Raw genomic sequence first — 113,828 nt, 5'->3', positions numbered from 1 at the left:
TCGTCGAGGGTGGTGGCACCGATGGTCTGCAGCTCGCCGCGGGCCAGCATCGGCTTCAGGATGCTCGCGGCGTCGATCGCGCCCTCGGCCGCGCCGGCCCCGACGAGGGTGTGGATCTCGTCGATGAACAGCACGATGTCACCGCGGGTGCGGATCTCCTTGAGCACCTTCTTCAGGCGTTCCTCGAAGTCGCCGCGGTAGCGCGAACCGGCCACCAGGGCGCCCAGGTCGAGGCTGTAGATCTGCTTGTCCTTGAGGGTCTCGGGCACGTCGCCGCGGACGATCTGCTGGGCCAGACCCTCCACGATCGCGGTCTTGCCGACGCCCGGCTCACCGATCAGGACAGGGTTGTTCTTGGTACGCCGGGACAGCACCTGCATGACCCGCTCGATCTCGGTCTCGCGCCCGATCACCGGGTCGAGCTTCGATTCGCGGGCCGACTGGGTGTAGTTCCGGCCGAACTGGTCGAGCACCAGGGAGCTGCTGGGAGCACCTTCGGTGGCCCCGGAGCCGGCCGTGGCCGTCTCCTTGCCCTGGTACCCGCTCAGCAGCTGGATGACCTGCTGACGGACCTTGTTCAGGTCCGCGCCGAGCTTGACCAGGACCTGCGCGGCGACACCCTCACCCTCGCGGATGAGGCCGAGCAGGATGTGCTCGGTGCCGATGTAGTTGTGGCCCAGTTGCAGGGCCTCACGCAGGGAGAGCTCCAACACCTTCTTGGCGCGAGGGGTGAACGGGATGTGCCCACTCGGAGCCTGCTGTCCCTGGCCGATGATCTCCTCGACCTGGGAACGGACAGCCTCCAGCGAGATACCAAGGCTTTCCAGAGCCTTGGCGGCGACACCCTCACCCTCGTGGATCAGGCCGAGCAGGATGTGCTCGGTCCCGATGTAGTTGTGGCTGAGCATCCTGGCCTCTTCCTGAGCCAGGACGACTACCCGACGGGCGCGGTCCGTAAATCGTTCAAACATCGCCAAAGCGCTCCTTGCCTCAGAGGAGTCGGACGTGCCGTGTAGGCCGACCCCCGTACATGCATGCTAGTCCCCGGCATCGACAGGCTCGCTCTCAGCGAACAAGCGAAGACCTCTCGCCGGCCGCCCACTGGGGATCACAAGGGAACAACCTCCGGGGCCCCGACGGTGTTCCCGGCGCGCCCGGTGTTCGCCACCAGCGAATTCCCGGTGGTAGCTGCCCCGGAAGGCACCTTCCGTCACCGGCGTCCGCCGAAGTGTCCACACTGTGAAACAACCGGAATGCGGACGGTCCCGGCGCCTTCGCAGGCACCGGGACCGCACGAACCCTCAGGCCGATTCCGCAGGCCCGCTACTTCGCCTCGTTGTACGCCGCGCGCACCTCGGCCGAGATCCGGCCGCGCTCGCTGACCTCGTAGCCGTTGTCCTTGGCCCACGCGCGGATGTCCGCGGAGTCGGTCGCCGACCGGCCCCGGGCACGGCCGCCGCGCCCGGCGGGACCCCGCCGGCCGGCCACCTTGCGGGCCACCCCGACATATCCGTTCAGCGCGTCGCGCAGTTTGGCGGCGTTCTTCTTGGACAGGTCGATCTCGTACGTCGTGCCGTCCAATCCGAAGGTCACGGTCTCGTCGGCCTTACCACCGTCGAGATCGTCCTCGAGAACTACCTGGACCCTTTGCGCCATCGATGACAGTCCTTTCCGCGCCCGCCACCGGGCACAATCCCCCTACTTTTTGGCTTCCACCTGATTTGTACCGCACAAACCCCGGTCCTGTCATTCAACAGGCGGAATGTGGGGAAAGATGTGACTAAAAACCCCGTCACTCACCGTATGCGTCGGCAACGGAATGGACCCGGAAATTGATCGAGGCGTTGGTTGTGCTAAGCAACGGCCGTCACGGGCTGTTTTCGGCTCACTCCGGACGCAGCAACGGGAACAGAATGGTCTCCCGGATCCCGGCCTCGGTGAACAGCATCACCAATCGGTCCAGGCCCATCCCGAGACCGCCGGCCGGCGGCATCCCGAACTCCATCGCGCGCAGGAAGTCCTCGTCCAGCTCCATCGCCTCGGGGTCGCCGGCCGCGGCCAGCAACGACTGTTCCACCAGGCGTTCACGCTGGATCACCGGGTCGTTCAGCTCCGAGTAGGCGACCCCGAGCTCGACGCCGTTGACGAACAGGTCGAAGGCCTCGACCAGCCCCGGGGACTCCCGGTGCGCCTTCGCCAGCGGCCGGGCCGACTCGGGATAGTCGCGGACGAAGGTGGGCTGGATCAGCGTGTGCTCGCACAGCTTCTCGAACAAGTCGACGGCGATCTCACCGGCATTCCGGTCCGGCTGCAGCTCGACCTCGTGCTGCTCGGCGAGCTTCAGCAGCGCGGGCAGGTCGGTGGTCTGGTCGACGCTCTCACCGACCGCTTCCGACAGCAGCCCGAAAAGCGTCGCGTGCCGGAACGGCTGCTCGAAGTCGATCACCGAACCGTCGCGCGCAGTGACGGTCGATCGCCCGATCGCCCGGCCGGCGTTCCGGATCAGCTCCTGGAGCAGTTCGGCCATCGTGTCGTAATCGCCGTACGCCTGGTACGCCTCGATCATCGAGAATTCCGCGGCGTGCGTGGAGTCGAGGCCTTCGTTACGGAACGTGCGGCCGATCTCGTAGACCCGGTCGACGCCACCGATCATCGCGCGCTTGAGATCGAGCTCGAGCGCGATCCGCAGCTTCATCTCCTGGTCGAAGGCGTTCAGGTGCGTCCGGAACGGACGGGCCGCGGCGCCACCGTTGGTGAGCTGCAGGACCGGCGTCTCCACCTCGATGAACCCGTGCGCGTCGTACGTCGCACGCAGCGACTTCAGCACGGCGGCCTTGATCCGGACCATGTCGCGGGCCTCGGGCCGCACGATCAGGTCGACGTACCGCATCCGGACCCGGGCTTCCTCGCTCAGCGGGCTGTGCTCGTTCGGCAGCGGGCGCAGCGTCTTGGCGGCCATCTGCCAGGCGGTGGCCTGGACGGACAGCTCGCCGCGGCGGCTGGTGATCACCTCGCCCTGCACCGACAGCAGGTCGCCGATGTCGACCAGCGCCTTGAACCGGGCCAGCTCCTCCTCGCCGATGTCGGCCAGCGACAGCATCACCTGGAGCTCGGTCCCGTCGCCCTCGCGGAGCCGGACGAAGCACAGCTTGCCGGTGTTGCGCAGGAAGATGACCCGCCCGGCGACCGCGACCTGCTCGCCGGTCCGGGTGTCCGCCGCCAGCTCCTGGGCGTCGTACCGGGTGCGGAGGTCCTTCAGCAGGTGCGTCCGCGGGACCGCGAGCGGGTAGGGCTGCACCCCCTCGGCGAGCAGCCGGTCACGCTTCTCCCGGCGGACCCGCATCTGCTCGGGCAGGTCGTCCTGCCCGTTGTCGGGGGTCACCGGGGTCTCACGTGGCTCAGTCATAGGCAAAGGCTAGTGACTGACCGCCTCCGGGACCGAATCGTTTGTCCTGACCACCAGCACGGTCGCGATCGCCGCGGCGACTCCGCAGGCGGTCCCGCAGACCACGAACGTCGTCCGAGTCCCCAGTACGGCGGCCAGCAGACCCCCGAGCGGCAGCGCCACCAGGCTGCAGGCCCGAGCGGTCCCACCGAGCGCCGCGATGGCCCGGCCCCGAACCGCTTCCGGCGTACGGGTGACGATCAGCGTGCTGGACGCGGCGTTGAGCAGACCGCTGCCGACCCCGACTGCCACAGCCCCGGCGAACAGCGCGATCACCCCGCCGGCGAGCCCCATCACGACGCAGGCGGCACCGATCGCCGCCATCCCTCCCAGCATCGCCCGTGAGCGACCGGCGGCGGACGTCAGCCGGCCGGTCCCCCAGGCGCCCAGGATCGCGCCGGCGCCCTGGGCCGCCATCACCCAGCCGTACCCGGCCGCGTCGAGCCCGACCTCGTCGGTGACCAGGAAGACCTCGACCACGTTGACCGCCTCACCGACCACCACGAACATCCACAGGCAGACCACCAGGATCCGGAGCAGCGGATCCCCGAGCAGACCGCGCAGGCCGGCCATCAACGCACCAGGCTCCCGTACGGCGCCCGCCGCCGGCCGCCGCCGGGTCCGCACCGCGCAGGCGACCAGCGCGATGATCCCGAAGGTCGCGGTGTCGACGAGCAGAGCGCCTCGCTCGCCGGACCAGCTCACGAGGACGCCGCCCATGGCCGAGCCCGCCAGGGTGGCGACGCCGACGAGCGCCTGGCTGGTGCCCGTGGCCCGGCCGACCAGCTCCTCGCCGACGATCCGCGGGATCAGCGCGGCCCAGGCCGGGCCGGCGACGGCCTGGCCGACCTGGAGGACGCAGACCAGCGCGAGCGTCTCGGCGAGACCGTGGCTGAACGCCAGCCCCAGACCGGCCACGACCTGAAGCAGCGACGCCAGGACCAGGACCGTCCGGGAGTCGTACCCGTCGACGATCCGGCCGGCGAACGGGATCATCACCACCGTCGGTACGGCGAACGCCAGCAGCAGCGCGGTCACCGCACCCGGGCCGCCGCTCTCGGAGACGCGCAGCATCAGGGCGACCAGGGCGACCGAGTCACCGGCGTACGAGAGCGCGCGCGCCGGCAGGACGAGGCGGAGGTCGCGGAAGGACCAGATCGAGGTCTGAAGTGTTTGCTTCACATATGTGAAGCTACTGCTTCATGGTTTCGCCGGTCAAGGGACTTCGTTAGGCTGCGTCCCGTGGCCCAGAAGAAACGTGTGGTGCTCACCGATCCCCGGGCGATCCGCGCGCTCGCGCACCCGGCCCGGCAGCGGGTCATCGACGAGCTCTACAACGGCAGGGTGCTCACCGCGACCGAGTGCGCGAAGCTCGCCGGCCTGACGCCGTCGGCGATGAGCTACCACCTGCGGGCCCTGGAGCGGTGGGGCATCGTCGAGCGCGCCGAGGAGTCGGCGGACGGCCGCGAGCGCCCTTGGCGATCGCCAGGAGGCAGCTTGATCCTCCAGTCCCAGTCGACCGGCGCCGGCCGACTGGCGAGCTTGACCCTGATGCGCACCTCGGTGGAGCGCATCCTCGAGCAGTTCGATGAGCTGCCGGCCACCGACCCGTGGGACGACGTCAGCTCGATGAGCCGGTCCCGGCTGTGGCTCACCCACGACGAGGCGCGTGAGTTCAACCAGGAGCTGGATCAGCTGGTCGAGCGCTACCGGGAGGGCCGCAGCCAGACCTCGCACCCGGGCGGCGCGCGCCAGATCAGCACCCTGCTGGCCGTCGTACCGACCGGCGATCCCCCGGCCAACACCGAAACGTCCACATAAATTCCGCCCTACGGATACTTCACAGATCAGTAAAACGGTTGCCTGACAGTGCCACGATTGGACCATGGGGGAACTTCACGCACTGGCGATCGCGGTACCGACCGGGGGCCTCGCGGTGGTCGCTTACCTGGTGGTCGGGCTGGTCATCGGCGTCGAGTCGATGGGCATCCCGCTGCCCGGCGAGACCACGCTGATCGCCGCGTCGCTGCTCGCGTCCCAAGGTGACCTGCGACTGGTGCTGGTGATCGCCGCGGCCGCGACCGGCGCGATCGTCGGCGACTCGATCGGCTACTTCATCGGCCGCAAGGCCGGCCGCGGGCTGTTCGAGCGGCTCGGCAAGCGCTCCAAGCACTTCTCCACCGACCGGATCGAGCGCGCCGAGCGGTACTTCCACAAGTACGGCGTCTGGACCGTCTTCTTCGGCCGGTTCGTCGCGCTGCTGCGGATCTTCGCCGGCCCGATGGCGGGCATGCTCCGGATGCCGTACCCGCAGTTCCTGGCCGCCAACGCGGCCGGCGGCATCGCCTGGTCGACCACGATCGGCATCGTCGCGTACAACATCGGTGACAACGCCGACAAGATCTTCGGCGAGCTGTCGGTCTGGGCGCTCGCGCTGATCGCCGTGGCCGCGGTCGCGGCGTACGCGATCTACAAGCTGCGGCAGCGGCGGCGGACCGACGGCGTCGAACTGACCGAGCCGGTCGACGCGCAGTAGCGCTTCAGCGGATCCGCAGGACCAGGCTGGGCGTCGCCGTACCGAAGACGGGCGTGCCCTGGTACGTCGTACCGGGGACCAGGAAGCGGTAGGCGAACACCCCCGGCTTGACCGCCTTGAAACTGATCGCGGCCCGGCCGCCGCGGATCGGGGTCGCCTTGACGTTGCCCCAGGCCCGGCCGTTCCAGAACTGCAGCATCGCGGTGCTGTTCAGCGCTGGGCGGACCACCACCGCGGCGTTGATCACCTCGTTGCGGTTGTGCAGGTTGCCGCCGGCGTAGCCCGCGCCCTGGATCAGCAGCCGGCTGCGGGTCAGGTAGGTCTTGCTGCTCGACGCGCTGGACAGCGCGCCGACGCGGCTGTTCACCGGCACGTACGCCCGGTACGACCGGGTGCCGCCGGTGTTGACCCGGACCTCGAAGTGCCCGCCCGGCTGGGTGGCCCCTCGGCCGGCCTGCACCCACGGACCGCCGGCCCGGTTCTGCGCGAGCACGACCACCGGCAGCCCGGCCGCCGTCGACTGTTGCACCGAGCAACGAGATCCGCCGCAGCTGATCTCCTGCTGGATGGTCCGGCCGCGGATCAGCATCTGCTTGCCGAACGTCCACAGCGTCGGTACGGCGGCCGTCGTCGCGGTCGTCCGCCCGGCGATCTCGGCGCCGGTCAGCGAGGCCCACTCGTTCTTCGCCCGCAGCTGGAAGTAGTACGGCGGCCGCACGTTCTTCAGCACCAGGCTCGACCTGGTCGTCGGCGCGGCGACCGGTTTGAACGGCTGCCCGTTGACGCCGATCACCGGCGTGTACTGCTGCGTCCCCGCCGGTACGTCGAGCGGGTCGTTCGGCGTGAAGTCCTGCGACGCGGCCGGCAGCTTCCAGCTCACCACCACGTCCTTGCCCGCCACCCGCGCGACCGCGTCGGACGGCCGCTGCGGCCCGTCGGTGTCGAACATCGGCGACCGGGCCGGCTTGCTCGTCACCCCGCCGCGCGACGTCCCGGTCGACACCGCGATCCGGTAGTTCCCGTCGGCCGGGAACGCCGAGGTCGGGATCGCCCAGGTGTTCGGGTCCGTCGCCGCGACGTACTTCACGTACGACGGGCTGCTGGACACCACGCCCTCGATCGAGATCCGGTTCGGCGCGTTGTCGTCCTTCCAGGTGACCTGGACCGCGGACCGCGCCTTGTCCCAGCCGACCGACACCCCCGTCGGCACCGGGTCCGACGTACAGGCAGTGAGCACGCCGCCGAGCACTGTCACGGCAATGACGGCAGGCAGTAGCGGCACCCTGCCCATCGCACCTCACCTCACCTGCGGAACCTGGAACGCGTTGACCATACATAGTTGGCACCCCAGGCTGCCTAGCAGGAGGGCCGAATCGTGATACTCCCCACCGAGGACTGCCGCACCCGCTTCGCCGCGGCGGACCGCGCTTTCCTGGCCACCACGGGCCTGGATCTGCGCCCGCACGTGGTCCCGGTCACGTTCACCCTGACCGACGACGTCGTCGTGATCGCCGTCGACCACAAACCCAAGACCACCCGCAACCTCAAACGCCTCCGCAACCTCGCCGAGAACCCGCAGGCCACGCTCCTGATCGACCACTACTCCCCCGACTGGACCCACCTGTGGTGGATCCGCGCCGACTGTACGGCCGCTGTCGTCCCTGAACATCCGGTCGAGGCTCTGGCCGCCAAGTACTCCCAGTACGCCGAAACGCCGCCGGCCGGCCCCTTCATCGTCGCAAGCGTCGACAAGTGGACCGGCTGGTCGGCGAGCTAGCCGCTGTCTCAGGTCGTGGTGAGGACGAAGTTGGCCGAGTACGCCGCGGCGTACTTGTAGCCGTTCAAGGTGAGGGCCGGGAAGTAGTAGCGGTACGCCACCCGTCCGGCGGCGGCACCCTTCACGTAGCCGCGGGCGACGCCCATGTCGGTCCTGACGAACCCGACCGTGCTCCACGTCTTGCCGGTCCAGCGCTGCAGGACCACGGCGTAGCTGCAGGTGGGCGAGTGACGGACCTCAGCGGTCGCGGTCTGCCCACGGCGAACCGTGGCGGGGGTGAAGCGGGCACCCCAGGTGTTCACCTGGACCGTCGTCGCCACGGCGGCGCTGTAGCTGCCGAAGTAGGCGATGCCGGCGGCGTCCGTGTAGTTGGGCACCAGCACCCGGTAGTGCCGTGAGCCGGACGCACCGAGCAGGAACTTGAAGGTTCCGTTGACCGCCTGCTGCGACGAGGCGGTGTACCAGGCGCTGGTCGCGGTGTTCCGGGCCTGCAGGTAGACCGGAGCGTTGCGGGCGGCAACGGTCCCCGTGATCGTGGGCTGAGACGTCGGCGAACCGGACTTCACCCAGGTCGGGATGACAGCTTTGAGACCGCCGGCGGAGGCGCCGCCGAGGCGCCTGCTGACGGTACCCCACTCGTTGCTCGCCAGGACGTCGATCTGGTACGGCAACGCGTGACTGGCCACCGTCACCGCGGTCGCTTGGGAAGCGACGGCGAGATCAGTGAGCTTGCCTCCGGCAACCAATCGCGGCGTGTACCGCGTGGAGTCGACCAGGTCCAACGGATCGTTGGGAGTCCCGTCGAACTCGGAGTACCCGGCCTTCCACTGCACCCGCAGCCCACTGGTCCCCGACAGCGTGACCGAGACCCTCTCGGCGGGCGCGGCGACGATCGTGTCGAACCGCGGAGAAAAGCCTGCCGGGCTGGTCTCCCCGGCCTCTGTTCCCACCGACACGTCAATCCGCACCTGGCCGCTGTACGGCTCCAGCCGGGCGGCGGGGTAGTCGACCACGTTCGGCGCTCCTGCCGGGACGAACACCGGCAGGTAAGTGCTCGACGTGCCGGTCCGGAGAACGACCTTGTTCGGCAGGTCGCCGTCCTCGGTCCACGTCACCCGGACGAACTCGTGCGTCGAGTCCTTCCAGGCGATCGTGACACCGGTCGGCGCCGGATCGGCCGCGACGGCTTCGGTTGCCGTCAGCACCGAACCGAGCAGACCGGCGGCGACGGCGAGCGGAGTCAATTTCTTCAGCACAGCAACGCCTTTCAGCGAGGAGCGGTCGAGTAGCGGCAGCCCTGCGAGGGCAGGCAGGGGGTGGACATCCCCGGGATCACGTTGTTCACGAAGGTGTTGGTGTAGGCCGCGGCGAACCGGGTGCCGCCGTACAGCGTGGCGGGCACGTAGTACCGGTACGCCGTCCGGCCGGCCGTCGGCGCGATGATGTAGCCCTTGCCGTTGCCGTTCTTCACCGCGACCGGGCCGACCGTCGTCCAGGTCTTGCCGTTCCAGCGCTGCAGCGTGGCGGACGTGTTCGCCTGCGGGTAGACGTAGAGGCCGGCGGTGTTCCGGTCGTAGGTGCCGATCTGCGGCGAGACGAAGAAGCCGAACACGTCGAGCTGCGTGGTGGACGCCGCCGTCGCGCTCACTCCTTGGTACGCGAGGATGCTGCCGAACCAGGTCGCGGGCGCGACGACCCGGTACTGGCGGCTGCCGCCGGTCCCGAACGGGAACGAGAACTTACCATTGCTGAACTTGCCCGAGCTGACCGTGTACCAGGCGCTGGTCGAGGTGTTCCGGGCCTGCAGCACGATCTGCCGCTGCTCGTGGCTCGGCGCGTAGGTTCCGGTGATCGTCGAGGGACGGTTGTAGACGGCCCAGGCCGGGACCTTCGCGGTCACGCTCGTCGGGTAGGTGGAGAGCAGGTTGTAGGCGCTGGAGCTGCCCCACTCGTTGTAGGCGTCGACCCACAGCGTGTACGCCGATCGCAGCGTGTAGGTCACCTGCGTCGCGGTGGTCTGTCCACCGAGCTTGACCTTGCTGAACCGCGCCGCGTCGTAGCCCGCCTGGTAGGTCAGCGTCCGGCTCACGTCGAGCGGGTCGTTCGGCGTGGTGTCGGTCCGGGCCGGCGACTTCCACTTCACGGTCATCGCGCCGGATGCGGCGAGCGTCGACGACACGCGCTGCGGCGCCACCGGCCTGTCCGCGTCGAAGACCGGTGACAGCGTCTCGGGACCGTCCGACCCTGCCGACACCGCGAGCTGCAGCGGGAGATCGTCGCTCATCCCGGCGTAGCTCGGGGAGACCGAACCGGTCCAGAGCTCGATCGAGTTCGGCTGTTCGGCCGTCGTCGCCCAGGTCCGGAACGCCTTGGTCTGACCGGGCTGACGCAGCGAGATGACGTTCGCGACCGGCGTGGCCTCGTCCCAGCTCACCACGACCCGCTCTGCCGTGGTCGTCTTCCAGCTGAGCTTGATGTTGGTCGGCGCCGCGTCAGCGGCGTGCGCCGGTAGCGCGGTGAGCAGCGAGGCGGTCAGACCCGCGGTCACAACGAGGGCGGAGATGATCTTCATGGGGTCCGTTCTAGAAGGCTTCTACGACGAAGTTGGGGGTGTAGGCGGCCTCGACGCGCAGGCCGCGGAAAGTGCTGGTGGGGAGGTAGTACCGGTAAGCCACCCGCCCCGGCCTGGCGGGCACGATGGCGCCGGTGCCGCGGCCGTTGCGGACCTGGACCGGGCCGACCGTCGTCCAGGCCTTGCCGTTCCAGCGCTGCAGGACGGCGGTGGTGTTGACGGCCGGGTAGGCGGTCAGCACCGCGTAGTCCGTCAGCCCTGCGGGGATCCTGAACCGGGTGAACGCGGCGTCGCCCCACATCTGTGTGGAGGACCAGCTCGAACCGGTGATCGCGCCGTAGTGCAGCGAGGCGCCGCCGTTGGTCACGAGCGCCGCGGTCGCGACCCGGTACTCGCGCCGCCCCGCGCTGCCGAGGGTGAAGCTGAACTTGCCGCTCGCGTTGCCGGTGAACGTCGACACGGCGTACCAGGGGCTGGTTGCGGTGTTGCGGGCCTGCAGGACGATCGGTCGGAAGTTGCCGCCGCTCAGCACCGGCGAGTACGTACCGGTGACATGCACGTTCTGCTGCCCGTACACCGTCCAGCCCGGGATCTTCGCGGTGAGCTTGGTCGCTCGTGCGGTGACCAGGGTCTCCGCCCAGCGGCCGCCCCACTCGTTGTGCGCGACGACGTCGAGCGTGTACTCCGAACGCAGCGTGTACGACGCCTGCGTCGCCGCCGTCCGGCCGCCGATCGGGTAGGCGGTCTTGCCGTTCAGCGGCTTGTAGGTCACCTGGTACGTCGGCGCGGTGCCGCGGTCCAGCGGGTCGTTCGGGGTGGTGTCGGTGGCCGCCGCCGGTGGCGACCACCGGACGGTGGTCGCTCCGGCTGCCGACTGGGTCGTCGAGGCGAGTCCTACCCTCCCCGGAACGTTCGCGTCGAACTTCGGGGAGAGCGCGGCCGGCGCACCGTTGCCGCTGAGGACCGCGAACTGCAGCGGCTGGAACGACGACGACTCGAGCGCCTCTAGCACCCGCGCCTCGACATCGATCGAGCTGCCCTCTGCGGGCGGCGGGAAGCTGGTCTGGCGACCGGCCGGATCGCGCACGACGATGCCGGTCGGCCGGGTCCCGTCCGAGTCCCAGGTGACGCTGACCTTCTGGAAGGTGCTGTCCTTCCAGGCGATGCGGACGTTGGACAGGGACGGTTCTGCCGCGGTGGCCGCGGGGGTGACGAGCAGGGAGGCGACGAGGCCGCCGGTGACCGCGAGTGCCGGCCAGATCTTCATGGGGGTCCTGTTTCAGGTGGTGGTGAGGACGAAAGTCGGGGAGTACGCGGCCTGATAGGTGCCACCGGCAACCGTTGCGGTGGGCACGTAGTAGCGGTAGGAGACACGGCCGGGCGTGGTACTGCGGACGTAGCCGTCGCCGAGGCCGTTGGTGAACTGGACCGAGCCGACCGTCGTCCACGCGGTGCCGACGTAGCGCTGGAGCGTGGCCGTGCCGTTGTGGCCGGGGAGGACGCCGAGGGTGGCGCGGGCGGTGTCGCCGCGCTTGACCGTGGGGGTGGGGAACGAGGCGTTCACCTTGTGCTGGACGTTGCTGGTGCCGATGGGGCTGTAGCCGCCGTACCAGACGCGGCTGCCGGAGACCCGGTTCGGGACCTCGACGCGGTACTGGCGGGACGGCGTGTGCTGGAAGGTGTACATGTACGAACCGGTGGTGTTCAGGCGCGACGTCACGACGTACCAGGGGCTCGTCGGGCTGTTGCGGGCCTCGAGGTTCACGGTGCGGGCGTCGGTGCCGGCGAGCTTGCCGGTGAGGTCGAGCAGGTTGTCGTAGACGACCCAGGCCGGCACGTTCAGCGTGGGCGCGCTGGCAGCGGCGTCGATCAGCTTGGCGGTGGTCTCGCCCCATTCGTTGCGGCTGTCGACGGAGACGGTGAACTCGGGGACCAGGGCGTTGAACGCGCCCCGCGTCCCACCCGGCAGCATCGGCCCGAAGTAGGACCGGGGCTGGTCACCGACCTGGTACCACGCCCCGAACGCCAGCGGCAACGCGCGGTCCAGCGGGTCGTTCCGCGTGAGGTCCACGGGCTCCTGCCCCGCCTTCCACTCGACGCTCAGCGTGCTGCCGCCCGACGGCACCGCGCCCACCAGTTCAGGTGCTGCGGGCAGGCTGGTGTCGAACCTCGGAGACATCGCCAACGGGCTCGTCCGCTCGTCCTCGGTGCCGACGGCAACCCCGAACCGCAGGTTGGTGTAACCCGCGGCGATCGCCGACTTCGGGAGGTCGACGTGGTTCGGGGCGTCGGCCGGGACCCAGAACCGGCCGATCGGCGTGTCGTCGTTGTTCTGCAGGAGGATCTCGTTCGGCTGCGGCGACGCCTCCGCCCAGCTGAGCCGGACCGTCGTGAGGTCCTCGTCGGTCCACTGGACGGTGACGTCGGTCGGCGCCGGGTCGGCGGCAGCGGCCTGGGCCGGAGTGGTCAGCGTGGCGGCGAGCAGTGCGCCGGCAAGCAGGGGTACAGAAAGACGCTTCATCGAAGTCCCCACACAAGAAGAGGGCCATGTCCCCCACGGCCCAGCCAGCGCATTCTTCAGTACGGGACTTGCGATTGGCAACAAAGTTGCAGGTTGCTGCACAACGAAGCCCGCCCCAGCGGGGTGCTGGAGCGGGCTTCCGGAGTACGGCGGATCAGTTGGCCTCGGCCTGGGCGGCGTCGGGCTCCCCACCGGGGTTGGGGGCGCCGTTGCCCGCGCGGACCAGTTCCTCGATCCGCTTGCCGGTCTCCGCGTCGACGTTCTTCCAGTACTGGAAGGCCTTCTCGAGCACCTCGCCGTGGACGCCGCCGAGCAGGTGACCGGCGACGGTCCGCACGAACTCCTCGCGCTGCGCGTCGTTCCAGACCTCGCGGACCAGCGTCCCGGCCTGGTTGAAGTCGCCGTCGTCCGGGCGCAGCTCGTACGCCGTACGGACGAACTCGCCGTCGGCCTCCCAGCTGTCCTCGACCGGGCCGGTCAGGTCGGAGTACGGGCGACCGGCCGAGTTCGGCGCGTAGACGGGCTGGTCGCCGGTGTGGTCGTAGGCCATCGGGCCGTCGAACACGTAGCTGTTCACCGGGACCTTCGGGCGGTTCACCGGGAGCTGGAGGTAGTTCGGGCCGATCCGGTAGCGGTGCGTGTCGGCGTACGCGAAGACGCGGCCGAGCAGCATCTTGTCGGGGCTGAAGCCGATCCCCGGTACGACGGCCGAGGGCTCGAACGCGGCCTGCTCGATCTGGGCGAAGAAGTTCTCGGGGTTCTTGTTCAAGGTCATCTTGCCGACCCTGATCAGTGGGTAGTCGGCGTGCGGCCAGATCTTGGTCAGGTCGAACGGGTTGATCCGGTACGTCTTCGCGTCCTCGTACGGCATCAGCTGGACCGACAGGATCCACGACGGGTGCTCGCCGCGTTCGATCGCGTCGTGCAGGTCGCGGCGGTGGAAGTCGGCGTCCTCGCCGGCGATCTTCGCGGCCTCGTCACCGGTCAGGTGCTCGACGCCCTGCTCGGTGTGGAAGTGGTACTTGACCCAGTGCTTGGCGCCAGCGGCGTTGACCCACAGGTAGGTGTGCGAGCCGTAGCCGTTCATGTGCCGGTACGACTTCGGGATGCCGCGCTCGCCCATCAGGTACGTGACCTGGTGCGCGGACTCCGGGTTCAGCGTCCAGAAGTCCCACTGCATGTGGTTGTCGCGCAGGCCGGAGCCGCCGCGGCGCTTCTGCGAGCGGATGAAGTGCGGGAACTTGATCCCGTCGCGGATGAAGAAGACCGGGGTGTTGTTGCCGACCAGGTCGTAGTTTCCCTCGCTGGTGTAGAACTTCAGCGCGAACCCGCGCGGGTCCCGCCAGGTGTCCGGGCTGCCCTGCTCGCCGGCCACGGTCGAGAAACGGGCGAGCATCTCGGTCGAGGCACCCGGCTGGAACAGCGCGGCCTTCGTGTACGCCGTGACGTCCTCGGTGGTCTCGAAGACCCCGAACGCGCCGCTGCCCTTGGCGTGCACGTTGCGCTCCGGGACGCGCTCACGGTTGAAGTGCGCCATCTGCTCGAGGAAGTGCGTGTCGTGCAGCAGCAGCGGGCCGTTGGCTCCCAGCGTGAGGGAGTTGCGGTCACTCGGCGCCGGTGCACCGGTCGATGTCGTCGATCCCTGGGTCATGGCCCGAGCTTTCCAGCTAATCTGGAGTGAGTCAAGAAAGAACGTTCCGTAAGCAACTCTTGACAGTACGCAACAGCGGCCGGGCCACCTCAGTGGTTTCGACTGAACGCCTGGTACAGCCCGAGCAGCGGCAGGAACGGCTCGTGGTGGGTGATCAGCGTGGATTCCGGGACGATCAGCGGCGCCAGCGCGCCCGTCGCCACGACGGGGACCTCGCCGAGGGGCAGGGACTGCTCGGTCAGGATGCGCGTGACCAGGCCGTCGACGAGTGCGGTGAAGCCGAAGATCGCGCCGGCCTGGAGTGCCTCGACGGTGTTCTTGGCGACGGCGGCCCGGGGTCGGGTGAGCTCGACGCGACGGAGCTGGGCGGCGGACTCGCCGAGGGCATCGGTGGAGGTTTCGATGCCGGGCGCGATCGACCCGCCGACGAAGGCGCCGGCCGGGTTGACCAGGTCGACGGTGGTCGCCGTACCGATGTCGACGACGACGCACGGTGCGCCGTACCGGTTGACCGCGCCGAGGGCGTTCGCGATCCGGTCGGTGCCGACCTCGCGCGGGTTGTCGACGAGGACCGGCAGGCCGGTCTTCACGCCGGGCTCGACGACGACGCTGGGGACGTCACGGTAGTAGCGGGAGACGACGTCGCGCAGCTCGTGCAGGACGTGCGGTACGGCGGAGCAGACGGCGACGCCGGACACCGGGGTCTCGCCGGTCAGCAGGCCTTCGAGCAGGACCGCCCACTCGTCAGCGGTACGGCGGGGGTCGGTGCCCACCCACCAGTACCGCTTGACGGTGCCCTCGAAGACCAGTCCGACGAGGGTGCGGCTGTTCTCGACCGCGACGGCGAGCAGCATCTAGGTCGTGACTCCTCTTCTCACGCCGTAGCGAGCAGGTGCTCGGTGCGGTAGCTCGGTGCGCGGGGGACGAGGTGGCGATGCGAAGCATCGTTGCCTTGGCACCCGTGCAGCGAGGTGCCGCACCGAGTGCCGCGCAGTAGGCGTGAGAAGAGGAGTCACGGCCTCGAGGCTTCCTGGAGATCCAGAGCGATGTCGAGGACCGGCGCCGAGTGGGTCAGCGCGCCGACGGCGAGGAAGTCGACGCCGGTCTCGGCGACCTTGCGGGCGACGTCCAGGGTGAGACCGCCGGAGGCCTCCAGCCGGGCCCGGCCGGCGATCTTCTCGACAGCCTCGTGGAGCTGGTCGACGCCCATGTTGTCGAGCAGGATCAGGTCCGCGCCGGACTCGAGCGCGATCAGCGCGTCCTCGACCGAGTCCACCTCGACCTCGACGGCGATCTCCGGGTAGGCCTTGCGGACCAGCCGGAACGCCTCGGCGACGCCGCCGGCCGCGATCACGTGGTTGTCCTTGATCAGTGCCGCGTCGGACAGACCCATCCGGTGGTTCTTGCCGCCACCGCACCGTACGGCGTACTTCTCCAGCGAGCGCAGCAGCGGCATCGTCTTGCGGGTGTCGCGGATCACCGCGCCGGTGCCCTCGACCTCGTCCACCCAGCGCCGGGTCAGCGACGCGACCCCGGACAGGTGGCAGACCAGGTTGAGCATCGTGCGCTCGGCGGTCAGCAGCTTGCGCGTCTTCCCGCGCACGGTCAGCAGCACGTCGCCGGTCTTGACCGCCGTACCGTCGGTGACCGAGTGCTCCACCTCGACCTCGTCGCTACCCGCGACCAGCCGAATCACCAGTTCGGCGATCTCGAGCCCCGCGACCACACCGTCGGCGCGGGCGACCAGCTCGGCGACCGAGACCTGCTGCTCGTCGACGGTCGCCGTGGTGGTGACATCGACACCGCCGGCCAGGTCCTCCTCGATGGTGGCCCGGACCAGGTCCTCGACCCACCGCCTGTCGAGCGTGTCATCCATGTCGCTACTTCCCCTCCGATGCTTCCTTCAGCGCCACGAAGACCGTGGCCGGCCGGGCGGTGGTTCCCTCACCCGGCAGCGTGAGGTCCAGATTGCCCGACCACTGTGCGTCGTCGCGATCCGGGTGGTCCTCGCGCCAGTGCGAGCCGCGGCTCTCCTCGCGGACCGTGGCCGCGGCGACCAGGGCGGTCGCGACGGTGGCCAGGTTGGTGGCTTCCCAGCTCGACGTACCGGGCTCTCCGGTGGGCTGCCGGATCAGCTCACCGAGCCGGTTCCCGGCGTCGGCCAGCCCGGTCGCGCTCCGGATCACTCCGGCGCCGACCGTCATCACCCGTTGCAGTTCCGGTACGACGTCCGCATCCACCAAGCCGGGAACCCTACCGTCGTCGGCCGGTTCGCGCAGGTCGGGCAGGTCGTCGGCGAGCGCGGCGGCGATCCGGCGGGCGAAGACCAGGCCCTCGAGCAACGAGTTCGAGGCCAGCCGGTTGGCGCCGTGCACGCCTGTGCAGGCGACCTCGCCGCACGCGTACAGGCCGGGCACGGAGGTCTGACCGTGTAGATCGGTCCAGACCCCGCCGGAGGAGTAGTGGCAGGCCGGCGCGACCGGGATCAGTTCGCGGACCGGGTCGATGCCGTGCGAGCGGCAGGAGGCGAGAATGGTCGGGAAGCGCACCCGCCACTTCTCGTCGCCGAAGTGCCGCGCGTCGAGCAGCATGTGGTCCTTGCCGGTGGCAAGCATCTGCCGCATGATCGCCTTCGCCACGATGTCGCGCGGCGCCAGGTCGGCGAGCTCGTGCTGCCCCTGCATGAACCGGTTGCCGTCGTGGTCGACCAGGAAGGCGCCTTCGCCGCGGACGGCCTCGGAGACCAACGGCTGCTGGCCTTTCGCGCCCTTGCCGAGCCAGAGCACGGTCGGGTGGAACTGGATGAACTCCAGGTCCCGCACCTTCGCCCCGGCGCGTAGCGCGAGCGCCATCCCGTCGCCGGTCGAGACGCTCGGGTTGGTCGTGGCGGCGTACAGCTGACCGAGCCCACCCGAAGCCAGTACGACGGCCCGGCTGCGGATCGCGCCGACGCCGTCGAGCTGCCCCTCGCCCATCACGTGCAGCGTGACGCCGGCGACCGCGCCGTCGGCGGCGCGCAGCAGGTCGAGGACGAGCGCGTGCTCGATGATCCGGATGTCGTCGGCCCGCTTCACCGCGGCGACCAGGGCGCGCTCGATCTCGGCGCCCGTCGCGTCACCGCCGGCGTGGGCGATCCGGTTGCGGTGGTGCCCGCCTTCGCGGGTCAGCGACAGGTCACCGTCGGCCAGCTTGTCGAACACGGCACCGAGGTCGATCAGGTCCCGTACGGCGTCCGGCCCCTCGGTCACCAGCGCCCGTACGGCGGCCGGGTCGCTCAGCCCGGCGCCTGCGACGAGCGTGTCCTGCAGGTGGTCCTCGGGCGAGTCACCCGGCCCGAGCGCGGCCGCGATCCCGCCCTGCGCCCACTGCGTCGAGCCGGACGCGACGACGTCCTTGGTCACCACCAGCACGGTCCCGAACGCGCGCAGCCTGAGCGCGGCGGTCAGGCCCGCGATCCCCGACCCGATCACGACGACGTCCACCGTGTCGGTCCAGCCGGGTTCGGGCGCAGCTAGCCGTTGGGGAACGGCGGGTGCAGTCATCCAACGACCGTATCAATGGATTTCATCGGAGGGTGATGGAAATGTTGTCAATGAGACGGGTCGTCCCTACGCGCGCGGCGATCAGCATCCTGGACTCGCCAGGGCCGATCACCGGACCCAAATCAGGCGCCCGGAGCGCCAGATAGTCGATCTTCACCGACGGGACCGCCTCCAGCTCCGCGTGAGCGGCAGCCAGTACGGCGTCCGGCCCGTTCATCCCGGCCTTCGCGCCCGCGGTGAGCGCCCGGTGGAGCACCAGCGCCTCGTCACGCTCGGTCTCGTCCAGGTAGCGGTTGCGCGACGACAGCGCCAGCCCGTCGGGCTCGCGGACCGTCGGCACCGGCACGATGTCGACGTCCCAGTCCAGGTCGCAGACCATCTCCCGGATCAGCGTGATCTGCTGGTAGTCCTTCTCGCCGAACAGCGCCAGGTCCGGCGACGTCAGGTGCAGCATCTTCGCGACCACCGTCAGTACGCCGCCGAAGTGCCCCGGGCGGACCATGCCCTCGAGCTCGTCGGCGAGCGGCCCCGGGTGCACGGTGATCGACGGCTCGTTCGGGTAGAGCTCGTCGCGGGACGGGTTGAAGACCAGGTCCACCCCCTCGGCCTTGGCGATCGCGAGGTCGCTGGCCAGCGTGCGCGGGTACCGGTCGAAGTCCTCGGTCGGCCCGAACTGCAACGGGTTCACGAAGATCGTCAGCAGCACGCTGCCGTCCGGGCCGACCCGCTCGCGCGCCTCGGCGAGCAGCGCGGCATGGCCGTCGTGCAGCGCGCCCATCGTCATCACAACCGCCCGCGGGCGGACCGCCGCCGCGGCGCGCAGCTCGGCCTTCGTCTGGGTGAGTCTCATCGCGGTGCCTCCCCTGTCCGGTGCCGCTCCTGCTGCTCTCGCTCCTGCTGGTCCCGCACCGGATCGAGCAGCGCGGCGAAGCGCCCGGCCGTTGCCGCGTCGATCCGCCCGTCCTGCGTCACCCGTTCCACCGTGGCCCGGGCCAGCTCGGCGTACGTGCTCGCCGTACGGCCCCGCAGGACGGCCAGGTGGGCTGCCACCGTCTCCACGTCGCCGCGGGCGATCGGCCCGGTGAGCGCATCATGACCGGACCGCAGCGTGTTGTCGAGAGTTGCGGACAGCAGCGGGCCAAGTGCTGCCGCCGGATCCGCTACTCCGGCTTCCCGCAGTACGTCGTACGCCTGGCTGACCAGTGTGGTCAGGTGGTTGGCACCGTGCACCAGACCGGCGTGGTAGAGCGCCCGGTGCTCCTCGGCGACCCACTGGACGCCTGCACCGAGTCCCTTGACCAGGCGCTCGACGAAGTCCACCGCCTCCGCGGGAGCCGTGGCGGTGAACACCACATCGGTCAGGTCGACCGGACCGCCTGGGAACGTCATGGGCGGGTGCAGCGCGACCGGAGTCGCTTCAGTGCCCTGCAGGACCCGGAGCCCGTGCGCACCCGACAGGTGTACGACGTACTGATCAGGTGTCAGCGGCAACGTGGCCGCGACCGGTCCGATCGCGTCGTCCGGGACGGCGAGCAGTACGACGTCCGCCTGGCGGGTCACCTGGTCAGGCAGGAGTACAGGGACGTGCGGGAGCAGGTGGGCGGCCCGGTCGAGCGATGCTCGCGAGCGCGCGCTGACGCCGGTCACGGGGTGTCCGGCCGACGCCAAGGCTGCTCCCAGGGCGCTGCCGGCCCGCCCGGCTCCGATGATGCCGATGCGTTCCATGTCCACTCTCTACGTTCCAGTCCCCTTGGCGGGGTACCAGACGATTGGTGCGGTTGCCGACAAGGGTAGTGCGGATCTGCGGCAGGTGGTGGAGTGGTCCGTCACAGGTGGGAGCATGAGCCGGTGAGCAGATTCGCAGAGCCCTGGACGGAGCCGACCGGTCTGACCGCGATCCTGATCGCCGTACCGGAGCTTGCCGCGTTCACCGACCGGTGGCGGTCGGTGTCGTACTCGTCGGCCCGGCCGCAGCTGCCGCTCAGCGCGCTGGTCCCGCCGCACGTGACCGTGCTGGTGCCGTGGGTCCAGGACCCGTCGCCGGAAGACGTGCAGCGGCTGACGGAGGCGGTGGCGGACATCGCGCCGTTCGAGCTGTCGTTCTCGGCGGCCGGGCAGTTCCCGAACGGGACGGCCTGGCTGATGCCCGAGCCGTACGACGAGGTACTTGCCCTGGTCAACGCGGTCCTCTTCGCCTTTCCCGAGTGCCCGCCGTACGGGGGCGAGCACCTGGAGCCGCAGCCGCACCTGACGATCTCCTCGTCGGCGCAGGGCGGCCCGGCCGTGGTCGCCGAGGCCGAGGAGGCACTGGCCGCGGCTCCCCCGCCGCCGGTCCGGCTCGACGACCTGAGCATCTGGCGCGAGGGCGAGGACAGCGTCTGGCAGCTGATCGGCTCGGTTCCTCTCGGTGCGTAGCTTCCACGACTCCTGGGAAGAGGCTCTGTACGGAGCTGAAGGTTTCTACCGGCGCGAGCGACCAGCAGCTCACTTCCGCACTTCTGTGCATGCCTCACCCCTCTTCGCCGGCGCTCTCGTTCGGCTGGCCCGTGAGGTCGGCTTGACCCACCTCACCGACATCGGCTCAGGCTCCGGCGAGCTCGGCCGTGCGGTTGCCGCTCTCGCCCCCGACCTGACCGTCACCGGCATCGAGCTCGACGACGAACTGCCCGCGACGCTCACCGGCCTGGTGATCGCCAACGAGTGGCTCGACAACATCCCCTGCGAGCTGGCCGAGCTCTCCGACGACGGCGAACTCCGTTACCTGCTCGAGGACCTCTCCCTGGGTTCAGTTGTCGAAGGCAACGATCGCGCCTGGCTCGACCGCTGGTGGCCGCTGGCCGAACCGGGCGACCGCGCCGAGATCGGCACCACCCGCGACGCCGCGTGGTCCGGCGTCCTGGACCGGCTCGAGGACGGGCTCGCGATCGCGATCGACTACGGCCACGTGCGGGGCGGGCGGCCGCCGTACGGGACACTGACTGGTTTCCGCCGCGGTCGCGAGTGCGACCCCGTGCCCGACGGCTCCTGCGACATCACCGCCCACGTCGCGCTCGACTCGCTCGGCGGCACCATCGCCACCCAGCGGGAGGTGCTCATCACGCTGGGAGTCTCCGCGGACCGCCCGGCCAACGACCTGGCCCGCAGCGCCCCCCTGCGCTACGTGGCCGGGCTGTCGTCCGCAGGAGAGGCCGCCGAACTGCTGGACCCGGCGGGGCTCGGCTCGTTCGGCTGGGTCTGGACAGGAGCAGGTGCTGACGTCGTACGGCGTGCCTCGCGGGCTCTGGTGGTCTGAGCATCCAGGAGGTGAGCCGCGTCGGCTACGTCGCGGTGGAGGGCTACTGCGTCAGTGGGGCCCTGCGGAGTGTCCACGTGGACGTTGGCGACGCGCAGGCGGCGCTGGAGCGGGCCCTGCACGACGCGGACCGACTGGGTCTTGTGGTGGAGGACCACTGAGGTCTTGCGGCTGATCCAGCCGCGCTGGGTGACCAGGACCTGGTCGTCAGCGCCGTACGCGAGATAGCGCCAGCCGACCGGGCGCAGCCACTTCACCCGCTGCGGTGCCTGGTGCAGCTCGATGCGGGACAGGTCGAAGCCGGGCAGGACGCGGTTGAGGACGCCGGCCACCTCGTTGCGCTCGCCGACCGGGAGGAGCTGTACGCCGTTCTGGTCCTCCTCGCCGTCGCCGGAGACCCCGCCGACCACACCTGCGATGTCCAGGTCGACGCGGGACCAGCCCAGGCGGCGCCAGATGATCGGCTCGGTGATCAGCAGGCCCTGCACCCGGCCCGGCGGGACGGTCTGGCGCTGCAGGTCGAACAGTCCGCGCTTGGTCCGCAGACCGTCGCGGGACTCGGTCAGCGTGAACTTGTGGTTGCCGACGACCTGCTTCCAGATCGGCTGCACCACACCGAGCAGCAGCGGCAGACCGGCGAACAGACCGACGTGGAACTCCAGCACGGTCGTCGCCACGATCAGCCAGATCAGACCGGCGAGGCTACCGAGCACCGTGGACGACAGCAGCGTCGCACCGAGCAGGCGGCCGGTCGGAACGATCAGGAGGGGCGGCGGCTCGTGCTCGGGCTGCACCGCCTCCTCGGCGGCCTCCTTGCCCTTGGCCCTGACCAGCAGGATGCCGCGGAGCTTGGCGGCCTCCTCGGAGGTGAAGTAGCTCAGCTTGCCGTCGCTACGGCTGCCGCCGGCGACGTCCATCCGCAGCTCGGCCATGTTGAAAAGGCGCGCGACGAACGGCTGCGCGACGTCGATCGCCTGGATCCGGTCGAAGCGGATGATCCGCGTCCGGCGGAACAGGAACCCGCTGTCGACCCGGATCGCGTCATCGGTCAGCTGCCACTTGGTGAACCACCACGACAGCGCGCCGAGCAGCATCCCACCGACCAGTACGGCGGCCAGCGCGATGCCCGCGATCTTGAGGTTGCTGCGCAGCCCTTCGTTGTTGGCCATCGCGACGGCCGCGACGACGAAGTAGCCCCAGCCCTTGACGAAGGGGGTGAGCGGGTGGAGCCGGTCGCCCTCGCGTTCGGTGAGAGGAGCCGGTTGCTGGGCCGCAGGGTCTGACCCCGGGGTCGCCTCCGGGGGAGCGTCCGGCGCGTTCGGATCCGCGGCCGGCGGTGCGCCGTACGGGGTGGGGTTCTGCTCGGTCACAGGCCCCACGCCTGCGCTTGGCCGAGGGCGGACAGGCGGTCGCGCAGGCGGCTCGCCTCGTCGGGATGCAGACCGGGGATCTTCGCGTCGGTGGCCGGGGTCGCGGTGTGCAGCTCGACCGTGGCGATCCCGTACGACCGCTCCAGCGGACCCGCCGCGACGTCGACGAACTGCATCCGCCCGTACGGCACGACGACCAGCTGGCGGAACATGATCCCGTGGCTGACCAGCAGCTCGTCCTCGCGCTCGGCGTACTTCCAGGACCGCTGGTTGCGCCCGATCAGGCTCCACGACCAGGCGAACGCGGCCGCGACCACGAGCACCCACAACCCGGCGTACAGCCAGCTCAGCAGCAACCCGAACGCGAGCAACCCGGCGATCGCGGTCAGCCCGCACAGGATCGCCGACGTCACCCGGCGCACCGCCGCGAGCTTCGGCGAGACCGGCGTCCAACTGACATCCGAAGGTGCGAAGAGGTCGTCCACACCGTAAGCCTGTCACGATAGGGGGCATGAGTGCGGAATCTGTCGTGGGAATCGGCGCCGGAGCCGCCGGGTTCGATCCGGCGTACGAGCGCGGAGGCACCGGCAGCGGGTCCCAGCTGCCGACCACCGACATGGTGCTCAACATCGGCCCGCAGCACCCCGCCACGCACGGCGTCCTGCGGCTGCGGCTGACCCTGGACGGCGAACGGATCGTCGGCTGCGAGCCGATCATCGGCTACATGCACCGCGGCGCCGAGAAGCTGTTCGAGGTGCGCGACTACCGGCAGATCATCGTGCTCGCGAACCGGCACGACTGGCTGTCGGCGTTCTCCAACGAGCTCGGCGTCGTGATGGGCGTCGAACGGATGATGGGCCTCGAGGTCCCGGTCCGCGCGGTCTGGCTGCGGACGCTGCTCGCCGAGCTGAACCGGATCCTGAACCACCTGATGTTCCTCGGCTCCTACCCGCTCGAGCTCGGCGCGATCACGCCGGTCTTCTACGCCTTCCGCGAGCGCGAGACCATCCAGTCCGTGCTCGAGGAACTGTCCGGCGGCCGGATGCACTACATGTTCAACCGCGTCGGCGGGCTCAAGGAAGACCTCCCGTACGGCTGGCTCGGCCGCGCCTCGGCCGCCTCGAAGGCCGTCCGCGGCCGCCTGCCCGACATCGAGAACCTTGTCCTGGGCAACGAGATCTTCCGCGCCCGGACCGTCGGCGTCGGCCGGCTGTCCCCCGAACTGATCGCGGCGTACGGCGTCAGCGGCCCGATCGCCCGCGCCTCCGGCGTCGACGCCGACCTGCGGCGCGACGAGCCCTACCTCGCGTACGACGAGCTCCTGCGCGACGGCGTGCTCCGCGTCGTCACCCGCTCCGACGGCGACTGCTTCGCACGCTTCGCGCTGCTGCTGGAGCAGGTCAAGGTGTCCCTCGACCTCGTCGACGCCTGCCTCGACAAGCTCGCCTCGATGCCCGCCGGCCCGGTCAACGTCCGGCTCCCCAAGATCCTCAAGGTCCCCGAGGGCCAGACCTACACCTGGACCGAGAACCCGCTCGGCATCAACGGCTACTACCTCGTCTCCCGCGGCGACAAGACCCCCTGGCGCCTGAAGCTCCGCTCGGCCAGCTTCAACAACATCTCGGTCCTGCCGGAGATGCTGCCGAACACGATCGTCGCCGACATGATCGCCATCCTCGGCAGCATGTTCTTCGTCGTCGGCGACATCGACAAGTAGCCGGGTCCACCACGCCTCGAACACCCTCAGGCATCCGCGGCACGCGCACTGCACGGGTGAGGTTCGTCCGGTCAGCCTCTGACATCAGGCTGAGCCGCCGGCGTACGGCCACGTCAGGTACGGGCGAGGTACGGGCAGCGCCGAGTCGACGCCGGCTCCTACGCTCGGGCCGCAGCCTGCGATCCGTTGCACAAGGCAACTGACGCCGGCCGTCGTTCCCGGAGGACTCCCCCAGATGCTCAGATCCATCGCGGCCACCGCGACAGCCCTCGCGGCCGCCGCGGCCGGCCTCGCCGGTACCGCCCAGCCCGCCTCCGCGGCGCTCGGCGACGTACCGGCGGACTGCTCGGTCTTTGCCACGGCCTACCGGTCGGACGGGCAGCGGCTCAGCTACAAGTACGGCGACCGGAAGACCAGCACCGCAGCGATCGATGGTGACCGGCTCGGCTGGGTACCGACAGCACTCGCGGGTGGCGCCGAGTCCGGCAGTGACGACAACTACATGAGCCAGAACCTGGTCACCCATCCGACTGACGGGTACCTCTACCTGCTGACTCGTTGGGTCAAGGTGGTCGACGGCGTGGAGATGGTCGTCCAGCAGAGCACCAAGCGCCTTGCGCCGGGGTTCGCCGGGACCCGGCTTCTCACCAGCGGGCGGTTCCCCTACTACTACCGCATCGCGGGCAACTCGCTGTACCGCTTCAAGGTGGTCTACACCGCCGACAAGCCGCCCACGATCTCGACCCCGGAGAAGCTGCCCGGCGACGACTGGGACACCGTCACCACCCTGCTGGAGCGACGGACCGGCGGAACGCCCGAAGCGCCGATCCACGTCCTCCTGGGTACCAAGACCAACGGTCAGCTCGTCGAGTACCAGATCGACGAAGCGAGCCCGGCCACCATCACTTCGAAGGTGCTGAGCCCGAGCGGCTGGGAGACCTTCACCAGCCTGAGCACCAGCGGCTTCTGCGCCACGCACCCCGACGGCGATCCCCTGCTCGGCATCACCGCCGAGGGCAGCGCCTCGGTCTACTTCGACGCCAACTCCACCGACGGCGACGGAGCCGACATCAAGGGCGGCACCCTCGGCGACCTCAACTGGACAGAGAAGGCCTACTGATGAAGCGCAGATCCCTCCTCGCCGGCACGGCAGCACTGGTTCTCGTCGCGACCGGCCTCGCCGTGACCGGAGTCGTCGGCACCGCCCAGCCCGCGTCCGCGGCACTCGGCGACGTACCAGCAGACTGCTCGGTCTTCACCACGGCCTACCGATCGGACGGGCAGCGGCTCACCTACGAGTACTCCGCCCAGCAGACCAGCACCGAGGCACTCCCCGGCGACAACCTTGGCTGGGTACCGACAGCCTTCACAGGAGCCACCGGGGGCGGAGGCGAGGACTCGTTCGAGAGCATCGACCTCGCCACGCACCCGACCGACGGCTGGTTGTACCGCGTGCACCGCGTCGGCCGGCTGATCGACGGCGCCTGGCAAGTCACGGAGCTGACCACCACCCGGATCGCGCCGGGCTTCAGCGGGACCCGAGCCCTCGCCGGCGGCAAGTACCCGTACTTCTTCCGCCTCGCGGGCAACTCGCTCTACCGCTTCAAGCTCGGCTCGAAGGACGGGCTGCCCACGATCACGACCCCGGTGAAGCTGCCCGGCAGCGACTGGAACACGGTCAACACCCTGAAACTCCGGCGTACTGGTGGAACGGCCGACGCCCCGGTCCACGTACTCCTGGGCACCAAGACCAACGGGCAGCTCCGCGAGTACCGGGTCGACCACGCGACCCCGGCAACGATCACCTCGAAGATCCTGCGCCCCAGCGGGTGGGAGATCTTCACCAGCCTGAACGCGGGCGGCTGCCCCTCGAAGCCCAACGGCCGTCCCCTGCTCGGGATCACCGCGGCCGGCCGGGCCTCGGTCCACTTCGACGCCAACTTCACCGACGGCAACGGCGCCGACATCAAGGGCGGCACCCTCGGCGACCTCAACTGGACAGAGAAGGCCTACTGATGAACCGCAAACCCATCCTCGCCGGCGCGGCAGCCCTGGCTCTCGGCGCGACCGGGCTCGGCATGGCCGGGCTCGCCCGATCGGCGGATGCCGCGGTCGGGGACGTTCCCGCCGACTGCAGCGTCAACACCGCGGCGTACCGGTCCGACGGGCAGCGGCTGTCGTACGGGTACTCGGCCGGTCAGACCAGCACCAAGGCGTACGGCAACGACACGCTCGGCTGGGTGCCGTCGGCGCATCAGCAGATCGGTGCGTCCGGTGACGACACCGTCTTTCGCAGTACCGAGGTCGCCGCGCACCCGACTGATGGTTGGTTGTACAAGGTGAGCCGCGAGGGGCACCTGCAGGACGACGGCACGTGGTCGGTGACGTCGACGGCCGCGCGGCTCAAGAGCGGGTTCGCCGGGACGCGCGTGCTCGCTTCGGGGTCGCCGTACTTGTTCCGCCTGGCGGGTGGGGTGCTGTACCGGTACCAGGAGAAGTACGTCGACGGAGAGTTCACGTACTCGGCCCCGGTGAAGCTCACCACCGGCTGGGAGAGCGTCAAGACCCTGACGTACGAGGGGACGCGCGGTTCGGGAGCGAGCACGGTGGACGTGCTGATCGGTACGAAGGCCAACGGTGAGCTCCGCGAGTGGAAGATCAATCGCGCGACCCCGACGAAGATCTCCGGCACGACGCTGCGGACGAGCGGCTGGGGGTCGTTCACCAGCCTCAGCACCGGCTTCTGCGCCGAGCACCCGAACGGCCGGCCGTTGCTCGCCATCACGGCCGACGGGCGGGGATCGGTGCACTTCGATGCCAACAGCAAGGACGGCGTCGCGACGGACATGAAGGGCGCGTCGCTCGGCCAGCTCGGCTGGACCGCGAAGGCCTACGGGCAGTAACCGGGCCCCTGTGCCGGGCCACGGTCCGGCTCGTCCGCTCACCCGACGTGCCGACGACCGATCCTCCGAGGTCGTCGGCACGTCCTCCGTTCAGCCGCTGACGGCCTGCTGGATCAGCGGGAGAAGCTCGTCGGCAACCCCCGGCGCGAGCACGATGGTCGCGCGCGAGGCGACGTCGTGGGGCGAACCGTCGACGTCCACCACGACCGCGCCCGCCTCGCGCGCGATGACGGCGCCGGCGCTCGTGTCCCACGGCTTGTTGCTGAACATGATCGCGGCGTCGAGGCTGCCGTCGGAGACCAACGCCATGTGCAGGGCCGCCGTACCGAGCATCCGAACCCGTTGAACGCGAGGCACCAGCAGGTTGACCAGGGCGAGCCGGGGCCGGTTCTTCTCAGCGGCGTCGGCACCGACCGCGAAGTCCCCGGCCATGACCAACGCCTCGGACAGCTCGGTCGTCTTGCTGACCTGAATCGGATCGCCGTTCCGCGTGGCACCGAGTCCGTCCGCGGCCAGGTAGCGCGTGCCGAGCATCGGGAAGTCCAGTACGCCGGCCACCTGCCGGTTGCCGTCGACGAGCCCGAGCGAGATCCCCCACAGCGGTACGCCGTGCACGTAGTTCACGGTCCCGTCGATCGGGTCGAGCACCCACGACAACTCCCCTTCGCCCGGGTGAGCGCCCTCTTCCTCCCCCAGGAACGCGATCTGCGGCGTCACCTTCGCCAGGTGCGCCCGCACCGCCTGCTCGACCGCGATATCGGTATCGGAAGCCATGTCCCGATCCCCTTTGAAGTGCAGAGCCCCAGGCTCCCGCGACTCCACGAGATCAGCAGCAACCGCCACCGCCCCTTCAGCAATCTCCAGCAGTCGGGACAGGTCACTCACAGGCGTCTCCTCAGCAGTAGGTCAGCCCCAGCAACCTAACCGAGCGGCGAAAACACCTGCCCCACCGGCATCCCGTCGAGCACCTCCCGCAGTGCCGCGTCCACGTCCCCGTGCACCTGCAGCACCGTCATCTCCGCCACCGCGAAAACCTTGGCCAGCAGGTCGCCCACATGCTCCTGATGCGCAACCACCGCCGCCGAGTCGGCGTACTCCTCGAGCACCACGACGTACCCCGGCCCCTGAAACCAGTCGTACCGCAGAGTCCCCGGCTCCTCGGCCACCCGCCCTTGCAGGGCCCGCACCAACTCCAGGAGCTCCCCCTCGCGCCCGTCCATCACCACGAACTCGACCCGCACCAAGATGCTCACGACGACCTCCGGATCAGGCTGACCACGACAGGTCCACCTAATCAGCTCGTCGGATCAACCCGGTAGATCAGGCCGACGGACGCCGGTCAGGAAGCGGCGAGGCCGCGGAGTTTGAGGTCTACGACGGTGGGGGCATCGGCCTGGGAGTGCTTGTCGCCGGCGGCCACGACCGTGGCGACCTCCTCGTCGATCTTGTCGAGGCGCCGGTCGATCTTGTCCAGGCGGCGCTGCATCAGATCGACGAACTCGGCGTTCTCGACGACGCGCGCGCTGGTGATCCTCGAGTACTCCTGCGCGACCTGTGCGCGTTCGTCGCTGTGCGCGAGACGCTCGACCAGCAGCTGGTGGCGGATCAGCAGCGAAGCACCGATCGCGACCAGTACGGCGGCGACGGCCGCGGCGCGCAGGATCCACGCGTTCTGGGCGAACAACGCGATGCTGACGGCCAGGCAGACGACGATCAGCAGACTGTTGGCGGCGGTGAGAACTGTGGTCCTGGTTCGACGGCGGCTACCCCTTGACCCCATGGACCGACATGTTAGGGGGTCTCGTCGGGGTCTTCGGGAACACGACACGCACGTTCGAGCAACAATCCGGCCGTGACGACCAGCACTGAGACGATCGCCGCGACACCCGCTGTGATCACCCGGTTCCGCGGCCCGCTGGAACCCACCGCGTTCAGGAAGGATAACGCGAACCCTGCGTAAACACCGGTGCACAACGCGCCGACGAACGCGCTGGCTTTTCCGAGCATCAGCAGGAACACCGCACGCGACGGCTCGATCCGCATCCGCCGGATCTGGACCCGCTGATGGGTGTTGCGGGCGGCAACGAACAGCAGCGCGGCCAGGAACGCCCAGGCGACCAGCGTGAGCCACGACACGGTCGGCGCGATCCCGCCCCCGGACTCGATCGCCTTGACCAGGGTGAAGCCGATCGCCGCCCCGAGGACGGCGATCGCCACCAGCAACCGACGAGCCGTCGGCCGGACCGAGCCCGGACGCGGCGGCTCCTGGCCGGGCGCGCGGCCCGGCCCGGGACTGCCAGACACCACTACTGCAGCTCGATGGTCGGGTCGTCGAGCTTGGTCACGCCCGCCGTTCCGACCTTCGCCAGGAGGTCGGAGACCGGACCGAGGCCCGGCAGCTCGGCGTCCGGCTCGATGTCCAGCCACGGCGCGAGCACGAACGCCCGCTCGTGCGCCCGCGGGTGCGGAACGGTCAGCTCGTCGGACTCGATCGTCTTCTTGCCGTACGTGATCAGGTCGACGTCCAGCGTCCGCGGCGCGCCCGGCACGCTGCGCTCGCGGCCGAAGGCCTGCTCGACCGCGTGCGCGCGGTCCAGCAGCGTCTCGACGGCCAGCGTGGTGTCGGCCAGCAACACGATGTTCAGGTACGGGCCGGACTCGTCGGGCCCGCCGATCGGCTGGGTCTCGTAGACCGGCGAGACATCGACGACGACGACGTCCGGGGTGTCCCGCAGCGCGTCGACGGCGCCCTGCAGGTTCGCCTCACGGTCGCCGAGGTTGCTGCCGAGCGACAGGATCACCTGGCGGATCGGCTTCAGGCCGCCGCTGAGGGTATCCGCGTCGATGACGTGGGGACTAGGGGTCTCAGTCACGGGGTTTCTCCGGGTTTGCGCTGCACGGTCAGGACAACATCGTCGAACGGCACGGTGATCGGCGCCGAGGGTTTGTGGATCGTCACCGCGGTCCCGGTGACGCGCGGGTCGGCCAGGCAGATCGTCGCGATCCGCTCGGCCAGGGTCTCGATCAGGTCGACCGGGTCGTTCTCGATCGCCGCGTGCACCTGCTCGGCGACCACGCCGTAGTTCACGGTGTCGGCCAGGTCGTCCGAGGCGGCCGCCGCGCGGGTGTCGAGCTCGAGCCGGACGTCGACGACGAACTCCTGCCCGTCGGCGCGCTCGTGGGTGAACACACCGTGCCGGCCGAAGCCCCGGATGCCGCGGATCTCGATCACGTCAGGGGGCACCGCGGGACCGCTCATTGCGCCTCCTCCGATCGACCCCCAGACGACAGTACCGGGGAGGCGTGGTGGATCCACAACCGCCAGCCGGACGAAGTCTTGCGGAACACGTTGGTCGCGAGCGCCTTGCCACCCGCGAAGCCCTCTTCGGGCGCCCCTTCGCCGGACGACAGCACGTTCTCCGTGCACGTGACGTACGCCACGTCGTTGTCGACCCGGACCTGGACGTCGGTCAGGAAGAACTGGATGTACGGCGTGTTCGCGAAGATCATCGCCCAGGCGCGCATCATCTCGGAGTACCCGGAGATCGCCGCGTTGCCCGGGTGGATGCAGACCGGGTCGGGCTCGGGCAGCCAGACGGCCGCCATCAGGTCCAGGTCGCCGGCCTCGAACGCGTTGTAGAACGCCGTGTTCGCGGTCAGCACCCCGGTCTCGGGCGACGGGCCGCGCGCACCCGCGCGCTGCTCCGGCGTACCGGACGTCTCCGGGGCTCCCGGCTGGTGCTCCTGGTTCGGCTGTTCCTCGGTCATACAGCTCCCCACCTGCTCGCCACCCGGACCGCGTCCGCGCTCGGTGCCACCGAATGTGCCCGGACGCACCAGGCCCCACTCGCGGCGGCCAGGGCGGAAACAGCCGCGCTCGCGTCGTCTCGTCGTACGGCGGGCCTGGGCTCGCCGGTCTGCTCGTCGGCGAGCAGCCTACCGAGGAACGCCTTGCGGGACGCACCGATCAGCAACGGACGTTCCAGTACGCCGAACTCGCGCAGCCGCCGCAGCACCTCCCAGTTGTGGTCCGCGTTCTTCGCGAACCCCAGTCCGGGGTCGAGCGCGACCTTCGCCAGGTCGACCCCGGCGGCGGCGATCGCCTCCAGCCGGACCGCGAGCTCGGCGATCACCTCGGCCACCACGTCGTCGTACCGGGCCCGGTCCTGCATGTCGGCGGAGTGACCACGCCAATGCATGCAGACGTACGGCGTCCCACGGTCGGCGACGAGCGGGAGCATGCCGGGGTCGGCCAGGCCGCCGGACACGTCGTTGACCATCACCGCGCCGGCGTCCAGCGCCAGGGCGGCGACGTCGGCGCGCATCGTGTCGATCGAGATCAGCGCGCCGTCGGCGGCCAGCGCCTCGATCACCGGCAGCACCCGGCGGATCTCCTCGGCCGGCTCGGGCCGCTGCGCGCCGGGCCGGGTCGACTCACCGCCGACGTCCAGCAGGTCGGCGCCCTCGGCCATCAGCTCGCGCCCGTGCTTGATCGCGGCGGCGGGCTCGAACCACTCGCCGCCGTCGGAGAACGAGTCGGGGGTCACGTTGACGACGCCCATCACCAGCGCACGGTCCGGTGTGGGCAGTCCCTCAACATGACTCGGTGGGGCAGTTCGCACTGGACCACCGTAGTGGTCCCGATCGAACTGCCCCACCTAGGTACCAGGCCCCCATCAACTCCCGAGCGCCTGCCGGGGGTCGCTAGCCCAGTACCAATGAGGCGTTACTTGCGGACAACGCCTCACCGATCGGTTGTGAGTAGGACTCGTTGGACCGGCCGCTCTTCTGCAGGCACTCGCCGCGGATCAGGGCCGCGCCGCTGGTGATGCCGAGCGCGTAGGCGCCGGTCAGGTTGGGCCCGCCGGAGTCGCCGGTCCGGACGCAGGCCGTGTGCTGGTACAGGCCCTTGACGATCTTGTTGTCGCCGTAGTTGACGGTCACGTTCTTGGCGACCACGCGGCCGCAGGACCATTGGGTGGTCTTGCCGGACTTGCAGACCGAGGCGCCGACGGTCGGGTTCGCCGAGCCCTGGATCCGGATGTCGCTGTCGTTCCAGCGCTCGACCTCGCCGCGCAGGTCCCAGCCGTCGATCACCTTGACGGTGCCGAAGTCGTTGCCGGGGTAGCTGGAGCTGCGGGTCTCGCCGAGCACGTAGCCGTTGCGTGAGAAGGACGGCTTGCCCGCCGTACAGTGCCCGGCGGTCAGGAAGATGCGGCTGCCGTCCGCCGCGCGGGCGTTGAAGCCGAGCGAGCAGGTGTAGCCGGTGTTCTTGTCGACCTGTACGCCGCCACGCAGGCCGAAGTCGTCGGCGGTCGGCGTGATCGTGCCGGGCGACCTGTTGATCGTGACGCGGTCGCCGTTGGCCTCGGCGCGGCGCAGGAAGCGCTGGGTGCGCAGGTCCTTGGCGCCGTCCGGGACGCTGACGACGACGGTGCCGCTGATCGGGTCGACGTACCAGGACTTCACCTTGCCGGCGGTCGAGCCCACGGCAAGCTTGTCGAGGTCGCGCTGGACCGACTGCAGCTCGGTCGCGGTGAACTTGACCAGCCGCGGCACCGCCCCGGCCGCCCGGACGAGCTCGGCGGTCGCTTCGTCGGAGACGGAGACCACCAACTCCCCCGCGTCGTCCAGGTAGCTGCCGACGATCCGGGACCCGAACTGGGTCTCCATCGCTGCAGCCTTGAGGATCCCCTGCTGCTGCAGCACGTCGGCGTCCTGCGACTCGACCGTGCCCGCCTGTCCCGCGCGGGATTCCGCCTGCGCACCGTTCGCCGCGATCAGTCCCGCCGCCGTGAGAGCGACGATCCCAGCCACCGCGGCGCCGACCCGGCAACGCCCTGACATACGTTCCTCCTCACGAGGCGCCCCCGATCGGACCGCCACTACGGAACGTATGCGTTCGACCACGGAAAGTCCATGGGGAACCAGCCTCTGATTTCTCAACGATCCGGACCCGTTGGGGCTATGCCACCGCGTCCCCCAACATGCGAACGGGCCCTCGGTGCGCCCGAGAGCCCGTTCGACGACCTGCTCATTTCCCGTAGTCGAACCGGGCTTGCAGGATCACCAGATCGTCGCCGTCGACCAGGTAGACCAGCCGATGCTCGGAATCGATCCGACGGGACCATGCGCCTTGCAGCATGTGCTTCAGCGGTTCCGGCTTGCCGATACCGCTCTGCGGGTCGCGGAGCGCGTCGTCGATCAGCTTGTTGATCCGTTCGACCTGCTGCCGATCCGCTTGCTGCCAGTACTTGTAGTCATCCCAGCCGTTCGGGGTGAAGACGAGTCTCACGTCAGTTCGTGCTCTTCCCGTTCACCACGCTGGGCCTGAGCCAGGCTCTCCAGCAGCCGGCGGGCGTTGGCCGGCACTCGCAGCAGGTGAGCTGTCTCCTCGAGCGCGCGATAGTCGTCCATCGACAGCAGGACGGCATCTCCGGCCTTTGAGGTGATCTCCACCGGAGTGTGGTCCTCGTTCACCTGCTCGATCAGCGGAAAGAGGTCGCGCCGGGCAGCTGATGCCGTGATCGCCATACTTCACCTCCGGATAGCAGTGGTACAAGAAATGGTACTACTGCTGCCAGTGCTCAGCCGACGATCAGGCTCATTGCTTCCGCGCGGGTGGAAGGATTGCGGAGCTGACCTCGTACGGCGGACGTGATCGTCTTGGCGCCCGGCTTGCGGACGCCGCGCATGGTCATGCACAGGTGCTCGCACTCGATGACGACGATCACGCCGCGGGGCTTGAGGATCTCCACCAGCGACTCCGCGACCTGCGTGGTCAGGCGTTCCTGCACCTGGGGGCGTTTGGCGTACACGTCGACCAGGCGGGCCAGTTTGGACAGGCCGGTGATCTTGCCGTGGGGGCCGGGGATGTAGCCGACGTGCGCGACCCCGGTGAACGGGACCAGGTGGTGCTCGCACATCGACCACACCTCGATGTCCTTGACCAGGATCATCTCGTCGTGGCCCAGGTCGAACGTCGTGGTCAGCACGTCCGACGCGGTGAGCCCCAGCCCGGCGGTGATCTCCGCGTACGAGCGGGCCACCCGGGCCGGGGTCTCCTTCAGTCCTTCGCGTTCCGGGTCCTCACCGATGGCGATCAGCAGCTCGCGGACCGCCCGTTCGGCCCGCTCGTGGTCGAACGTCGGTGAGGTCATCGGATCATTCTGCCGGAGGGGTCGGCCCGCTGCCGTAGTTCGGGCCGTGGGCCGCCTCGTCCGGGCCGATCGAGCCACCCGGGATGACGTCCTGGAGCGAACCGTTCTGCTCGCCCCGGGTCGGCAGCGGCATCACCGGAGGCTGCTCGGACGGGATCCGGGTCGAGGACCCGGTCCAGGCCGGCCGCAGCTCACGCTTCTGGATCGGCTCGAAGACCCGGGCGATCTCCGCCTTGTCCAGCGTCTCCCGCTCCAGCAGCTCCTCAACCAGGTGGTCGAGCACCGCGCGGTTCTCGGCCAGGATGTCGAAGGCCTCCTGGTGCGCGTTCAGGATCAGCTTGCCGACCTCCTCGTCGACCGCCGCGGCGATCTCCTCGGAGTAGTTGCGCTGGCTGCCCAGGTCGCGGCCCAGGAACGGCTCACCGGAGTCCTGGCCGAACTTGATCGCGCCGAGCCGCTCGGTCATGCCGTACTGCGTGACCATCGCGCGGGCCAGGGCGGTCGCCTTCTCGATGTCGTTGCTCGCGCCCGTGGTCGGGTCGTGGAACACCATCTCCTCGGCGGCGCGGCCACCGAGCATGTAGGCGAGCTTGTCCAGCATCTCCGAGCGCGTCGTCGAGTACTTGTCCTCGTCCGGCAGCACCATCGTGTAGCCCAGCGCGCGACCGCGCGGCAGGATCGTCACCTTGTGCACCGGGTCGGAGTGCGGCAGCGCGGCGGCGACCAGGGCGTGTCCGCCCTCGTGGTACGCCGTGAGCACCTTCTCCTTGTCCGACATCAGCCGGGTCCGGCGCTGCGGACCGGCGATCACGCGGTCGATCGCCTCGTCCAGGGCGAACTTGTCGATCTGGGTCTTGTTCAGCCGGGCGGTCAGCAGGGCCGCCTCGTTCAGCACGTTGGCCAGGTCGGCACCGGTGAAGCCCGGCGTACGACGGGCGACGGCGGTCAGGTCCGCGTCCTCGGACATCGGCTTGCCGCGGGCGTGCACCTTCAGGATCTTGTCGCGGCCCGGCAGGTCCGGCGCGTCGACCGGGATCTGCCGGTCGAAGCGGCCCGGCCGCAGCAGGGCCGGGTCGAGCACGTCCGGCCGGTTCGTCGCGGCGATCAGGATCACACCGCCGCGCACGTCGAAGCCGTCCATCTCGACCAGCAGCTGGTTCAGCGTCTGCTCGCGCTCGTCGTGGCCACCGCCGAGACCCGCACCACGGTGCCGGCCGACGGCGTCGATCTCGTCGATGAAGATGATCGCCGGCGCGTTGGTCTTGGCCGTCTCGAACAGGTCGCGCACCCGGGAGGCGCCGACACCGACGAACATCTCGACGAAGTCCGAGCCGGAGATGGAGTAGAACGGGACGCCCGCCTCACCCGCGACCGCCCGGGCCAGCAGCGTCTTGCCCGTACCGGGCTGGCCGTACAGCAGCACGCCCTTGGGGATCTTCGCGCCGACCGCCTGGAACTTGCCCGGCTCCTGGAGGAACTCCTTGATCTCGCCGAGCTCCTCGATCGCCTCGTCGGCCCCGGCCACGTCCGCGAAGGTCGTCTTCGGGGTGTCCTTGGTGACCAGCTTGGCCTTCGACTTGGCGAAGCTCATCACCCGGGAGCCGCCGCCCTGCATCGAGTTCATCAAGAAGATGAACACCACCGCGATCAGCAGGAACGGGATCAGCGTCGAGAAGACCTGGCCGATGAAGCTCGGCTTGGGGTTCTCCACGTCGTACCGCTCGATCTTGCCCTGCTGGAACAGCGTCTGCAGCGACGTACCGAGTGTGTTGGCCTGGCCGTCGACCCAGTGCGCCCGCACCTTGGTGCCGTCGGTCTTCTCGATCCGGATCTCCTGGTCGGGGTCGATCAGCGTGACCGTCTTGATCGACTTGTCCGACGAGGTGGTGGCCTGCTGGATCAGTTGCACGACCTGGCCGGTGGGCTCGGTCTTGTAACCGTTCGAGCCGCTCAGGAGCTGCCCGATCACGAGCACGCCGATGAAGGCGAGGATGATCCAGGTCAGCGGTCCGCGGAGTATGCGCTTCACGTCCATGATCGAGGCTCGCGCCCCGTCCCTCCTAGCTCAGCAGGCCCGGGTATGGGGGCCTTCGACGGTAACACCAGTCCAAGTGTCTCGTGTCGCACAAGACAACACATCACGAGGGTCACCTGACGACGGTACGGTCCGTTGTACAGGCTGTCACCAAGTCCCGCCCGGAGCGGCCCGCCGGGCGCCCGGCGGAGGGGCTCAGGAGTAGACGTGCGGCGCCAGCGTGGCGACGCAGCGCAGGTTGCGGTACTTCTCGGCGTAGTCGAGCCCGTAGCCGACGACGAACTCGTCCGGCAGCTCGAGGCCGACGTACTTCACCGGTACCGACATCTTGGCGGCGTCCGGCTTGCGGAACGCCGTACAGATCTCCAGCGAGGCGGGCTTGCGGGACTGCAGGTTGCTGACCAGCCAGGTCAGCGTCAGCCCGGTGTCGATGATGTCCTCGACGATCAGCACGTGCCGGTTGGTGATGTCGGTGTCCAGGTCCTTCTGGATCCGGACCACCCCGGACGACTTCGTCCCGGAGCCGTAGGACGAGATGGCCATCCAGTCCATCTCGACGTGCCGGCTGAAGGAGCGGGCGAGGTCGGCCATCACCATCACGGCGCCGCGCAGGACGCCGATGATCAGCACGTCCTTGCCGTCGTAGTCCTGCTCGATCCGGCCGGCCAGTTCCTTCAGCTTCGCCTGGATCTGCTCCTCGGTGAAATGAATCTTGGCCAGGTCTTTCTCGATGTCCGACGCATCCACGCGATCAGGGTGTCACACCGGGCGCCAAGACGATGAATCCGGCCCGCCGGACCACGCGGATCCCTTGCGGCAGGTCGATCCAGCGCTGGCCGTGCCAATCGGTGATCAGGGCGTCGACGGCGGCGATGTGGCCGGCGGTGAGGTCGGTCGCCTGGCAGCCGGCCTCGAGCGCGGCCTGGCGCAGGGCTCTGGTCCGGATCGCCTGCGGCTCGGCGGCGAGCACCGCGATGTCGCAGACCACTTCGTCCTCGGTACGGCGTACTGCTGTCTCGGCGAGGTCCGCGGCGAGCGCGTCGAGCGCGTCGGCGTCCGCCCGGAGCAGCCCGGCGGTCCGGGCCAGCGCCTCGGTCACCCCCGGCCCCAGCGCCTCCTCGATGACCGGAAGCACCTCGTGCCGTACGCGCACTCTTCTGTACTGCGGGTCGTCGTTGTGCGGGTCGTGCCACGGCTGGAGCCCCGAGGCGATGCAAGCTGCAGCCGTCGCGGCCCGCGGGACTTCCAGCAGCGGCCGCCTGAGCAGTCCGGCAACCGGTGCCATCCCAGCAAGGGACCGCGCACCAGAGCCACGCGCCAGCCCGAGCAGGACCGTCTCCGCCTGGTCGTCGCGAGTGTGAGCCAGCAGTACGACGTCCGCCCTGAACGTGTCGGCCGCGTGCCGCAGTGCGTCGTACCGGGCTGTCCGGGCCGCACCCTCCGGGCCGCCCTCACCGCCGACCTCCACCGCGCGGACCTCGACCGGGTCCAGCCCCAGCGACCGGCACTGCTCGGACGCCACGTGAGCCACCTGGGCCGAGTCGGCCTGCAGCCCGTGGTCCACGATCACCGCACCGGCCCGCAGCCCCAGCTTCGGCGCCTCGAACGCGGTGGCGGCCGCCAGCGCCAGCGAGTCGGCCCCGCCGGAGCAGGCGACGAGCACAGTCGTCCCCTGCGGCAGGTCGGCGAGCCCTCCGCGGACCGCCTCACGCACGCGTGCGACCGCTGGATGGAGCTTGCCTCGCCGGCCTTCGACCGCGGACTCAGCCGTGGACTCGGGAGACCCAGGCATCGGGGTTGGCGATCTCGTTCTTGGTGGGCAGGGTGTTCGGGCCGGTCCAGACCCGGTTGAAGCCCTCCATGCCGACGCGGTCGACCACGCGGCGGACGAAGGCCGCGCCGTCCTGGTACTGCCGCATCTTGGCGTCCAGCCCGAGCAGCTTCTTGAGCAGCTGGTCGACCGGGTTCCCGCCGGAGCGCCGGGTGCTGAACTTGGACCGGATCTGCTCCACCGTCGGGATCACCGACGGACCGACGCCGTCCATCACGAAGTCCGCGTGGCCCTCCAGCAGTGACATCACCGCGGTCAGCCGGTCCAGCACGGCCCGCTGCTCGGGCGACTGCATCAGGTCGACCAGGCTCAGCTCGGCCTCGCCCTTCACCGACCGGCCCAGCCGCTGCACCGCCTCGCGGAACATCGCCGCGTACGCCGACGCGTCCAGCTCGGCCTGGTCCAGGAACAGCGCGATCTCGGACCGCAGGTGGTCCCGCAGCCACGGCACCGCGGTGAACTGCACCCGGTGGGTCTCCTCGTGCAGGCAGACCCACAGCCGGAAGTCCCGCGGTACGACGCCCAGCTCGTTCTCGACGTGCATCACGTTCGGCGCGACCAGCAGCAGCCGGCCGGTCAGACCGGGGCGGTCCGGGTCGGGCTCGGCCGGGTAGAACGGGTCGAACTGACCCAGCACCCGGGAGGACAGGAAGGCCAGTAGCGCACCGGCCTCGATCGCGGTGACCCGGGAGCCGACCGCGGACGACAGCCCACCGGTCCGCTCCTGCTTCTCCCGCAGTTTGTCGGCCAGCGGCGCCAGCACGGTCTTGAACCCGTCGGCGTTGGCCTGCACCCAGCCGGGCCGGTCGACGACCACCACGGGAGCGGTGGCCGACGTGGCCTGCAGGCCAGTGAAGTTCCGCACGTGGTGCTCGGACTCAGCGGCGAACTGCCGCAGCTCGGCAACCACCTGATCCGCCTCGGCGCGGCTGACCACAGGTCCCGGTCGCAGAAGCTTCCGGGCCACTCCGGTCGCCAGCTGCCAGTCGACCATCTCCGCCGCTTCAGCCGTCATGTACCGACCCTAATCCCCTGGACCAACACGCGCTCGCCAAGCGCGGGAAAAGACAAGGGAAGGAAAGAAAGAGAGTTGCTCAGACACCACAACCACAAGACGCCAACGCCGCGACAGCCCTGTCCAGCGCGGCCCTGGCCTCCAGCGGCTTGTCAGCCGGTACGGCGTCAGTAGCGACCGCGAACACCAGCAGCGACCCGGTCTTCGTACGCACCAGCCCAGCCAGCGAGTGCACCCCGGTCAGCGTCCCCGTCTTGGCCCGCACCAGCCCGGTCCCACCCGCCGTACCGGGGCCGGTGAACCTCTTCTCCAGGCTCCCCGTGAACCCCGCCACCGGCAGCCCGCTGATCAGGTGCCGCAGCTCCGGCCGGGCAACCGCCACGCGGACCGCCCCGGCCAGCGCGTCGAGCGGCACCTGGTTGGTCCGCGACAGCCCGCTCCCGTCCTCGATCCGCGCCTTGCTCACGTTCACCCCGAGCTTGGTCAGCGTGGCCCGCAGCCCCTTGAGCCCACCCGTGGACGACCCGCCGTTCCGCGTCGCCAGCCCGACGTGCCGCAGCAGCACCTCGGCGCCGTCGTTGTCGCTGTGCAGGTTCACGTACTCGACGATGTCCCCCACCGGAGCCGACCGGACCTCGCCCATCTTCTCCGCGGCCTCCGGAGCGGTCACCGGCTTCACACTCGCGCCCACCTTGATCCCGGTGGCCCGCAGCAGCGTCGCGAAGGAGGCGGCGGCCGCGGCGGCCGGTGACGGCGCCCGCTTCGCCATGCCCGGGCTCAGCCGGCCCTCGTTCGCCCAGAGCGCCGAGGTCGGAGCGGCGATGCCTTCGGGGATGTAGTTCGCCTCCCACTTGGCGTTGGCCGCCGAACCGGAGAACAGCGACGCGTCGTACCCGAGGGTGACTGTCGTGACTCCCTGTTCGCGCAGCGACTTCGCCGTACTGGCTGCGAGGTCCTGCAGCGTGGCCCGGACCGGGAAGTCGAGCGGGTCCTTGGACCGCTTCACCGTCAGCAACGGGTCGCCGCCGCCGACCAGGACCAGCGAGCTCCCGCTCAGCACGGTCGAGGTGGTGAACCAGTGGTCCGGCCCGAGCGTCTCCAGCGCCGACACGGTTGTCAGCAGCTTCAGCGTGGACGCCGGGACGTACGGGAGCGTCGTACCGACCGAGTAGATCGTCTTGTTGCGGGAGGCGTCGAACACCGTCGCGCCGTAGTGCTTGCCGAGCGACGGGTCGGCCAGCGCGGCCGCCAGGGCCTTCCGCACACCGGCAGCGGTCGGCGCGACACCCTCTGCCTTGGCCGGAGCCAGTACGGCGGGCGCCGCCGTAGCTGTCCGCGACCTCGCGGGCACGGCCTGCGCCCCGCTGACCAGTCCGGCGAGCGCGGCACCTGCGACGAGCGTGACGAACGCCGCACGGGGAGGACGGGCCACCAGGCTGCTCCTGTCATTTGGTCGGTCCGAACCGTGACAGTATCTGCCGTATGGAGTTCGACGTCTTCATCGAGATCCCCAAGGGCACCCGCAACAAGTACGAGCTGGACCACAAGACCAACCGGCTGCGGCTCGACCGCACCCTGTTCACGGCCACTCAGTACCCCTCCGACTACGGGTTCATCGAGGACACCCTCGGTCAGGACGGCGACCCCCTGGACGCGCTCGTGCTGCTGACCGAGCCGACCTTCCCGGGCTGCCTGATCCGCGCCCGGGCGATCGGTATGTTCCGGATGACCGACGAGAAGGGGCCGGACGACAAGGTCCTCTGCGTCCCGGCCGGCGACCCGCGCCAGGAGCACCTGCGCGACATCCACCACGTCCCGGAGTTCGACCGGCTCGAGATCCAGCACTTCTTCGAGGTCTACAAGGACCTGGAGCCCGGCAAGTCCGTCGAGGGCGCCAGCTGGGTCGGCCGCGCCGACGCCGAGGCCGAGGTCACCGCCTCCTTCGAACGCCTGAAGACCGACCACCACTGACCTTGCAACAAACTGCAAGAGGGCTGCCGGCCACCGGCGGCCCTCGGCAGGTTGCCCTCCGTCCGGAGCACTCCGACGGTGAGCCCTGGCCGTACGCCGATCAACTGCGTGCCGCCGCCGGCTACCCACCCAGGCCCGACAACTCCGGCCACGGCACCGCGCCACTGGTCTGGGCGGCCATCTCGACCGCGCTGACGCAACCGCCGCTGGCTCTGGCTGGTGGTCCCGCTCAACGCTGTCGCCGTGCTGGCCGTCGCCATCCTTCTGATCGGCGGGAGCAGCGCGTGGGGCTGGGACGGTTACAGCTTCAGCGGCGTTCACCTCAACCGCTACTAGAGCGCGTCTCTCGAATTACGCTCTAGCTCGTCGGCGGGTCGTGCCGCAGGCGCATCTCCTCGTTGATCCGGAGGGCCTCCGCGAGCTGGTCCTCGAGGATGATGATCCGGCACGCGGCGTCGAGCGCGGTGCCGCCGTCGACGAGCTCGCGGGCCCGCGCGGCCAGGCGCAGCTGGTAGCGCGAGTAGCGGCGATGGCCGCCGTCGGACCGCTGCGGTGTGATCAACTTCGCTTCGTCGAGGCTGCGCAGGAAGCCGGGCGTGGTGCCGAGCATCTCGGCCGCGCGGCCCATCGTGTAGGCGGGATAGTCGTCGTCGTCGAAGTGGGCCGGCCCGGTCGTCTGGGCTGAACTCATCGGGGTCTCCGTGGGTGATTCAGCGGTCATCGAACTCCATGTCGAAGGGCCCCGGTGCCGAAGCACCGGGGCCCGCAGGTTGGATTTTGCCACCATCTACCGGTCGTCAGACCGGTCTGACACTTCCGCGGCACGCCAACTGAAGGCCGTGACCACGTGGATCGCTGAACTGCGTAACCGAAGACCACCTTCTTCCGATGGAGCTACGGCACCCGCCCGGCGAACTTCTGGCACTGGCGGGCGATCCGACGGTGAAACCCATCCTCCTTACTCGCGGACAAACTGACTGCTACTGCTGGTACTGCACCAACTGGTACTGCTGTACGGAACTGCAACTGACTACGTACTGCACTACTACTCACTACAACAACCAACTGCACACTGCCATTACTGCTTCCTCGGTCAAGCCGCGGACCTCTTGCAACCACTGGCCCCAGCGACCCTGATCGAAGCCTGGCGCGAAACCCGAGCCCTTCCACTGATCGGCCCGGCGGAGTCCGCCGTCTTGCAACTGCTCGGACAGAACATCAGCTGTCCACGTCAGCTTCGCTTTGTTTCTCTGTCAACACGAAGAACACTACACGCCCCGCCACGCAATGTCTAATCCCGCCACCACAGATTTTGGGAGCGCCCCGGGACAGCTTCGACCGGCGGTCAGTCCGCCGTCAGCCGGCCGAGCAACTCGAGCAAGGTCCTGCGCTCCGTGGCCGTCAGCCGTTCGAGCAGTTCGGCCTCGGCCGCGAAGATCAGCCGGTCCATCCGCTCGACCGCGATTTCGCCCGACGGCGTGATCGCGACGATGTTGCGCCGGCGATCGGCCGGGTCACTCCGCCGTACGACGTACTCCAGGGTCTCCAGCTCGTCGAGCACGGCGACGAGATCGCTGCGGTCGAACGAGATCCGGTCCGCCAGCGCACCCTGCGCGGCCTCGCCGTCGTCGGCCAGGCTGACGAGGACGTGATAGTGCTGCGTCCGCACGTCCGCGGCCGCCATCTGCCGACGGACCAGTCGCTGCGCCTGCTGGCTGGCTCGGCCGAGGGTCCACAGGACCCGGTCCGCGAGACGGTGCTGGGACGACTTCACGGCACTCACTCTAAAACCCCACCCTGTCCGCCCCCGGCCGGACGTATCGTAGGAGATACCCATAATTTATAGCTCCTACGATCGGAATCTCATGCGCGCAGTTCGCTACTTCCGGTACGGCGGTCCGGAGGTCCTCGAAGTGACCGAGGTCCCGGCCCCCGAGCCCACCGCCGGACAGGTCCTGGTCGAGGTCGAGGCGGTCGGCGCGAACGCGATCGACGGCGTGTTCCGGCGCGGAGGCGGCCCCTGGCAGCGGCCGTTGCCCGGCCGGCTGACCGGCGACGTGGTCGGTCGCGTCGTACGGCTCGGTCCGGACGTCCCCGCCGGTATCAGCGTCGGGCAACGCGTCGCCGCCCTCTCCGAGGACGCGTTCGCCGAGATCGTCGCCGTCGACGCCCAGTGGCTGGCCGCCGTCCCTGAGGACGCGGCAGCCGGCGAGGCGACGGCGCTGTCGATGACCGCCCCGCTCGCACTTCGACTGCTCGCAACCGGCCAGGTCGGCGAGGGCGACACCGTGCTCGTCCACTCCGCGGCGGGCGCCGTCGGCCATTTGGCGGTTCAGCTCGCCCGCACCCTCGGCGCCTCGACCGTGATCGGTACGGCGTCGTCGCGGAGCAAGCGCGACTTCGCCGAGCAGCACGGCGCGACGCTGACGGTCGACAGCACCGCCGCCGACTGGGCCGACCAAGTCCGCGAGGCCGCGCCGGACGGCGTCGACATCGTCCTGGACGCAGTAGGCGGCAGCGTGTTCGAGCAGGGCCTGGACCTGCTCGCCCCCTTCGGCCGGATGGTCGCGTACGGCGCGATCGGCGGCGAGCTGCCCGGCATCAGCAGTCAGCAACTCTTCGGCGGCCTCCGCTACACCACCGCGGTCTCGATGCTCGCCTGGCGACAGGCACGTCCCGCGCTCGCGCGAGAAGACATCACGGCGGTGACCCGGCTGTGGCAGGCCGGCGAGCTGCGTCCCGCTGTCCACGCCACCTGTCCCCTGAGCGCCACCGCCACGATCCACGACACCTTGGACCGCCGGGCGAATCTCGGCCGGCTGGTCGCCGTACCGTGACAGCGGCGTAGGGCTACCAGCCGATCAGCGAGTACGACGGCGCCTGGCGGCCCTCCGGTTCGGGCTCGGGAACCACCGGCTCCGGGCGGGTCTCGCCGCCAGGACAGTTGGCCACCTCCTGCTGGGGGGCCACGGGCGGGCGCCGCCGGGTGAGCACCTCGGCGAGGCGGGTCCTGCTACGGGTCGGGCTCATCAGCTACCACCGTTCTGCTGGGCATCGGCTCAGGTGCGGTGTCAGGGGCGGGCTGACGGTGAAGCTGCGGCGGCCGGGACAAATGCCGCCGCAGCGGATCTAGGGGCGACCGAAGAAGTCCGGGTCTTCCCAGTAGTAGATGCTGTCGATGGTGACCGGGCGGCCGGTCCGGGGCGCGTGCACCATCCGGCCACCGCCCAGGTACATCGCGACGTGGAAGATCGTGCCCGGGTCGTTGGAGTTCTCGGCCCAGAAGATCAGGTCGCCGGGCCGCAGCTCGTCCTCGGAGATGTGCCGGACCTGCTCGTACTGCGCGACGCTGTAGTGCGGGAGGGCGACGCCGGCCTTCTTCCAGGCTTTCATGGTCAGGCCGGAGCAGTCCCACGAGTCCGGACCGGTGGCGGCCCAGACGTACGGGTCACCGAGCTGGGACAGGGCGAAGGCGACCGCGGCCGAAGCGCCCTTGCGGCTGGGGGTGCTGCCGCCACCGCCACCGTTGCCCGGCCGGTCGGTCTTCGGCTTCGGCTTCTTCTTCGGCGGCTTGGTGCCGTGCTTGCCGGCCTCCTTCTGCTCCTCGCGGTCCTTGCGAGCCTGCTCGGCCTGCGCGGCCGCGGCCTCGGCCCGCTCGGCGGCCTCCTTGGCGGCGATCCGCTTCCGGAGCTCCTCGGCCTTCTTCGCGGCCAGTGCGGCGGCTCGCTGGCGCGCAAGCTCCTCGAGTCCCCGCTGCCGCTGGTCAGCCACCTGGTACGACGTACTGCGCAACCTCGCCAGCTGGCTGATCTGCTGCTTGCGCTGAGCGCCGATCGCCGCGACGGCCGACGCCTGGTTCGCCTCGGCCGCCTGGGCGGCCTTCTTCGCCTTCGCCGCCTCGTCGGTTGCGGCCTGCACCTTGGTGACGGCCTGGTCGGCCTGCGCCTTGAACGCGTTGCTGACCACCTGGGTCGCGGTGAAGCGCAGGTACGAGCCCTGCATCGCCTGCGACACCGAACGTGCCGCACCGGCCGAGTCGAGCAGCTGCTGCGGGCCGTCCGCACTGAGCAGCGGGCCGAGCTGCGCAAGGTCGCCACCACCTTGGTACGACGCCGCGGCGAACCGGCCGATCTGGCGGCGCTGGTCCGCGAGCGTCTGCGCCGCCTTCTTCACCCGGGCGGCGGCCGCGGCGGCCTCCGCCTTGGCCTTGGTGAGGCGGTAGACCGCGCCGTTGTACTTCTCGGCGGCGATGCCGGTCTCCCGGCCGAGCTGCTCGAGCCGGGCGTTCGCGCCGGCCAGCTGCTGCTCGATCGCCGCCACCTGCGCGGCCTTGTCGGCGGCGGCCTTCTTCGCCGCGTCCACCTGGGACTGCGACGGGATGACCGGCGGTTTCGGGTCGGCCTGGGCCGGCACGGTGTTCAGGGCCATGGTGCCGGTCATGCAGACCGCGAGCACTCCGGAGAGCAAAGCCCTACCGGTCTTCCCAGTGCTCACGACCCGCCTGCCGGACGTAGCCCCCGAGGGCGTCCGCATCGGGTATTTCCTTCCGCCGGTCGCGAACTCCTTCCCCAGAGTTCGCGAACTTTTGGTCCTTCTGGACCACATACGTGACACTAGTTGCCTTCAGCCCCATTGGGAACACTCATCCCACGAATAACTTTGTTGCACGTGCGTGTCGGCTTGACAAACTACAAGCTTGTAATTCACGCGCCCAGATTTGGTGGCCCTGGGCAATCGCTTGCCGAGGCAACGAAAAAGGTGCGACGCGCAGCGCCGCACGACTCCGGGCGAAGGCCCCCGGATACACCACACCCCCGCACGGCGCGCAGCGCCGTGCGGGGGTGTGTCTGTTCAGCGAAGGGTGAAGGTGGCAACTACCGGCAGGTGGTCCGAAGCCAACGTCACCGGCACCGTCGCCGACGTCGGTTTGAGACCCGCACTGTGCAGGAGGAAGTCGATCCGCTTGGTCGGGTTGCTTGCCTCGATCGTGTAGCCGGGGCCCTTGCCGACCTGCGGCCAGGTGTCGCGCAGCACGGCGGTGAGGGTCCTGATCTCCGGCGACGTGTCGACGGCGTTCAGGTCACCGACCAGGAGGGTCGGCTGCTTGGACTTGCCGAGCAGCTCGACGACCTTCTTGGCCTGCTCGAGGCGCTCGTCGTTGTTGTTGCTGGTCAGGTGCGTGTTCGCGAACCGGAAGTCCTGCCCGCGGACCTTCAGCGTCGCGACGGCCAGGCCGCGCTGCTCACCGGTCGGGTAGAGCGGCAGCAGCGTGTTCTTGAAGTCCTTGATCGGGAAGCGCGACAGCACCGCCGTCCCGTACTGCCGGCGCGGCTCGCCGGCGTTGACCGGCGGCAGGTCGAGGTTCGGCGCGAACTTGTAGTGCATCTTCAGCCGCTTGGCCAGCCACGCGGCCTGGTCGACCCAGTTGCTGCGGACGTCCCAGTGGTTGTCGACCTCCTGCAGCCCGACCACGCTCGCGCCGGACGACTCGATCACCTTCGCGACCCGCTCCAGGTCGAGCACGCCGTCGACGCCGGCCGCGTGGTGGATGTTGTAGGTGATCACCTTCAGCGATCGGTCCTCGTCGTGGTGCCGCGGACTCGCCGCGGCGGCGGTCGGCAGCACCATCAGCAGTCCCGCGACAGCGGCGAGCAGACTCTTGGGAAGAATGCGCATGGCCTCAATCCTGGTCGAACCGATGCGACCCCGGTACGTCGTCCGGGTGTCGCCGAGCTGAACAAGTCCGCGGCGAACAATCCGCCTCGAGCAAAACCGCGTCGAACAATCCGTGTCACCGGCCGAGCGTCAGCCGCCCGACGGCACCCTTGGCACCGGAGGCCCAGCAGCCGGCCTGACGCCCGTGTCCCGCGCACTCCACGCTGTCGAAGTTCGCGTCGGAGAACTGCTTCCAGTGGTGCCCACCGTCCAGTGAAACGTCACTCCCCGACGGCCCGACGGCAACCACCGTCGCCAGCGTCCCCGGCACGAACGCGGATCCGCTGCGGTACCCCTTCGGCGCCTGCGCCGCCGGGATCAGCCGCCAGGTCCGTCCACCGTCGTACGTCACCGACGCGGCGCGCACCGCCTCGGTCGGCTTCTCGAAGTCGCCGCCCAGCGCCACGCCGTACAGGGGACCACGGAACGCGAGCGTGAAGATCCCGGCCGCCGCGCCGCTCGCCATCGGCGAGTCGGTCACCTTCCAGGTCCGGCCGCCGTCGACGGTCCGGAACACCCGCGGCCGGTCGCCGCCGCCGGTCGCGAACCACGCCGTACGGCCGGCCCCGGCGACCAGGCAGGTCCCGGAAGCCGCGAAGGCGAACTCACCGGGCAGCGCCGCCGGCATCCCGGCCGGCGACTGGACCTTCCACGACTTGCCGCCGTCGGAGGTGCCGGCGATCCGGAACTTCCCGCCGACCGGGTCGCTCAGCGCGAGCCCGTGCCGGGAGTCGTTGAAGTCCAGGCAGTCGTAGAACGCGGCCGGGTCGGTGTTGCGGAAGCTCTCCGTCCAGCGCTTGCCGCCGTCCTCGGTCCGGTAGACCCGCGACTCCTCGCCCGGCCCGATCGCCAGCACCACCGCGCGCCGGGCGTCGAACGCCTCGACGTCGCGGAACATCAGCGCCTCCGCGCCGGCCGGGCTCACGTTCTGCCACTTCTTCCCACCGTCGACGGTCCGCAGCACCTGCCCGGCACTACCGGCGACCCAGGCGACGTCCTTGCTCACCGCGGCCAGCCCGCGGAACTGCGACTCGCTCCCCGTCGGCGTCACTTCCCACTGGTACGACGGCCGATGGCCGCCGGCCTGAGCCGGCGTGGTGATCAGCGAGGCGGCGAGCAGGACTCCGGCCGCGAGCGCGGCGAAACGCAGGGTCTTCATGAGCGGCAAAGTTAGTACAAGCCCCGGGCAAGCACGAGCCCTTGCCGCCTCGCCGCGCCCGCTGGCACGCTGAGCACCCGCCACAAGGAGGCAGACGTTGAACGACTCCGTGCTCACCTCGGTGCTGCTGCCGGTCGCACTCGCCGTGATCATGTTCGGCCTCGGCCTGACCCTGACGGTCACGGACTTCTCCCGGGTGCTGCGGATGCCGCGCGCCGTACTGGTTGCCCTGGGCACCCAAGTCCTGCTGCTGCCGATCATCTGCTTCGGCCTGGTCAAGGCCTTCGGCCTGGCTCCGGCGCTGGCCGTCGGCATGATGCTGCTGGTCGCCTCCCCCGGCGGTACGACGGCCAACCTGTTCAGCCACCTGGCCGGCGGCGACGTCGCCCTCAACGTCACCCTGACCGCGGTGAACTCGGTACTCGCCGTGATCACCCTGCCGATCGTGGTCAACCTGTCGCTGAACCACTTCCTCGGCGACGGCCAGATCGGCCTGCAACCGGCCAAGATGCTGCAGGTGTTCGCGATCGTGCTGGTCCCGGTCGCGCTCGGCATGCTCGTCCGCGGCCGCAGACCGGCGTTCGCGGACCGGATGGCCCGCCCGGTCAAGCTCGGTTCGATCGTCGTCCTGGCCCTGGTCATCTTCGCCGCGATCTTCACCGAGCGCGACAACGTGCTCGACTACGTGGTCGAGGTCGGCCTGATCGCGCTACTGCTCAACGTCATCAGCCTGGCCGTCGGGTACGTCGTACCGAAGCTGACCGGTCTCGCCGAGCGCCAGTCGATCGCCTGCTCGATGGAGATCGGCATCCACAACGCCACGCTCGCGCTGACCATCGCACTCAGCCCGTCCCTGCTCGGCAGCAGCGAGATGTCCATCCCCGTCGCCGTCTACGGCATCGTGATGTTCTTCCCCACCGCCGCGTTCGCCTACTACCTCAGCCGGCGCGGCGTTCGGCCGGGAAGCGAGACGCTCCCCGGCCGGGCCGCGATCTAGGCGAGCTTGAACGACTGGGCAGCAGAGCCGTTGCAGGTCAGCTGGACCAGCTGGACCGAGTCGGCGGTGGAGCCGCCCGGGACGGCCAGGCACTTGCTGCTGTGCCGGCTGACGAAGTGGAAGTAGCCGTCGCCCTCGGCAACGGCCCGCCACTGCTGGTTGTTGCCGTTGCTGTACGTCCACAGCTGCAGGCCGGCGTTGTCGGCCGCGGAGACGCCGGTGATGTCGACGACCTTGGTGGCGTCGTTGCGGTTGTTGATCCGGACGAAACCGCCCGACGTCGGCTGGAACTGGTACTGCTGCGCGGTCGAGGAGTTGCAGGTGTACTGCTGGACGACGGTGCCGTTCGTCGTACCGGCCGAGCGGGCGTCGACGCACTTGCTCGTCGCCTTGTTCGTGGCCGTGTACCAGGTGTTCGGCTCGGGCTGACCGGTCGGCGGGTCGACCGGCGGGGTGCTGCCGCCGCCTCCGAGCCACTTCAGCGAGTCCATCAGGAACGTGTTCTGGGCGGCGCTGTCGAAGGTCGACGACAGCCGGGTGTTGGTCTCGTAGTTCATCGCGTTGTGGCCGAAGTTGCCGTAGATCATCTTGAAGTTCTTGTTCGCCCAGACGATCGGGTGGTAGCCGCTGCGCCAGGTCTGGTTCGGGTCGGTGCCGACCGGGTAGCTGCCCGGATCGATCGCGGCCAGGATCTGGATGTTCGGGTTCGTGCGCAGGTCGTTCTGCCAGCCGTACCACTCACTGACCGACGACCGGAACGTCGCACCCGTGTTCACCAGGGCCGGGTGCGTCCGGTTCTCCGTGCGCAGCGTCACCGCGGTCGGTCCCCAGGTGTTGGTCTGGAACCGGCCGGTGCCGAGGAAGGTCTGGTAGAACCACGGCCAGGCCGGGGTGTCCGCGTCGTTGTACGCCGTCACGTGGAAGCCGAACCAGGCGCCGCCGTTCTCCATGTAGCGCTGGAACCCGGTCCGCTGGGAGGCGCCGGTCGGCGCGTCGTCGAGGAACAGCACCACCTGGTACTGCGAGGCGCTGACGGTGTTCAGCCGGTTCCAGTCGTTGGTCGCGGTGTAGGTGAAACCGTTCTGGGCCGCGAGCTGCGGGAACCGTTGGTTGGCTTCCTTGACGAAGTCGATGTGCGCGGCGTCCCAGGTCCCGCTGTAGAAGGCGAGCACGTTGAAGGTCGCTTGAACCTCCTGCTCCTGCTGAACCTTGGCCTGGGCGGCCGGCACCGAGGCGAGCAGCAGGAAGCCGAGCACGACGGCCAGCACCCTGGGCAGGAAGGAAAGTCTGACGAAAGGCATGGGGGCGGTCCTTTCCGAGGAAAATTCAAGGCTTAAACTAACTTTCAGTTTTAGCCTCGACAAGCCCTTTCCAGAAGTTTCCTTCGTTAGTCCCCAGCACCGTCAGCAGGCGTAGTCGTTCGGCGCTCTCGCTGCCCGGCTCCGCGGTGAACACGATCAGCGTCTGCTGCTGGTCGCGGTTGTCGATCACCTCGCAGTACAGCTCGAGCTCGCCGACCACCGAGTGGTTGAACAGCTTGGTCCGGCTGTGCATCACGCCGACCTCGTGCCGCTCCCACAGCTCGGTGAACTCGGGGCTGACCTTCTGCAGCCCCCGCACGATCGAGGCGGCGTACGACTTCGGGCCGTCGGCGGTGACCACCGCGCGGAGCATCGAGACCAGCATCCGGCTGTGGTTCGACCGGTCCGGCTCCCGGTACAGCGCCCGGCTGCCCGGGTCGGCGAACCAGCGGTAGATCTCGCTGCGGTCCATCCCCTCGCGATTGGTCTGCTCACCGGCGAACGCGACGTGCGCCGGGGTCTGCGCGAGCGTCTCGCCGCACCGGTTGACCAGCAGCGCGGGGGTGTCCTGCAGCCGGTCCATGATCCGCAGCATGCCCGGGTCGACGTGGCAGGCCCGCGTGGTCCGCGGCGGCGTCCCGTGCCCGGCGAGCACGAACAGGTGGTCGCGCTCCTCCAGCGTCAGCCGCAGCGCGCGGGCGATCGCGCCGAGCATGTCGACCGACGGTTGTGGCCCACGGCCCCCTTCGAGGCGGCTGTAGTAGTCGGTCGACATCGACGCGAGCGACGCGACCTCCTCACGCCGCAGTCCCGGCGTCCGGCGCCGCCGGCCGCGGGGCATCCCGACGTCCTCGGGTTGCAGGGCTTCCCGGCGCTTGCGCAGGAAGTCGGACAGATCGCCGTACTCCATGAACCCAGAGTCTCAGGCCGGCGCAACGCCAACCACTGCTTGCCGAGCAGTGGTTGAGCTCAGCCTGGTTACGGCGGCCCGGGCGCCCAAGGCTGGAGCCATGAAAACGACAGGCAACACGATCTTCATGACCGGCGGCACCTCGGGCATCGGCCTCGGGCTGGCCCGCCGGTTCCGGGACCTCGGCAACACCGTGGTGATCAGTGGGCGGCGCAAGGAGCTGCTCGACCGGCTCGCCGCCGAGGAGGGCTTCGGCACGGTCGAGCTGGACGTCGCCGACCCGGCGTCGATCGCTTCGGCGTACGGGACCGTCAGCACGCGGTGGCCGGAGACGAACGTGCTGATCACGATGGCGGGTGTGATGCGCCCCGAGGACCTGCGCGACCCGGCGCACCTGGCCGTGGCCGAGCAGACGGTCGAGATCAACCTGCTCGGTACGATCCGCACGCTGACCGCGTTCACGCCGTTCCTGATCGGCCGGCCGGACGCCACGATCGTCACGGTCTCGTCCGGGCTGGCGTTCACGCCGCTGACCATGACGCCGACGTACAACGCGACGAAGGCCGCGGTGCACAGCTACACCGAGAGCCTGCGCTCGCAGCTGGCCGAATCCGGGGTGCAGGTGATCGAGCTGGTTCCTCCGGCCGTGCAGACCGACCTGCTCGGCGTCACGCCGGACCCGGAGTGGATGCCGCTCGATGAGTACCTCGACGAGTCGGTGCAGCTGTTCACCGACCAGCCCGACGCCCGCGAGATCCTGGTCGAGCGGGTGAAGTTCCTGCGCAACGCCGAGCGGGAGAACCGGTACGACGAAACGCTCGCGGCCCTCAACAGCCACTAGTCGCCGAGAGCTTGCTCCAGGCGCTCGACCTTGGCGGTCAGCTGGCCGGTGTAGCCCGGCCGAATGTCGGCCTTGAGCACCAGGCTGACCCGCGGCGAGACCGCGGCGACGGCGTCGACGGCCTGCTTGACCACCGCCATCACCTCGTCCCACTCGCCCTCGAGGTTGGTGAACATCGCGTTGGTCTCGTTCGGCAGGCCGGAGGCGCGGACGACGCGGATCGCCTCGGCGACCGCCTCGCTCACGCCACCGGTCTCGTCCCCGGCGGCCGGGCTGATACTGAAGGCAACGATCATGCCCCCAGGCTAACCAGCCCGGCCCAAGGGATCAGACGTTGTCCTGGACGACCTTCTCGCGCGCCTCTTCCTCCGCGCGGCGCTCGGCCCCGCTGGTGGTCATCAGCGGCTTCTCCTTGATGAACAGCACCGCGACCAGCGCCAGCACCGCGAACGGCACCGACATCATGAACAGGTCCGCGGTCGCCATGCCGTACGCGTTCTCGACGACGGCCCGGGCCTCTTCGGGCAGCTCGGCGATGTTCGGCACCGCGCTACCGCCACCGGACGAGGCACCGCCCGGGTTCAGCGTCTCGGTGACCTTGTTGGCCAGGATCGCGCCGAGCACGCTGACACCGATCGTGCCGCCCATGCTGCGGAAGAAGCTGACCGACGAGGTGGCCGCACCCAGCTCACGCGCCGGTACGTCGTTCTGCGCGGCGAGCACCAGGTTCTGCATCACCAGGCCGATGCCGACGCCGAGCACGATCATGAACGCCCACAGCAGGTACTTCGAGGTGTGCGCGTCGATCGTGCCGAACAGGGCCAGGCCGATCGGCAGCAGCACGCTGCCGACGACCAGGTAGATCTTCCACTTGCCGTACTTGGTGATCAGGCCACCGGCGATCGTCGAGGCGACCATCATGCCCAGGATCATCGGCAGGCTCATCAGGCCGGCCTTGGTCGGCGAGTAGCCCTGCGCGATCTGGAAGTACTGCGCCAAGAACACCGAGCCGCCGAACATGGCCACCCCGACCAGCGCGCTGGCCACGATCGCCAGCGTCACCGTGCGGTTGCGGAACAGGTCCATCGGGATGATCGGCTCGGGGTGCTTGCGCTCGACCAGCACCGCGGCCACGAGCGCGGCCAGGGCCGCGCCGACCAGCAGGAAGCTCCAGCCGGACGCCCAGTCGAACCTGTTGCCGGCGAACGACGACCAGACCAGCAGCGTGCTCACCCCGGCGGTGATCAGGAACGCGCCCCACCAGTCGATCTTCACCTCACGCCGTACGGTCGGGAGCTTCAGCGTGCGCTGCAGCAGGATGATCGCCGCGATCACGAACGGTACGCCGACCAGGAAGCAGGCCCGCCAGCCCAGCGGCGAGTCGACCAGGAAGCCACCGAGCAGCGGTCCGCCGACCGTCGCCGAGGCGAAGATCGCGCCGAAGATGCCGGAGTACCGGCCGAGCTCACGCGGCGGGATGATCGCGGCCATCACGATCTGCACCAGCGCGGTCAGACCGCCGGCGCCCAGACCCTGCAGCACCCGGCTGCCCAGCAGCACCTCGATGTTCGGGGCGAAGCCGGCCACCAGCGAACCGATCACGAAGAAGCCCAGCGACAGCTGGACGAGCAGCTTGTTGTTGTAGAGGTCGGCGAGCTTGCCCCACAACGGCACGGTGGCCGTCATCGCCAGCAGCTCGAGGGTGACGACCCAGGTGTACGACGACTGGCTCGCCCCCAGGTCGTGAATGATCCGCGGCAGCGCGGTCGACACCACGGTGCCGGCCAGGATCGCCACGAACATGCCCATCATCAGGCCGGAGATGGCCTGCACGGTCTGCCGCGGGGTGAGCGCCGCCACCTCGGCGGCGGCCACCTCCGGCGGGGTGACCTCGCCCGCCGGGTCGGCCGGGTTGGGCGAAGAGGTCGTTGTCATGACTGACCTTCCTGGTGTCGTGAGAGAACTTCTCTGTCGTACGCGGGGTCCAGACCGTCGGCCAGAAGCGCGAACGCCTCGTCGACCAGCGCGGTCAGGCCGGGCACCTCGTGCCCGCCCGCAAGCTTCTGTTTCTCCGCCGCGACCCGAACGGCGGTGGTGACGGCGCCGACCAGCAGCGCCGGCTTCAGCGAGGCCGGGGGCTCGCCCATCCGCTCGGCGAGGGCAGCGGACAATGCCCGCTCGTCCTCGGCCCCGAGCAGGACGAACTGCGCCAGCAGCGCCGGCGACCGGCCGACCAGCTCGAACCGTTCCTTGGCGTCGACGGCCTTGTCGCCGAAGTCCTCCAGCGCCTGACTGACCAGCACCCGCAGCATCGTCAGCGGCGACTGCTCCGGCGCCGCCTCGCGCAGCCGGTTCAGCGAGCGCTCGAGGTCTTCGGGGTCCCGCCCGAGGATCGCGTGCTCCTTGTGCGGGAAGTAGTTGAAGAAGGTCCGCACGGACACGTCCGCGGCCTCGCTGATCTCCTCGACCGTGACGTTGTCCGGCCCCTTCTCGACCGCCAGCCGCAGGGCCGCGGCGGCCAGGGCCAACCGGGTCTCCCGCTTCTTGCGCTCGCGCCGGCCACCGGTGGCCGCGACGTCCTCGGTCTGCATCACGGGAACAACGGTGACACGAACTTGCACACCATGCAAACTATTTGTCACTGCAATCTTGCAGTCACGCACTCACTACTCTCCGTGTTCATCCGATCGTTTCATCCCCGCTCCCTACGATGAGCCCATGCGATGGGGCGAGCAGGTCTCGGTGCGGGGCGCGCGGGTGCACAACCTGAAGGACGTGAGCGTCGACGTACCGCTGCGGCAGCTCGTCGCGCTGACGGGGGTGTCCGGTTCGGGCAAGTCCTCGCTCGCGCTCGGCGTCCTGTACGCCGAAGGCTCCCGCCGCTACCTGGAGGCCCTGTCGACGTACACCCGTCGCCGCTTGTCCCAGGCGGCGAGGGCCGACGTCGACGCGGTGGACGGCGTACCGGCGGCGATCGCGTTGCGCCAGCGGCCCGTCGTACCGGGGGTTCGCAGCACGTTCGGTACGGCGACCGAGCTGCTCAACTCGTTGCGGCTGATGTACTCGCGGCTCGGCGTGCACCGCTGCCCGAACGGCCACGCCGTCCCGCCGACCATCGAGATCGCCTCGACCGGGCACGCGACCTGCCCGATCTGTCACGAGCGGTTCGCCGCGCCCGGCGCGGAGGAGTTCGCGTTCAACTCCGACGGCGCCTGCGAGACCTGCGCGGGGACGGGCGAGACCCGGCAGATCGACCAGCGGTCCCTCGTACCGGACGAGTCGCTCTCGATCGAGCAAGGTGCCGTCGCGGCCTGGGGCTCCTTCGGGGCCGGGCTGCTTCCGCAGGTGGTCGCTCAGCTGGGTGTGCGGACCGACGTCCCGTTCCGGGAGCTGACGCCGGCCGAGCGCGAGATCGTGCTGCGCGGCGACGAGACCTCGCGGGTCGTGGTCGTGGCGAGCAAGAAGGGCAACGCGTTCGAGCTCAACGCGACGTACCGCAACGCCAACCGGGTGATCGAGGACGCGCTCGGCAACGCGCAGAGCGAGAAGGCTGTGACGCGGCTCGACCGGTTCGTCCACGTCGCCGAATGCCCTGCCTGCGGTGGGTCCCGGCTCAACGAACGTGCCCGGTCGGTACCGCTGAACGGCGTCACGCTGGACGTCCTGTCGACGTGGACCCTCGATCGCGCCACCGAGTTCGTCCGCGCTCTCGCGTCGTCACTCGCGGCCGACCTGCGGAGGATGGCCGAGCAGATCGTCGAGGCGTTCACCGCCAACGCCGATCACCTGCTCGGCCTCGGGCTCGGTTACCTCTCCCTCGGCCGTGCCTCCCGGACGCTGTCGACCGGCGAGCTGCAACGCGTGCAGCTCAGCCGGACCCTGCGCAGCAGCGCGACCGGACTGCTCTACGTGCTCGACGAGCCGTCGATCGGGCTCCACCCGAGCAACATCGACGCGCTGATGCAGGTCGCCCGCCGGCTGATCGAGACCGGCAACTCGGTCGTCCTGGTCGACCACGACGTCCGGGTCCTGCGGCACGCGGACTGGCTGATCGAGATCGGCCCCGGCGCCGGTTCCCTGGGCGGCGAGGTAGTTGCCACCGGCAAGGTTGCCGAGCTCGAGGCGTCGCCGGTGTCGCTGATCGGCGGCTTCCTGAGCGGCCGCGAGCCCTCGGTCGTCCGGCCCCGGGTGGACGACGCTTTCGAGCACGGCCGGATCCGCCTCACGACCGGTCCGCGCTTCACCCTCCACCCGATGGAGGTCGACTTCCCGCTCAAGCGCCTCACCGCGGTGACCGGCGTGAGCGGGTCCGGCAAGACCACGCTCGTCCTGGACAGCCTCGCGGCCGCACTCACTGCCCGGTACGACGAACGCCTGCTGCCCGCGCACGTGCGCTCGCTGGAGTCCGACGGCGTGCAGCGGGTCGCGGTCGTCGATGCGACGCCGATCGGGCGGAACGTGCGATCCACCGTGGCGACGTACAGCGGAATCCTGGACGAGCTCCGCCGCGCCTTCGCCCGGGAGTCCTCCGAGCTGAGCGCGGCTGACTTCTCCTACAACACCGGAAGCCTGCGGTGCCCGCAGTGCGAGGGCACCGGGCAGATCTCCCTCGACGTACAGTTCCTGCCCGACGTCGAGATCCCGTGCCCGCTGTGCGGCGGCACCCGCTACAGCCCCGCCGCGGACGCCGTCACCCTCGACGGCCTGACGATCGCCGCCACCCTCGCGCTGACCGTCACCGAGGCCCGTCAGCACTTCCCGAAGCTCCGCAAGCTGCAGGCCCGGCTCCGCACCCTCGACGAGGTCGGCCTCGGCTACCTCATGCTCGGCGAGGCGACCCCCGCGCTGTCCGGCGGTGAAGCCCAGAGGCTCAAGCTCATCGCCGACCTGGAGAAGCCGCAGCAGGGCACGCTGTTCATCTTCGACGAACCGAGCGTCGGCCTGCACCCCGCCGACATCCGCGTCCTGCTCACGGTCCTCGACCGCCTGATCACCGCCGGCGCCACGGTGATCGTCATCGAGCACGACCTCGACATGATCGCGAACGCCGACCACGTCATCGACCTGGGCCCAGGAGGCGGCGAACACGGCGGCCGCATCGTCGCCGCGACCACTCCGCAACTGCTGCCCTCGGTCCCGGCCAGCGTGACCGGCCGCTACCTCGCCCGCTAGCCGCTCAGCCGGAGCCGGTCTGCCGGGCGCACAAGCCTCACTGGAAAAACATAGCATTCCTATGTAATATTGAGGACGTGATCGCGACTGACCTTTCCAAGCTCGGCGTCGACGTGGTGGTGGCGTCGGCCCGGTTGACCCGTCTGGCCAGCCGGGACGTCAGCGCGCTGCCGCACGCGGCGATGCGCCTGCTCGGCCGGCTCGACGAGCTCGGGCCGACCCGGATCAGCGAGCTCGCCAAGGCCGACCGCTGCTCGCAGCCGACGATGTCGACGCTGGTGCAGCGGCAGGAAGAGAGCGGGTGGGTCCGGCGCGAGCCCGACCCGGCCGACTCCCGGGCCAGCCTGATCAGCCTCACCGACGCCGGCCGTGCGGAGCTCAACCACGCCCGCCGCGAAGCCGGTGCGGCCATTGCCCAACGGCTGGTCCAGCTCCCCGCCGAAGACCTCGCCACCCTGGAGGCCGCGGTCACCGTCCTGCACAAGATCCTCACCCTAGAACCGTTGGAGGAGTCCCCCCGGTGAGCAGCAACAGCAGCTCGTTCCTCAAGCAACCCAAGTCCGTCTGGGCCGTCGCCTTCGCCTGTGTGATCGCATTCATGGGCATCGGCCTGGTCGACCCGATCCTCAAGCCGATCGCCGAGCAGTTGCACGCCAGCCCGTCGCAGGTGTCGCTGCTGTTCACCAGCTACATGGCGGTGATCGGCGTCGCGATGCTGATCACCGGCGCGGTCTCCAGCCGGATCGGCGCGAAGCGCACTCTGCTGATCGGTCTCGCGATCATCGTGGTGTTCAGCGCGCTGGCCGGCCTGTCCAACTCGATCGGCGCCATCGTCGCCTTCCGGGCCGGCTGGGGCCTGGGCAACGCGTTGTTCATCGCGACCGCCCTGGCCACCATCGTGAACTCCGCGGCCGGCTCGGTCGCCGAGGCGATCATCCTGTACGAGGCGGCGCTCGGCGTCGGCATCGCGGCCGGCCCGCTGGTCGGCGGTGAGCTCGGCACGATCTCCTGGCGCGGCCCGTTCTTCGGCGTCGCCGTCCTGATGACGATCGCGCTCGCCGCGACCGCGTTCCTGCTGCCCGCCTCGCCGCCGGCTCCGCGCCGTACGTCGATCCTCGAACCGCTGAAGGCGTTGCGGCACCGGTCGCTGGCCACCGTCGCCGTGACCGCGCTGCTGTACAACTTCGGCTTCTTCACGCTGCTCGCGTTCACCCCGTTCCCGCTGGCGATGTCGGCCCGGCAGATCGGCCTGATCTTCTTCGGCTGGGGCATCGGGCTCGCGCTCACCTCGGTCTTCGCGGCGCCGTGGCTGCAACGCCACTTCGGCACGCTGCCCGTGATCATGTCCGCGCTGCTGCTGTTCGCCGCCGACCTGGCCGTGATGGGCGTCTACGCCCACCACCCGCACGTGCTCGCGGTCGGCGTGGTCGTGGCCGGGCTGTTCCTCGGCGTGAACAACACGCTGATCACCGAGGCCGTGATGGGCGCGGCGCCGGTCGAGCGCGGTACGGCGTCCGCGGCGTACAGCTTCGTCCGCTTCTCCGGCGGCGCGGTCGCACCGTGGCTGGCCGGCAAGCTCGGCGAGGAGGTCAACGTCCAGCTGCCCTTCTACGTCGGCGCTTTCGCCGTCGTCCTGGCGGTCGGCGCGCTGGCCACCGGCTGGAAGCCGCTCGCCCACCTGCGGATCCCGTCGTCGCACTCCCGGACCGAGGCCGAGGCGATCACCGTCGCCGACGCCTGAGGGTCACTGCCTGCCGCCGAGGACCACGACCGGGTTGAACCTGGTCGTGGTCCAGGCGGTGAGCGCCGCCGTACCGCCGACGACGGCGAGTGAGCCCGCGAGGATGATCCCGAGCAGTCGCCACGGCACGGCGACCACCACGACGCCGAACATCTGCGCGGTCCCGGCAGCGATCCCCGCCATCGCGGCTCCCGCGACAACGCCGCCCAGCAGGACGCCGACCACGACGACCGTGAGCGACTCCACCGTCGCGATTCCCACGACCTGCCGACGGGTCAGCCCGGCCATCCGCGCCAGCGCGAACTCCCGCCGCCGCTCGGCCGCCGCCATCACCACGGCGTTGACCACGGCAACGGCCGCGTAGATTCCGGCGAGGCCCATAAGAACCACGAAGATCCCCGTGTCGTCCCGCTGCTCGACGGCGGCCTTGTCCTCAGCCCACTCCTCCACGGACCTGCCGCCCAGTCCCTTCAAGTCAGCACCAGGATTCACCTTGACCAAGGTCTCCGTAGAACCCCCCAAACCCTCGGTCAATCCCTTCGGCACAAAGAAGTTCTCCGTCACGTCCAACGTCTCCGGCATGATCGCGACCACCGTCAACGGCAGCCGCTTGCCCCCGATCGTCGCCGTCAGCACCTCCCCGAGCTTGTACCCCTCGACCGCCATCCCCGGCCCGATCGCGATCGTTGCCCCCGACAACTTGTCCAGCGAGCCCTTGCGCGGCCGCAACGCGTGTGTGCGTTGGTACGCCGCCGGATCGATCCCGACCGCTTCCGAGTACCTTGTCGCCTTCTTCCTCCCCACGACCGTCATCGGCACCGTCGTCTGCTCCGACGCCGCCGCGATCCCCTCAGCCGGCTCGACCGACCCCTCAACGACCAGGTCCGCCGAGATCAGCTGCCGCTGCTCCTCCCCCACTGCCTTGGCCAGCGACCCGAACGTGCCCCACAACCCGGCGAGCAACCCCACCAGCACGATCAACGGCGCCGCGGTCGCGGCACTTCGCCGTACGGCGTGCAGGACGCCGGCCTTCGCGAGATCCGTGACCACCGAACCGCGCAGCACCAACGCCGGCAGGCGGCCGGCCACCGGTACGACGACCGGACTCAGCTGGCTCAGTGCGACCGACCCGCTGATCATCACCACCAGCGCGATCAGCAACCCGGCGACGAAGTCCTCCGCGGCCTGTGCGGCGATCACCATCACGACTGTGAACCCAGCCGAGGACAGCCCCCAGAACCACCGCCATCCGGTCATCACCGGCATCGTCCGCGGCAGGTCCCCGATCGCCTCCAGGGCACTGAGCCGCGACGCTCGCCAGGCCGCTGCGAAGGCGCCGACCACCGCCGTTCCCACGCCCACGAAGGCGGCGACCCACATCGTGCCCCAGATCCACGGCGCCTCGAACCACTGCGGGAGCATGCCCAGCTCGATCAGCAGCGTCGACTGCGCCCACGTGCCGACCAGGCAGAGCGGGACGCCCAGCGCTGTTCCGATCAGCCCACACCCGGGCCACAGCACCCGACCTGAGGTAGTGCGCGCGCTACCGGGTACCGAGCGACAGGAGGTGTCGGCCCCCAAGGCCCCAGGCCCCCCAGCGCCAGGCGGGGCGATGCCGGAGACCGGGCCACACCTCCTGTCGCTCGGTACCGATCCGCTACCTCAGGTACGCGAGCAGGGCTGCGACGTCAGCCTGATCGAACGGTCTCGCCCGGACGAGCGATTGCAGCAGGAGTCCGTCGAGCGCGGCGACCAGCAGGCTCGCCTTCTGCGGGTTGGTGGTGAACGTCCGGGCGATCTCGGTCAGCGGCTGCAACCAGGCGCCGGCAGCCTCCCGCAGCTCAGGCCGCCGCGCCGCGAGCAGGTACAGCTCGTACGCCGCCAGCGTGCGCCCCCGCCGGTAGACGAGCAGGTGCTCGACCAACCGCGCCAGCTCGTCCGCGGGCCGCGCGCCGAGCTCGCTCACGCGCTCGTGCAGCTCGGCGGTGAGGTCCTCGGCGGCGCCGGTCAGCGCAGCGATCAGCAAGTCGTCGAGCGACGCGAAGTGGTACGTCGTCGAGGCCACCGACACCCCCGCCTCGGCCGCAACCGCCCGGTGGCTCACCCCGGCGACCCCCGCCCGCTCGACCACCATGATGGTCGCCCGCAGCAGCTCGTCCCGGCGCAGCGCGCCCCGCAGCCGCCGCCCGTCGCTCCTGCCCGGCCCGCGTCCGCGCCGCACCTCGCTCGGGCCCGGTGCCTGGCCCGGAGCACGGCCCGGCGCCCGGCGCTCGCGACCCCGGCCACTCCCCGCTACACCGCCACTGACCTGCACAAACGGCAACCTAACAGGACAGACGTACTGATTGTTTTTCGGCCCGGATTTCGCGAGATCCGGGGTGTTCGAGCGCCTAGGCTCGGATCCCGTGACCTCCACTCTCAGTACCGCGATGCGGCGGGCGCTCAAGCGTGCGGACGACGGCAAGACCCTGGACCAGGCTGAGGTGGAGGTGCTGCTGACGGCCTCCGGCGAAGCGCTGGACAAGCTGATGGCGACGGCAGGCCGGGTCCGCGACCAGGGCCTCGAGGACGCCGGCCGCAGCGGGATCGTCACGTACTCCAAGAAGGTCTTCATCCCGCTGACCCGGCTGTGCCGCGACCGGTGCCACTACTGCACGTTCGCGACCACGCCGGGTCGCGTCGAGTCGCCGTACCTGAGCCCGGACGAGGTGCTGGAGATCGCCCGTCAGGGCGCGGCGCTGGGCTGCAAGGAGGCGCTGTTCACGCTCGGCGACGCCCCCGAGGACCGCTGGGACGCGGCCAAGCAGTGGCTGGACGAGGCGGGCTACGACAGCACCCTCGACTACGTCCGCGCGATGGCCGTCCGGGTCCTGGAGGAGACGGGCCTGCTCCCGCACCTGAACCCCGGCGTCATGTCGTGGCAGGACCTGCAGCGGCTGAAGCCGGTCGCGCCGAGCATGGGCATGATGCTGGAGACGACCTCACGGCGGCTGTTCGAGGAGAAGGGCCAGCCGCACTTCGGGTCGCCCGACAAGGACCCGTCGGTCCGGCTGCGCGTGCTCGAGGACGCCGGCCGCTCGAACGTGCCGTTCACCACCGGCCTGCTGATCGGCATCGGCGAGACGATCGAGGAGCGCGCCGACTCGGTCTTCGCGCTGCGTCGCGTCGCCCGCCAGTACGGCGGGATCCAGGAGGTCATCATCCAGGGCTTCCGGGTGAAGCCGGACACCGCGATGCGCAACGACGAGGACGTCCCGCTGCACGAGTGGCTGGCCGCGATCGCGGTGACCCGGGTCGTGCTCGGCCCGCGCGCCCGCGTCCAGGCCCCGCCGAACCTGGTCGACCTGGACGAGGCCAAGCTGCTGCTCGCGGCGGGTGTCGACGACTTCGGCGGCGTCTCGCCGCTGACCCCCGACCACGTGAACCCGGAACGCCCCTGGCCGCACCTGGACGACCTGGCCAAGCTGACCGCCGACGCCGGCTTCACTCTGCGGGAGCGGCTGACGGCCCACCCGGAGTACCTGCGCGAGCCCTGGCTCGATCCGCGCCTGATCAACCACGTCGAGGCGCTCGTCGACCCGGCGACCGGCCTGGCGAACGAAGAAGCGATGCCGAAGGGTTTGCCCTGGCAAGAGCCGGACGGCGGCTGGGACTCGGTCGGCCGGACCGATCTGCACACCGCGATCGACACCGAAGGGCGTCGTACGGAGACCCGCTCGGACTTCGACGCGGCGTACGGCGACTGGGACGTGCTGCGCGAGGACGTTGCCCAGCGCAAGGCTCCGGAGCGGATCGACGGTGACGTGAAGGAGGCCCTCGCGGCCGCCGAGCGCGACCCGGCCGGGCTGTCCGACAGCCAGGCGCTGACGTTGATGACGGCAACGGGTCCGGCGCTCGACCAGCTCGCGACGATCGCCGACGACCTGCGCAAGGCCGTGGTCGGCGACGACGTCACCTACGTGGTGAACCGGAACATCAACTTCACCAACGTCTGCTACACCGGCTGCCGGTTCTGCGCGTTCGCCCAGCGCCGGACCGACGCCGACGCGTACTCGCTGTCGATGGACGAGGTCGCCCAGCGGGCCGAGGAGGCCTGGGTGATCGGCGCGACCGAGGTCTGCATGCAGGGCGGCATCCACCCGGACCTTCCCGGTACGGCGTACGCCGACCTCGTCCGCGCGGTCAAGCAGCGCGTCCCGCAGATGCACGTGCACGCGTACTCGCCGATGGAGATCGTGAACGGCTCGGTCCGCACCGGGCTGTCGATCGAGGAGTTCCTGATCTCGGTCAAGGAGGCCGGGCTGGACAGCATCCCCGGCACCGCGGCCGAGATCCTCGACGACGACGTGCGCTGGATCCTCACCAAGGGGAAGTTGCCGACGGCAAGCTGGATCGAGGTGATCTCGACCGCGCACAAGGTCGGGCTGCCGTCGTCGTCCACGATGATGTACGGCCACGTCGACTCCCCGCACCACTGGGTCCAGCACCTGCGCACGATCGCGGCGGTGCAGGATCAGACCGGCGGCTTCACCGAGTTCGTGCTGCTGCCGTTCATCCACACCAACTCGCCGATCTACCTGGCCGGCGTGGCCCGCCCCGGCCCGACGTACGACGAGAACCGCGCGGTGCACGCGATGTCCCGGATCATGCTGCACGGCCGGATCGACAACATCCAGTGCTCCTGGGTCAAGCTCGGCACCGACGGCTGCGTCGCCGTGCTGAACGGCGGCGTCAACGACATCGGCGGCACGCTGATGGAGGAGACCATCAGCCGGATGGCCGGCTCCAAGCACGGCTCCCGCAAGTCGATCGAGGAGCTCACCGCGATGGCCACCGCCGCCGGCCGCCCGGCCCGCCAGCGCACCACGACGTACGGCGAGGTCGAGCAGCACCCGGTCACCGAGCTCGAACTGGCCTGAGACGTACGAAGGCCGCCTGAGACGTAGAAGGCCCCCGTCCCGAAGGGCGGGGGCTCGTCCGGGTGGTATCGGTCCCCAGTCGCACCGGTACCACCCGGACGAGAAAACGCCGATCGTGCCGGGCGTCGGTCACCACCTCACTGGCGACCGGCGCCCTGTGCGGCACGACCGGCGTCTTGCTCTGCCCCGAGAGGGCGTTCGGCCCGAAGGATGGTGGGCCTGAACTCAGTTCCGCGGCCGGCAGGGGAGGTACAGTTCCGGTCGCGGACGGGAGTTCGCGGTTCCACCAAGAGCCTGTGCCGGCGACCCGTCCGCCGCCGACAACTGAACGTTGTCACGCGAGCCCGGAGCGGGACCATCCCCCGGATCAAACATTTGCATTGGCTTTTCAGAAGGCGACAGACTGTATACAAGTAGTCACAGGCTGTACCGCTGTTGCCTGCCGCAACAAGTAAAAAGCTTGCGTGCTTGATTACCGGCACAGCCCAGATCGCCGTACAGGAAGAGAGTTCGACTCAGTACGGGTAGGTGTCGTCGCGCCGCGTGGGGTCCATGTCCCACAGCGAGAACTCCACGACCTTGTGGGACTCCTCGCCGCCGGCCGGGCTCAGCCCGACCGTGTCGTAGTCCTTGGAGCCCAGGCCGTCCAGGTAGCCGAGCAGCTCGAACGCCGACCGGGCATCCTCGATGTCGTCGATCACGTCGTCGTTCTGCGCCTCGTCGGCGCGGCTGCGCACGTAGGCGACGAACGCCTCCGGGTCGGTCACCACGAAGTCGTAGCGGGCCTGGTAGCTGAGCCGCAGCCCGTTCTCCGGGACCATCGGCTCGTCCAGCTCCGCGACGCCCTCGACCAGCTCGCGGTAGTCGGCCGGGTCGTCGAAGTCGTCCGGCCCGAGCGGCACGTCGTCCAGCTCGTCGGGGTCGTAGGAGTCGATCCCGAGGAAGATGTCACCCCAGCCGCGCTCGTGCACCGCGTCGGCCAGCGCACGGGCCTGGATCCGGACGTTCTCGATCGCCGTCGTGGCCCGGAGATCGTGCAGGTCAAGGGCGTCGGCCTGGGCCAGCAGCACCTTGGCAAGTTCGCGGGCGGCCTCGGCGGCCGAGGCGGGCTCAAGCGGCTCACTCATGCTGCGACCGTACAACCATCGGTACGTCGACCGCCGCGCCCGGTACGCCGAACGCGTCCACGAGCTCGGTCGCGTAGCCGCGGATCCGGCCGCACAGCTCGTTCACCAGCGCCGTGATCGCCTTCGAGCGCGGGCCGGACAGCCGCCCGTGCTCCATGAACCAGGCCCGGTCGTTCTCGATCGTCACCAGCGCGTGCAGGTCGTACAGCTCCTTCAGCCGGTCCTGGGTCTCCCCCTCGGGCGCAGCCTGTACGGCGTGCTGGAACGCCTCCAGCACCTCCCGCTCGACGTGCGCCCGCCCGGCCGCGATCACGTGGTCCTGGCACCGGTTGAACACCTCGAAGGCCTCGTCGCCGGCGTCGATCCCCGCCTTCAGCCGGCGCGCGACCCCGGCGAGCATGTGCTGCTCGCGGAACCGCAGCAGCCCCGAGTGGTAGTCGTCGTCCCGCAGCCCGGCATCCGGGTCGGTGGAGTCCGACCGGTTCGGTACGACGTCGCGCAGCCGCTCGACCAGCCCTCGCAGCGCGGTCTTCTCGACCGCGATCTCGACGGCCTGCCCGGCGACGAACCGCGCGGTGCCGAGCGGGTCGAGCTCGCCGAACGACCGCCGGTAGTCGGTCAGCAGACCCTTCGCGACCAACTGCAGCAGCACCGTGTTGTCACCCTCGAAGGTGGTGAACACGTCGGTGTCGGACTTCAGCACGGACAGCCGGTTCTCGGACAGGTACCCCGCGCCGCCGCACGCCTCGCGGCACATCTGGATCGCCTCGGTCGCGTGCCACGTGCCGAGCGCCTTCGTCCCGGCCGCCTGGGCCTCCAGCGCGCGCCGGTCGTGCTCGTTGCCACCGGTGCCGCCGCCGCGCCCGTCGCTGTCGTCGCGGGGAGCGCCGTCGTCGGCGCCGAAGATCCGGGCGAAGTTGTCGACCAGCTCGGCCTGGGCGAAGTGCATCGCGTAGGTCCGGGCCAGCTGCGGAAGCAGCCGGCGCTGGTGCATCCGGTAGTCGAGCAGGAGCGTCTCGTCCGGACTTCCCGGCGCACCGAACTGGCGGCGCTGGTCGGCGTACCGGACGGCGATCGTCATCGCGACCTTGCTCGCGCTGATCGCGGCGCCGCCGATCGAGACCCGGCCCTGGACCAGCGTGCCGAGCATCGTGAAGAAGCGCCGGTCCGGGTTCTCGATCTCGCTGCGGTAGGTGCCGTCGGCATCGACCTGCGCATACCGGTCGAGCAGCGCCTCGCGCGGCACCCGGACCTGGTCGAAGACGATCCGCCCGTTGTCCACGCCGTTCAGGCCGAGCTTCGGCCCGCAGTCGCTGAGCGTCACGCCGGGCAGCGGCTCGCCGTCGCCGGAGCGGATCGGGACCAGCAGGCAGTGCACGCCGTGCGTCTCGCCGCCGACGACGAGCTGGGCGAACACCGCCGCCAGTTTCCCGTGCCGGGCCGCGTTGCCGATGTAGTCCTTGCGCGCCGACGCGGTCGGGGTGTGCACGACGAACTCGCCGGTCGTCTCGTCGTACGTCGCGGTGGTCTCCAGCGACTGGACGTTCGAGCCGTGGCCGGTCTCGGTCATCGCGAAGCAGCCGAGCAGTTCGCCGGTGAGCGCGTCGGCCAGGTACCGGTCGTGGTGCCGCTCGGTGCCCAGGTGCAGGATCGCGCCGGCGAACAGGCCGAACTGGACGCCGGCCTTCACCATCAGCGACAGGTCGCCGTACGCGAGCGTCTCGAAGCCGGCGATGAACCCGCCGAGGTCGCCCTGGCCGCCGTACTCCTTGGGGAAGCCGCGGGACGGGTGTCCCTGGGCGGCCATCTCCTTCAGCGTCCGGAGCACCTCGTCGCGGTACTCGTCCCTGCCGAGCCGCAGCCCGGCGTCCAGCAGGGAGGAGTGGCTTGCCAGTCCGTCCCGTACGACGTCGCGTGCGGCCTTGTGCGGCCCGTCCAAGTACTCCCGCAGCCCGGTCATAGACCAAACCTATGTCGGGAACTACGAAAACGGACGGAAAAGCAGAGTGGGTTGCCGCACTTGCGGCTCTAGAGTGTCGTTCATGCCGAATTTGCGGATCAGTGAGGCGGCCGCGCTACTCGGAGTCAGTGATGACACCGTCCGGCGCTGGATCGACAACAAGCGGCTCCCGGCCACCGAGCAGGGCGGGCGGATGGCCGTCGACGGCCGGGCCCTGGCCGTGTTCGCCCAGGAGCTGGCCGAGTCACCGGAGCCCGGTACGACGACCGCCGCCTCGGCCCGGAACCGGATGCGCGGCATCGTCACCCGCGTCGTCAAGGACGGCGTGATGGCGCAGGTCGAGATGCAGGCCGGGCCGTTCCGCGTCGTCTCGCTGATGAGCCGCGAGGCGGCCGACGAGCTCGGCCTGGAGCCCGGCGTCGTCGCCGTCGCCTCGATCAAGTCCACCCACGTAGTCGTCGAGATCCCGGAGGTCTAGATGTTCCGCCGTACCAGCTCCACCCGGCGTGTCCTCGCCGCTTCGCTCACAGCGGTCGTCGCGCTCGGCCTGGCCGCCTGCGGCGACGACACCCCGGCGGACTCCTCGCCGTCCGCGTCGTCCCCGTCGGCCGGCGCGAGCAGCACCGCCACCGTCTCGGGCACGGTGAACGTCTTCGCCGCCGCGTCGCTGACCGGCACCTTCACCCAGCTCGGCAAGGACTTCGAGGCCGCGCACCCGGGCGTCAAGGTGGTCTTCAACTTCGCCGGCAGCTCGGCACTGGCCACCCAGATCAACCAAGGGGCTCCGGCCGACGTGTTCGCGTCGGCGGCACCGAAGAACATGGACCAGGTGACCGACAAGGGGACGCCGACGACGTTCGTGAAGAACGTGCTGGAGATCGCGGTCCCGAAGGGCAACCCGGGCAAGATCACCGGGCTGAAGGACTTCACCGACAAGTTCCGCAAGATCGCGCTGTGCGCGGAGCAGGTGCCGTGCGGCGCGGCCGCCCAGAAGGTGTTCGCCGCGGCCAAGCTGACGCCGCAGCCGGACAGCCTCGAGCAGGACGTCAAGGCCGCGCTGACCAAGGTCAGCCTCGGTGAGGTCGACGCCGCGCTGGTCTACAAGACCGACGTACTGGCCGCGAAGGACAAGGTCGAGGGAATCGCGTTCCCCGAGTCCGCGCAGGCGGTCAACGACTACCCGATCGCCACGCTGACCAAGGCCCCGAACGCCGACGGCGCCAAGGCCTTCGTCGACTTCGTGCTGTCGGCCGACGGCAAGAAGGTCCTCAGCGAAGCGGGCTTCGACGCCGCGTGAGCTCGCGGCGGCCGGAGCGCCTGCGGCAGGATCCCTCCATGAGCATCCGCCGCAGGCGACGGACCGGCGGCAGGTTGCCGCTCGTCCTCCTCCTGCCGGCGCTGCTCGGCCTCGCCTTCCTGCTGGTGCCCCTGGCCGGTCTGCTGGCCGAGGCGCCCTGGTCGACGCTGCCGAGTCGTCTCTTCAGCGCGGAGGTCGGCCAGGCCCTGCGCCTGTCTCTCCTGTGCGCCAGCTGCGCGACCGTCATCTGCCTGTTCCTCGGCATCCCGCTCGCCTGGCTGCTCGCCCGTGCCGACCTCCCCGGCCGCGGCCTGCTGCGCGCACTGGTGACCGTCCCGCTGGTCCTTCCGCCGGTCGTCGGCGGGGTCGCGCTGCTCCTGGTCCTCGGCCGGCGCGGGTTGATCGGTGAGCGGCTGGATCTCTGGTTCGGCTTCACGTTGCCGTTCACCACCGCCGGCGTGATCGTCGCGGAGGCGTTCGTCGCGATGCCGTTCCTGGTGATCTCCGTCGAGGGCGCCCTGCGCGCGGCCGACCCGCGCTACGAGGAGGCCGCCGCCACGCTCGGCGCCGGCCGCTGGCTCACGTTCCGCCGCGTCACGCTGCCGTCGATCGCGCCGGGCATCGTCGCGGGCGCGGTCCTGTGCTGGGCCCGAGCGCTCGGCGAGTTCGGCGCGACGATCACCTTCGCCGGCAACTTCCCAGGCCGTACGACGACGATGCCGCTGGCCGTCTACCTGGCACTGGAGACCGATCCCGATGTCGCCGTCGTGCTGAGCATCGTGCTGCTGCTCGTCTCGGTCGTCGTCCTGGCGAGCCTGCGCGAGCGCTGGATCAGTGGTCTGCGATGACCCTGCACGCGGACCTGCACGTACGTCGTACCGGCTTCGAACTGGCGTTGGACCTGACCGTCGAGCCCGGCGAGGTCGTCGCCGTGCTCGGCCCGAACGGCGCCGGCAAGACCACCGCCCTGCGCGCGATCGCGGGCCTGCTCCCCGTCGACGGCGGCCGCATCACGCTCGACGGCACGGTGTGGGACGAACCTCCCCGGACCTTCCTGTCCGCCGACCGGCGCCCGATCGGCGTCGTGTTCCAGGACTACCTGCTCTTCAACCACCTGAGCGCCCTGGAGAACGTCGCCTTCGGCCTCCGGGCTCGTGGCGTCGACAAACGCGTCGCTCGCGCCACCGCCGCCCAATGGCTGGACACCGTCGGCCTGACCGACCAGGCCAAGTCCCGCCCGCGCTCCCTCTCCGGCGGCCAGGCCCAGCGCGTAGCTCTCGCCCGAGCACTCGCCACCCAGCCCGAGCTCCTCCTCCTGGACGAGCCCCTGTCAGCCCTGGACGCCGGCACCACGCTCCACATCCGCGCCGAGCTGGGCCAGCACCTCGACCGCTACGAGGGCCGCACCCTCCTGGTCACCCACGACCCCCTCGACGCCATGGTCCTCGCCGACCGCCTCGTGATCATCGAGAACGGCGAGGTCGTCCAGGAGGGCAGCCCCAGCGAGGTAGCCCACCGCCCGCGCACCGACTACGTAGCCCAGCTCGTCGGCCTCAACCTCTACCGAGGCACCGCGGACGGCACCACCGTCCGCCTCAGCACCGGTGGCTCGGTCACCATCGCCACGCCCACCACCGGCCCGGTCCACGTCGCCTTCCCGCCGTCCGCCATCAGCCTCTACCCCGACCACCCCACCGGCAGCCCCCGCAACACCTGGCCGGTCGTCGTCACCGGCATCGAACAGCACGCCCACACCGTCCGGGTCCGCCTGGCCCCCGCCGAGGGCTCGTCAGCTCCCACCAACCTGCTCACCGACGTCACCCCCGCCGCCGTCGCGGAGCTCTCCCTCACCCCCGGCCGGCCCCTCTGGGCCACCCTCAAGGCCACCGAAACCCAGACCTACCCGAGCTGATCACCAGTTGTTGCCTGGTGCAACAGGGTGGGCGGCGGATACTGGAGGTACTGGGTCGTCGTCGGAGGGGGAAGCGTTGTGAGTCTGCCGAGTGTCGAGTGGCAGGAAGTGGTGGGGGCCGACGAGGAGGAACGCCACCGGCGGCAGGCGGAGTTGTTCGTGGCGATGCAGGCGCGGAAGTCCGAGAAGTACGGGAACGGCCGCGCGTTGCACCGCAAGCAGGTGGCGGCGTTGCGAGCGACGCTGACGGTTCCGGGGGATCTGCCGGAGCACGCGCGGCAGGGGTTGTTCCGGGTGCCGGACAAGTACGACGTGTGGGTGCGGTTGTCGAACGGCGGGTTCAACCGCGCGGCGGACGGCGTACCGGATGTTCGGGGGTTCTCGCTGAAGGTGCTCGGGGTGAGCGGGCCGGCGGCACTCGGCGGGGAGGCGGTGAGCCAGGACTTCGCGCTGATCAACCACGAGAAGTTCAGCTCCGCGACCAGCGAGGACTTCAGCACGATCGTCACGACCGCGGGGCAGACCAAGGGACAGCTGCTGCTCAGCCTGGTCAAGCAGCCGGGGCTGATTCCGCGCCTCCAGCACGTCTCGGCCGCGCTCAAAGAGCCGTTCTCCGGGTTCGCCACGCAGGACTTCTTCAGCGCCGCGCCGATCTCCTTCGGCCCGTACGCCGTGCGCGTGCGCCTCCGCGCCCTGGCCGGCTACCCGCACCCGGACGCCGAGGACTGGGCCGCGGACGTCTACGACCGGCTGAGCACCGCCGCGCTCGCCTACGACGTCCAGGTGCAGTTCTTCGTCGACGAGCAGCGCACCCCGATCGAGGACGCCTCGGCCGTCTGGGACGCGCCGTACGAGACCGTCGGACGGCTGACGGTCGGACGGCAGAAGCCGGACGAGGCGTTCGCCGAGGAGGTCGAGGCGGCGGTCTTCGACCCGTGGAACGCGAAGGCCGAGCACCGCCCGCTGGGCGAGGTGATGAGGGCCCGCAAGGTCGCGTACTTCGCGAGCCAGCAGCAACGGAATGCCACCTGAAGGGTGGTCACGATCAAATCTATGCAAAGTTACGCGGTGTTACCTGGCTGGCACGTACCGACATGATGTAACGGCAGATTCCCCGCTCAAAGTGACGTCGGCGTAACAAAGAGTGTTTACTTACTCACTCGTAGCACATGAGTTCTTCACAGCCGACTGATGACGTCATGCACTACGCCGACCCCTCTCCCCCCGCCCAAGATTCTCCGGGGCAACCACGAGAGAGGGGGATCGAACCGCCATGGAAAGTTACGAGCTGTACTGCCTGTCCGACCGGCGTTTCTACGACTCTCCCTCGACCGCGGAAGGTCAGCCCGACTTCGCGCTCGCCTCCCGGGACGTCCCGGCCGGCTGGGAGCACGTCCCCGGCGAGATGTGGATGCACTACGCGCCGAGCGGCCTGGAGTTGCCGGCCCAGGGCTGGAAGATCCACGTCTCGGCCGGCCTCGCCGACGCCGAGCGAACGCTCGAGATCGTCTGGGACTACTGCGTCCCTCGCGGCATCGCGTTCAAGTTCCTGCGCAACGAGCCGGTCCTGGTGATAGTCAACTCGAAGTCCGCCCCGCGCGGTTCGAGTGGCAAGCTCGTCACGATCTACCCGACCGACTCCGACCAGCTCGAGCTGGTGCTCAAGGAGCTCGACGACCTGCTCGCCGGCGTCCAGGGCCCGTACATCCTGAGCGACCTCCGGTACGCCGAGGGCCCGCTGTTCGTCCGGTACGGCGCCTTCGTCAGCCGCTACACCCTCGACCCCGCCGGTGAACGCGTCCTGGCCCTCGAGGACGACCGCGGCCGGCTGGTCCCGGACCACCGCAGCCCGACGTTCAGCACCCCGCCGTGGGTCACGCTGCCGTCCTTCCTGCAGACCCATCTCGACGCCCGCAACGCGGTCACCACCAACGATCTCGCGTACACGATCGAGGGCGTCATCCAGTTCTCCAACGGCGGCGGCGTCTACCTCGGCCACCACAACGAGACCCAGGCCAAGGTCGTGCTCAAGGAAGGCCGCCCGTACGCCGGGCTGGACATGTCCGCCCGCGACGCGGTCGCCCGGATCGGTCACGAGCGCGACATCCTGCAGCGCCTCGACGGACTGGACGTCGTCCCGAAGGTGCACGACTACTTCACCCTCGGCGACCACCACTTCCTGGTCCAGGAGTTCGTCGACGCGAACCCGCTCCAGCGAGAGCTCGTCCGCCGCTACCCGCTGACCCGCCCGGACGCCTCCGAGGCCGAGCTCACCCAGTACGCCGAGTGGGCGGCCAAGATGGTCGGCGACGTCCAGCGCGCCGTCGGCGAGCTGCACGGCCGCGGCGTCGTCTTCTGCGACCTGCACCCGGACAACGTGCTGCTGAGCACCGGCGACCGCCTCGTGCTGATCGACTTCGAGGTCGCGACGCTCGCCGAGGACCAGGCCCGCTCCGCGCTCGCCCACCCGGGCTACGCGGCTCCCGCTGACCGGCAGGGTCCGGATGTCGACCTCTACGCGCTGGCCTGCATCGCGCTCGGCCTGTTCGCGCCGCAGGCGACGATGCTGCTGCATCTCCATCCCGGCAAGGCGTTCCAGCTGGCCGACATGATCGCCGAGACCTTCCCGGTGCCGAGGGAGACGCTCGACACCGCCGTCCGGACGATCGTCGGCCCGGACGTCACCGAGGACCCGGCGATGGCGGCGCTGCCGCTGCCCGGCCGGGCGCCCTGGACCGACGTCCGCGACGCGCTGACCAAGGCGATCGTCGCGAGCGCGACTCCGGAGCGGGACGACCGGCTGTTCCCCGGCGACATCGCGCAGTTCCGCCCCGGCGGCGGGATCAACCTCGCGACCGGCGCGGCCGGCGTGCTGTACGCGCTGGCGAAGACCGGCGCGGGCCGCTTCCCGGTGTACGAGGACTGGCTGCGTGAGCACGCGAAGACGACCGAGATCGGCCCCGGCCTGTACGACGGACTGCACGGTGTCGCACACGTCCTCGACGAGCTCGGGCACCGGCAGGACGCGCTCGACGCGATCGAGCTGTCCCTGGCCGACGACTTCGGCAGCCGCGAGCTGGGCCTGCACTCGGGCCTCGCCGGGGTCGGGCTCAACCTGCTGCACTTCTCCGTGGACGAACCGGGTCTGAACAGCACGGCGACCCGCGTGCTCGACCTGGTCGCGGACCGGCTCGGCGACGTCGACGACGTACCGGAGCTGAGTGGCGAAGGGAAGCCGCGCGCCGGGCTCATGTACGGCTCGTCCGGTCCGGCGCTGCTCTTCCTGACGGCGTACGAGAAGACCGGTGACACCGGGCTGCTCGACTTCGCCGAGACCGCCATCCGGCAGGACCTGCGTCGCTGCATCCGTACGCCGGAGGGCATGCTCCAGGTGAATCAGGGGTGGCGCTCGCTGCCCTACCTGGAGGAGGGCTCGGCCGGGATCGCGGTGGTCCTCAACCGCTACCTGCGGCACCGGCCGGACGAGGAGCTGGCCGCCGAGCTGGCCGCGCTCCGCCTGGTCACCCGCTGCTCCTACTACGTGCAGCCCGGCCTCCTGATGGGTCGCGCCGGACTGCTGCTCGCTGCCGCCGAGCTGGGCGACAGCACCGACGACCTGGTCCGCGGACTCGGCTGGCACGCGCTGCCGTACGAGGGTGGACTGATCTTCCCCGGCAACCAGTTGCTCCGTCTCTCGACGGACCTGGCCACCGGATCCGCCGGCGTCCTGCTGGCCCTGGGAACCGCGCTGCACGAGCGGCCGGTCTCCCTCCCGTTCCTCGGACCTCCCCAGTGGTCCGAGTCTCTGTCCCTACGACTTCCTTCGAAGGAGGTGTAACACAAATGGCACTTCTCGACCTTCAGGGTCTGGAGACCCCGGGCTACGGTCACGGCGGTCACCACCACGGCGGCTCCACGCTGACCGTGCTGGGCTGCAACTCCCAGCGTCCGAGCAACCTGAGCCTTCTGCTCTGCCACTGATCGGACCCCAGCTTTTCGAGGTTTCCGAAGGCCCCGGGCGGGCGGCAACTCCCGCCCGGGGCCGACCTTCGTTCTGTGGAGGCGACAATGGACTACCCGTACGCCGAACGGCTCGCGCTCGTCGAGCAGTTGCACGGGCAGAGCGTCGCCGACCCCTACCGCTGGCTCGAGGACGCCACGAGCCCGCGGGCCCGTGAGTGGCAGGCCGCGCAGGACGAGCTCTGGCTCGCGTACGCCGGCGCGCTGCCCACCCGCTACGCGTTCCGCAGCCGCGTGAAGGCCTTGTCCGCGGTCGGTTCCGTCTCCACTCCGGTCTGGCGTGGAGACCGTTGTTTCGTTCTCCGTCGCGCGCCGCGCCAGGAACACCCCGTGCTCACTCTCGACGGTGCCGAGCTGCTCGACCCCGCGAAGCTCGACCCGAGCGGGCTGACCACGCTGGACTCCTGGCAGCCTTCGCCGGACGGGTCGCTGGTCGCCTTCCAGGTCTCGCGCGGCGGCTCCGAGCAGTCCGTGCTGCACGTGCTCGACGTGGCGACCGGCGCGTTGGCCGAGGAGCCGATCGACGGGTGCCGCTACTCCCCGATCGCCTGGCTGCCGGACGGGAAGTCCTTCTACTACGTACGATTCCGCCAGGTCCTGCTGCACACGATCGGCGGCTCGGACCAGCGGGTGCTCGCCGACGAAGCGTCGTACGGGCTGGATCTGAGCGTCGACGGCCGCTGGCTGACGATCTCGGCGGCGCGTGGGACGACCAACGACCTCTGGCTCGCGGACCTCCGCTCCGGCGGCGTGCCGCAGCCCGTGCCGGTCCCCGACGACACCGTCACGCTGATGTCGGTCGGCCAGGACGGACGCCTGTACGTCGTGACGACGCAGGACGCGCCGACCGGCCGGATCTGCGTCGGCGACCCGGAGAACCCGCTGGTCTGGCACGACTACGTCCCGGCCGATCCGGACGCCGCGCTGAGCAGCCTGGCCGTGCTCGACAAGGTAGTGCTGGTCGGCCGCACCCGCGGCACCGTCGGCGAGATCGCCATCCACGACCTGGTCACCGGCCGCCACCTCGGCGAGGTCCCGCTGCCCGGCCACGGCTCCGTCGGCTCGCCGGCCACCCGCCCGTTCGGTGGACACGAAGCCTGGTTCTCGTACACCGACAGCGTCACGCCCGCGGCGATCTACTCGTACGACGCCCTGACCGGCGAGACCTCTCTCTGGTCCCACGCTCCCGGCGCCGCTCCCACCGTGGAGGCGACCGCGACGTCCGTTCCCTTCCGGTCCGCCGACGGCACCGCGCTGGAGATGCTCGCCATCGCGGGCCCTGGATCCGGTCCGCGTCCCACGATCCTCTACGGGTACGGCGGTTTCGGGCAGTCGCTCACCCCGACGTACTCCGCCTTCGCCCTGGCCTGGGTCGAGGCCGGCGGCGTCTTCGTCACGGCCACCCTGCGGGGCGGCGGCGAACGCGGCGGCGACTGGCACAAGGCCGGCATCCTCGACCAGAAGCAGAACGTCATCGACGACTTCCTGGCCGCCGCCGAGCACCTGATCGCCGACGGCTGGACGACGCCGTCCCAGCTGGCCGTCTGCGGCGAGTCGAACGGCGGCCTGCTGGTCGGGGCCGCGATCACGCAGCGCCCGGAGCTCTTCGCCGCCGCGGTCTGCTCGGCGCCACTGCTGGACATGGTCCGCTACGAGCTCACCGGCCTCGGGGCCCGCTGGGTCCCTGAGTTCGGCTCCGCCTCGGATCCCCTGCAGCTGAAGACTTTGCTGAGCTACTCGCCCTACCACCAGGTCTCGGAGCAGCAGTACCCGGCGATTCTGTTCACCACGTTCGCCAACGACACCCGCGTAGATCCCTTGCACGCAAGGAAGATGTGCGCCGCGCTCCAGCACGTGTCCGGCAACCCGGTCCTGCTGAGAACCGAAGCTGACTCGGGCCACGCCTCCGGCGGCGCGAGCCAGGGCATCGCTCTGGCCGCCGACATGCTGGCCTTTCTCGACCGGCAGTTGCGATGAGCCTGGCCTTCGGCGACGTCGTCCGCCACGGCCGCAAGTGGCTCCCCGTCATCGCCCTCACCTCCCTCGGCGGCAGCTGCGTCGCGCTCGCGCTCCCCTCGGTCCTCGGCCGTTCGGTCGACGCCATCGTCGCCGGTCACGGCTACGACCGGTGGCTGACCGTCGCCGCCGTACTGGTTGCCGCAGGCATCATCTGCTCCCTGGTCGACGTCTTCGCCGGCACCGCCTCCGTCGCCGGTACGACGGCCTGGCTGCGCCACGGCCTCGTCCGGCACGTCGTCCGCGGCGGCCCTGAAGGCAGCCGCGACTTCGAGACCGGCGACCTCGTCAGCCGCGTCTCCGGCAACGCCGTCGACGCGGCCCAGGCCGGCCCCGCGCTCGTCAGCGCGTTCGCGGCGATCATCCCGCCGGCCGGCAGTCTCGTCCTCCTCGCCCTCATCGACCCCTGGCTCGCCGCGGCCTTCTTCGGCGGCATCCTGCTCGTCATCGGCGTGCTCCTGGTCTTCGCCCGCCGTACGGCGCAGATCAGCCTCGCCTACTCCGAAACCCAAGGCCGGCTGGCCGGACGCCTCACCGAAGCGCTCACCGGCATCCGCACGGTCCTCGCCGCCGGCACGACCGGCCGTGAGGAGCACCGCATCCTCACCCTGCTCCCCGAGCTCCACAAGCACGGCCTGCTCACTTGGAAGGTCCTCGCCCGCTCCGCCGCCCAGGCCGCGGTCGTCGGCCCGCTCGTCCTCGTCGCCGTGCTCGCCGTCGGCGGCCTGCAACTCGTCGAGGGCCGCATCACCGCCGGCGAGCTCTTCGCCGCCGGCCAGTACGCCGTCCTCGGCGCGGGCCTCGGCAGCCTCACCGGCGTGCTCGGCGAGATCGCCCGCGCCAAGGCCGGTGTCGGTCGCGCTTCCGAGATCTTCGCGATCGACTCGATGCCGCACGGCACGCTCCCGCTGCCCGCCGGCCCCGGCAACCTGCGCTTCGAGGCCGTCACGGTCGTCGTGAACGACACCACCCTCCTGTACGACGTCAACCTCGACCTCCCCGGCGGCGCGACGATCGCGGTGGTCGGCCCGAGCGGCGCCGGCAAGTCCGTGCTCGCCGCCGTCGCGGCCCGGCTGCGCGATCCGTCGTACGGGCAGGTGCTGCTCGACGGCGTACCGCTGCAGGCCGTCCACCGCCGGTCGCTGCGCAACGCGGTCGGCTGCGCCTTCGAACGCCCGACGCTGGTCGGCACCACGATCGGCGACGCGATCTCACCCAACCCGCTCAGCACCGTCCGCACCCTCGCCGCGGCCCGCGCGACCCACGCGCACGACTTCGTCAGCCGCCTCCCCCGCGGCTACCGCACTCCGTTGCCTGAGGCCCCTATGTCGGGTGGTGAACGGCAGCGCCTGGGCCTGGCCCGCGCGTGGTCGGCGAACCGGCTGCTGGTCCTCGACGACGCCACCTCGAGCCTCGACACCGCGACCGAGATGCAGATCAGCCGCACCCTCACCGACGACAAGCACCGCCGGACCCGCCTGATCGTCACCCACCGCCCGGCGACCGCGGCCCGTGCCGACCTGGTCGTCTGGCTCGACCACGGCGTCGTCCGGGCCACCGCCCGCCACCGCGACCTCTGGCACCTGCCGGAGTACCGCGAGGTCTTCGGATGAAGCGCGAACTGACCTACGGGATCGCGGCGCTCAAGAACCGCTCCGCCCTGAGGCTGGCCCTCTGGTCCGTCCCCGAGATCCTCCCGACCGCCATCTACGGCGTCGCCGTCGCGAAAGCCACCGACAGCTTCCTGGCCGGTCACGCCTGGCAAGGCATCGCCTGGCTCGCCGGCCTGATCGTCACCGCCTGCGTCGGCGCGGCCGGTGCCCGTCAGGTCTACAGCCGCCTCGGCGAGCTCGTCGAACCCCTCCGCGACGACCTCGTACGACGAGTCGTCGGCAGCGCTCTCCACACCGGCGACACCGCCGCCGTCGCCCGCCTCAACCGCCAGGTCGAGATCGTCCGGGACACCTACGCGGGCCTGGTCCTGGTCGTCCGGAGCTTCGCCGTCACGCTCGTCGGCGTCCTGGCCGGGCTGCTCTCCCTCGCTCCCGCGATCGCCGGCTTCGTCGTACCGCCTTTCCTGCTGGGCTTCCTGGCGTCACTCGCTGTCCTGGGCCTGGCCGCCGACCGGGTCCGCGCGTCGCTGCAGGCCGACGAAGACCTGGCCGCGGCAGCCGGGATGACCTTCAGCGGCGTCCGCGACATCACGGCCACCGGTTCGGAGGAGTTCGCCGAGCACCTCACCGGCCGCCCGATCGAAGCCCAGGCGAACGCCGAGCGGGCCCTGGCCCGCGTCGCCGCTCTCCGCACGCTTTGCTTCGCCGTCGGCGGCTGGGCCCCGCTGCTGATCCTCCTCCCCGCCGGGCCCTGGCTCGTCGGCCGGGGCGTCTCCACCGGAACGCTGCTCGGCGGCCTCACCTACGTCCTCGTCGGCCTGCAGCCCGCTCTCAGCACCGTGATGGGCGCCCTCGGCGACAGCGGCCTCAGGTACGTCGTCACCCTCGGCCGAATCCTCGACCTGCAAGCACCACCGCCCACTCCGCGCACCGAAGAACCGGCGACCTTCTCCGTGCAGACCAGCGCACTGACCTTCGCCTACGGTCCTGCCGCCGAGCCCGTCATCGAGGACCTGCACCTGGTCATCCCCGAAGGCGAGCACCTGGCGGTCGTCGGCCCCAGCGGCATCGGCAAGTCCACACTGGCCGGCCTGATCTGCGGGATGCTGCAGCCGACCGACGGCCAGGTCCTGCTCGGCGGCGTACCAGCTAGCGGGGTGTCGCCCGGGAGCCGCGTACTGATCCCGCAGGAGGCCTACGTCTTCAGCGCGACCGTCATGGAGAACCTCAACTACCTGCTGCCCGACGCGACACCGTCGGAGGTGCGGCAGGCCATCGACGCGGTCGGCGCCGGCGCCCTCGTCGGCCGCATCGGCGGGCTCGACGCCGTGGTCAAGCCCAACGACCTGTCCGCGGGCGAGCGCCAGCTGATCGCGCTCACCCGCGCCTACCTCTCGCCCGCCGCGCTCGTCGTACTGGACGAAGCGACCTGCTACCTCGACCCCGACGCCGAGCGTCGCGCCGAAGAGGCCTTCGCGGCCCGCGGCGGCACGCTGATCGTGATCGCCCACCGGATCACCTCGGCGCTGCGCGCCCAGAAGATCCTCGTGCTGGACGGCAACCGCGCCGCGCTCGGCACGCACACCAGCCTGCTCAGGACCTCACCGCTCTACCTGGAGCTGCAGGGCCACTGGCACCCGACGGACGACCTTCAGATCCAGCCCGCGTCCTGAGCCTTGCGAATGGCCTCGATCCGGCTCCGCGCGCCGGTCTTCGCCAGGATCCGGGACAGGTAGTTACGCACCGTGCCCGCACTCAGGCTCAACGTCCGCGCGACCTCCTGCGCCGTCGCGCCCGTCGTCACCTGCCGCAGCACCTCGCACTCACGGTCCGTGAGCGGGTTGTCCCCGGCCCGCAGCGCGGCAACAGCCAGCCGTACGTCGACCACCGGCAGCCCCTTCGCCACGTCGCGCACGGCCTCGACGAACTGGTTGGTGGTCGCGTCGGTCGCGATCAGCCCGATCCGCGGCGCCTGCTTGACCAGCGCCATGCTGGTCGCGGCGATCGCCTCGTGGTCGACCAGCACCAGGACCCCGCGGCCCGTGAGCTTGCGGCACAGCTCCTCGACGCCGAGCTTCCCGGGCAGCTGTGGATCGAGCACCACGACGTGCGGGCGCAGCCGGACCGAGGACAAGACGTCGTCGGACCGGTCCAGCTCGGCCATGACGTCGAAGTCGGACTCCTTGGACAGCACCGCGGCCAGTGCTCCACGCACCAACGTGCCGCGGTGGCCGAGTACCACTCGGATCACCGCACGCCCCCATGTCGATTGCCTCACAGGCCCTCCCGGCCCGTGACTCGAACAACGAGCGAGTCGCTGCGATGACACGCACAAATCTTCACTTTTACTCCTGCCCACGGCGGGAGATCCACCCTGCGGAACGCGGTCCACACCCTCGGAAACCGTTCTGTTGTTGGACTTTCGCTCCCTCGGAGCCAGAAAAAGTCGGGGCAGATTCCGGACAACCCTTGCGTTCGGCGCCGCCGTCACGCACGATGGCTCGGTCGCGTCGTTATGTGGACGTGACCATTCGGACGCTGTCCCGTGACCCACCGACAGCGACCGGGTGTTGTCCCCTGCACCCCCGAAGGGAGTGGTACCTCACCAGACTGTGGAGCCCGGTACGGCGCCGGCAGTGATCGGTCGCCGACGATCCGAGCCTCACGCACAGGTGACGACCACCTTCGTTCCGCGACCGGCCGCACTTCCGGTCCGCGGGATTCTCGGGGAAGTGCGCACGCGGCTGAGTCGGCCGGGCTGGAGAGAAGTTCACCATGCCCAGCTCATGAGGAGCAGATTCTGATGTCCAAAGCTCGACACGCCCGAACCCGGCGAAGTACTCGCCGGATCGTCCGGACCCTGTCCGTCGCCGGTCTCGGCGTCGGTATCACCGCGGCCGGCGCAGGCGCCGCGTTCGCGGCCGACTACAAGGTGAAGTCCGGGGACACCCTCTCCGAGATCGCGCAGGCCAACGGTGCCGACTGGCACGAGCTGGCCCAGCTCAACGGTCTCGACGACCCCAACCTGATCCTGATCGGCCAGACCCTGAAGCTCGACGGCGCGCCGAAGGCCACCGTCACCGAGCGCCGGTCGAAGGCCAAGCCGACGACCGAACGGTCCGAGCCCACCAAGCCGGCCGCCAAGTCCGAGCGCAAGACCCGGACCACGCGTTCGGAGACCCGCAAGCCCACCGGGTCGACGAGCGTGTCGATGAGCGCCGCCTGGCGCAAGGTCGCCCAGTGCGAGTCCGGCGGCAACCCGCGCGCGGTGAACCCGTCGGGCAAGTACCACGGTCTGTTCCAGTTCGACCGCCAGACCTGGCGCAGCGTCGGTGGCTCCGGCGTGGCCTCGCAGGCCTCGGCCGGTGAGCAGCTGATGCGCGCCAAGAAGCTGTACGCGCAGCGCGGGGCGTCCCCGTGGCCGGAGTGCGGCCGCTACCTGCGCTGACCCCCTCGGTACAGAAGCTGTACGACGAACGGTGGTGCCGATCGCGGATCGGCACCACCGTTCCTCGTCGTCAGCGGGTCAGCACCAGCATCTCGTCGGCGCCGACCTGAAACTCGTACGGCACCTTCCGGATCTCGCTCCGGACGCCGTCCAGCTCCTCCAGCAGCGAGGGCAGGAACTCCACCGGCTCGCCGGCGCCCTGCTTCACCAGCGGGAAGATCCGCACCTCCGACCGCGACACCCGGATCAGCTCGTTCAGCGCCGCGAGGTGCCAGGCGCGGTCGTACTTGTCGGCCCACGTGAACAGCAGGTGCGAGCTCAGCACCAGCTCGAACCGCTGGTCCGGGAACGGCAGCTCCGGCAGGCTGCCCGGCACGTACCGGTCCGGCGCGTCGGCGACGTCGGTCAGGAACCGGTCGGCGGCGTCGATCCGCAGCTCGTCGCGGCGCTCGGGCGACCCGTACCAGTGCCAGACGAAGCTCGCGGCGTGATGGTCCACGATCCCCGAACCGGCCGGCAAGCTCCGCCGTACGGTGTCGACCAGCCCGGCGCCCGGCAGCTCGTACGCCGGGTCGACCGCGACGGCGTCGACGCCGCGCGCGGCGGCTTCGGCGGTGAAGCCGGCTCCTCCCGCACAGCAGTCGAGCACGGACTCGGGGAGTTCGGTCAGATCGAACATCGCCTCGTACTCGGCGTACGAGCGTGATGTCACCAGCACGGGTCTACCTCTCGACGGCGGTCCTGTTCAGCCGGCGGTCGAGCAGCATCGCCCCGAACGCCAGAGCCAGGAACAGTAGCGCGACGAGCAGACAGTTCAGCAACACCTTTGCGTACCCGAGGTCGTCGGCGTCGACGAACGGGTACGGCCAGAAACCGATCGCGGCGCCGCGGATCAGCGTGAACGCCAGCCAGAGCAGCGGATAGACGATCGACCAGCCGACGATCTCCAGGCCGGTCCGGCCGCGCGGGCCGAACACCAGCCAGCCGAGCACACCGAGGATCGGCGTCGTCGTGTGCAGGAGGAAGTTGGCGACCGCGGCCGCGCCGGACAGGTCCGACAGGCCGGCCAGGGCGACGTGGTAGACGATGCCGGTGACCGCGATGCAGAGCATGCCGTTGAGGCGCAGGGTGCGGAACAGCTTGGAGTCGCTGTCCGTGCCGAGGGCCAGCAGCAGCGTCGTACCGCCGAGCAGCAGGTTCGACTGGATGGTGAAGTAGGCGAAGACGTTGAACACCCGGTCGGGGTTGTCCGGGAAGAAGCCCTCGGACGTGGTCGCCGTGTTCACCAGCTGGATGATGATCCCCGCGATCACCACCAGTGCCGTGACCGCATGAAAGATCCGCCCCGCACCGGACTTCGTCATGAGCGAAATCTACGGCCGCGGGGCGGGTTCGTGGGGGACGTCAGACGTTGATCTTCCGCTGCGGTTCGGTCTCGGCCTTGACGTCACCGCGGTAGCTGAACGACACGATCCCGTCGATCACCAGCACGATGGTCCAGGTCCACGCCGGCGCCAGTACGGCGTCGTACCCGTGACCGGACAGCAGGCCGAGGCCGAGCATCACGGTGCAGCCCACGGCGTACGCGAGGACGTGGCGGTACCAGCCCTGGCGCTCGAAGCGGGCCTTCTCACGGGTGCCCTTGCGCGGTTTGTACGGACGCGGGGCGCCGGCCAGCTTGTGCGCGGCCCAGCCGTCGGCCCACTTGAGCGACCGGTGCCCGAACCCCACGCTGACGCCGATGAAGATCGCGGCCAGCGAGTGCTTGAACGACGGCTCGCCACCGGAGCGGATGTCGATCACGCTGGCGACCAGCAGCACCACGTCGACCAGCGGGACGGCCACCAGGACCGCCATCCCGAGCCGCGGCATCCGCAGCACGTAGCGGGTGGTCAGGCCGGCGGCGAGCAGGACCCAGAAGCCGATCTCACACGCGGCGATCACAGCGAGCAGCACGACGTTCACCTTCCCGGATTATTTGATACGACCGTGTTGACAAGATTGACCATAACACAGGTGTGCTAAAAAGGCGTATGCCGAAAATCGTCGACCACGAGGCCCGCCGCGAGGAGATCGCCCAGGCCCTGTGGCGGGTGGTCCGCCGCGACGGAATCCGGGCCGCCTCCGTCCGCACGATCGCGGCCGAGGCCGGCTGGTCCGCCGGTGCCGTGCGCTACTACTTCCCCGACCAGGACGGCCTGATCAGCTTCGCGATGGACCTGGTCTCCCGGCGCGTGCACGCCCGGGTCTCCCGGCTCGAGAACACCGGTCCGCCGGTCGAGGTCGTGCTGCGCTTCCTCGAGGAGGTGATCCCGCTCGATCCCGAGCGGCTGGCCGAGTTCGACGTCTGGCTGTCGTTCACCGCGCAGGCCCAGGCCGAGAGCGGCGCCGGCGGTCTGCGCAAGCACCTCGGCCCGGTCAACGACGGACTGCGCACCCTGTGCCGCCAGTTGCTCGACAGCCTGGCGAAGGCGGACGTGCTGCGGCCCGGGCTCGACCTCGACCTGGAGACCGAGCGGCTGCACGCGCTGATCGACGGGATCTCTTTCCACGTGACGCTTCAGCCCGAAGTGACCACCGCGGAGCGGGTCCGTCAAGTGCTGGCCGCGCACCTGTTGTCGCTGCGGCCGTGACGCCGTCTCACCTGCTGGCGGACTCCGGACAACCAGTGGTCGAGACCTGACGAAACCCTCGTCCCGCGTGGCACGATCCACCCTATGCAGACCGAGGGGGTGATCGTCGTCAGCGGGATCACGGCGGCGGGCAAGTCCACGGTCTCCCAGCTGCTCGCCGAACGGTTCCAGTACGGCGTCCACCTGCGCGGCGAGGTGTTCCGCCGGATGATCGTCAGCGGCCAGGCCTCGGCCGAGGCCGACGACGGCGAGGAAGCGCAGAAGCAGCTGAAGCTGCGGTACCGGCTGGCCTGCCAGGCCGCCGACGGGTACGCGCAGGCCGGGTTCACCGTGGTGCTGCAGGACGTGGTGATCGGCGAGCTGCTGCGCGAGTTCCTGGAGAACATCCAGAGCCGGCCGCGGTACCTCGTCGTACTGACTCCGCGGCCCGACGTGATCTCGAACCGGCTGGGCGGGTTGTCGGTCGACGAGCTCGACTACGAGCTGCACGCGTTCAGTCCGCGGCGCGGGCTTTGGCTGGACAACTCCGACCTCTCGCCGAACGAGACCGTCGACGCGATCCTGGGCCGGTTGGACGAAGCGCGGTTCGACTAGAGCCCGTGGCTACTCGGGCGTAAGTTGGCGGGATGGCAGCCACCGTGCGCAGGACGTCGTGCAACTTGTGTGAAGCCATCTGCGGTGTGCTCGTGACCGTCGAGGACGGGCGGGTCACCGACATCCGCGGCGACGAGTCCGATCCCCTGTCGCGCGGGCACATCTGCCCGAAAGCCGTTGCGCTGAAGGACCTCCAGGAAGATCCCGACCGGCTGACAACGCCTGTACGCCGGGTTGACGGCGGCTGGGAACCTCTCGGCTGGGACGACGCATACGCGTTGGTGGCCGACCGGCTGCTGGCGATCCAGGCTGCGCACGGGCGGAACGCGGTCGGCGTGTACCTGGGGAACCCGAACGTGCACAGCCTCGGCGCGATGACCCACATGCCGACGGCGCTGCGGCTGCTGCGGACCAAAAACCGGTTCAGCGCGACGTCGGTGGACCAACTGCCGCACATGCTCGCGTCGTACTTGCTGTACGGGCACCAGCTGATGGTGCCGGTCGCGGACATCGACCGTACGTCGTACCTGCTGATGCTCGGCGCGAACCCGCTCGCGTCGAACGGGAGCATGATGACCGCGCCTGGTTTCGGGCGACGGCTGCGTGACGTCCGGCGGCGCGGAGGCCGCGTGGTCGTGATCGATCCGCGGCGGACCGAGACGGCTGCCGTCGCGGACGAGCACCACTTCGTGCGGCCCGGGACGGACGCGGCTTTTCTCTTGGCGCTGATTCATCAGGTGATCGCGGATGGTCGGGCCCGGCCGGCTTCTTATGTCGACGGACTCGACGCGGTGACCGCGGCCGTCGCCGAGTGGACGCCGGAGCGGGCTGCTGCGGCGACCGGGATTCCCGCTGAGGAGATTCGACGGATCGCCGGTGAGTTCGGGGCTGCTGATCGCGCGGCCTGCTACGGGCGGGTCGGGGTGTCGACGCAGCAGTTCGGCACGGTGTGCCAGTGGGCCGTGCAGGTGCTGAACATCATCACCGGGAACCTCGATCGGCCTGGTGGCACGATGATTCCGCGGCCCGCCGTGGACACGCTGCGCGGGATCGGGCGCGGGCACGTCGGGGCGTGGAAGAGCCGGGTGCGGGGGCTGGCGGAGTTCGGTGGGGAGCTGCCGGCGTCGGCGATGGCGGAGGAGATGCTGACACCTGGCGAGGGGCAGATCCGGGCGATGGTGACGATCGCGGGGAATCCCGTCTTGTCGACGCCGAACGGCCGGAAGCTCGACGAAGGGCTGGCGGGGCTGGAGTTCATGGTCGCTGTCGATCCGTACATCAACGAGACGACTCGGCACGCTGATGTGATCCTGCCGCCGACGCCACCGTTGGAGCGGGACCACTACGACCTGGCGTTCCACCAGCTCGCCGTACGGAACACCGCGCGGTGGAACTCCGCTGTTCTGCCGCGCTCCCAGTCTGCACGCCACGACTGGGAGATCTTCCGCGACCTCGGGCTGGAACTCTTGAGCCGTACTCCGCGGTCACGGCCTCGACTCGTGGCGGGCGCACGACTCCGCCTGTCTCCCGCGCGAGTGGTCGACCTCGGGCTCCGGATCGGCCCCTACCGGCTGTCACTGCGCAAGCTCCGGAAATCACCCGGCGGGATCGACCTCGGACCGCTGCAGCCTTCCCTGCCTGGCGCCCTGTACACCAAGAACCACCGCATCGACCTCGCGCAGCCGGCCGTCCTCGGCGACCTGCCGCGGCTCGCTGCGCATTTGGTTGCTGACAGCAACCCCGACGACCTGATGCTGATCGGCCGCCGGCACCTGCGCAGCAACAACTCGTGGATGCACAACTCCGCCCGCCTGGTGAAGGGCAGACCGCGGCACCAGCTGCTGATGAACCCGGCCGACCTGGCGCATCGTTCGCTGACCGACGGCGAGCTGGTCGAGGTCACCTCGGCCGCCGGGACCCTGTCCGTTGAAGTTGCCGCGAGCAACGACATGATGCCGGGCGTGGTGAGCCTGCCGCACGGCTTCGGGCACGGGCTGCCCGGCGTCCGGCTGTCGGTCGCCGGCCAGGTCAAGGGCGCCTCGGTCAACGACGTCACCGACGACGCCGTCACCGACGCGCTCGGCGGAACCGCGGCGTTGAACGGCGTACCAGTACAGGTCGGCAGGCCGGCCACGCAACGGGACCTTGAACAAGAAACCGGGGCCTTGAACAAGTCGTGACCTGTTCAAGGTCCCGGCTTCTTGTCCGAGGTCCCGGGTTGTCAACGAGGATTGGGCGGGCCTGAGCTGTCGCGGATGACGAGGACCGGTGTGGAGTAGAGGTGTGCGGCGGCCGGCGCTCCGTCGAGCAGACCGAACAGCCGCGTCGCCACCTCCGCGCCGTACGCGACGATGTTGTGGCTCATCGCGGTCAGCGTCGGGTGCGTCAGCCGGCACAGCGCCGAGTCGTCCCACGCGACCAGCGTGACGTCGTCGGGCGACTTGAGCCCGAGCCCGTTGATCACCGACAGCCCGGCGACCGCCATCAGGTCGTTGTCGTAGATGATCGCGGTCGGCCGGCGCTCGGCGGTCATCAGTTCGCGGGTCGCCGTGGCGCCTTCCTCACCGGAGAAATCGGTGTGCCGGATCCGCAACTGCACCCCCAGCCGGCGCCCGACCGCGGCGTACGCCTGGTCCCGGATCCACACGTGCCCGTGCTCCGGCGGCCCCGCGACCCGCGCGATCGCCTTGTGCCCCAGGGACGCGACGTGCTCGACAGCGGCGTTCATCGCCGACCGCCCGTCGGTCCACACCGAGGTCAGCCCGTCGGCGAGCACCGGATCCCCCACGATCACCGCCGGCAGCTCCAGCTTCCTGAGCAATTGGATCCGCGGGTCGTCGACCCTCAGGTCGACCACGATCACCCCGTCGACCCGCCGCTCAGCAGCCCACTTGCGGTAGGTGGCCATCTCCTCCTGCACGTCAGGCACCACCTGCAGAGCCAGCGCGTACGACTTCTCCCCCAGCACCGACTCCACGCCACCCACGAACCCCATGTAGAAAGGCTCTTCGCTCAAGGTCTTCGCGGTCCGCGCCAGCACCAGCCCGAACGTCTCGCTCCGAGCCGCCGACAACTGCCGAGCGGCCCGGTTCGGCATCCACTCCAACTCCTCGGCCACCTTCAGCACCCGAGCCCGAGTCGCCTCCGAAACCCCCGGCTGGTTGTTCAACGCATAGGACACCGCACCTTTGGAGACCCCGGCCCGTCGAGCGATCTCCTTGATGGTCACACGGCCCACGACCGGCCTCCTTCGAGCAGGCGGACCAAGCCGTGACGGGCGGCTCGGCAGACCCACATTCTGCGCCGCCCACCACTGTCTGTCTGCAGGTCACCAGATTTCATCACCCACAGCAACCATTTGATCAAACCCCAACCCGGCGGGAGAGCCACCCGGAGAAGGCAAGCAGAGCAACAACTGACAACCTCAGGCGGGGCGCCCCGGTCACCACAGCGAGCGCACCGTCTCTATCTCTTCCCTTCTTCTCTCTTGTTCTGGCTCTTCGGTTGTCCTGTCTCTTCCTTCGTTCTTCTCCTTGCCTGTCCCCCTGTGTTGCCGCTGCCCCTTCCGCTCAAATCTCGGGAAGCGTTTGCCGTTGGTGACCGAGGAGTGGTTCGACTCTGGTCCGGGAGGGGAGTCTTGGGATAGTCTGCCGACGGTACTTAACCGGTTCGGTCAAGCATGCCGAGGGGTCTCTGGGCAGCGGAGGCAACTTGGCGACGAGGAGAGAAGAATGGTCGCAGTGGACAACCTGTCCCTCCAGCTCTACACCGTGCGGTACAAGCTGGAGGAGGACTTCGACGCCACCCTGGCCCGGATCGCGGAGATCGGCTACACCAAGGTGGAGCCGTTCGGTCTGGTGAACCTGGCCGGGAAGCTGGCCGACGCGCTGCCCAAGTACGGTCTGTCGGCGCCGAGCACGCACGCGGGACTGCTGCGTGACGAGAGCGGCCCGATCTTCGAGGCCGCCAAGCAGCTGGGCATCGGCACCGTCATCGACCCGCACACCGACCCGGCCCGCTGGCAGTCGGTGGACGAGATCAAGGTGATCGCCGAGGGCCTGAACGCCGCCGCCAAGGAAGGTGCCGAGCACGGCATCACGGTCGGTTACCACAACCACCACTTCGAGCTGGAGTCGGTGATCGACGGGGTGCACGCCCTGGAGATCCTGGCCGACAACCTGTCCGACGAGGTCATTCTCGAGGTCGACACGTACTGGGCCGCCGTCGGCGGTGCCGACGTACCGGCGCTGCTCGGCCGGCTGGGTGACCGGGTGAAGGCGCTGCACGTCAAGGACGGCGACGGCACCCTGGACAACAAGGCGCAGGTCGCGGTCGGCGACGGCACGATCGCCGTCAACGACATCCTGGCCGCGGCGCCGACGGCGCTGCGCGTGGTCGAGCTGGACGACTTCACCGGCGAGATCTTCGACGCTGTCGAGGGCAGCTTCCGCTGGCTCACCGGGCAGGACCAGGGATGAGCCCGGTCGGCGTAGGCGTCATCGGCGCCGGCACGATCTCCGACGCCTACATCAAGTCCATGCAGAGCTTCCCGGACCTGAAGGTCGTCGCGATCGGCGACCTGCGCCCGGAGGCGGCCAAGGCGAAGGCCGAGGAGTACGGCATCGCGGCGCACGGCGGCCCCGAGGCCGTGCTGAACAACGCCGACGTCGAGATCGTCGTCAACCTGACGATCCCGGTCGCGCACGTCGAGGTCGCGCTGGCGTCGATCGCTGCGGGCAAGCACGTGTGGAGCGAGAAGCCGTTCTCGCTCGACCAGGAGAGCGGCCTCAAGCTGCTCGCCACCGCCCAGGACGCCGGGCTGCGGCTCGGCTGCGCGCCGGACACCATTCTCGGCCCGGGCCTGCAGCAGTCGCGCCGGATCATCGCCAACGGTGACATCGGTACGCCGTTGACGGCGCTCACCCTGATGCAGTCCCCCGGTCCCGAGTCCTGGCACCCGAACCCGGCGTTCCTGTTCCAGGAGGGCGCCGGCCCACTGTGGGACATCGGCCCGTACTACCTGACCACGCTGGTGCAGCTGTTCGGCCCGGTCGCGGCGGTCGCGGGTCTGGGATCGAAGTCGCGCGAGAAGCGCACGATCGGGTCGGGCCCGCTGGCCGGGACCGACTTCGACGTGACCGTGCCGACGCACGTCAGCGCGATCGCGCGGTTCGAGTCGGGGCAGTCGTCGCAGAGCATCTTCAGCTTCGACTCGCCGCTGCCGCGGGCCGGGTTCGTCGAGATCACCGGGTCCGAGGCGACGCTCGCCGTACCGGACCCGAACCGTTTCGACGGCGAGATCAAGATCCGCCGCCGCGGCGGGGACGACTGGGAGACCGTCGCCACCACCGAGGCGACGGCCGAGCGCGGCACCGGCGTACTGGAGATGGCGCGGGCGATCCGCGCCGACCGGCCGCACCGCGCGACCGGGGCGCTGGCGTTCCACATCGTCGACGTGATGGCCTCCATCACCGAGTCGATCGACACCAACGCGTTCGTGGACGTGACCAGCACGGTCGAGCTCGCTCCGGTCCTGCCGGACGACTGGGACGTGAACGCGGCCACGCTGTAATGACGGACAACCTTCTGGACCCCCGGCGGACCATCGTGTTCGCCGGGGACTCCGTCACCGACTGCGGCCGGCGCACCGATCCGGCCGGCCTCGGCAACGGCTACGTGAAGTTCCTGTACGACGCCCTGCCGGGCCCGCGGATCGTGAACGCCGGGATCAGCGGCCACCGCGCCGTCGACCTGGTCGCGCGCTGGGAGACCGACGTCCTGGCCCACGAACCCGACCTGGTCTCGATCCTGGTCGGGATCAACGACACCTGGCGCCGCTACGACGAGGACGACCCCACGTCGGCGGAGTCGTTCGAGGCGTCGTACCGCAAGCTGCTCGACCCGTTGCGCAGCGTCCGGCTGGTCCTGGTCGAGCCGTTCCTCGTCCCGGTGGACGACGAGCAACACGGTTGGCGCGAGGACCTGGACCCCAAGCTCGGGGTGGTCCGCCGGCTGGCGACCGAGTACGGCGCGCTGCTGGTGCCGGCCGACGTCGAGTTCAACGCGCTGGCCGCCGAGGTCGGACCGGAGACCCTCGCCGACGACGGCGTGCACCCGACGGCCGCCGGTCATCGGCTACTGGCCGAACTCTGGCTCAGAACTTTCACCAATTCGTAGAAGGTACTTCCTTGAATCTCACCACTGACAGCGGCATCAACTGGACGGTCCGCGCGTCCGGCGGCCCGGTGCCCGACAAGTACAGCCCCCTGCTCGCCGCACCGATCGCCGCGACCGTGCCGGGTGAGGTGCACACCGACCTGCTGACGGCCGGCGTCATCCCCGACCCGTTCGACGGCGCCAACGAGGGCAAGCTGCACTGGATCGGCCGGACGAGCTGGAGCTACCGGACCGAGTTCGACTGGGCGCCCGACGGCCACGCCGTCCAGGAACTCGTTGCCGAGGGCCTCGACACCGCGGCGACCGTGACGCTCAACGGCACCGAGATCGCCAAGACCTGGAACCAGCACCGCTCGTACCGGTTCGACGTCACCGCGCTGCTGGTTGCCGAGCGCAACGAGCTCGTGATCGAGTTCGCCGGCCCGGCCGACACCGCGGACCGGCTGGCCGAGCAGCTCGGGCTCTGGCCGCACACGAACCTGCACCCGTACAACGCGATCCGCAAGATGGCCAGCAACTTCGGCTGGGACTGGGGACCGGACGTCGCGACCGTCGGCGTCTGGAAGCCGATCCGGATCGAGTCCTGGACCGGCGTCCGGATCGACACGGTCCGCCCGCTCGCCGGGCTCGACCGCGACCACGGCGTCCTGGACACCAAGGTCGCGCTCGCCTGGGCCGACGGGTTCACCACCGACGCGACGATCACCGTCGAGGTCGGCGGCACCACCACCGAGATGACCGTTGCCGCCGGCACCGAAGAGGCAGGGGTCTCGGCAACGATCGACCACGTCGACCGCTGGTGGCCGCGCGGCCACGGCGAGCAACCGCTGTACGACGTGGCGGTGGCGGTGAAGGCCGGTGAGCAGGCCGACGACTGGACCGGCCGCGTCGGCTTCCGCACGATCACGACGGACGTCGCACCGGACGAGCACGGCGGCCCGTTCGTCCTGTCGGTGAACGGCAAGCCGGTCTTCGTCCGCGGCGCGAACTGGATCCCGGACGACGCGTTCGTCACCCGGCTCGACCGGTCGACGTACGAGCGCAGCATCACCGACGCGGTCGACGCCGACATGAACCTGCTCCGGGTCTGGGGCGGCGGCATCTACGAGACCGACGACTTCTACGACGTCTGCGACGAGCTCGGCATCCTGGTCTGGCAGGACTTCCTGTTCGCCTGCGCGGCGTACTCCGAGGACGAGCCGCTGCGCAGCGAGGTCGAGGCCGAGGCCCGGCAGGCGGTCACGCGGCTCAGCCGGCACGCCAGCCTGGCGGTCTGGAACGGCAACAACGAGAACATCTGGGGCTACGTCGAGTGGGGCTGGCGCCAGCCGCTGGCCGGCCGGACGTGGGGCGAGGGCTACTACTTCGACCTGCTGCCGAAGATCGTCGCGGAGCTCGACCCGCGGACGCCGTACTCGCAGGGCAGCCCGTACTCCTACGACCACTTCATCCACCCCAACGACGAACGCAACGGCACCATGCACGTCTGGGACGTGTGGAACCGGGTCGACTACTCGACGTACCGCGACTACAAGCCGCGCTTCGTGTCGGAGTTCGGCTTCCAAGGGCCGCCGGCCTGGTCGACGCTGACGTCGGTCGTGCACGACGAGCCGCTCGACCCGTACGGCGAGCAGATGCTCGTGCACCAGAAGGCGTTCGAGGGCAACCTCAAGCTCGAGCGTGGACTGGGCGATCACCTGCCGCTGTGGAAGAACATCGACGACTGGCACTGGACGACGCAGCTCAACCAGGCGCGGGCCGTTGCCTACGGCGTCGAGCACTGGCGCAGCCTGTTCCCGCTGAACACCGGCACGATCGTTTGGCAGCTGAACGACAACTGGCCGGTGATCTCCTGGGCGGCGGTCGACGGGCACGGGCACCGCAAGCCGCTGTGGTTCGCACTGAAGCACGCGTACGCCGACCGCCTGCTGACCGTGCAGCCGCGCGAGAACGGGCTGGTGGTTGCCGGGCACAACGACACCGACGAGGCCTGGTCGACGTCGATCACCGTCGCGCGGCGGAGCACGTCCGCGGGCGGGGCCGTGCTGGCGCAGGAGACCTTCGCGCTCGAGGTCGGGCCGCGGTCCGCGGTGCTCAACTCGTTGCCGGAGTCGATCACCAAGGCCGGCTCCGAGACGACCGAGTACATCGAGGTGCGTGGCGCGGACGGCAGCGCGGCGTACTGGTACTTCGTCGAGGACACCTCGCTGCGGCTGGCCGGGGACGCCTACACCGCGTCCGTTGCCGCTGTCGACGGTGGGTACGACGTGACGGTGACGGCGACCGCTCTCGCGAAGGACCTGGCGCTCTTCCCCGACCGGCTCGACCCGGCGGCGAAGGTCGACAGCTGCCTGATCACGCTGTCGGCGGGCGAGTCACACACCTTCCACGTCACCGGCGCTTCGGCGCCGAACGCGGTCGGCGTACCGGTGCTGCGCTCGGCCAACGACCTGGTGGCTTGAGTCTCCCCCGACGGGAGACGGCACAGTGGAGGGCATGACCTACTCGATCGGCGAACTGTCCCGGCGGACGGGCTTGACGGTGAAGACCATCCGCTTCTACTCCGATCGAGGGGTCGTGCCCACGACCCGCTCCGCCGCGGGTTACCGCCTGTACGACGCGGAGGCGCTCGCGCGGCTGGAGCTCATCCACGCGCTGCGGGACCTCGGCTTCCCGCTGGCGAAGATCGAGCAGCTGCTCGCCGACCGGACGTCCCTCGAGCAACTCGTCGCGGTGGAAGAAGAAGCGCTGGAGACCCAGCAGCAGACCCTCCGCCTGCGCCAAGCAGTCCTTCGGGCGGCCCGCAGCTCCTTGTCGGCAGACAGACTTCAAGAGCTGCAGCGACTGGCCGCGTTGTCTTCGGCCGGGCGGGCTGCCTTGGTGGAGGACTTCCTGTCGATTGTCTTCCAGCAGCAGGACGAGAGGTTTGCGGCTGCCCGCCGTTCGATGGTGCCGGAGCTGCCGGAACGTGCGTCGGTCGAGCAGCTCGAAGCCTGGGTGCAGCTGGCCGAGCTCGCACAGGACGTCGGGTTCCAGGAGCTGATGCGGGAGCTGGTCGACGGCTACACCGGCGTAGCGCTCCGGCCGGACGAGGTGGTGCGCGTACGGCGAGTGGTCGGACCTGCCGTCGGGCTCGACCCGAAGTCGGCGGAAGCAGCGCAGTACGTGGCCGCTGTCGGTGTGGTCGACGTCGACAGGTTGGCGCTGGCAGCCGACGCCCGCCGCGAGACCTACTTCGCGTTACTCGCCGTAGTCAACGGCTGGGCAGCTCCGGACGACACCGCCGCAGCGTTGCGGTGGTACCTGGAGGCACTGACCGCCGAGTGACGGAACTGATGGGCCACCGAAGACGTCACAACCTGCAGTCCAGCGGGTGGCGGTGGGGCGGCGACCCGGCCGGGATGGCACTCTGGGCTGACGACAAAGGTCCGGCAACCAGAGGGTGAGCACTGTGACGACGACGGAGTCGCGGTCACGCGGCCGCAACCTGCGCCGTGACGCCCTGGGGGTCGGAGCCGGTACGGCGATCGGAGTCTCCTCCACAGCACCGGCGTACTCACTGGCTGTGTCGGTAGGACTGCTCGCCGCGTACACCGGCGCCGCCGCACCGATCGTGCTGGCCGTCAGCGCGATCCCCGTCGTACTGGTCGCGCTCTGCTTCCGTGAGCTCAACCAGGCCGAGCCCGACTGCGGTACGACGTTCCCGTGGACCGAGAAGGCCTTCGGACTCAGCGTGGGCCGCATGGTCGGCTGGACCACGGTCATGGCCTGTGTGCTGGTGATGAGCAACCTCGCCCAGGTCGCCTCGGTCTACACCTATGCGCTGCTCGGCCTGGACGGCGCGGAGGACTCCCGGCTCGCCCAGGCCGCACTGGGCACGGTGTTCATCCTCGTCATGGCCCTGCTTGCCTACCGCGGAGTCCGGGTCGCAGCAGGCACTCAGCTGCTGCTCCTGTCGATCGAGCTCGTCGCGCTGCTCTGGTTCGTCGTCGGAGCGTTCCGCGAGGCCGGCACCCTCAGCATCCCGGCGTTCTCGGACACCGGCCAAGGTCACTGGGCCGCCGGCGTACTGGTCGCGGTGTTCCTCTACTGGGGCTGGGACTCGTCGTTCAGCGTCAACGAGGAGTCCCGCAACCCCCGCAGCACGCCCGCGATCGCCGCACTGATCTCCAACGCGGTCCTGGTCGTCCTGTACGTCGTGGTCGCCTGGGCCGCCGTCGCGTACGCCGGGACCGGTCAGCTGGCCGGCATCGCCGACGACGACTTCCTCGCCGTACTGGGTGAGGACCTGCTCGGTACGGCGGGCGGCAAGCTGCTGATCGCCGCCGTACTGGTCTCAGCGCTCGCGTCCACCCAGACGACGATCCTGCCGACCGCCCGGACGATGCTGTCGATGGCCCGCCGCGACGCGTTCCCCGGCCGGTTCGCCCGGATCTCCAAGCGGTACCACACGCCGAGTGTGTCGACATGGGTGTTCGCGACGGCCAGTGTGCTGATCTACGTGATCCTCGTGCTCACCTCGGACGCCGTACTGGCCGACTCCGTCGCCGCGGTGTCCATCCTGGTCTCGCTGTACTACGTGGCGACCGCCCTGGCCGTCCCGTTCTACTTCAAGGGCCAGTTGCAGGGCCGGGTCGTCCAGCGAGTGGTGGTGCCCACGCTGGCCGTGCTCTCGTTCGTGACCGTGCTGGTGCTGGCCGTGGCCGACGTCGGCGCAGGTCCCCTGGTTGTGGTGGGTGTGACGATGGTGGTGGGCGCGGCCGTGATGTTCTCGATGAAACCGCCCGCCGAAGGGGAGGGACGACGATGAGCGACCGCCGGATGCGCAGTGCGGGCATCACGCTGGGCCTGACCGCGCTGGTCGCGGCCTCGCTGACCGGGTGCTCCAACGACGACGACCAGCCGGAGTACGCCGCGATCTGCGTCGACCCGCAGACCGAGCAGCGCTCCGACGACGCCAACTGCAAGGACGAGCGCGAGTACAACGGGGCCGGGTCCGGTGCGGGCTTCTTCTGGTTCTACATGGCCACCCGCGGTGGCGGCCTGGTCCCGCCGATCGGCGGCCGGTACAACGCCGGCCAGGGGACGTACACGATCCCGCGGACCGGCACGGGCGGCAGCGGCAGCCCGACCATCAAGCGTGGCGGGCTGGACACCAAGGGCGGCGACATCGGCACGATCTCGCGCGGCGGTTTCGGCAAGTCGGGCAAGGGGAGCTCTGGCGGCTGATGTGGCGGCACTCGATCAAGCCCCGCCCGGACTGGCGGGACAAGGTCGTCGAGCAGGGTCTGGTCTTCCCGATGACCGACATGCCGGACGGCACCGAACGCCCGTACTGGAACGAGAGCGCCTGGTACGAGGTGACCATGGACGAGGTGACGCACCTCGAGGAGGTCACCGAGGAGCTGTACGCGATGTGCAAGCACGCTGCGTCGGTGATGGCGGCCGGTGACCGGTTCAGCGACGCGCAGCTCGGCCTGGCGCCCGGCACGCTGCCACTGGTGCAGGAGTCGCTGAAGCGCGACGACCTGTCCGTGTACGCGCGGTTCGACCTGGTCTGGAACGGTGTCGAGCCGAAGATGCTGGAGATCAACGGCGACACCCCGACCGGGCTGCTGGAGTCCGCGGTGATCCAGTGGAACTGGCTGGAGGAGATCTTCCCCGACGCCGACCAGTGGAACTCCGTGCACGACCGGCTGGTGAAGTGGTGGGGCGACCAGCGCGCGGCCGGCCGGTTCCCGGGCAACGAGGCGCACTTCTTCAACTCCGGCGCCGAGACCACCGGCGAGGAGGCGATGACGGTCGCCTACCTGCGCGACACGGCGGCGATGGCCGGCCTGGCGACGTACGGGCACGAGATCGAGGACCTGGGCTGGGAGTCGGCACAGCGCGCGTTCGTCGACTGGGGCGGGCGCCAGATCCGGACCGCGTTCAAGCTGTACCCGTGGGAGGACATGCTCGACGACCAGTTCGGGCGGTACCTGCTGGCCGGGATGGAGCGCGAGCCGGTGCAGTGGATCGAGCCGATCTGGAAGACGATGCTGTCCACGAAGGCGATCCTGCCGATCCTGTGGGAGCTCTACCCCGACCACCCGAACCTGCTGCCGGCGTACTTCGACAACCCCGGCGACCTGCTCGAATGGGTGGCCAAGCCGCTGCACGGGCGCGAGGGCAGCAACATCCGGATCCACACCATCGGCGGCGACGACCACGTGCAGGAGGGTCCGTACGAGACCGACACGATGGTGTACCAGGAGTGGAGCCCGCTGCCGTCGTACGAGGGGAACCGGGCGGTGATCGGCAGCTGGATCGTCGACGGCGCCGCGGCCGGCATGATGGTCCGCGAGTCCGACGGCCCGATCACCGACTACTACGCCCGCTTCGTCCCGCACGCGATCGGCACCTCACCGCGCCCGGACAACGAGACCATCAGTCAATGGCTGACCGAGTGATCAGTCCAGGTTCACCGCGACGTACTTGACCTCCAGGTACTCGTCGATGCCGACGGTGCCGCCCTCGCGGCCGAGGCCGGACTGCTTGACGCCGCCGAACGGCGCCGCGGGGTTGGAGACGATGCCCTGGTTGAGGCCGATCATGCCGGTCTCGAGCCGCTCCGAGACGCGCAGCGCGCGGGCCAGGTCCTTGGTGAACAGGTACGAGACCAGGCCGAACTCGGTGTCGTTGGCCATCGCGACCGCCTCGTCCTCGGTCTCGAAGGCGGTCAGCGGCGCGACCGGGCCGAAGATCTCCTCCTTCTGCAGCCGCGCGGACTTCGGTACGTCGGTGAGCACCGTCGGCGGGTAGAAGTACCCCTTGCCCTCGACAACGTCCGCGCCGGTGAGCACCCGGGCGCCCTGCTGGACGGCGTCCTCGACCAGGTCCTTGACCTTGTCCCGCTGCTTGGCGTCGATCAGCGGGCCGACCTGGACGCCGTCCTCGGTGCCACGGCCGACCTTCAGCGCGGCCATCTTCTCGGTGAGCTTGGTCGCGAAGGCGTCGAGCACCGACGAGTGCACGTAGATCCGGTTGGCCGCCGTACAGGCCTCGCCGCCGTTGCGCATCTTGGCCTGCATCGCGCCCTCGACCGCCTTGTCCAGGTCGGCGTCCTCGAACACCAGGAACGGCGCGTTGCCGCCGAGCTCCATGCTCGTCTTCAGCACCTGCTCGGCGGACTGCTCGATCAGCGATCGGCCGACCGGCGTCGAGCCGGTGAACGACAGCTTGCGGGCCCGCGGGTCGCGGATCAGCGGCTCCATCACGCCGCCGGAGTCACTCGTGGTGATGACGTTGAGCACCCCGGCCGGCAGCCCGGCCTCGGTCATCAGCTCGGCCAGCTTCAGCATCGACAGCGGGGTCTGCGCGGCCGGCTTGATCACCATCGTGCAGCCCGCGGCGACCGCCGGGCCGATCTTGCGCGCGCCCATCGCGGCCGGGAAGTTCCACGGCGTGATCAGCAGGCACGGCCCAACGGGCTGGCGCATGACCAGGAACCGGCCCTGCCCGTTCGGCGCGATCTGGTAGCCGCCGTCGATCCGGACCGCTTCCTCGGCGAACCAGCGGAAGAACTCCGCGGCGTACGCGATCTCGCCCTTGGACTCCGCGACCGGCTTGCCCATCTCGAGCGTCATCAGCAGCGCCAGCTCGTCGGCGCGCTCGGTCATCAGCTCGTACGTGCGGCGCAGGATCTCGCCGCGCTCTCGCGGTGCGGTCGCTGCCCACTCGGCCTGCGCCGCGACGGCCGCGTCCAAAGCGGCCACCCCGTCGACCGGGGACGCGTCGGCGACCTGGATGAGCGTCGTACCGGTGGAAGGATCCTCGACGGCGAGGGTCTTCCCGCCGTCGGCCGCTCGCCACTTGCCGCCGATGAACAGCTCGGTCGGACACTGCTGGACGACATCCTGCTCGCGCGACATCACATCTGCCTTTCCATAGTGGGGCAGTACCCACTTTAGGCAGTTGCAACGAAGTGCGGTGCGGAGCGCGGCACCGTGCGGATGGCCCGGGTCAGGGCGGCCGCGACTGTACGGAGGATCGAGGAGCGCACCAGGCCGTCGTACGCCAGCGGGGCGAGCATGATCTCGGACGCACCCGTCCCGGCCGCCAGCTTGGCCAGTCCGGCCGCGACGGTCGAGCGGGAGCCGACGATGTGGCCGGGGTCGTCCAGGAGCCGCTCGGCCCGGCCACGCTCGCGCCCGGTGATCGGGGGCTCCAGCAACTCGAGCAGCTCGGCCGGAGTGGCTCGGGGCGAGGCGGCGGCCAGCCGGTGCTTCACCCGGACGTACTCGGCCAGCCGGTTGAGCGCCTCCTCGTCGGTGTCGGCGGCAACGACCCCGACCGACACCCCCAGGTAGGGCTTGCCGGTAGGCCCGGTCGGCTCGAAGGTGTCCCGGTACGCCGCAGCGGCCGCCACGGTGGTCTCTGTCGCGGTCAGGAAGATCGGGAGCCCTCGTACCGCGGCCAACTGCGCCGTGGCCGGCCGGTTCGCCAGAACGAACACGGGCGGCGGCAACCCGGCCAGCGTGAGGCGGACGTCCCCTACCGGGGTCCGTCCGGGCAGTCCGTCACGCAGGAACCGGCACAGCTCGTCCAGCCGCTGCGGGAACGTCTCCCGCGCGTCACCGGACCAGCCGAGAGCTGCCGCGGTACAAGGTGCCGACACGCTGCCTTCGCTGACCCCGAGGTCGATCCTGCTCGGGTACGCCGCGGCCAGCGCGGCGAACTGCTCGGCGATCAGCAGCGGCTTGTGGTGCCCCAGCAGTACTCCCCCGGAGCCCAGCCGGATCCTGTCCGTCCGCGCCGCCAGTACGGCGGCCAGCACGGCCGGCGCGGCGCTGCCGATCCCCCGGACCCCGTGGTGCTCGGCCATCCAGAACCGGCGGTAGCCCAGGTCGTCGGCGGTCTGCGCGACCTCGACCGTCTCCCGCAACGCCGCCGCGGCCGACTGCCCAGCCGGCTGCGGCACGACGTCGAGCACCGAGTGAGCTGAGACCGGAAGACCGGGAGCTGGGCTGTACACACGCTCACGGTGACACCAGCCGGGCCCGCGCACATGGGGAATCTGCACCCATGTTCTACCACCGCTACACCCGGCAATCGGGTACTCACGGAACGCAGAAGTTGGGTAGCCCGGAGCCTTGCGCCGTCGCGACCTCGGCTGGAATGGTCTGCCGCAGCTCGGAACGCCTTGAAAACAAGGGGAAACGGGCCGCACCTCATCCACCGCACCACCCACCGAAGGAGAACACCATGAACGCGATCCTGAACCTGCAGCGTCTCGACGCCGACAAGGGCCACGTCGGCCAGGAGCCGTCGATCTCGATCACGTCCTGCGACTCGAACAGCTGCAACTGAGCTGCCCGGTCATCGCACCGGAGTATGCCGCGGGGTGATCACCGCTCGGTGACCGTCCCCGTCTCCGGGTCTCGGACCAACGGTCCGAGGCCCGGAGCGGCACCGAACCACCGCCACCGACCAGGGAGCTCCCGATGTGGGCGATGTACAACCTCTACGCGCAACAGGACCGCCGCTGGTACGAGCCCCTGGACCGCTACAACCCCGATCCCGAGCTGCTCGCCGTGCACCGCCGCCTGGTCCCGCGCGCGTGGGGTCTGCGCCGCCGCGGTCTCTGGTTCATCGTCGACGTGCCCGGCGCCACCCTGGTCCCGCAGGGCTGGAAGCTGCACGTCTCGACCGCGCCCGACCGGGCCGAGCAGACCCTCGCGGACGCGCTCGAGGTCCTGGTCGAGCAGCGGGTCCCCTTCAAGTTCCTGCTGGACCGGCGGAGCACCGAGCGGACGCTGGCCAAACGCTGGTCCCGGGGCTCGGCCGGCAAGTTCATCACCGTCTACCCCGCGACCGACGAGGAGTTCCTCACGGTCGCGAAGGAGCTCGCCGACGCGGTCGGGGACACCGGCGGCCCACACATCCTGTCCGACCGCCCGGTGCCCGGCAGCACCTCGGTCTTCTACCGGTACGGCGGTTTCCTGGCCGACCGCCGCTACACGCCGGACGGCGTACCGAGTCTGATGCTCAAGGCTCCCGACGGGAGCGACGTCCCCGACTACCGGCAGCCGTACTACTCCGTGCCGTCGTGGGCCACCGACCCCTTCGGGGAAGCCGAGCCCGAGGCCGGCGTACCCCTGCTCGACGACGGGCGGTACCGCGTCGAGTCCGCACTGGCCTTCAGCAACGGCGGCGGCGTCTACACCGGCGCGGTCGAAGCGGACGGCAGCCCGGTGATCCTGAAGGAGGCGCGCCCCGGTGTGATGGCGAGCAGCACGACCAGTGCGCTCGAGGCTCTGGAGCGCGAGCACCGGATCCTGGAGAAGCTCGCCGACACGGGGCACTTCGTGCGGCCGCGCGGCTTCTTCTCCGAGAGCGGACACCACTTCCTGGTCGAGGACCGCGTGACCGGGCCGCAGATGAGCACCCGCTCGGTCTCGACGAATCCGCTGCACACCCTCGACCTCACACCCGAAGGACTCCGCGGGTACTACGCCACGCAGCAGCGCTGGTGGTTGCAGCTGGCCGACGCGATCGCGGCGGCGCACGCGCGCGGCGTCGTACTGGCTGATCTTTCCTTCACCAACGTGCTGATCGACGACGGACCGGACGGGAGCACTCCGGACAGCCGGCTGGTCGTCATCGACCTGGAGGCCGCGATCGAGCACGGCGTCGACGCTCCCCTGGGTCTGACCACTCCGGGTGTCAGCAGCCCGCGAGTGATCGAGGACAAGCTCGCCGACGGCGCCGGTGACTACTACGCGCTCGGTGCCCTCATGCTCGGCTCGCTGCACCCGGTCAACGCCGCGGTCGGTTTCCACCCCGAGCTGCTGCCCGGCTTCCTCGAAGCGCTCCGCGACGACCTCGCCCTGCCGCCCGGACTCACCGACCTGATCGGCGAGCTGATGGACCCCGCAGCCCAAGGCGCGGGCCCTGATCCGGTCGCGGTCCGCCGCCGGATCGAGGCGCTCGACTTCGCCACGCACCGCGCCTGGGACTCCCCGGTCCCGCTGCTGCTCCCGGCCACCGGCCCGACCAGCGAACAGCGTGCTCACACGGTCGAGACCGCTCGTGGGCTGGTGGACACGATCATGCTCAGTGGTGACCCCACTCGCTCGGACCGCCTGTTCCCCGGCCATCCGCTGCAGCACGAGACCAACCCGTACTCCGTGGGGTACGGCGCTGCCGGCGTACTGCACACGCTGCTCAACCTCTCCGACGAGGTGGCCGACGGATCCGGCCGGCGGTCGCGGCTGCCCGGCATGGCCACCTCGTGGCTGCTCGCAGCACCGCTGTCACCGGCGCGGATCCCACCAGGCCTCTACACCGGCCTGGCCGGAGTCGCCTGGACCCTGGACGAGGCCGGACAGCCTGATCGCGCTCGCGAAGTACTGCGTGATGCCGTCGACCATCCCTTGCTCGACGGTGAGCCGGGCATGCTGCAAGGCATCGCAGGCGTCGGTACGGCGTGCCTTCGGCTGTGGAGGTCCCAGGGCGACGCGAGTCACCTAGACAACGCCGTGGCCCTGGCGGAGCGGCTGGTCCTCCCCCACGGCCCGATCGGCTACGCGTACGGCGGCAGCGGTGTCTCGACGTTCCTGCTGTACCTCGCACTGGCCACCGGCGACGACAAGTGGCAGTCGCTCAGCCGCACCGCGCTGCGGCACGACCTGGAGCAGCTCTTCCCGCTCAACGACGTACTGAGCAGCTTTCCGAGCCATGCCCCGGACGACGGCGAGAACCCGACCGATCTCAAGCCCTACTGGGACCACGGCACGGCCGGCGTGGCGACCGCCGTACTGCGGCAGCTCGCGGTTGCCCCGGACGACGAGCTGCGGCAGGCCTGGGACGCGATGCGGGCCGACCTGGTCAGGAGCTGGTCAGTGATGCCTCAGCTTTACCACGGGCTGTCCGGACTCGGCATGGCGCTGCTGGACGCGGCCGAGCTGATCGGTGACGAGCAGGCCGGGCTGGATGCCTGGCGCACCGCTGAGGGTGTGCTCCGGTTCGTTGTCGGTGCACCGGACCAGACCTCGGTCCCTGGTGAGCAGTGCCTGCGGGAGAGCGTCGACCTGGCCACCGGAGCGTCGGGAGTCCTGATGTTCCTCGACCGGCTCACCCGGTACCGCGAGGGCAGTCGCACCAACAACAACTTCCTGCTCGACGACCTGCTGCCATGACGACCACCGAGCACTCCGCGGACGAGGCCGGCCAGCCGAGCACCGGCAGCCGGGACGCGCTGAAGGCGCTGGCCGCCAACCGCGACTACCGGCGGATGTGGCTGGGTGACACGGTCTCGCAGGCCGGCTCGTCCGCCTCCATGCTGGCCTACCCGCTGCTCACCCTGGCCGAGACCGGTTCGGTCTTGGATGCGGGCCTGATCGCCGGCGTCACGTTCTTCGCCCGCCTGATCGGCCAGGTACCGGCCGGCTACCTCGCCGACACGGTCAGCCGTCGCAAGCTCCTGATCATCACCGGCATCGTGCACGGCCTGCTGCTCGCCGCGATCGCGGTGATGGCCGTCACCGGCACGTACCAGTTCGCCTTGATGGTCGTCCTGACCGCGGCCGGCTCCATCACGTCGGCCTTCGGCGCGCCTGCCCGGACCCAGGCACTGCGCACCCTGGTCGAACGCAAGCAGCTGGCCGAGGCCATCGCGGTCACCACCGGCCGCGGGTACGCGCTGGACCTGGTGATGCCGGTCGTGGGTGGTGCGCTGTTCGCCCTGCACCGTGCGATCCCGTTCGCCGTCGACGCCGTGACGTTCTGGTTCTCCGCGTTCTGCGTCAGCCGGATCAAGACCGATCTCGGTCCGGAGCCCGGCCGGCCCCGGACCCGTTTCCTGCCCGAGTTCGTCCGCGGCTGGTCCCTGCTCTGGCGGGACAGCTTCCTGCGCAGTGCCTGCCTGTACTCGACCGGGTCCAACCTGATCGTCTCGGCGGTCCTCTTCTCGGTGATCCTCGGCAACGGCGCGGGCAGCATCAGCGCCCTCAGCAGCGGGGGCGCCATCACCGCCGCCGCTGTGGCCGGCCTGGTCGGCGCCGGGTTCTCACCGCGGATCCAGCGGCGGTTCCCGCTGCAGCGGGTTCTGGTCGGCGTCTGCCTGACCCGAGCCGTACTGGTGCTGGCCACCGCCACCGTCGACCACCCGGCGGCCCGGATCGCTGCCCTGGTCGTGGTCACCTTCTGCACACCGATCACCGCCGGCGCGATGATGACCGCCCAGCTGCTGCGCGTCGACCGCGAGGTCCTGGGCCGGGTGAGCAGCGCCCAGGGACTGATCGGCTCCTGCGCCCAGCCCCTGGCGCCTCTGCTGGCGGGTGCGCTGATCCACTTCGCCGGGCCGGCCGGGACCTGCGCGATCCTCGGCGCGGGTTTCGCCGTCCTCGCGGCCGGTGCCGCGCTCTCCCGCGGCCTCCGGGTCTGGGCGGCGGCGTGACCGGGTCCAGGGCGGAGCGCCCTGGGGGATCAGCCCCCATGTTCTGCCCGGCGAACCCCGCCAGAAGATGGGGGCCGACGGCACTTGTCCGGCTCGTGGGCCTCGGGCATCGTTCTCGGCATCCCAGCAGATCCAGCGACTCGGGAGGCCCACCACGAGGACAACGATCAGCGGAGGCCGGTGACGGCCGCGCCGCAACCCATGAATTCCTGAGCCGCGAAAGCCTTCCACCAGAGGCCGACCGGAGCAGGCGCTGCTGCCGCGGGGCGGTCGTCCCCCAGTCACCGTCCCGCGGACAGCTGCAAAACAAGCGTTTGTGGGACACGTACGGCGAAGCGAACGCTTGGAGAAATATGGGGGACGCATACCCATGTCTTCCGGCCCGCCTGCTGCGACGCTGTCGGCGTGCTCGACTCAGCAACCACCGGGGCGCCCCCGACCGACCAGCCGAAAGCCTGGTGGTCAGCGGGGCTCGGTCCGCACGAGCAGGCATCGACGATGCCGGCCTGGGCGGCGTACGTCGAACGCAGCTTGGGATTGCGGTCTGTACCGGCACCCGTCGAGGGTGACTGGCAACAGGCCCTGGTCCGTTGCCTCCATCCCCTGCTCGCCTCCGCCCGCAACGACCTGACCACCGCCGGCCACACCGGCGAGGTCACCGAACAGTTCCTGCACCGCCTGGGACTGCGCCTGGTCAAGCTCGCCGCCCGCACCCTGGTCCTGGAACTGTCCCGGGCCCGCCACCGCGGAGACCTGACCGGCGCCACCCCGGCGATGCGTTTTCTTGACTTCACCCACCGGCTCGTTGGAGGGAGCGAGCTGGCGGACCTCCTGGCCGCGTACCCGGTACTGGCCCGGGTCCTGGGCGAGGCGTGCCGACAGTCCGTCGAGGGCCACCTCGAACTGCTGACCCGCCTCGCCGAGGACCGCGAGCTGATCGTCGCGGAGCTGCTGAACGGGAACGACCCCGGTCCAGTCACCGGAATCGAGCCCGGCGGCGACCTGCATCACGGGGGCCGATGCACGACGACGCTCACGTTCGCCGACGGCCGGCGGGTCGTCTACAAGCCGCGAGCCCTCGACCTGCACGCGCACTTCAACGGCCTGGTGCACTGGCTCAACGACCGGACAGGCTTGGAGATCAGGACGGTTCGGCTGGTTGCCCGCAGCGAGTACGGCTGGCTCGAGCACATCGACTACCACCCGTGCACCGACCTCACCGGAGTGAGCAGGTTCTACCGGCGGCAGGGGGCCCTGCTGGCACTGCTGTACGTGCTCGACGGCACCGACATGCACTACGAGAACCTGATCGCGGCGGGTGACCAGCCGGTCCTGGTCGACGTGGAGACGCTGTTCCACCCGAACACCACAGTGCAGACCACGATCGGCATCGACCCGGCCCACGCGGCACTCCGCGACTCCGTCTACCGAACCGCCCTGCTGCCTCTCCTGCTGGCCGGCGAGCACGGCGTCGTGGATCTGTCCGGGCTCGGCGGCGACGCGGGCATCGTCGCCCCGCACAACGTCGTCGACTGGGCCGACGCGGGACTGGACACGATGCGGCTCGTCCGGCGAATGGCCAGGACCCAAGGAGGCCGGAACCGTCCGTACATCGACGGCGGCGCGACGGAACCCCGCGACCACGAGGTCGGCATCGCGACCGGCTTCCGGCTGGCTTACAGCGCCATCGTTCGGCACCGCGACGAACTGCTCGCCCCTGGCGGACCGATCCAGTGCTGCGCCGAGGACGAGATCCGCTACGTCGCCCGCCCGACCCGGGTCTACACAGGCCTGCTGGATGAGGCAACCCACCCCAACGCCCTGCGGACGACCGACAGCCAGGAGGCGTGGTTCGAACTGCTCTGGGAGACCGACAGCACGACGCAGCGACTGGTCCCGTACGAGCTGGCCGACCTCCGTGCCGGCGACGTGCCGTTGTTCCGCACCCGCCCCGGCAGCACCGACGTCTGGGCAGCGGACGGCGCACGGATCCCCGGATTGTTCACCGAGAGCGGTCTGGACCGGGTACGGGCCAAGATCTCGACCCTCAACGAGGTCGACCAGCACCGGCAGCTCTGGATCATCTCCGCGTCGCTGGCAACTCGCCCCGAACCGGTCGTCCACGTGGCCAGGTCGTCGCGACCAGGCTTGGGCACGACCGAGGCGGACCCTGGACAACTTCTTGCCTCGGCGACGGACATCGCGGACGAGATCGTCGCCCAAGCTGTTGGCAACCGCGACGGCCAAGTGAACTGGCTCGGCCTCGAACTGCTCGACGACCACCACTGGGCCGTGCTCCCCATGGGCGCGGGCCTGACCAGCGGTTACCTGGGCACCGCGCTGTTCCTCGCACAGGTGGGGCAACTGACCGGCGCCTCCAAGTACGGCGAACTGGCGTGGGACGCGATCCAGCCGGTCCCCGCCCTGCTGCGCTCGCTACGGGACGACCCCGCCGCCGTCCAGACCATTGGGATCGGGATGCACGGGCTGGGCGGCATCAGCTACGGCCTGCACCGCTTGGCGGCTCTGCTCGACAACCAAGCGCCCGCCGACTGGCTGACCGACGTACTGGAACTGTGCGAACAGGTCGAGCCCAACGCGGCGTTCCCGAGCTTCGCCGACGGTGCGGCCGGCGGCCTTGCCGCGATGCAAGCGATTGAAGGAGTTCCGGGCTCTGCGGCACTCGCGACCAGGTACGCGGATCAGCTCACCGCGGTGGTAGACCAGTCGGTCGGTCGCGGCGACTCTGCTGACGGTCTCGGGTTCTCCCGCGGGCATCTGGGCATCGCCTGGGCCTTGGGGAACTACCGGTCTGCCGGACCGCGGCATCGTGAGGCTGCCCAGGCCGCTGCCCACCTCGGCAGCGGCAAGAGCTCGCCAGGATGGTGCTCCGGCCGTGCCGGAACGATTCTCGCCCACTGGTCGGCCGGCCTGCCGATCGCTGTGGACGGATACCTCGAAGCCACGCGGAACCGCCCCCTGCTGGACGATCTCAGCCTGTGTCACGGCGAGCTGGGCGCAGTCGAACCACTGCTGTGGCTCGTCCCGCACTACCCCGCGGCGGAGGTTGTTCGGCGACGCCGAGCGGGGATGGTTCTGACCGCACTGGCGCACCACGGCCCGCGCTGCGGCACACCGGGGTCGGTCCCGTCAGCCGGTCTGCTCAGCGGCCTGGCCGGAGTCGGCTACGGGCTCCTGCGTCTGGGCTTCCACCAACAGGTGCCCTCGTTCCTCTTTCCACCTTCAGCTGTCTGACGGCGTCCACCCGTTCGCCGATCAGCCGACCCATCCGATAGGAGAGCACCATGACCGCCCACGATGCCCACGACGACCGCCCCGAGACCGACGAAGCCGACCCGATCGGCGCTCCGCTCCCGCCGGCCCGCAGCCGGGTCGGCTCGCGCGCCATGGCTCTGATCGGTCTGGTCGGGATGGGTGCGGTCGGACTCGCAGCGGCCACGGAAGTGTGCAGCACCTGGCCCACGCTGGAACAGTGAAACAGGGCGGGCCGGGAGCGAACCTGCCGTTATCCCTGCGTCCTGGCCTGTCCATCGTTAAAGTTGGCAAGCATGCAGACCCGCGCGTCACACCTGGTCGGCAGGGACGGGGAGATCGACCATCTCCAGCACCTGCTGACCGCGACGCGTGAAGGCCGCGGCGGCGCGGCTTTCCTTGTCGGCGAACCCGGCATCGGCAAGAGCCGCCTGTCCGCTGTCGCCACCACGATCGCGCTCGACACCGGCATGGTCACCTTGCGTGGCCGTGTCGGTGCGCTCGGTACTCTAGTGCCCTTTCGGCCTTTCACGGAAGCGTTCCTGTCGCTGATTCGCCGCGGTGAGATGCCCTCGCCGGACGGACTGGGTGCCTACCGTCAAGTGCTCGGCCGAGTGATCCCCGACTGGAGCGACGCGGCCACGCCGCAGGCGGCAGTGTCGCCGGTCATCCTTGGCGAGGCAGTGCTCCGGTTGCTCGAGCTCGTCGGTCAGGACAACGGATGTCTGCTGGTCCTGGAGGACCTGCACAGCGCCGACCCGGAGACCCTGGCTGTCCTGGAGTACCTCGTCGACAGCGTGGGCGACAGCCCGGTGGCGCTGGTCGCGACCCTGCGCTCGGAGGAGTGCCCGGCCCGCGAGCTCGCCCAGATCGCGGCCCAGCGAGGAACCGCCGACCTGGTCGAGCTGCGCCCGCTCGATCGTGATCAGGTGGGGCAGCTGATCGGCGACTGCCTGGAGGTGTCCCCGACCGACGTCCCGGACTTCCTGGTCGGCCGGCTGTGGCAGGACAGCGCGGGTGTTCCCCTGGTGGTGGAAGAGCTTCTGCAGGAGGCGACCCGTTCGGGGCAGCTGGTGACCACCCCGAACGGAAGCATCCAGGTCGTCGAAGGCCTTCGTACCGCCGTCCCCGGTTCGATCGTGCGCAGCGTCACCAGCAGGATCGAGAAGCTGGGCCCTGAGTCGCGCGACCTCCTGGTCCTCGCGGCGGTGATCGGCCACCGGTTCCCTCTGAGCGTCGTGCGCCAGGCCACCGACACCGACGAACGGTTGCTGCTGGCAACTTTGCGGGCCGGGCTAGCCGCCCAGCTGGTCGGCCCGGACGAGCCGGTGCCCGACTGGTACGCCTTCCGGCACCCCCTGACCGCCGAGGCCTTGCTCGCCGGAATCACTCCGACCGAACGGGGGGAACTGGCGCGGCGATGCGCGGACGCGATCGAGGAACTGCATCCCGGCCTGCCCGGTGAGTGGTGCACGATGGTGGCCGAGCTGGCCGAGAACGGCGGTGACCTGCTCCGCGCAGGACGGCTGTTCGCCTCTGCCGGGCAGCGTTCCTTCGACAACGGCTCGATGGAGTCGGCCGTCAAGCTGCTGGAGCGGGCGACCGAGCTGCTCGAGTCCGACCCCGACACCGGCCACCGCGCCGACATCCTCGGCTCGTTGCTGATCGCCCTGAGCGAGACCGGCCAGTTCGAGAACAGCGCGGCCCACGTGGCCACGATCGAGCAGATGGCGTACCGCAACCTGGACAGCCGCAAGGTCGCCTCGCTGTACGTGCAGCTGGCGAACTTCGAGCACATGGCCGGCCGGTGGGCTGCCGCGCTGACCCATGTCGCCACGGCCCGGTCCTTGCTCGGCAGCAATGCGGGTGACGCCGACTTCGCCCCCGTCGACGCGATCGCCGCGCACCTCGAACTGGCACGAACCAGCCCCGGCCGGATCAAGTCCGCCACCGAGCTGGCCTCGCGGGCCGCGGAGGCGGCCGAGCGCGCCGACCTGCCTGCCGTGGCCTGCGACGCCCTGCAACTGCTGGGCATCCTCTCCCGGGAGAAGGACCTGGATCGGTCGATCGACTACTTCCACCGGGCGCGCCAGGTCGCCGAGGTGAACAACCTGACCTTCCAACGCGTCTGCTCGCACATCTTCCAGGCGGGCTCGATCCTGCTGGCGACCGGGAGCCTCGTCGAGCTCGAGCGCGCGCGCCAGCAGGCGATGGGGATCGGAGCGATCTCCCTGGCCTACGAGGTGGACGGCACCATCGCGCAGGCGCTGGTGATGCGCTCGGAGCACGAGCGGGCAGGCCGGCTCATCGACGAGTGCCTGGACTTCACCCGCCGGGTTCGGATCGGGCGGTCGGCGACCTACTTCCTGGCCACGAAGGCCATGCTCGAAGCGCATCAAGGTCACCGCGGCGCGATGGAGTCGACACTGGCCGAAGCCTCGTCCTGGGGCGGCGAGCGGGCGTCGTACGAGCTGCCCTACTCCTACGGCCTGGCCCGGACCTTCTGCGCTCTGCTCGAGGAGAACCGGGAACTGGCCGAGTCCGAGATGGCACAGGCGCTGGCTTACGACGCGCAGAACCCGACCACCTTCCACACCTCGGGCAAGAACGGTGTCGGCCTGCTGCTCGGCGTGCTGTCGGGCCGGAACGGCTGGGAGCACCTCGAGGTTGTCAGCGCCACGTCGGCCAGCAGGATGCGGTGGAACAAGCAGTTCGTGCATCTGTCGCGCGCCATCCTGCTCGGCCGGGCCGGCCAGGGCGACGAGGCGGCACAGGAGGTCGCCGAGTCGCTGATGACGTCGGAGATCTATCCGATGGCCCGGCACCTCGGTCTGCGGCTGGTCGCAGAGGCGGCCTGGAACGACGGCTGGGGAACCCCGGTCGAGTGGCTGCGGCAGGCCGAGAACTGGTTCCACCAGGCAGAGATCGCCCCGGTTGCCAGTGCCTGCCGCAGTCAGTTGCGCCAGTGGGGCGAGACCGTCCCGCAACGACGCAGCGGATCCGAGCAGGTGCCACCCAACCTGCGCAAGCTCGGGGTCACCTCGCGCGAGTACGAGGTCTGCTTGCTGCTCGTCGACCGGATCGGCAACAAGTCGATCGCGTCGCGCTTGCACATCTCTCCCCGTACCGTGGAGAAGCACGTGGCGAGTTTGATGACCAAGACCCGGCAGCCGGACCGGGAGGCGCTCAGCAGTTTCGCGCGGACGGTGTTGCAGGACTGATCCCGGGCGGCGCGCGTGTGCTCGGGCGTGTCACGGCCGGTCAGTGATAGTTGTCGTGGCACCGAAACTCCGGGGTGACCGCCCACGCCGGGGGCCGAGCGGCGCGCGGTATTCCGCTGGATAATTTATGAACGCTCGCTTTCTATATAGGATGGGCGAGTGGCAGGCAAGGGGTCGGACATGGGCAAGGGAACGGTCGGCGGCGGCGGTACGACGATGCTGCGGCGGATCAACGTCGCCGCGGTGCTGGACGCTGTCCGGCGCTCGGCACCCGCACCGCTGCGCGTGGCGGAGCTGGTCGAGCGGACCGGTCTGGCCAGACCGACCGTCGCGCAGGCGGTCGACGAACTGCTGGACGCGGGCTGGCTGCAGCAGCACGGGCCGGACTCGGCGGACCGCTCGCTGGGGCGGCCGGCGATCCGGGTGTCGCTGCGAGGTCGCGCGGCGCCGGTGCTCGGCCTCGACGTCGGACCGCACCGGGTCACCGTCGGCGTCTCCGACCTGGCCGGCCGCAAGCTCTCCCTCGTACGACGGTCAGGACCGGGCTGGACGGCCCAGGAGCTGCTCGGCGTGATCAGCGAGGTGATCACCGAGGCGCTGGCCGAGGCGGAGGTCCCGGCCGAGGACATCGCGGCCGCTGTCGCCGCGAGCCCGGGCATCGTGGACGAGCACACCGGGCGGGTCCAGCTGGTCCCGTCCGTGCCGGGCTGGTCCTCGATCGACCTGGTCAAGCACGTGCGCTCTTTGCTCGACTGCCCGGTCATGCTCGACAACGACGCCAACCTGGCCGCCCTGGCGATCGCCGCGGCCCGCGGCGGTACCGGCACGCTGCTCGCCGTCCAGTGGGGTGAGCGGCTCGGCGCCGGCATCGTGATCGACGGCCGGCTGCACCGCGGGACAGGCGCGGCCGGTGAGATCGGCTTCATCGCCACCGCACCGGACGACGTGATCAACCCCGAGGACAGCCGCGGGCCGCTGGAGCGTGCGGTCGGCTCCGAGGCGATCGCGGCCCTCGGCCGGCAGGCTGTGCTCGACAATCCGGAGTCCCGCCTGGCCGAGCTCGGCCGCGAGCAGCTCGACACGGCAGACGTGTTCGCCGCGGCCGCTGAGCGCGACCCGGTGGCCCAGGCCGTCGTGCAGCAGGTCGCCCGCGACTTCGCCCGGGCGCTGGCTCCCGCCGTACTGGTGCTCGACCCCACTGCCGTGGTCATCGGTGGCGGTGTCGCCCGGGCCGGTGCGGTCCTCCTGGACGCCATCTCCGACCAGCTGCGCCTGCTCACCCTCAACCACCCGAAGCTGGAGCTGTCCGCCCTGGCCGAGGACGCGGTCGTCACCGGTGCCATGCGGATGGCGCTGGACGAGGTCTGGCAGCGCAAGCTCCCCACCCCGGCGCTGACCACTACTGCATAAGCGGTCCTCACGCCGTTGTGATGCGGCAGTGGGATGATCACTGCGTGTCAGGGCAGCAAGCCGTCCCGAAGTGGCGGCAGCGGGCGGCGGTGTGGGTCGGGCGAGTGGTCGTCATGGCCGCCGTCTGGTCGTTCGTCGCGGTGCCCTTGCACCTGGCCGCGCCCGAGGTGGTCAAGCACGTCGAAGCGGTGATCGACTTCGCCGGGATCCCGGCCGGGCACACGTTCCTGTCGGCGGTGTACCTCGCGGTGGTCGGCAGCGCGTTGCTGCGCGGCAAGCGGGCCGCGCTGCTGTGGGTGCTGTGGGTGTTCGAGGGCCTGACGCTGATCACCTCGATCGCCGCGCTCGGCTTCATCAGCGTGCAGATCGCGAACCCGAACGATCCCGACCTGATCGCGGAGTTCGGGCGGGCGTCGTACGAGGATCTCGAGCTCGGTATCGCGCGGGTCGTCGTACCGGTGCTGATGATCGTGCTGCTGTGGAAGATCCGGGACAGCTTCCCCGCGCGGCTCGCGCCGGGCAGCCGGCGGCTGGCGATCGGTGCGATGGTCGCCGGCCTGCTGATCTCGATCGCGGTCAGCATCACGCTGACCCAGCTCTTCCCGCACTCCCTGCAGGGCCAGAAGGAGAAGATCGGCTGGGCCGTCTTCGCCGCGTTCGGGCAGAGCCGGGCCCGGATGGGGTCGGGGCACGAGGGCCACACCTGGGTCGGGCTGACCGTCGGCTTCCTGTCCGCGGCGACACTGGTGATCGCGTTCTGGATCTTCCTCCGTTCGGTCCGCCGGGTCCGTTACCTGAGCCAGCCCGAGGAGCTCGAGGTCCGCCGCCTCCTCCTCCAGTACGGCGAACGCGACAGCCTCGGCTACTTCGCGACCCGCCGCGACAAGGCCGTCGTCTTCTCCCCCGACCGCGACGCCGCGATCGCGTACCGTGTGGTCAACGGCGTCAGCCTGGCCAGCGGCGACCCGCTCGGCGACCCGGCGGCCTGGCCGGCCGCGATCAAGACCTGGCTGACCGAGACGCAGTCGTACGGCTGGTCCCCCGCAGTACTGTCGGCCGGTGAAGAGGCTGCCCACGCGTACGTCGACGCCGGGCTGCGGGCGCTCGCGATGGGCGACGAGGCGATCATCGACGTCGCCGACTTCACCCTCGAGGGCCGGACGATGCGGCCGGTCCGGCAGGCCGTCACTCGCGCCCAGCGGGCCGGGTACCACGCGCAGGTCGTCCGGCACGGCGACCTTCCCGCCGAGGACCTCGCGCGGTACGTCGAACTGGCCGAACGGTGGCGCGGGGCAAGAACCGAGCGCGGGTTCTCGATGGCGCTCGGCAGGCTCGGCGACGCCGCCGACGCGCGCTGCGTGATGGTCGTCGCGCGGGACGCCGAAGGCGCCGTCCGGGGGTTGCTGTCGTTCGCGCCGTGGGGTGTGCGCGGGGTGTCGCTCGACCTGATGCGCCGCGATCCCGACTCGGTGAACGGGCTGATGGAGTTCATGGTGGCCGCGCTGGTCGACGCCTGCGGCGACCTCGGCGTGCACCGGATCTCGCTGAACTTCGCGATGTTCCGGGAGATCTTCAGCGACGCCGAACGCGTCG

The 113,828-nt window shown here is 69.9% G+C and carries 102 protein-coding genes and 1 pseudogene (2 of these 103 cut by a window edge); 47 read left to right on the top strand and 56 right to left on the bottom strand.

Going from position 1 to position 113,828, the window contains the following annotated elements; genetic code table 11:
- The 4 genes from ACLQ2O_RS06575 to ACLQ2O_RS06560 form a co-directional block, all read right to left on the bottom strand.
- Positions 1–971, bottom strand: partial view of an ATP-dependent Clp protease ATP-binding subunit gene (locus ACLQ2O_RS06575; RefSeq protein ID WP_425828236.1) — the start only. Its footprint begins 1,564 nt before the window's first position; only the first 971 of its 2,535 coding nucleotides appear in the window; the start codon lies at positions 969–971; its stop codon lies off the left edge, out of view.
- 352 nt (positions 972–1,323) lie between these two features.
- Positions 1,324–1,656, bottom strand: a complete 333-nt coding sequence (locus tag ACLQ2O_RS06570; RefSeq protein WP_425828234.1) for a histone-like nucleoid-structuring protein Lsr2 — start codon at positions 1,654–1,656, stop codon at positions 1,324–1,326.
- 229 nt (positions 1,657–1,885) lie between these two features.
- On the bottom strand, positions 1,886–3,406 hold the full coding sequence (gene lysS, locus ACLQ2O_RS06565; RefSeq protein ID WP_425828232.1) for a lysine--tRNA ligase: 1,521 nt from the start codon (positions 3,404–3,406) through the stop codon (positions 1,886–1,888).
- Between the two features lie 9 nt (positions 3,407–3,415).
- The gene (locus ACLQ2O_RS06560; RefSeq protein ID WP_425828230.1) at positions 3,416–4,627 is read right to left on the bottom strand and encodes an MFS transporter; all 1,212 of its coding nucleotides are present in this window, start codon (positions 4,625–4,627) and stop codon (positions 3,416–3,418) included.
- Between the two features lie 60 nt (positions 4,628–4,687).
- Between ACLQ2O_RS06560 and ACLQ2O_RS06555 the strand changes: the two genes are divergently transcribed.
- On the top strand, positions 4,688–5,266 hold the full coding sequence (locus tag ACLQ2O_RS06555; RefSeq protein WP_425828228.1) for an ArsR/SmtB family transcription factor: 579 nt from the start codon (positions 4,688–4,690) through the stop codon (positions 5,264–5,266).
- Between the two features lie 64 nt (positions 5,267–5,330).
- Positions 5,331–5,981 (top strand): DedA family protein, encoded by a 651-nt coding sequence (locus ACLQ2O_RS06550; RefSeq protein WP_425828226.1) that lies wholly within the window; start codon positions 5,331–5,333, stop codon positions 5,979–5,981.
- Between the two features lie 4 nt (positions 5,982–5,985).
- On the opposite strand, the gene ACLQ2O_RS06545 is transcribed toward ACLQ2O_RS06550, so the two are convergent.
- Positions 5,986–7,272 (bottom strand): hypothetical protein, encoded by a 1,287-nt coding sequence (locus ACLQ2O_RS06545; protein ID WP_425828224.1) that lies wholly within the window; start codon positions 7,270–7,272, stop codon positions 5,986–5,988.
- 84 nt (positions 7,273–7,356) lie between these two features.
- Here ACLQ2O_RS06545 and ACLQ2O_RS06540 point away from each other — a divergent pair, with 84 nt between their 5' ends.
- Positions 7,357–7,758, top strand: coding sequence for a TIGR03668 family PPOX class F420-dependent oxidoreductase (locus tag ACLQ2O_RS06540; protein ID WP_425828222.1), 402 nt, complete (start codon positions 7,357–7,359; stop codon positions 7,756–7,758).
- An 8-nt stretch (positions 7,759–7,766) separates the two neighbouring features.
- On the opposite strand, the gene ACLQ2O_RS06535 is transcribed toward ACLQ2O_RS06540, so the two are convergent.
- The 10 genes from ACLQ2O_RS06535 to ACLQ2O_RS06490 form a co-directional block, all read right to left on the bottom strand.
- Positions 7,767–9,014, bottom strand: coding sequence for a hypothetical protein (locus ACLQ2O_RS06535; protein ID WP_425828220.1), 1,248 nt, complete (start codon positions 9,012–9,014; stop codon positions 7,767–7,769).
- An 11-nt stretch (positions 9,015–9,025) separates the two neighbouring features.
- Positions 9,026–10,330, bottom strand: a complete 1,305-nt coding sequence (locus tag ACLQ2O_RS06530) for a hypothetical protein (RefSeq protein ID WP_425828218.1) — start codon at positions 10,328–10,330, stop codon at positions 9,026–9,028.
- 10 nt (positions 10,331–10,340) lie between these two features.
- Complete coding sequence (locus tag ACLQ2O_RS06525; RefSeq protein ID WP_425828216.1) at positions 10,341–11,597, bottom strand: hypothetical protein; 1,257 nt, start codon at positions 11,595–11,597, stop codon at positions 10,341–10,343.
- Positions 11,598–11,609: 12 nt separating this feature from the next.
- Positions 11,610–12,851, bottom strand: a complete 1,242-nt coding sequence (locus ACLQ2O_RS06520; RefSeq protein ID WP_425828214.1) for a hypothetical protein — start codon at positions 12,849–12,851, stop codon at positions 11,610–11,612.
- Positions 12,852–13,005: 154 nt separating this feature from the next.
- Positions 13,006–14,502, bottom strand: a complete 1,497-nt coding sequence (locus ACLQ2O_RS06515; protein WP_425828212.1) for a catalase — start codon at positions 14,500–14,502, stop codon at positions 13,006–13,008.
- An 89-nt stretch (positions 14,503–14,591) separates the two neighbouring features.
- Entirely contained in the window at positions 14,592–15,356 is a 765-nt protein-coding gene (locus ACLQ2O_RS06510) for a type III pantothenate kinase (RefSeq protein WP_425828210.1), read from the bottom strand.
- 158 nt (positions 15,357–15,514) lie between these two features.
- A complete protein-coding gene (gene nadC / locus ACLQ2O_RS06505; protein WP_425828208.1) occupies positions 15,515–16,378 on the bottom strand; it encodes a carboxylating nicotinate-nucleotide diphosphorylase in 864 nt (287 codons plus the stop codon).
- 4 nt (positions 16,379–16,382) lie between these two features.
- Complete coding sequence (locus ACLQ2O_RS06500) at positions 16,383–18,044, bottom strand: L-aspartate oxidase (RefSeq protein WP_425828206.1); 1,662 nt, start codon at positions 18,042–18,044, stop codon at positions 16,383–16,385.
- A 22-nt stretch (positions 18,045–18,066) separates the two neighbouring features.
- Entirely contained in the window at positions 18,067–18,894 is an 828-nt protein-coding gene (panC, locus tag ACLQ2O_RS06495; RefSeq protein WP_425828204.1) for a pantoate--beta-alanine ligase, read from the bottom strand.
- Positions 18,891–19,769 carry a Rossmann-like and DUF2520 domain-containing protein gene (locus ACLQ2O_RS06490; RefSeq protein ID WP_425828202.1) on the bottom strand — a complete coding sequence of 293 codons (879 nt, stop codon included), beginning with the start codon at positions 19,767–19,769 and terminating at the stop codon, positions 18,891–18,893. Before ACLQ2O_RS06490 ends, panC begins: the two co-directional genes overlap by 4 nt.
- A gap of 123 nt (positions 19,770–19,892) precedes the next feature.
- On the opposite strand from ACLQ2O_RS06490, the gene ACLQ2O_RS06485 reads away from it, so the two are divergent.
- Positions 19,893–20,459 (top strand): 2'-5' RNA ligase family protein, encoded by a 567-nt coding sequence (locus ACLQ2O_RS06485; RefSeq protein WP_425828200.1) that lies wholly within the window; start codon positions 19,893–19,895, stop codon positions 20,457–20,459.
- Positions 20,452–21,102, top strand: a pseudogene (locus tag ACLQ2O_RS06480) (SAM-dependent methyltransferase); the annotation flags it as partial. The gene ACLQ2O_RS06485 and the pseudogene ACLQ2O_RS06480, both read left to right, overlap by 8 nt.
- 98 nt (positions 21,103–21,200) lie before the next feature.
- Here the strand turns inward: ACLQ2O_RS06480 and ACLQ2O_RS06475 are convergent.
- Both ACLQ2O_RS06475 and ACLQ2O_RS06470 read right to left on the bottom strand, forming a co-directional pair.
- Positions 21,201–22,706 (bottom strand): PH domain-containing protein, encoded by a 1,506-nt coding sequence (locus ACLQ2O_RS06475; RefSeq protein ID WP_425828198.1) that lies wholly within the window; start codon positions 22,704–22,706, stop codon positions 21,201–21,203.
- Positions 22,703–23,191, bottom strand: coding sequence for a PH domain-containing protein (locus tag ACLQ2O_RS06470; protein WP_425828196.1), 489 nt, complete (start codon positions 23,189–23,191; stop codon positions 22,703–22,705). The genes ACLQ2O_RS06475 and ACLQ2O_RS06470 overlap by 4 nt, the downstream gene beginning before the upstream one ends.
- Before the next feature lie 26 nt (positions 23,192–23,217).
- Here ACLQ2O_RS06470 and ACLQ2O_RS06465 point away from each other — a divergent pair, with 26 nt between their 5' ends.
- The 4 genes from ACLQ2O_RS06465 (at position 23,218) to ACLQ2O_RS06450 (ending at position 27,326) form a co-directional block, all read left to right on the top strand.
- A complete protein-coding gene (locus ACLQ2O_RS06465) occupies positions 23,218–24,423 on the top strand; it encodes an NADH-quinone oxidoreductase subunit D (RefSeq protein WP_425828194.1) in 1,206 nt (401 codons plus the stop codon).
- Positions 24,424–24,658: 235 nt separating this feature from the next.
- A complete protein-coding gene (locus ACLQ2O_RS06460; RefSeq protein WP_425828192.1) occupies positions 24,659–25,543 on the top strand; it encodes a hypothetical protein in 885 nt (294 codons plus the stop codon).
- Positions 25,543–26,439 (top strand): hypothetical protein, encoded by an 897-nt coding sequence (locus ACLQ2O_RS06455; protein WP_425828190.1) that lies wholly within the window; start codon positions 25,543–25,545, stop codon positions 26,437–26,439. The genes ACLQ2O_RS06460 and ACLQ2O_RS06455 overlap by 1 nt, the downstream gene beginning before the upstream one ends.
- Positions 26,439–27,326: a hypothetical protein gene (locus ACLQ2O_RS06450; protein ID WP_425828188.1), complete on the top strand. Its 888-nt coding sequence runs from the start codon at positions 26,439–26,441 to the stop codon at positions 27,324–27,326. The genes ACLQ2O_RS06455 and ACLQ2O_RS06450 overlap by 1 nt, the downstream gene beginning before the upstream one ends.
- 90 nt (positions 27,327–27,416) lie before the next feature.
- Here the strand turns inward: ACLQ2O_RS06450 and ACLQ2O_RS06445 are convergent, their stop codons facing one another.
- From ACLQ2O_RS06445 to dacB, 17 genes are all read right to left on the bottom strand, one after another.
- Complete coding sequence (locus tag ACLQ2O_RS06445) at positions 27,417–28,211, bottom strand: inositol monophosphatase family protein (protein ID WP_425828186.1); 795 nt, start codon at positions 28,209–28,211, stop codon at positions 27,417–27,419.
- A 35-nt stretch (positions 28,212–28,246) separates the two neighbouring features.
- Positions 28,247–28,579 carry a putative quinol monooxygenase gene (locus ACLQ2O_RS06440; protein WP_425828184.1) on the bottom strand — a complete coding sequence of 111 codons (333 nt, stop codon included), beginning with the start codon at positions 28,577–28,579 and terminating at the stop codon, positions 28,247–28,249.
- Between the two features lie 86 nt (positions 28,580–28,665).
- Positions 28,666–29,106: a hypothetical protein gene (locus ACLQ2O_RS06435; protein WP_425828182.1), complete on the bottom strand. Its 441-nt coding sequence runs from the start codon at positions 29,104–29,106 to the stop codon at positions 28,666–28,668.
- An 11-nt stretch (positions 29,107–29,117) separates the two neighbouring features.
- The gene (locus ACLQ2O_RS06430) at positions 29,118–29,630 is read right to left on the bottom strand and encodes a DUF3180 domain-containing protein (protein ID WP_425828180.1); all 513 of its coding nucleotides are present in this window, start codon (positions 29,628–29,630) and stop codon (positions 29,118–29,120) included.
- Positions 29,631–29,632: 2 nt separating this feature from the next.
- Positions 29,633–30,199, bottom strand: coding sequence for a 2-amino-4-hydroxy-6-hydroxymethyldihydropteridine diphosphokinase (gene folK / locus ACLQ2O_RS06425; RefSeq protein ID WP_425828178.1), 567 nt, complete (start codon positions 30,197–30,199; stop codon positions 29,633–29,635).
- The gene (gene folB, locus ACLQ2O_RS06420; protein WP_425828176.1) at positions 30,196–30,585 is read right to left on the bottom strand and encodes a dihydroneopterin aldolase; all 390 of its coding nucleotides are present in this window, start codon (positions 30,583–30,585) and stop codon (positions 30,196–30,198) included. Before folB ends, folK begins: the two co-directional genes overlap by 4 nt.
- On the bottom strand, positions 30,582–31,094 hold the full coding sequence (locus tag ACLQ2O_RS06415; protein WP_425828174.1) for a nuclear transport factor 2 family protein: 513 nt from the start codon (positions 31,092–31,094) through the stop codon (positions 30,582–30,584). The genes folB and ACLQ2O_RS06415 overlap by 4 nt, the downstream gene beginning before the upstream one ends.
- The gene (gene folP / locus ACLQ2O_RS06410; RefSeq protein ID WP_425829083.1) at positions 31,091–31,888 is read right to left on the bottom strand and encodes a dihydropteroate synthase; all 798 of its coding nucleotides are present in this window, start codon (positions 31,886–31,888) and stop codon (positions 31,091–31,093) included. Before folP ends, ACLQ2O_RS06415 begins: the two co-directional genes overlap by 4 nt.
- A 142-nt stretch (positions 31,889–32,030) precedes the next feature.
- Positions 32,031–33,173: a S1 family peptidase gene (locus ACLQ2O_RS06405; protein WP_425828172.1), complete on the bottom strand. Its 1,143-nt coding sequence runs from the start codon at positions 33,171–33,173 to the stop codon at positions 32,031–32,033.
- Between the two features lie 187 nt (positions 33,174–33,360).
- Positions 33,361–33,621, bottom strand: a complete 261-nt coding sequence (locus ACLQ2O_RS06400) for a Txe/YoeB family addiction module toxin (protein WP_425828170.1) — start codon at positions 33,619–33,621, stop codon at positions 33,361–33,363.
- On the bottom strand, positions 33,618–33,860 hold the full coding sequence (locus ACLQ2O_RS06395; protein WP_077018912.1) for a type II toxin-antitoxin system Phd/YefM family antitoxin: 243 nt from the start codon (positions 33,858–33,860) through the stop codon (positions 33,618–33,620). Before ACLQ2O_RS06395 ends, ACLQ2O_RS06400 begins: the two co-directional genes overlap by 4 nt.
- Positions 33,861–33,913: 53 nt before the next feature.
- Complete coding sequence (gene folE / locus ACLQ2O_RS06390; RefSeq protein ID WP_425828168.1) at positions 33,914–34,486, bottom strand: GTP cyclohydrolase I FolE; 573 nt, start codon at positions 34,484–34,486, stop codon at positions 33,914–33,916.
- Positions 34,487–34,490: 4 nt separating this feature from the next.
- On the bottom strand, positions 34,491–36,521 hold the full coding sequence (gene ftsH / locus ACLQ2O_RS06385) for an ATP-dependent zinc metalloprotease FtsH (RefSeq protein ID WP_425828166.1): 2,031 nt from the start codon (positions 36,519–36,521) through the stop codon (positions 34,491–34,493).
- A 195-nt stretch (positions 36,522–36,716) separates the two neighbouring features.
- Positions 36,717–37,268, bottom strand: a complete 552-nt coding sequence (hpt, locus tag ACLQ2O_RS06380; protein WP_425828164.1) for a hypoxanthine phosphoribosyltransferase — start codon at positions 37,266–37,268, stop codon at positions 36,717–36,719.
- Positions 37,269–37,272: 4 nt separating this feature from the next.
- Entirely contained in the window at positions 37,273–38,235 is a 963-nt protein-coding gene (gene tilS / locus ACLQ2O_RS06375; protein WP_425828162.1) for a tRNA lysidine(34) synthetase TilS, read from the bottom strand.
- A 49-nt stretch (positions 38,236–38,284) separates the two neighbouring features.
- The gene (locus ACLQ2O_RS06370) at positions 38,285–39,367 is read right to left on the bottom strand and encodes a zinc-dependent metalloprotease (protein WP_425828160.1); all 1,083 of its coding nucleotides are present in this window, start codon (positions 39,365–39,367) and stop codon (positions 38,285–38,287) included.
- 79 nt (positions 39,368–39,446) lie between these two features.
- Entirely contained in the window at positions 39,447–40,799 is a 1,353-nt protein-coding gene (dacB, locus tag ACLQ2O_RS06365) for a D-alanyl-D-alanine carboxypeptidase/D-alanyl-D-alanine endopeptidase (protein WP_425828158.1), read from the bottom strand.
- 50 nt (positions 40,800–40,849) lie between these two features.
- Here dacB and ACLQ2O_RS06360 point away from each other — a divergent pair, with 50 nt between their 5' ends.
- The gene (locus ACLQ2O_RS06360; RefSeq protein ID WP_425828156.1) at positions 40,850–41,338 is read left to right on the top strand and encodes an inorganic diphosphatase; all 489 of its coding nucleotides are present in this window, start codon (positions 40,850–40,852) and stop codon (positions 41,336–41,338) included.
- Positions 41,339–41,696: 358 nt separating this feature from the next.
- On the opposite strand, the gene ACLQ2O_RS06355 is transcribed toward ACLQ2O_RS06360, so the two are convergent.
- Both ACLQ2O_RS06355 and ACLQ2O_RS06350 read right to left on the bottom strand, forming a co-directional pair.
- Positions 41,697–42,029, bottom strand: a complete 333-nt coding sequence (locus tag ACLQ2O_RS06355; RefSeq protein ID WP_425828154.1) for a MerR family transcriptional regulator — start codon at positions 42,027–42,029, stop codon at positions 41,697–41,699.
- Between the two features lie 654 nt (positions 42,030–42,683).
- Positions 42,684–43,112 carry a MarR family winged helix-turn-helix transcriptional regulator gene (locus tag ACLQ2O_RS06350; protein WP_425828152.1) on the bottom strand — a complete coding sequence of 143 codons (429 nt, stop codon included), beginning with the start codon at positions 43,110–43,112 and terminating at the stop codon, positions 42,684–42,686.
- A gap of 91 nt (positions 43,113–43,203) precedes the next feature.
- Here ACLQ2O_RS06350 and ACLQ2O_RS06345 point away from each other — a divergent pair, with 91 nt between their 5' ends.
- Positions 43,204–44,175 (top strand): quinone oxidoreductase family protein, encoded by a 972-nt coding sequence (locus tag ACLQ2O_RS06345; RefSeq protein ID WP_425828150.1) that lies wholly within the window; start codon positions 43,204–43,206, stop codon positions 44,173–44,175.
- Positions 44,176–44,188: 13 nt separating this feature from the next.
- Here ACLQ2O_RS06345 and ACLQ2O_RS06340 read toward each other — a convergent pair whose 3' ends face one another.
- The 4 genes from ACLQ2O_RS06340 to ACLQ2O_RS06325 form a co-directional block, all read right to left on the bottom strand.
- Positions 44,189–44,368, bottom strand: coding sequence for a hypothetical protein (locus ACLQ2O_RS06340; protein WP_425828148.1), 180 nt, complete (start codon positions 44,366–44,368; stop codon positions 44,189–44,191).
- 99 nt (positions 44,369–44,467) lie between these two features.
- On the bottom strand, positions 44,468–45,832 hold the full coding sequence (locus tag ACLQ2O_RS06335; protein ID WP_425828146.1) for a C40 family peptidase: 1,365 nt from the start codon (positions 45,830–45,832) through the stop codon (positions 44,468–44,470).
- Between the two features lie 357 nt (positions 45,833–46,189).
- Positions 46,190–47,014 carry an endonuclease/exonuclease/phosphatase family protein gene (locus ACLQ2O_RS06330; protein WP_425828144.1) on the bottom strand — a complete coding sequence of 275 codons (825 nt, stop codon included), beginning with the start codon at positions 47,012–47,014 and terminating at the stop codon, positions 46,190–46,192.
- Between the two features lie 115 nt (positions 47,015–47,129).
- Positions 47,130–48,212, bottom strand: coding sequence for an oxidoreductase (locus tag ACLQ2O_RS06325; RefSeq protein WP_425828142.1), 1,083 nt, complete (start codon positions 48,210–48,212; stop codon positions 47,130–47,132).
- A 97-nt stretch (positions 48,213–48,309) separates the two neighbouring features.
- On the opposite strand from ACLQ2O_RS06325, the gene ACLQ2O_RS06320 reads away from it, so the two are divergent.
- Positions 48,310–49,209, top strand: coding sequence for a bile acid:sodium symporter family protein (locus ACLQ2O_RS06320; RefSeq protein ID WP_425828140.1), 900 nt, complete (start codon positions 48,310–48,312; stop codon positions 49,207–49,209).
- On the opposite strand, the gene ACLQ2O_RS06315 is transcribed toward ACLQ2O_RS06320, so the two are convergent.
- A complete protein-coding gene (locus ACLQ2O_RS06315) occupies positions 49,206–50,510 on the bottom strand; it encodes an RICIN domain-containing protein (protein WP_425828138.1) in 1,305 nt (434 codons plus the stop codon). The two genes, ACLQ2O_RS06320 and ACLQ2O_RS06315, sit on opposite strands and share 4 nt — an antisense overlap.
- Before the next feature lie 37 nt (positions 50,511–50,547).
- Positions 50,548–51,420, bottom strand: coding sequence for a helix-turn-helix transcriptional regulator (locus ACLQ2O_RS06310; protein ID WP_425828136.1), 873 nt, complete (start codon positions 51,418–51,420; stop codon positions 50,548–50,550).
- Between the two features lie 100 nt (positions 51,421–51,520).
- Here ACLQ2O_RS06310 and ACLQ2O_RS06305 point away from each other — a divergent pair, with 100 nt between their 5' ends.
- On the top strand, positions 51,521–52,261 hold the full coding sequence (locus ACLQ2O_RS06305; protein ID WP_425828134.1) for an SDR family oxidoreductase: 741 nt from the start codon (positions 51,521–51,523) through the stop codon (positions 52,259–52,261).
- On the opposite strand, the gene ACLQ2O_RS06300 is transcribed toward ACLQ2O_RS06305, so the two are convergent.
- From ACLQ2O_RS06300 to ACLQ2O_RS06290, 3 genes are read right to left on the bottom strand one after another with little or no spacing between them, the layout of a single operon-like run.
- A complete protein-coding gene (locus ACLQ2O_RS06300) occupies positions 52,258–52,557 on the bottom strand; it encodes a thiamine-binding protein (RefSeq protein ID WP_344182297.1) in 300 nt (99 codons plus the stop codon). The genes ACLQ2O_RS06305 and ACLQ2O_RS06300 overlap by 4 nt on opposite strands.
- 31 nt (positions 52,558–52,588) lie before the next feature.
- Positions 52,589–54,196, bottom strand: coding sequence for an MDR family MFS transporter (locus tag ACLQ2O_RS06295; RefSeq protein WP_425828131.1), 1,608 nt, complete (start codon positions 54,194–54,196; stop codon positions 52,589–52,591).
- Entirely contained in the window at positions 54,193–54,852 is a 660-nt protein-coding gene (locus ACLQ2O_RS06290) for a TetR family transcriptional regulator (RefSeq protein ID WP_425829081.1), read from the bottom strand. Before ACLQ2O_RS06290 ends, ACLQ2O_RS06295 begins: the two co-directional genes overlap by 4 nt.
- 127 nt (positions 54,853–54,979) lie before the next feature.
- Between ACLQ2O_RS06290 and ACLQ2O_RS06285 the strand changes: the two genes are divergently transcribed.
- The 3 genes from ACLQ2O_RS06285 (at position 54,980) to ACLQ2O_RS06275 (ending at position 59,174) form a co-directional block, all read left to right on the top strand.
- The gene (locus ACLQ2O_RS06285) at positions 54,980–57,433 is read left to right on the top strand and encodes an excinuclease ABC subunit UvrA (RefSeq protein WP_425828129.1); all 2,454 of its coding nucleotides are present in this window, start codon (positions 54,980–54,982) and stop codon (positions 57,431–57,433) included.
- Between the two features lie 77 nt (positions 57,434–57,510).
- On the top strand, positions 57,511–57,957 hold the full coding sequence (locus tag ACLQ2O_RS06280; protein ID WP_425828127.1) for a MarR family winged helix-turn-helix transcriptional regulator: 447 nt from the start codon (positions 57,511–57,513) through the stop codon (positions 57,955–57,957).
- The gene (locus tag ACLQ2O_RS06275; protein WP_425828125.1) at positions 57,954–59,174 is read left to right on the top strand and encodes an MFS transporter; all 1,221 of its coding nucleotides are present in this window, start codon (positions 57,954–57,956) and stop codon (positions 59,172–59,174) included. Before ACLQ2O_RS06280 ends, ACLQ2O_RS06275 begins: the two co-directional genes overlap by 4 nt.
- Positions 59,175–59,177: 3 nt before the next feature.
- Here ACLQ2O_RS06275 and ACLQ2O_RS06270 read toward each other — a convergent pair whose 3' ends face one another.
- Both ACLQ2O_RS06270 and ACLQ2O_RS06265 read right to left on the bottom strand, forming a co-directional pair.
- A complete protein-coding gene (locus ACLQ2O_RS06270; RefSeq protein ID WP_425828123.1) occupies positions 59,178–60,695 on the bottom strand; it encodes an FtsX-like permease family protein in 1,518 nt (505 codons plus the stop codon).
- A gap of 136 nt (positions 60,696–60,831) precedes the next feature.
- Positions 60,832–61,395 (bottom strand): TetR/AcrR family transcriptional regulator, encoded by a 564-nt coding sequence (locus tag ACLQ2O_RS06265; protein WP_425828121.1) that lies wholly within the window; start codon positions 61,393–61,395, stop codon positions 60,832–60,834.
- Between the two features lie 184 nt (positions 61,396–61,579).
- Here ACLQ2O_RS06265 and ACLQ2O_RS06260 point away from each other — a divergent pair, with 184 nt between their 5' ends.
- Entirely contained in the window at positions 61,580–64,093 is a 2,514-nt protein-coding gene (locus ACLQ2O_RS06260) for a bifunctional FO biosynthesis protein CofGH (protein ID WP_425828119.1), read from the top strand.
- 515 nt (positions 64,094–64,608) lie between these two features.
- Here ACLQ2O_RS06260 and ACLQ2O_RS06255 read toward each other — a convergent pair.
- Positions 64,609–65,220, bottom strand: a complete 612-nt coding sequence (locus tag ACLQ2O_RS06255) for a hypothetical protein (protein ID WP_425828117.1) — start codon at positions 65,218–65,220, stop codon at positions 64,609–64,611.
- On the bottom strand, positions 65,213–67,180 hold the full coding sequence (locus ACLQ2O_RS06250) for an acyl-CoA dehydrogenase (protein ID WP_425828115.1): 1,968 nt from the start codon (positions 67,178–67,180) through the stop codon (positions 65,213–65,215). The genes ACLQ2O_RS06255 and ACLQ2O_RS06250 overlap by 8 nt, the downstream gene beginning before the upstream one ends.
- Before the next feature lie 82 nt (positions 67,181–67,262).
- On the opposite strand from ACLQ2O_RS06250, the gene ACLQ2O_RS06245 reads away from it, so the two are divergent.
- The 10 genes from ACLQ2O_RS06245 (at position 67,263) to ACLQ2O_RS06200 (ending at position 79,711) form a co-directional block, all read left to right on the top strand.
- Entirely contained in the window at positions 67,263–67,658 is a 396-nt protein-coding gene (locus tag ACLQ2O_RS06245) for a TOBE domain-containing protein (protein ID WP_425828113.1), read from the top strand.
- Positions 67,659–68,477 (top strand): molybdate ABC transporter substrate-binding protein, encoded by an 819-nt coding sequence (modA, locus tag ACLQ2O_RS06240; RefSeq protein ID WP_425828111.1) that lies wholly within the window; start codon positions 67,659–67,661, stop codon positions 68,475–68,477.
- Positions 68,478–68,515: 38 nt separating this feature from the next.
- Entirely contained in the window at positions 68,516–69,325 is an 810-nt protein-coding gene (gene modB, locus ACLQ2O_RS06235; protein WP_425828109.1) for a molybdate ABC transporter permease subunit, read from the top strand.
- Positions 69,322–70,389: an ABC transporter ATP-binding protein gene (locus ACLQ2O_RS06230; RefSeq protein ID WP_425828107.1), complete on the top strand. Its 1,068-nt coding sequence runs from the start codon at positions 69,322–69,324 to the stop codon at positions 70,387–70,389. The genes modB and ACLQ2O_RS06230 overlap by 4 nt, the downstream gene beginning before the upstream one ends.
- A 78-nt stretch (positions 70,390–70,467) precedes the next feature.
- A complete protein-coding gene (locus ACLQ2O_RS06225) occupies positions 70,468–71,421 on the top strand; it encodes a hypothetical protein (protein WP_425828105.1) in 954 nt (317 codons plus the stop codon).
- A gap of 241 nt (positions 71,422–71,662) precedes the next feature.
- Positions 71,663–74,227: a class III lanthionine synthetase LanKC gene (gene lanKC / locus ACLQ2O_RS06220; RefSeq protein WP_425828103.1), complete on the top strand. Its 2,565-nt coding sequence runs from the start codon at positions 71,663–71,665 to the stop codon at positions 74,225–74,227.
- 5 nt (positions 74,228–74,232) lie between these two features.
- Complete coding sequence (locus tag ACLQ2O_RS06215) at positions 74,233–74,370, top strand: SapB/AmfS family lanthipeptide (protein WP_184799576.1); 138 nt, start codon at positions 74,233–74,235, stop codon at positions 74,368–74,370.
- Positions 74,371–74,457: 87 nt separating this feature from the next.
- Positions 74,458–76,386, top strand: coding sequence for a prolyl oligopeptidase family serine peptidase (locus ACLQ2O_RS06210; RefSeq protein ID WP_425828100.1), 1,929 nt, complete (start codon positions 74,458–74,460; stop codon positions 76,384–76,386).
- Positions 76,383–78,038, top strand: coding sequence for an ABC transporter ATP-binding protein (locus ACLQ2O_RS06205; protein WP_425828098.1), 1,656 nt, complete (start codon positions 76,383–76,385; stop codon positions 78,036–78,038). Before ACLQ2O_RS06210 ends, ACLQ2O_RS06205 begins: the two co-directional genes overlap by 4 nt.
- Positions 78,035–79,711, top strand: coding sequence for an ATP-binding cassette domain-containing protein (locus ACLQ2O_RS06200; protein WP_425828096.1), 1,677 nt, complete (start codon positions 78,035–78,037; stop codon positions 79,709–79,711). Before ACLQ2O_RS06205 ends, ACLQ2O_RS06200 begins: the two co-directional genes overlap by 4 nt.
- Here ACLQ2O_RS06200 and ACLQ2O_RS06195 read toward each other — a convergent pair.
- On the bottom strand, positions 79,690–80,289 hold the full coding sequence (locus tag ACLQ2O_RS06195) for a response regulator transcription factor (RefSeq protein WP_425828094.1): 600 nt from the start codon (positions 80,287–80,289) through the stop codon (positions 79,690–79,692). The genes ACLQ2O_RS06200 and ACLQ2O_RS06195 overlap by 22 nt on opposite strands.
- Before the next feature lie 552 nt (positions 80,290–80,841).
- On the opposite strand from ACLQ2O_RS06195, the gene ACLQ2O_RS06190 reads away from it, so the two are divergent.
- Positions 80,842–81,486, top strand: a complete 645-nt coding sequence (locus ACLQ2O_RS06190; protein WP_425828092.1) for a transglycosylase family protein — start codon at positions 80,842–80,844, stop codon at positions 81,484–81,486.
- Between the two features lie 70 nt (positions 81,487–81,556).
- On the opposite strand, the gene ACLQ2O_RS06185 is transcribed toward ACLQ2O_RS06190, so the two are convergent.
- From ACLQ2O_RS06185 to ACLQ2O_RS06175, 3 genes are read right to left on the bottom strand one after another with little or no spacing between them, the layout of a single operon-like run.
- Complete coding sequence (locus tag ACLQ2O_RS06185; protein ID WP_425828090.1) at positions 81,557–82,198, bottom strand: class I SAM-dependent methyltransferase; 642 nt, start codon at positions 82,196–82,198, stop codon at positions 81,557–81,559.
- A gap of 10 nt (positions 82,199–82,208) precedes the next feature.
- On the bottom strand, positions 82,209–82,850 hold the full coding sequence (locus tag ACLQ2O_RS06180; protein ID WP_425828088.1) for a Pr6Pr family membrane protein: 642 nt from the start codon (positions 82,848–82,850) through the stop codon (positions 82,209–82,211).
- Positions 82,851–82,890: 40 nt separating this feature from the next.
- Positions 82,891–83,442, bottom strand: a complete 552-nt coding sequence (locus tag ACLQ2O_RS06175) for a 2TM domain-containing protein (protein ID WP_425828086.1) — start codon at positions 83,440–83,442, stop codon at positions 82,891–82,893.
- 77 nt (positions 83,443–83,519) lie between these two features.
- On the opposite strand from ACLQ2O_RS06175, the gene ACLQ2O_RS06170 reads away from it, so the two are divergent.
- The 3 genes from ACLQ2O_RS06170 (at position 83,520) to ACLQ2O_RS06160 (ending at position 86,893) form a co-directional block, all read left to right on the top strand.
- Positions 83,520–84,119, top strand: a complete 600-nt coding sequence (locus ACLQ2O_RS06170; protein ID WP_425828084.1) for a TetR/AcrR family transcriptional regulator — start codon at positions 83,520–83,522, stop codon at positions 84,117–84,119.
- Between the two features lie 84 nt (positions 84,120–84,203).
- Positions 84,204–84,713 carry an AAA family ATPase gene (locus ACLQ2O_RS06165; protein WP_425828082.1) on the top strand — a complete coding sequence of 170 codons (510 nt, stop codon included), beginning with the start codon at positions 84,204–84,206 and terminating at the stop codon, positions 84,711–84,713.
- Positions 84,714–84,745: 32 nt separating this feature from the next.
- Positions 84,746–86,893: a molybdopterin-dependent oxidoreductase gene (locus ACLQ2O_RS06160; RefSeq protein ID WP_425828080.1), complete on the top strand. Its 2,148-nt coding sequence runs from the start codon at positions 84,746–84,748 to the stop codon at positions 86,891–86,893.
- Between the two features lie 41 nt (positions 86,894–86,934).
- On the opposite strand, the gene ACLQ2O_RS06155 is transcribed toward ACLQ2O_RS06160, so the two are convergent.
- Positions 86,935–87,951 (bottom strand): LacI family DNA-binding transcriptional regulator, encoded by a 1,017-nt coding sequence (locus ACLQ2O_RS06155; protein ID WP_425828078.1) that lies wholly within the window; start codon positions 87,949–87,951, stop codon positions 86,935–86,937.
- 493 nt (positions 87,952–88,444) lie between these two features.
- On the opposite strand from ACLQ2O_RS06155, the gene ACLQ2O_RS06150 reads away from it, so the two are divergent.
- The 8 genes from ACLQ2O_RS06150 to ACLQ2O_RS06115 all read left to right on the top strand — a co-directional run bounded on the left by ACLQ2O_RS06150 (position 88,445) and on the right by ACLQ2O_RS06115 (position 97,342).
- Positions 88,445–89,191, top strand: coding sequence for a sugar phosphate isomerase/epimerase family protein (locus ACLQ2O_RS06150; RefSeq protein ID WP_425828076.1), 747 nt, complete (start codon positions 88,445–88,447; stop codon positions 89,189–89,191).
- A complete protein-coding gene (locus ACLQ2O_RS06145; RefSeq protein ID WP_425828074.1) occupies positions 89,188–90,285 on the top strand; it encodes a Gfo/Idh/MocA family protein in 1,098 nt (365 codons plus the stop codon). Before ACLQ2O_RS06150 ends, ACLQ2O_RS06145 begins: the two co-directional genes overlap by 4 nt.
- On the top strand, positions 90,285–90,890 hold the full coding sequence (locus ACLQ2O_RS06140; protein WP_425828072.1) for an SGNH/GDSL hydrolase family protein: 606 nt from the start codon (positions 90,285–90,287) through the stop codon (positions 90,888–90,890). The genes ACLQ2O_RS06145 and ACLQ2O_RS06140 overlap by 1 nt, the downstream gene beginning before the upstream one ends.
- Before the next feature lie 11 nt (positions 90,891–90,901).
- Positions 90,902–93,352 carry a glycoside hydrolase family 2 protein gene (locus ACLQ2O_RS06135; RefSeq protein WP_425828070.1) on the top strand — a complete coding sequence of 817 codons (2,451 nt, stop codon included), beginning with the start codon at positions 90,902–90,904 and terminating at the stop codon, positions 93,350–93,352.
- Positions 93,353–93,386: 34 nt separating this feature from the next.
- The gene (locus tag ACLQ2O_RS06130) at positions 93,387–94,217 is read left to right on the top strand and encodes a MerR family transcriptional regulator (RefSeq protein ID WP_425828068.1); all 831 of its coding nucleotides are present in this window, start codon (positions 93,387–93,389) and stop codon (positions 94,215–94,217) included.
- Between the two features lie 124 nt (positions 94,218–94,341).
- A complete protein-coding gene (locus tag ACLQ2O_RS06125; RefSeq protein WP_425828066.1) occupies positions 94,342–95,700 on the top strand; it encodes an APC family permease in 1,359 nt (452 codons plus the stop codon).
- Positions 95,697–96,119 carry a hypothetical protein gene (locus ACLQ2O_RS06120; protein WP_425828064.1) on the top strand — a complete coding sequence of 141 codons (423 nt, stop codon included), beginning with the start codon at positions 95,697–95,699 and terminating at the stop codon, positions 96,117–96,119. Before ACLQ2O_RS06125 ends, ACLQ2O_RS06120 begins: the two co-directional genes overlap by 4 nt.
- Positions 96,119–97,342 carry a glutathionylspermidine synthase family protein gene (locus ACLQ2O_RS06115; RefSeq protein WP_425828062.1) on the top strand — a complete coding sequence of 408 codons (1,224 nt, stop codon included), beginning with the start codon at positions 96,119–96,121 and terminating at the stop codon, positions 97,340–97,342. Before ACLQ2O_RS06120 ends, ACLQ2O_RS06115 begins: the two co-directional genes overlap by 1 nt.
- Here the strand turns inward: ACLQ2O_RS06115 and ACLQ2O_RS06110 are convergent, their stop codons facing one another.
- Positions 97,343–98,803, bottom strand: a complete 1,461-nt coding sequence (locus ACLQ2O_RS06110) for an NAD-dependent succinate-semialdehyde dehydrogenase (RefSeq protein ID WP_425828060.1) — start codon at positions 98,801–98,803, stop codon at positions 97,343–97,345. It abuts the gene before it with no gap.
- Between the two features lie 35 nt (positions 98,804–98,838).
- A complete protein-coding gene (locus ACLQ2O_RS06105; protein ID WP_425828058.1) occupies positions 98,839–99,864 on the bottom strand; it encodes an MsnO8 family LLM class oxidoreductase in 1,026 nt (341 codons plus the stop codon).
- A 272-nt stretch (positions 99,865–100,136) separates the two neighbouring features.
- On the opposite strand from ACLQ2O_RS06105, the gene ACLQ2O_RS06100 reads away from it, so the two are divergent.
- The 8 genes from ACLQ2O_RS06100 to lysX all read left to right on the top strand — a co-directional run.
- Positions 100,137–100,241 (top strand): class III lanthipeptide, encoded by a 105-nt coding sequence (locus ACLQ2O_RS06100; protein ID WP_425828056.1) that lies wholly within the window; start codon positions 100,137–100,139, stop codon positions 100,239–100,241.
- A 134-nt stretch (positions 100,242–100,375) separates the two neighbouring features.
- On the top strand, positions 100,376–103,072 hold the full coding sequence (gene lanKC / locus ACLQ2O_RS06095; RefSeq protein ID WP_425828054.1) for a class III lanthionine synthetase LanKC: 2,697 nt from the start codon (positions 100,376–100,378) through the stop codon (positions 103,070–103,072).
- A complete protein-coding gene (locus ACLQ2O_RS06090; protein ID WP_425828052.1) occupies positions 103,069–104,331 on the top strand; it encodes an MFS transporter in 1,263 nt (420 codons plus the stop codon). The genes lanKC (ACLQ2O_RS06095) and ACLQ2O_RS06090 overlap by 4 nt, the downstream gene beginning before the upstream one ends.
- A 405-nt stretch (positions 104,332–104,736) precedes the next feature.
- Positions 104,737–107,586, top strand: a complete 2,850-nt coding sequence (locus ACLQ2O_RS06085; protein WP_425828050.1) for a type 2 lanthipeptide synthetase LanM family protein — start codon at positions 104,737–104,739, stop codon at positions 107,584–107,586.
- A gap of 50 nt (positions 107,587–107,636) precedes the next feature.
- Entirely contained in the window at positions 107,637–107,828 is a 192-nt protein-coding gene (locus ACLQ2O_RS06080; RefSeq protein ID WP_425828048.1) for a hypothetical protein, read from the top strand.
- A 72-nt stretch (positions 107,829–107,900) separates the two neighbouring features.
- Entirely contained in the window at positions 107,901–110,825 is a 2,925-nt protein-coding gene (locus ACLQ2O_RS06075; protein ID WP_425828046.1) for an AAA family ATPase, read from the top strand.
- A 159-nt stretch (positions 110,826–110,984) separates the two neighbouring features.
- Positions 110,985–112,235, top strand: coding sequence for an ROK family transcriptional regulator (locus tag ACLQ2O_RS06070; RefSeq protein WP_425828044.1), 1,251 nt, complete (start codon positions 110,985–110,987; stop codon positions 112,233–112,235).
- A 44-nt stretch (positions 112,236–112,279) separates the two neighbouring features.
- A protein-coding gene (gene lysX, locus ACLQ2O_RS06065; RefSeq protein ID WP_425828042.1) for a bifunctional lysylphosphatidylglycerol synthetase/lysine--tRNA ligase LysX crosses the window boundary here: on the top strand, positions 112,280–113,828 show its 5' end (the start). Its footprint extends 1,787 nt past the window's final position; only the first 1,549 of its 3,336 coding nucleotides appear in the window; the start codon lies at positions 112,280–112,282; its stop codon lies beyond the right edge, outside the window.

Source organism: Kribbella sp. DT2 (assembly GCF_049844575.1).
Taxonomy (GTDB): Bacteria; Actinomycetota; Actinomycetes; order Propionibacteriales; family Kribbellaceae; genus Kribbella.
The sequence above is the reverse complement of the archived record's forward strand: the minus strand, read 5'-3'. Positions and strand labels throughout refer to the sequence as shown.

What these genes read in the sequence shown, in the direction of transcription:
- ACLQ2O_RS06570 (WP_425828234.1), bottom strand. Translation starts at nt 1,656, where the DNA reads ATGGCGCAAAGGGTCCAGGTAGTTCTCGAGGACGATCTCGACGGTGGT.
- lysS (WP_425828232.1), bottom strand. Translation starts at nt 3,406, where the DNA reads ATGACTGAGCCACGTGAGACCCCGGTGACCCCCGACAACGGGCAGGAC.
- ACLQ2O_RS06550 (WP_425828226.1), top strand. Translation starts at nt 5,331, where the DNA reads ATGGGGGAACTTCACGCACTGGCGATCGCGGTACCGACCGGGGGCCTC.
- ACLQ2O_RS06545 (WP_425828224.1), bottom strand. Translation starts at nt 7,272, where the DNA reads ATGGGCAGGGTGCCGCTACTGCCTGCCGTCATTGCCGTGACAGTGCTC.
- ACLQ2O_RS06530 (WP_425828218.1), bottom strand. Translation starts at nt 10,330, where the DNA reads ATGAAGATCATCTCCGCCCTCGTTGTGACCGCGGGTCTGACCGCCTCG.
- ACLQ2O_RS06525 (WP_425828216.1), bottom strand. Translation starts at nt 11,597, where the DNA reads ATGAAGATCTGGCCGGCACTCGCGGTCACCGGCGGCCTCGTCGCCTCC.
- ACLQ2O_RS06520 (WP_425828214.1), bottom strand. Translation starts at nt 12,851, where the DNA reads ATGAAGCGTCTTTCTGTACCCCTGCTTGCCGGCGCACTGCTCGCCGCC.
- ACLQ2O_RS06515 (WP_425828212.1), bottom strand. Translation starts at nt 14,502, where the DNA reads ATGACCCAGGGATCGACGACATCGACCGGTGCACCGGCGCCGAGTGAC.
- ACLQ2O_RS06510 (WP_425828210.1), bottom strand. Translation starts at nt 15,356, where the DNA reads ATGCTGCTCGCCGTCGCGGTCGAGAACAGCCGCACCCTCGTCGGACTG.
- nadC (WP_425828208.1), bottom strand. Translation starts at nt 16,378, where the DNA reads ATGGATGACACGCTCGACAGGCGGTGGGTCGAGGACCTGGTCCGGGCC.
- ACLQ2O_RS06500 (WP_425828206.1), bottom strand. Translation starts at nt 18,044, where the DNA reads ATGACTGCACCCGCCGTTCCCCAACGGCTAGCTGCGCCCGAACCCGGC.
- panC (WP_425828204.1), bottom strand. Translation starts at nt 18,894, where the DNA reads ATGAGACTCACCCAGACGAAGGCCGAGCTGCGCGCCGCGGCGGCGGTC.
- ACLQ2O_RS06490 (WP_425828202.1), bottom strand. Translation starts at nt 19,769, where the DNA reads ATGGAACGCATCGGCATCATCGGAGCCGGGCGGGCCGGCAGCGCCCTG.
- ACLQ2O_RS06465 (WP_425828194.1), top strand. Translation starts at nt 23,218, where the DNA reads ATGAGTGCGGAATCTGTCGTGGGAATCGGCGCCGGAGCCGCCGGGTTC.
- ACLQ2O_RS06460 (WP_425828192.1), top strand. Translation starts at nt 24,659, where the DNA reads ATGCTCAGATCCATCGCGGCCACCGCGACAGCCCTCGCGGCCGCCGCG.
- ACLQ2O_RS06455 (WP_425828190.1), top strand. Translation starts at nt 25,543, where the DNA reads ATGAAGCGCAGATCCCTCCTCGCCGGCACGGCAGCACTGGTTCTCGTC.
- ACLQ2O_RS06450 (WP_425828188.1), top strand. Translation starts at nt 26,439, where the DNA reads ATGAACCGCAAACCCATCCTCGCCGGCGCGGCAGCCCTGGCTCTCGGC.
- ACLQ2O_RS06435 (WP_425828182.1), bottom strand. Translation starts at nt 29,106, where the DNA reads ATGGGGTCAAGGGGTAGCCGCCGTCGAACCAGGACCACAGTTCTCACC.
- folB (WP_425828176.1), bottom strand. Translation starts at nt 30,585, where the DNA reads ATGAGCGGTCCCGCGGTGCCCCCTGACGTGATCGAGATCCGCGGCATC.
- ACLQ2O_RS06415 (WP_425828174.1), bottom strand. Translation starts at nt 31,094, where the DNA reads ATGACCGAGGAACAGCCGAACCAGGAGCACCAGCCGGGAGCCCCGGAG.
- folP (WP_425829083.1), bottom strand. Translation starts at nt 31,888, where the DNA reads ATGGGCGTCGTCAACGTGACCCCCGACTCGTTCTCCGACGGCGGCGAG.
- ACLQ2O_RS06405 (WP_425828172.1), bottom strand. Translation starts at nt 33,173, where the DNA reads ATGTCAGGGCGTTGCCGGGTCGGCGCCGCGGTGGCTGGGATCGTCGCT.
- ACLQ2O_RS06395 (WP_077018912.1), bottom strand. Translation starts at nt 33,860, where the DNA reads ATGGCGATCACGGCATCAGCTGCCCGGCGCGACCTCTTTCCGCTGATC.
- folE (WP_425828168.1), bottom strand. Translation starts at nt 34,486, where the DNA reads ATGACCTCACCGACGTTCGACCACGAGCGGGCCGAACGGGCGGTCCGC.
- ftsH (WP_425828166.1), bottom strand. Translation starts at nt 36,521, where the DNA reads ATGGACGTGAAGCGCATACTCCGCGGACCGCTGACCTGGATCATCCTC.
- ACLQ2O_RS06370 (WP_425828160.1), bottom strand. Translation starts at nt 39,367, where the DNA reads ATGACGGCTGAAGCGGCGGAGATGGTCGACTGGCAGCTGGCGACCGGA.
- ACLQ2O_RS06360 (WP_425828156.1), top strand. Translation starts at nt 40,850, where the DNA reads ATGGAGTTCGACGTCTTCATCGAGATCCCCAAGGGCACCCGCAACAAG.
- ACLQ2O_RS06355 (WP_425828154.1), bottom strand. Translation starts at nt 42,029, where the DNA reads ATGAGTTCAGCCCAGACGACCGGGCCGGCCCACTTCGACGACGACGAC.
- ACLQ2O_RS06345 (WP_425828150.1), top strand. Translation starts at nt 43,204, where the DNA reads ATGCGCGCAGTTCGCTACTTCCGGTACGGCGGTCCGGAGGTCCTCGAA.
- ACLQ2O_RS06340 (WP_425828148.1), bottom strand. Translation starts at nt 44,368, where the DNA reads ATGAGCCCGACCCGTAGCAGGACCCGCCTCGCCGAGGTGCTCACCCGG.
- ACLQ2O_RS06330 (WP_425828144.1), bottom strand. Translation starts at nt 47,014, where the DNA reads ATGCGCATTCTTCCCAAGAGTCTGCTCGCCGCTGTCGCGGGACTGCTG.
- ACLQ2O_RS06325 (WP_425828142.1), bottom strand. Translation starts at nt 48,212, where the DNA reads ATGAAGACCCTGCGTTTCGCCGCGCTCGCGGCCGGAGTCCTGCTCGCC.
- ACLQ2O_RS06315 (WP_425828138.1), bottom strand. Translation starts at nt 50,510, where the DNA reads ATGCCTTTCGTCAGACTTTCCTTCCTGCCCAGGGTGCTGGCCGTCGTG.
- ACLQ2O_RS06310 (WP_425828136.1), bottom strand. Translation starts at nt 51,420, where the DNA reads ATGGAGTACGGCGATCTGTCCGACTTCCTGCGCAAGCGCCGGGAAGCC.
- ACLQ2O_RS06305 (WP_425828134.1), top strand. Translation starts at nt 51,521, where the DNA reads ATGAAAACGACAGGCAACACGATCTTCATGACCGGCGGCACCTCGGGC.
- ACLQ2O_RS06300 (WP_344182297.1), bottom strand. Translation starts at nt 52,557, where the DNA reads ATGATCGTTGCCTTCAGTATCAGCCCGGCCGCCGGGGACGAGACCGGT.
- ACLQ2O_RS06295 (WP_425828131.1), bottom strand. Translation starts at nt 54,196, where the DNA reads ATGACAACGACCTCTTCGCCCAACCCGGCCGACCCGGCGGGCGAGGTC.
- ACLQ2O_RS06290 (WP_425829081.1), bottom strand. Translation starts at nt 54,852, where the DNA reads ATGCAGACCGAGGACGTCGCGGCCACCGGTGGCCGGCGCGAGCGCAAG.
- ACLQ2O_RS06285 (WP_425828129.1), top strand. Translation starts at nt 54,980, where the DNA reads ATGCGATGGGGCGAGCAGGTCTCGGTGCGGGGCGCGCGGGTGCACAAC.
- ACLQ2O_RS06255 (WP_425828117.1), bottom strand. Translation starts at nt 65,220, where the DNA reads ATGAGTGAGCCGCTTGAGCCCGCCTCGGCCGCCGAGGCCGCCCGCGAA.
- ACLQ2O_RS06250 (WP_425828115.1), bottom strand. Translation starts at nt 67,180, where the DNA reads ATGACCGGGCTGCGGGAGTACTTGGACGGGCCGCACAAGGCCGCACGC.
- ACLQ2O_RS06245 (WP_425828113.1), top strand. Translation starts at nt 67,263, where the DNA reads ATGCCGAATTTGCGGATCAGTGAGGCGGCCGCGCTACTCGGAGTCAGT.
- modA (WP_425828111.1), top strand. Translation starts at nt 67,659, where the DNA reads ATGTTCCGCCGTACCAGCTCCACCCGGCGTGTCCTCGCCGCTTCGCTC.
- modB (WP_425828109.1), top strand. Translation starts at nt 68,516, where the DNA reads ATGAGCATCCGCCGCAGGCGACGGACCGGCGGCAGGTTGCCGCTCGTC.
- ACLQ2O_RS06230 (WP_425828107.1), top strand. Translation starts at nt 69,322, where the DNA reads ATGACCCTGCACGCGGACCTGCACGTACGTCGTACCGGCTTCGAACTG.
- lanKC (WP_425828103.1), top strand. Translation starts at nt 71,663, where the DNA reads ATGGAAAGTTACGAGCTGTACTGCCTGTCCGACCGGCGTTTCTACGAC.
- ACLQ2O_RS06215 (WP_184799576.1), top strand. Translation starts at nt 74,233, where the DNA reads ATGGCACTTCTCGACCTTCAGGGTCTGGAGACCCCGGGCTACGGTCAC.
- ACLQ2O_RS06210 (WP_425828100.1), top strand. Translation starts at nt 74,458, where the DNA reads ATGGACTACCCGTACGCCGAACGGCTCGCGCTCGTCGAGCAGTTGCAC.
- ACLQ2O_RS06205 (WP_425828098.1), top strand. Translation starts at nt 76,383, where the DNA reads ATGAGCCTGGCCTTCGGCGACGTCGTCCGCCACGGCCGCAAGTGGCTC.
- ACLQ2O_RS06200 (WP_425828096.1), top strand. Translation starts at nt 78,035, where the DNA reads ATGAAGCGCGAACTGACCTACGGGATCGCGGCGCTCAAGAACCGCTCC.
- ACLQ2O_RS06190 (WP_425828092.1), top strand. Translation starts at nt 80,842, where the DNA reads ATGTCCAAAGCTCGACACGCCCGAACCCGGCGAAGTACTCGCCGGATC.
- ACLQ2O_RS06180 (WP_425828088.1), bottom strand. Translation starts at nt 82,850, where the DNA reads ATGACGAAGTCCGGTGCGGGGCGGATCTTTCATGCGGTCACGGCACTG.
- ACLQ2O_RS06170 (WP_425828084.1), top strand. Translation starts at nt 83,520, where the DNA reads ATGCCGAAAATCGTCGACCACGAGGCCCGCCGCGAGGAGATCGCCCAG.
- ACLQ2O_RS06165 (WP_425828082.1), top strand. Translation starts at nt 84,204, where the DNA reads ATGCAGACCGAGGGGGTGATCGTCGTCAGCGGGATCACGGCGGCGGGC.
- ACLQ2O_RS06160 (WP_425828080.1), top strand. Translation starts at nt 84,746, where the DNA reads ATGGCAGCCACCGTGCGCAGGACGTCGTGCAACTTGTGTGAAGCCATC.
- ACLQ2O_RS06150 (WP_425828076.1), top strand. Translation starts at nt 88,445, where the DNA reads ATGGTCGCAGTGGACAACCTGTCCCTCCAGCTCTACACCGTGCGGTAC.
- ACLQ2O_RS06145 (WP_425828074.1), top strand. Translation starts at nt 89,188, where the DNA reads ATGAGCCCGGTCGGCGTAGGCGTCATCGGCGCCGGCACGATCTCCGAC.
- ACLQ2O_RS06140 (WP_425828072.1), top strand. Translation starts at nt 90,285, where the DNA reads ATGACGGACAACCTTCTGGACCCCCGGCGGACCATCGTGTTCGCCGGG.
- ACLQ2O_RS06130 (WP_425828068.1), top strand. Translation starts at nt 93,387, where the DNA reads ATGACCTACTCGATCGGCGAACTGTCCCGGCGGACGGGCTTGACGGTG.
- ACLQ2O_RS06120 (WP_425828064.1), top strand. Translation starts at nt 95,697, where the DNA reads ATGAGCGACCGCCGGATGCGCAGTGCGGGCATCACGCTGGGCCTGACC.
- ACLQ2O_RS06115 (WP_425828062.1), top strand. Translation starts at nt 96,119, where the DNA reads ATGTGGCGGCACTCGATCAAGCCCCGCCCGGACTGGCGGGACAAGGTC.
- ACLQ2O_RS06110 (WP_425828060.1), bottom strand. Translation starts at nt 98,803, where the DNA reads ATGTCGCGCGAGCAGGATGTCGTCCAGCAGTGTCCGACCGAGCTGTTC.
- ACLQ2O_RS06100 (WP_425828056.1), top strand. Translation starts at nt 100,137, where the DNA reads ATGAACGCGATCCTGAACCTGCAGCGTCTCGACGCCGACAAGGGCCAC.
- lanKC (WP_425828054.1), top strand. Translation starts at nt 100,376, where the DNA reads ATGTGGGCGATGTACAACCTCTACGCGCAACAGGACCGCCGCTGGTAC.
- ACLQ2O_RS06090 (WP_425828052.1), top strand. Translation starts at nt 103,069, where the DNA reads ATGACGACCACCGAGCACTCCGCGGACGAGGCCGGCCAGCCGAGCACC.
- ACLQ2O_RS06080 (WP_425828048.1), top strand. Translation starts at nt 107,637, where the DNA reads ATGACCGCCCACGATGCCCACGACGACCGCCCCGAGACCGACGAAGCC.
- ACLQ2O_RS06075 (WP_425828046.1), top strand. Translation starts at nt 107,901, where the DNA reads ATGCAGACCCGCGCGTCACACCTGGTCGGCAGGGACGGGGAGATCGAC.